Here is an 86,999-nt window from a genome sequence, read left to right as displayed (position 1 = left end):
CAAGCCATCGCCACCATCCGCGAAGACCAACCCGGCGACCAACGCATCACCGCCTACCTCACCCCCACCACCGCCGACACCACCGCCGCCCACGCACAAGCAGCCGCCACCCTGCCCGACTACATGCTCCCCACCGCCTACGTCACCCTCGACACACTCCCCCTCACCCCCAACGGCAAGCTCGACACCACCGCCCTGCCCGCACCCGCACACACCACCAACACCACCGGCCGGACCCCACGCACCGCGACCGAAGAAATCCTCACCGGGATCTTCGCCGACGCCCTCGGCATCCACCACGTCACCATCGACGACAACTTCTTCGACCTCGGCGGACACTCCCTCCTCGCCACCCGTCTCACCAGCCGCATCCGCGGCACGCTCGGCGCCCAACTCACCGTCCGCGACCTGTTCGAGGCACCGACCGTCGCCGGAGTCGCGGCACGCCTCCGGACGACCGGGGCCCGGCACCTCGCGCCCGGCCGGATGCCACGGCCGGAGCGGCTGCCGCTCTCCCCCGCCCAGCGGCGCCTGTGGTTCCTGCACCAGTTGGAGGGGCCCAGCGCCACCTACAACGTCCCGCTGCGCCTCCGGCTGACGGGCGCGCTGGACACCGCCGCCCTGCGTGCCGCGTTGCGGGATCTGGTCCAGCGGCACGAGACCCTGCGGACCGTGTTCGCCGAGGTGGACGGGACGCCGTACCAGCGGATCGTCCCGGCGGAGGAGGCCCGGCCGGTCGTCGACACCGTGCCCACCACCCCGGACCGGCTCGACGACGACGTGGCCGCCGCGGCCAGGTACGGCTTCGACCTGACGACGGAACTCCCCCTTCGGGCCACGCTGTTCGAGCTCGGGCCGGACGAGCACGTGCTGCTGCTCCTGGTGCACCACATCGCGAGCGACGGCCTGTCGACGGGGCCGCTCGCCCACGACCTGTCGGTGGCCTACGCGGCGCGCCGCGCGGGCCGGGCCCCGGCGTGGGAGCCGCTGCCCCTCCAGTACGCCGACTACACGCTGTGGCAGCGCGAGGTGCTCGGCGAGGAGAGCGACCCGGAAAGCGTCATCTCCCGGCAGATCGAGCACTGGCGCACCACCCTGGCCGGCCTGCCCGAACAGCTCCAGCTCCCCACCGACCGGCCCCGGCCGGCCATCGCCGCACACCACGGCGCCACCGTCCCCCTCACCCTCGACGCCGGCCTCCACCACGACATCGTCCGCCTGGCCCGCGAACACCAGGTCACCGTCTTCATGGTCCTGCACGCCGCCCTGACCACCCTCCTCACCCGACTCGGCGCCGGCACCGACCTGCCCATCGGCACCCCCGTCGCCGGACGCACCGACGACACCCTCGACGACCTCGTCGGCTTCTTCGTCAACACCCTCGTCCTGCGCACCGACACCTCCGGCGACCCCACCTTCACCCAACTCCTCGCCCGCGTCCGCGACACCGACCTCGCCGCCTACGCCCACCAGGACGTCCCCTTCGAACGCCTCGTGGAAATCGTCAACCCCACCCGCTCCCTCGCCCACCACCCCCTCTTCCAGGTGGTCCTGGGGCTCGAGGAGGCGTCCGAGGGGGGTCTCGTGATGCCCGGCCTGGTCGTCGAGGGCGCCGGAGTGGAGACGGGGGCGGCGAAGGTCGACCTCGCGGTGAACTTCCAGGAGACCTTCGACGGGACGGGCACGGCGGCCGGTATCCGGGGGGCGGTGGAGTTCGCGACGGACCTCTTCGACACGGAGACCGCGGTCGCCCTCGCGGAGCGCCTCGAACGCGTCCTGCGCGCCGCCGCCGGCGAGCCCTCACTCCCGCTCAGCCGGCTCGACGTCCTCTCCCCCGGTGAGCGGCACGAGATCCTGCGGCACTGGAACGACACCGCCCGTGAGGTCCCGCAGGCCACCTTCCCGGAGCTGTTCGAGGCGCAGGTCTCACGGACGCCGGGGGCGGTCGCCGTCGAACACGGAGACGTCTCGCTCACCTACGCGGAGCTGAACACCCGCGCCAACCAACTCGCCCACGACCTCATCACCCGGGGCATCGGACCCGAACAGTACGTCGCCCTCGCCCTGCCCCGCTCCACCGACCTCGTCACCGCCATCCTCGCCACCCTCAAAACCGGCGCCGCCTACCTCCCCATCGACCCCGACTACCCCACCGACCGCATCACCTACATGCTCCACGACGCCCACCCCGCACTCCTCATCACCACCACCCACCTCACCCCCACCCTCCCCACCACAACCACCCCCACCCTCACCCTCGACACCCACCCCCACCACCACCAACCCACCCACAACCCCACCACCCCACCCCACCCCCACCACCCCGCCTACCTCATCTACACCTCCGGCTCCACCGGCCGCCCCAAAGCCGTCGTCGTCTCCCACCGGGGGCTGGCGAACCTCTCGGAGCACCAGCGGGTGCGGCTGGGCGCGGGGCCGGGGTGCCGGGTCTCGCAGCTGGTCTCGCCGAGCTTCGACGCGTCGGTGGCCGAGCTGTGCATGGGGCTGCTGACCGGGGCCTGCCTGGTGCTGCCGGACGGGCCGCTGGTCGGTGAGGAGCTGGGCGACTTCCTGGCCGACCGGGCGATCTCGCACGCGCACCTCCCGCCGGCGCTGCTGGCCGGGGTGCCGTTCCGTCCGCTGCCCGCGCTGCGCGCGCTGATGGTGGGCGCGGAGGCGTGCCCGCCGGACGTGCGGGCGTTCTGGTCGGCGGGGCGGCTGATGGTGAACGCCTACGGCCCGACCGAGGCGACCGTGGACACCTGCTTCGCGGTCTGCGGCCCGGAGCTGGGTCCGGGCCCTGCGCCGATCGGCCGCCCGGTCTTCAACACGCGGGTGTACGTGCTGGACGAGGCGCTGCAACCGGTGGCGGTGGGTGTCCCCGGTGAGCTGTACATCTCGGGTCCGGGTCTGGCGCGGGGGTATCTGGGCCGCCCGGACCTGACCGCGAGCCGGTTCGTCGCCGACCCCTTCACCCCCGGCACCCGCATGTACCGCACCGGCGACCTCGCCACCTGGCACCGCGACGGACAACTCCACTACCTCGGCCGCACCGACCACCAGATCAAACTCCGCGGCCACCGCATCGAACTCGGCGAGATCGAGAACGTCCTCACCACCCACCCCCACATCACCCGCACCGCCGCCATCGTCAGAGAAGACCGACCCGGCGACCAACGCATCGTCGCCTACGTCGTCCCCACCGACACCACCACCGGAGCGGACGGGGACGGGTTCGACACCGCCGGTCTGCGGGCCCTGGCGGCGGCCGAGCTGCCCGAGTACATGGTGCCGTCGGCGTTCGTCGTGCTGGACCGGCTGCCGCTCACCCCGAACGGGAAGCTGGACCGGCGGGCGCTGCCCGCGCCGCGGACCGACGGGGCGGACGGCGGCAGGGGCCCGCGCGACGCCCGCGAGGAGGTGCTGTGCGGCCTGTTCGCCGACGTCCTCGGCGTCGAACGGGTCGGCATCGACGACAACTTCTTCGACCTCGGCGGGCACTCGCTGCTCGCGACCCGGCTGGCCGGCCGCATCCGGGCCGCCTTCCCCGTGCGGCTCAGCCTGCGCGACCTGTTCGGGATGCCCACGGTGGCGGAGGTGTCCGCCTGGCTCGACGGCGGCGCCGGTGCCGCGGCGGCGGACGGCGCGGACCGGGGTCTGGAGCCGCTGCTGCGGCTGCGCGCCACGGGGGACGGTGTCCCGCTGTTCTGCGTGCACCCGTCGGTTCCGCTGAGCTGGTGCTACACCGGGCTCGCGGGCGAACTGGACCCCGTGTGGCCGCTGTTCGGGCTGCAGAGTCCGGGCCTCACGGACGACGCCCCGCTCCCGGCCGGGCTGGACGCGCTGATCGAGGACTACGCGACCCGCGTCCAGGAGGCCTGGCCGTCCGGTCCGTACCGGCTGCTGGGCTACTCGCTGGGCGGCACCCTCGCGCACGCCATCGCCACCCGGCTGCAGGACCGGGGCGAGGAGGTCGAGCTGCTCGCCGTGCTCGACGCCTACCCGGGCGTGGAGGCGGGGGCGGCCCCGCTCGACGAGGAGCAGGTCCTCGCACGGCTGTCCGCGGACCTGGTCCAGGACGCCACGGGCGTGCCGGGCGCCCCGCGTGCGGCCGGTGCCGTACCCGTCGTGCCGGACGACCTCGCGGGGCGGCGCGCGGCGGTGCTCGCCTCGCTGCGGGAGGGCTTCCCGGAGGGCTTCACCGAGGCGCGGCTGTCCCGGATGCTCGACGTGATGGTGCACGCGGTCGCGGCCGGCAGCCGGCGGGAGCCCTCGCCGTTCAAGGGCGACCTGCTGCTGTTCACGTCGACGGAGGGCCGCGCGGAGCCCGGGGCCATGGCCGGCGCCTGGCGGACCGTGGTGACCGGGGCGGTGGAGAGTCACCATGTGGCCTGCACGCACGACGAGTTGCTCGGCGGCCATCCGCTCCGGGAGGTGACCGGGGTGCTCGGCGGGCGGCTGCGGGTGCTGGACGCCGGGCCGCGGTCCGGGGCCGGTGGCCGTCGATAACGAAACGGAAGCCCGCCCTCGTACGGTCTCTGCCACCTGTCGAACACCTATCCAGAGAGCGTGACGATGGCTGGGAAGTACCTCTCCTCGATACCCGAGATCCACCGCCGCAGGCTGCTGGGGCTGGGGGCGGCGCTGACCGCCCCCGCCGTGCTCGGCCTCGGCGCGCCCCGCGCGGCGGCCGCGGCCCCGTCCCCGGCCGGACCGGGGTCCGGCCGGTCCGCGGGCGGGGGCGGGGGCGGGGGCGGCGGGCTGGAGGAGCTGAGCCTGACCGAGCTGCGCGACCGGCTGGCGTCGGGGAAGCTCACGTCGGTGGAGCTCACCACCTTCTACCTGAACCGGATCGCGGAGCTGAACCACGAGGGGCCGGGGCTGCACGCGGTCATCGAGACCAACCCGGACGCGCTGCGGCTCGCCGCCCAGCGGGACGCCGAGCGGCGGGCCGGGAAGGCCCGGGGGGTGCTGCACGGGATACCGCTGCTGGTCAAGGACAACCTCGCCACGGCGGACCGGATGCACTCCACCAACGGGATGCGGGCGCTGCTGGGCGCCCGGCCGGCGAAGGACGCGACGGCGGTGGCGCGGCTGCGCGCGGCCGGGGCGATCCCGCTGGCCAAGGGGAACCTGACCTCGCTCGTCAGCGCCTCCGGCGGGTACAGCCAGCGGGGCGGTCAGACCCGCAACCCGTACAAGCTGGACCGCTCGCCCAACGGCTCCAGCGCGGGTCCCGCGGCGGCGACCGCGGCCGGCCTGTGCGCGGCGGCGATCGGCACCGAGACCATCGGGTCGATCCTCGGCCCGTCGGGGTGCAACGGCATCGTGGGCATCCGGCCGACGACGGGCCTCACCAGCCGTTCGGGGATGTTCCCGGGCGCCCGCAGCTTCGACACCGTGGGCCCGCTGTGCCGCACGGTCGGGGACGCGGCGCTGCTGCTCGGGGTGCTGACCGGGGTGGACCCGGCGGACCCCGCGACGGCGGACAGCGCGGGCCGCTTCCACCGCGACTACACGCCGTACCTGAGGCCGGGCGGGCTGCGCGGGGCCCGGATCGGCCTGCCCCGGGAGGTCTTCACCGGGTACAGCGCGCACGCGGACGCGGTGGCGGAGCAGGCCGTCAAGGTGCTGGAGGAGGCGGGCGCGGTCGTCGTCGACAACGCCGACATCCCCACCGCCGAGCAGCTCACGACGGACCTGGACGCGGCGTTCCTGGTGCAGATCACGGAGATGAAGCACGACATCGAGGAGTACCTGGCGCGCACGCCGGGCGACCACCCGCGCAGTCTCGCCGCGCTGATCGCGTACAACGAGGCGCACGCCGGCACGGAGCTGGAGTACTTCGACCAGGACGTCCTGCACGTGCTGGCCGGCTTCCCCGGCAGGCCGACGGACCCGGAGTACAAGGAGGCGGTGGCCACCGTGCGCCGGGTCGCCCGCGACGAGGGGGTCGACGCGGCGCTGCGGAAGGACCGGCTGGACGCCCTGATGATGCCGACCGGTGCCCCCGCGTGGAAGACGGACCTGGTCAACGGGGACCCGGCCATCATGGGCAGCGCGATCGCCGTGGGCTACGCGGGCTACCCGGCGATCAGCGTCCCGGCCGGCTACGTGCACGGCCTCCCGGTGGGCGTCACGTTCGCGGGCACGGCCTGGAGCGAGCCGCGGCTGATCCGGTTCGCGAGCGCCTTCGAACGGGCCCACCCGGTGTGGCGGGCGCCGTCGTTCACCCCGGCGATCCCTGGTCTGTGAGCCGCGATGGTGGGGTTTTCCCCCAGTGATTTACGGCGTGTGGGTGGCTCGTGCGGGCACCTGGCGCCGCCCTAGGGTCGCTGGTGCCGGCACGTTCCGCCCTCCTACCGGCGGGGCGGGCCGGCCCACGCCCCCCCGCGAAGGAGAGGACCTCCCATGTTTCGTCGTTCCCGGCAGCCGCACCCCGAGGGAGGGGGGCGGGCCGAGGCCGGCCCCGTGCCGGGCCGCGGGCGGGGGGCCTGGGCCGGTGACGGCCCGGGCGGCGCGGCGGTGACGCTGCGGGACGTGCACCGGCGCTACGGCCGGGGCGGTACTGCGGTGCACGCCCTGCGCGGTGTCAGCGTCGCGCTGCCGAAGGGCAGTTTCACCGCGGTGATGGGGCCGTCCGGGTCCGGCAAGAGCACCTTCCTGCAGTGCGCGGCGGGTCTGGACCGGCCCAACTCCGGGTCGGTGCTGCTCGGCGACACGGAGCTGACGAAGATGCGGGAGAACAAGCTCAGCGACATCCGGCTGAACCGGCTCGGCTTCGTGTTCCAGCAGTTCAACCTGATGCCCGCGCTGAACGTGCACCAGAACGTGGAGCTGCCGCTCAAGCTCGCGGGCCGCCCGGTGGACCGGTCCCGCACCGAGCAGATCCTGGCCCGGGTGGGGCTGCCCGACCGGGGCCGGCACCGGCCGGGCGAGCTGTCGGGCGGTCAGCAGCAGCGTGTGGCCATCGCCCGCGCGCTGATCACCGACCCTGACGTGATCTTCGCGGACGAGCCCACCGGGGCCCTGGACACCGGTACCGCGGCCGAGGTCCTCGCGCTGCTGCGGGAGGCGGTCGACGGCCTGGGCGCGACCGTGGTGATGGTGACGCACGAGCCGAACGCGGCGGCCTGGGCGGACCAGGTGCTGTTCCTGGTCGACGGCCGGAACACCGACGAGCTGACGCTGAGCGACCCGCAGGAGATCTCCGCCCGGCTGCGGGCGCTGACCGCTCCCGCGGCGGGTCCCGGCACGGTGGGCGGAAGGCGGGGCCAGGCATGAGCACCGGACTCGCCCGCGCCCAGATCCGTTCGCGCCCCTCCGCGTTCATCGGCACGTTCGTCGCGCTCCTCTTCGGCGCCCTGGTGATCATCTGCTGCGGTCACCTGTTGTTCGCCGCGGCCGACGCCGACCAGGCGCCCGAGCGGTACGCGGCGGTGCCGGTGCTGGTCGCGCCCGACTCCGAGGCGGACGGCCGGCCGGTGCCGGACCGGGCCCGGGTGGACGCCTCCCTGGCGGCCCGGATCTCCGCGCTGCCGCAGGTGGCGGCCGCCGTCGCGGACACCGCGTTCCCCGTGACCGTGTCCGCCGGGGACCGGGCGCCGGTGGTGGCCGACGGCCGGCCGGTGTCCACCGTCCGCTTCGCCGCCGCGGGAGGCGACGCCACACCGCCCGCGCTGGACGCGGGGCGCCTCGCGCTGGACGCGGGCACCGCCCGGGAGCTGGGCGTGACCCGGGGGGCCGCGGTGCGGGTGACCGCGGCGCAGGGCACCGTCTCCTACCGGCTCGGCGCCGTCGTCGACACGCCGCGGCCCGGGGTCTTCTTCCCGGACGCCGAGGCGTGGCGGATGTCCGGCCACCCGGGCCGGGCGGACGCCATCGCCGTGCTGCCGAAGCCGGGTGTCCCGGCCGACCGGCTGGCCGGGCAGGTGCGCAAGGCGGCGGGGTCGGCGCGGGTGCTGACCAGCGCGGGCGACCGCAACGCCGTGGAGCACCCGGACTTCTCGGTGCTCCAGGAGAACACCATCGGCATGTTCGGGGCGATGGGCGGCCTGAGCCTCTACATCGCGATCTTCGTGGTGGCGAACACCATGGCGCTGTCCATCTCGCAGCGCCAGCGGGAGACCGCCCTGCTGCGCGGCATCGGCGCCCGCCCGGCCCAGATCCGGCGGACGGCGGCCGCGGAGGCGTCGCTGGTGGCGGTGCTGGCCGTGGCGGTGGCCGTCCTGCCCGGCTACCTGCTGGCGCGGGTGCTGTTCGACGCCATGGAGTCGCGGCACCTGATGCCGCCGGGCTCGCGGCTGGAGTTCACCTGGATCCCGGTGGCGGTGGCCGCGTTCGCCGGTCTGCTCGCCGCCGTGCCGGGCAGTCTCATCGCCTCGTTCCGCGCGGCCCGCAGCCGTCCCGCGCAGGCCCTCGGCGAGGCCGCGGTGCCCCGGCGCGGCATCGGCCCGATCCGCCTGGTGATCGGTCTGGCGGCCCTGGCGGGCGCCGTGCTGCTGACCGTCACCGTGCTGGCCGGCGGGGGGACGACGGCGAACAACGCCGCGCCGTTCGTCCTGCTGCTGTTCATGGTGGCGGTGTCGCTGCTCGGTCCGCTCCTCGCCCGCTTCGCCACCGAGGTCCTCGGCCTGCCGCTGCGGCTGACCGGCGTCACCGGGGAGCTGGCCACGCTCAACGGCCGGGCGCGGGCCCGCAGGCTGTCGTCGGCGATCGTGCCGGTGGCGCTGGTGGTGGCCTTCGGGGTGACCAAGGTGGGGCAGCAGACCTCGCTGTCGCACGAGTCGCGGGTGCAGAGCGAGGCCGCGCTGTCCGCCGACCGGGTGGTGGCGGCGCCCGGCGGGCTGCCGCAGGACCTGGCGGAGCGCGCCGCGCGGGTGCCCGGTGTGGCCGCGGCGACCGGCGTCACCGACCTGGGGCTGCTGGTGGGGCCGGGCGGCAGGGACGCCCGGCCGGGGAAGGACTCCGTGCAGGCCCGCGCCTTCACCGGGGCGGGCGGGCGGCTGGCCCGGAACCTGGACCCGGACGTGGTGTCCGGGTCGCTGGCCGGGGTGCGTGCGGCGGGCGACGGGTCCGCGGCCGGCACCGTCGCCGTCGAGCAGCGGCTCGCGGACCGGGTGGACACCGCGGTGGGCCGCCCGATCACCCTGTGGCTGGGTGACGGCACCCGGATCCGTCCCGTGGTCGCGGCGACGTACCGGCGGGGCACGGGCGTCGGTGACGTGCTGCTGCCCGCGGCCACCGTCGCCGGGCACCTGACCTCGCCGCTGGCCGACCGGATCCTGGTGCGCGCCGAGGGCACGCCGTCCGCCGCGCTCGACCGGGACCTGGAGTCGGCCGTGGCCGGCACGCCGGGGGCCACCGTGCGGACGGCGCGGGCGTTCACCCAGGCCACGGAGGAGGAGACGGAGCAGTTCGCCTGGCTGGAGGCCATGGCGCTGGGCGTCATCACCGGTTTCGCGGGCATCGCCGCGGCGAACACCCTCGCCATGGTGACGTTCGAACGGCTGCGGGAGGTGTCGATGCTGCGGCTGATCGGCATGAGCCCGCGCCGGCTGCGCCGGGTGGTGCGGCTGGAGGCGCTGACGGTCGTCCTGGCCGGTCTGGGCATCGGCATGGTGATCGCGCTGATCATCCTGCGCCCGCTGGTGCAGGCGGCCACCGGGGCGTCCTTCCCCTACCTGCCGCCGGCGCTGCCGGCCGTGGTCGCGGCGGTCGCGCTGGTGGTGGGGCTGGCGGCCACGATGCTGCCGCTGCGGCGGCTGCTGCGGGTGCGGCCCACCGAGGGGGTCACACGGCGCGCCTGACCGCCACGCGCACGGGCCGCACGGAGGGAACCCTGCGGAGGGGCCCGTACGGAAGGAGCCCCGGGACGACTGTCCCGGGGCTCCGTCCCCTTCTTCGGGCGGGGTGGCGGCGCCGTCCGTGCGGGTGTGCCGCTCAGTCCTTGGGGGCGAGCACCACGGCGGACAGTTCCCCGCCGTGCTCGACGGCGCGCAGGGCGAGCCCGGCGACCGCGGCCAGCCCGGTCCACTCGGCGCGGGTGCGTTCCCGCCCGCCGGTCATCGCCATCATCCACATGTCGTCCATGCGGCGCGGGTCGGGCCCGCTGTCGTCCAGGACGCGCTCCAGCAGGACGACGGTGGCGTCCGCGGAGGTGCGGCGGGCCGCCTCGGCGCAGCCGGCGAGGATGCCGGCGGCCGTGTCGTCGGGCCAGTCGTGCAGGATGCTGCCGAGTACGTAGGTGTCGTGGCCCTCGGGGACGAAGGTCCGCATGTCGCCGGGCTCGGCGCGGAACCGGCCCGGGTAGCGGCGGGACAGGTCCCCGGGGACGAGGTCCACCACGTCCGGCAGGTCGGTCAGGGTGACGTGCAGCCGGTCGTCGCCGGCCAGCAGCAGCTCGCTGAGCCCGCCGGTGCCGCCGCCCAGGTCCAGCACGCGGGGGCCGCTGTGCCGCAGCAGCGCCGGGACGAGGGGCCGGTAGAGCTGGTGGGCCCGCATCCGCATGTGCTCGTGGAAGGTCCGCAGGGCCTCGCGGTCGTCGCCGAGGCTGTCGAAGATGGCGGTGCCGTGGGCGAGTTCGTAGCCGGGGCGGCCGTCGGCGACCGTCCGCGCGAACGGGCCCCAGGCGGTGAACAGGGAGTTGTCGGAGAACTCGGCGCGCAGGCTGCCCGGCGTGTCGGAGCGCAGCAGGGTGCCGGCCGGGGTGAGGCGGACGGTGCCGCCGGCGTCGACGTGGAGGACGTCGAGTGTCTCGGCGGCGCGGACCAGGCGGGTCAGCCGGTCCGGGTGCAGGCCGAGCGCGTCGGCCAGGGCGCCCGCGTCGATGCCGTCCGGCGGCACCCGGTCGGCGACGCGCAGGGCGCACAGCGCGTACAGCACGCGGCTGGGCGCGATGTCGAACAGCCCGGCGAGCCGGCGGCGTTCGTGGTCCAGCGGGTCAGACACGGGCACGGGCGTCCTCCCCCGCCTGGGTCCGGGTGTCCCGGGCGGCCGGGGCGCCGGCGTCGTCCGCCGGTCCGGCCGCGGCCTCCCGCTCGGCCTGCGCGCGGGAGGTCGCGTAGAGCTGCGCCCAGGGGGCGACCGCCGCGTCGCCGAACCGGTCGTGCCACACGTCGAGGTAGGTGAGCCGGTCGGCGGCCGGGATCGAGGGGAAGACCAGGAAGAGGATGTCCGTGATCACCATGGTGCGTACGGCGAGCAGCGGGTGCGGGGCGGCGAGCGGCCGGAAGGACGGGTTGTGAATTCCCGGCATGGGGTGCCCGGGAAAGAACTCGCCCACCATCTTGCCGTCCGCTATCGCCTCGGCCTTCAGCGCCTGCTGGACGTCGAGGACCAGCGCGGCGCGGGTGCTCTCGTCGGTGCCGACGGGCACCATGACGAACGAGTTGTAGACGTTGTCACCGGTGGCGTCCTCGCCGAGCCGGGCGAGTGCGGAGCGGGCGGTGGTCTCCAGCCGCCGCCGTCCCCGCGGACCGCTCACGTCGACGGAACTCAGCGCGGCCCGGCCGAGTTTCAGGGACTGTTCCATGAAAGGGCACACGGCGCCCTTGCGGCCGAGATCGGCATGCGGTCGCGTCAGGAAGGACCGCAGCCACACCGCCGTCTCGCCGACGAGATCGCTCTGACTTTCCATCGCATTCATGACGAGTGCTGCACCCCACACCGGACATCGTTTTCGGACCGTGAAAGAGGCCGGGCTTTTTCACGCTTTCGACGACGACGCTAGAGACTGCCTTTATCGCGGGGGTATCACAGGGCGGCGGCGGCCCGCGGGGGCTCGGCGACCGGCATCACCTCCGGGTCGGCCAGGGTGCGGTAGTCCGCGGAGGCGAGCGCCACGGACAGGTCCAGCCGGGCGGCGTTGAAGTACAGGGTGGGCTCGTCGAAGAGCGCGGGGTCGGCGAGGACCGGCAGCCGGTCGTCGAACGAGAAGGGGATGATGCTGCCGCTGACGCAGCCGGTGAGCGCCTCGGCCACCTCGCGCCGGGCCAGCCGCGCCCCGGTCCCGCCGCACCCGCGGGCGACGCGTGCGAAGTCCACCCGCCGGTCGCCCGGGACCACGGTGAGCACCTGCCGTCGCGCGGCGGACGCGCCGCCGGTGACGGTGACGACCATGCACTTGGCGGCGGCCGGCAGCGGGTGCCCGCGCAGGGCGCTGGCCCGCACGGTCTGTCCTTCGGGCGGGTGCTCCAGGAGGGTGAAGCGGGCTTCGCTCTCCTGGAGCAGGCGGAGCAGCCGGTCGGACGCGGTGTGTTCGGTCAGTGGGGGCACGGGGTTCTCCTCATGGCGGGTGTGGTGGCCGGGGGCCGCCCGGCAGGCCGGCGCGGGCCCGCCCGAGGGCCGCGACGGCCTCCGGGAGGGCGGCGCCGGGCACGGCCGCGCAGCCGATGACGAGGGCGGGCGGGGCGGGCCTGGTGTCGTGGCGGAAGTGGGCGCCGCCCCGGACCAGGACCGAGTGGCGCAGGGCCGCGGCGACCAGCCGGGACTCGTCGACGTGCCGGGGCAGTTCGACGTAGGCGTGCAGACCGGCCGCCGCGCCGAGGAGGCGGGCGTCCGGCAGGTGGGTGCGGACCGCGCGTTCCAGCAGGGCGCGGCGGGCCCGCAGCCGGGCCCGGCGGCGGCGCAGGTGGCGGTCGAAGGCGCCGGAGACGAGCAGTTCGGTGAAGGCGAGCTGGGTGAGGATCTCGCAGCCGAGGTCCCGCCGGGCGCGGGTCCGTTCCAGCAGGGCCGTCAGCCGGGGCGGGACGGCGATCCAGGCCAGCCGCAGCGCGGGCGACAGGGACTTGCTCGCGGTGCCGGCGTACAGCACCCGGTCCGGGCCGAGCCGTTGCAGGGCGAGCGGCCGGGGGGTGTCGTCGAACCACAGCTCGCCGTCGTAGTCGTCCTCGACGACGAAGCCGTCGACGTCCTCCGCCCAGCGGACGAGGGCCGCCCGGCGTTCGGCGCCGAGCGTGGCCCCGGTGGGGAACTGGTGCGCGGGGGTGACGAGCACGGCCCGGACGCCGGTGCGGGCGAGGGCGGCCACGTCGATGCCGTCCTCGTCCACGGGCACGGAGCGGACGCGCAGTCCGGCCTCGGCGACGAACCGGCGCTGCCGGTGGTGGCAGGGGTCCTCCATGCCCAGCGCGTCGATGCCGAGGCGGGGCAGGGCCGCGCCGAGCAGGCTGAGCACCTGGGCGAAGCCGGAGGTCACCATGATCTGGCGGGGGGTGGTGCGCACGCCCCGGGTGCGGCCGAGGTAGCCGGCCAGTTCGGTGCGCAGGGCGGTCGCCCCGGACAGCGGCGGGTAGCCGAGTTCGCGGGCTCCCGCGCCGGCCAGGGCCTGCTGGTAGGCGGCCAGCCATGCGCGCTGCGGGAAGGCCGTGCCGTCGACGGCGCCGGGCCGCAGGTCCCAGCGGACGTCGGGGACGACGCCGTCGTCGAGGAGGGTGGGGACGGCGGACGGGGGCAGGTGCGGGGAGATCCAGGTGCCGGAGCCGCGCAGGGCCTCCAGGTAGCCCTCCGCGATGAGCTGTCCGTACGCCTCCACGACCACGCTGCGGGAGACGTGGAGGTCCTCCGCGAGCTGGCGGCTGGAGGGGAGCCGGACGCCCGGGCGGAGGCTGCCCTCGGCGATCTCCTGCCGGATGGTGGACTGGATCTGCGCGGTCAGCGGCACCGGGGCGTCCCGGGTGACGTCGATCAGGGTCTGCCAGGGCACCTCAGGGCCTCCCGTCCCGGGTGTCCGTGCGCGGCCGGTCAGCCGTGGTCACCGCCGGCCCCTCCTTCCCGCGGGGCGCCGCTCGCCTCGCGGTCGCCGGCCGCGGCCGGCCAGGCGTGGTAGCGGCGCAGCCCGTACAGCAGCGGAGGGGCGTCGGCCAGCTCGCGGATGCCGTAGATCTCGCCGAAGACCATGCGCTGGGCGCCGACCCGGACGGTGTGGGTGACCGCGCAGTCGGCGACGGACCGGGCGGCGTCGCCGAGGTGCGGGCCGGCGGCTCCGGCCGGCAGGTCCCAGGCGACCCTGGAGAACCGCTCGGGATCGCCGGAGGCGAAGAGTTCGGCGGTGCCCCGGCCGTGGTGGTGGAGGAAGTTCACCGCGAAGCGGCCGGTGTCCAGGACCCGGAGCAGGGTGGGGCTCTCGGCCCGGACGCCGACGACCAGCGTGGGCGGTTCGGGGGTGACGCTGCACACGGCGGAACAGGTCATGCCGCAGGGGCCGGTGGCGCCGTCGCCGGCCGTGATGACGGTGACCCCGCTGGGGAAGCCGGCCATCAGCGTCCGGAAGCCGGCTCCGGTGGCGGGGGCCGGGCCGGTGCTGTGCCGGGGGGTGGAGGTGACAGGGGGCATGGCTCACCGTTCCGCTGGTCTGGGGCCCGGCTGGTCGCCGGCCGGGGCGGGGAGGGTGCGGGCGACGCGGCCGGCGGACCGCCGGGGACCGGGCCCGGCGCGCTCGGGCCCGGGCCGGGGGTGGCGGTCCCGGGGGCGGGGTGTTCCGCCCGTCCGCGCCGGGCGGCCGGCCACCGGTCCCGGGCCGCGGCCGGTGCACCCGCGGCGGTCCCGCTCCCCCGACGCGCCCGCCGCGGTGTCCCGGCGCGTCAGCGCATCCGCGACAGGTACTCGTACTGGCTGGGCAGCCGCTTGACGAGGTCGTGCGACAGGTCCTTGATCCGCCGGAACTCGTCGGCGGCGCGGGCGTCGTCCATGAGGGTGACCGCGTTGGCCGGCTTGAGCTCCAGGCCGCCGAGGCCGAGCAGCATCGACAGGTAGGAGTAGGGCTCGAAGCCGTGGTAGTGCGGGTAGATGGTCTCCGTCGAGGGCAGCTTGGCGCGCCACTGCTCCATCCGCTCGGCGAGGCCGTCGGGCAGCGCGCGGGTCTTGGCGTCGCGCCAGTAGGCGTTGTCGGTGCGGGCGGCGCAGTGGTAGTGCAGCACGAGGAACTCGCGGACGCCGTCCATGACGCGGGCCACGGCGGTGTTGTACGAGGTCCGCAGCCGCGGGTCCCAGTCGGCGCCCGGGAAGTGCTTGACCAGTTGCTCGATGCCGTGCTGGATGAAGAAGATGCCGGTCGACTCCAGCGGCTCGACGAAGCCGCTGGAGAGGCCGATCGCCACGCAGTTGTTCACCCAGGACTGGCGGGTGCGGCCGATCCGCATGCGGATGTGGTTCGCCTCCAGTTCCTCGGCGTCGGGTCCGACGAACTCGCGCAGGGTGCGCTCGGCCTCCTCCGGACCGCAGTAGTCGGAGGCGTAGACGTAGCCGGTGCCGATGCGGCCGTAGAGCGGGATGGTCCAGATCCAGCCGGCGTCCTGCGCGGTGGCGGTCGTGCAGGGGCGCAGGCCGCGCTTCTCCATGTCGACGGGGACGCGCAGGGCGACGGCGCTGTCGTTGGGCAGGGTGTCCTGGTAGGAGACGAAGGGCTCCTCCAGTGCCTGGTTGATCAGCAGGCCGCGGAAGCCGGTGCAGTCGATGAAGAGGTCACCGGTGAGGTCGCCGTGGTCCTTGGTGACGATGTGGCTGATCCAGCCGCGCTCGTCGCGGACCACGTCGAGCACGTCGTCCTCGATGTGGCGGGCGCCGCGCCCGGTGGCGTACTCGCAGAGGTGGTCGGCGAGCAGCGAGGCGTCGAACTGGTAGGCGTACGGGAACTGGGTGCCCTGCTCGGACAGGGTGGTCCGGTCCGGGGCGCCGCCGCGCTCCACGAACTCCTGCTCGAAGAGGGTGCCGTCCAGGAAGCGGGGCGAGCGCTCGTTGTCGACGATCGACGCCATCAGGAAGACGTCCCGGTCGAATCGCGCGCCGGGCCGCTTCGCCAGCCACCAGTCGGTGAGCGGGAATCCGTCCACGACGGGCAGCCGCTCGAACGGGTGGTAGAAGTAGTGGCCCTTCTCCCGCCAGTTCTCGAACCGGATACCGAGCTTGTACGTGGCATTGCACCTGGGCATCCACTCGTGCTCGGCCATACCCAGATAGTCGAAGAAGTGCCGGACCGTGCTGAAGGTGGCCTCGCCGACCCCGATGGTTTTGATCCGCTTGGATTCCACGAGGGTGACGGACACCTTGTCGCCGAGTGCTCGGCGCAGATAAGCGGCGGTCATCCAGCCCGACGTACCACCACCGACAATGACGATGTTTCCGAGCATGCATACCCTCCGATGAGAGCCGGTTCCGGATTTACCGCGACGGTTCGACACTGCCCCCACGGAAACAATGACGATTCGCCGGGGATGCTACGGAGCCGCTTTATCGAGTGCGCATCGGCTGAGCATCCGGCGGCCGCCGTCTGCTTTTCGGTGAGCGGGGGGATCAGTTCCGCATCATCTCCGCGACGGCGAACGCGAGTTCAAGGGACTGGGTGCGGTTCAGCCGGGGGTCGCATGCGGTCTCGTAACGGCGCGGCAGGTGCCGTTCGCGGATGCCGGCGCCGCCGCCGAGGCACTCGGTCACGTCGTCGCCGCTCAACTCGACGTGCAGGCCCCCGGCGTGGGTGCCCAGGGCGCGGTGGACCTCGAAGAAGCCGCGCACCTCGGCGAGGACGTCGTCGAACCGGCGGGTCTTCAGCCCGCTGCCGGTGGTGACGGTGTTGCCGTGCACCGGGTCGCACACCCAGCCGGCCGGGGCGCCCTCGGCACGGGCCCGCTCCACCAGCGCGGGCAGCACGTCGCGCACCCGGTCCGCGCCGGCCCGCACGACGAAGGTCAGCCGGCCCGGTTCGCGGCGCGGGTCGAGCCGGTCCAGGTAGCCGGGGATCTCGTCGGGGCGGGTGGCGGGCCCGAGTTTGACCGCGAGGGGGTTGGCGATCCCGGCGGCGTACGCGACGTGCGCGCCGTCCAGTGCCCGGGTGCGTTCGCCGATCCACAGCAGGTGGCCGCTGGTGGCGTAGCGGGCGCCGGTGCGCTCGTCGCGCCGGGTCAGCGGCTCCTCGTAGTCCAGCAGCAGTCCCTCGTGGCTGACGAAGAACTCGGCCGCGCGCAGTTCGGCGGGGGCGGCGCCGCTGGCGCGGATGAAGCGCAGCGCGCGGGTGATCTCGTCGGCCAGCCGCTCGTAGCGCCGGCCGGCCGGGCCGTCGATGAAGCCGCGGCTCCAGCGGTGGACCTCGTGCAGGTCGCCGGGGCCGCCGGTGGCGTAGGACCGGACCAGGTTGAGGACGCCCGCCGAGGCGGTGTAGGCGCGCAGCAGCCGGCCGGCGTCGGGGCGGCGGGCCGCGGCGGTGAACTCCGTGCCGTTGACCGCGTCGCCCCGGTAGGCCGGGAGGGTCGTGCCGTCGCGGGTCTCCACGGGCCGCGAGCGCGGCTTGGCGTACTGGCCGGCCATCCGGCCGACCTTGATCACGGGCACGCCCGCGCCGTAGCTGAGGGTGACCGCCATCTGGAGGAGGGTGGCGAGCTTGCCGACGACCGCGTCGGCCGTCGAGCCCGCGAACGTCTCGGCGCAGTCGCCGCCCTGGAGCAGGAACGCCTCGCCCCGGGCGACCGCCGCCATCCGGTCGCGCAGCCGGTCGCACTCGGCGGCGGCCACCAGGGGCGGCAGGGCGGAGAGTTCGGCGCGCACCCGGGCCAGCCGGTCCGGGTCGGGCCAGTCGGGCCGCTGCGCCGCGACGGGCGCCTGGGAGCCGGGACCGGTGCCCTGCGGGGCGAGGGCGGGGGAAGCGGGAGCGTGCACGGGTGACCTCCATGGGGATCGGTACGGAGCCGGTACGCGATGCGCGGGGCCGGCCCCCCCGCGTGGCGCGGGCGACGGGGTTGCCCGGGGGGAGGGGCGGGTCCGGGGTGCCCGGCGGGGAGGGCGGCGGCCGGGAGAAACCCCCGGCGGCCCGGCCCCGCCTCCGGTGGCACGGGCGCCGTACGGACCCCGTCCGGTGGCACGGGCGCCGTACCGGCCGCCCGGGGCCCATGCCGGCCGGGTACGGCGATTGCACCGACCGGGGGACGACAGCGTCAAGGGATTCCCGAGTGGTCCGGTGAAGCGGCGGCCAAGTGGTGTGGGCGCGGCCGGTCCGCGGCTGCTTTGCTGTGCCGGGTCCGCCCCTCCTGACGATCTTGGACGGATCCCCGCTCCCATGACGACACCTCACGCCTGCCCGACCGCCGCCGCCCCGGCCCGCCGGGCCGGACGGCCCCCGGTACCCGCACCCCCTACGCGACTCCCCCGCCACCGGCCCCCGGGCCCGTGCGCCCCGCCGGCCGGACCGCTCGGCGCGGACCGGCCACCGGAGCGCGGCCCCGGTACGAGCCCCGGCGCGGACCCCGCCCGGCCCGCCGCCCGGCATGTCGGCGCGGGCGCCCGGGCCGCCGTTCCCGCGGCCGGTTCCGGGCCGGCCGCCGCGCACCGGACCGGCCGGACGACGAGAGCGGGGCAGGCATGGAACGCGGGATGACCCCCCGGTACGCGGAACGGTCCTGGCCAGGGCTGATCGAGGCGCTGCTCGCCGGCCGGGACCTGACGCCGGACGACACCGCCTGGGCGCTGCGCCAGGTGATGTGCGGCGAGGTGCCGCCCGCCCGGCTGGCCGGGCTGCTGGTGGCACTGCGGGCCAAGGGCGAGGTGGCCGGGGAGGTCGAGGGCCTGCTGCGGACGCTGTACGAGCACGCGGTGCCGCTGCCCGTGCCGGGCCCGGTCCTCGACATCGTGGGCACGGGCGGCGACCGTTCGAACAGTGTGAACATCTCGACGATGGCGGCGATCGTCGCGGCCGGCGCCGGGGCGCGCGTGGTCAAGCACGGCGGCCGCGCGGCGTCCTCGGCGTGCGGCTCGGCGGACGTGCTGGAGGAACTGGGCGTCGTCCTCGACCTGCCGCCCGCCCGCCTGCCCGAGCTGGTCGAGGAGACCGGCCTCGTCTTCTGCTTCGCCCCCGTGTTCCATCCCGCGCTCCGGCACGCGGCACCGGTGCGCCGCGAACTCGGTGTGCCGACCGTGTTCAACCTGCTCGGCCCGCTGGCCAATCCGGCCCGGCCCGCCGCCCAGACGCTGGGCGTGGCCGATCCGCGGTCGGGTCCGCTCGCCGCCCGGGTGCTGGCCCGCCGCGGCACGTCCGGCCTGGTCGTCCGGGGCGACGACGGCATGGACGAGCTGACGGTCCACACCACCTCCACGGTGTGGACCGTCGCCGGGGGCGAGGTGACGACGACGGTCTTCGACCCGCGGGAGGTCGGCATCCCCCACGCCCCCGCGGGCGCGCTGCGCGGCGGCGACCGGACGTACAACGCGCGGGTGGCGCGGGACGTGCTGGCCGGTGCGCGCGGGCCCGTTCGGGACGCGGTGGTGCTGTCCGCCGCGGCCGGACTCGCCGCGCTGCGCCCGGACGGCCGGCCGGTCGCCGAACGCATCGCCGCCTGCCTGCCCGACGCCCGGCTGTCCATCGACTCCGGGGCCGCCGCGGAGCTGCTGGACCACTGGGTGCGCGTGTCGCGGATGATGGCCGACGGGGACCGTACACCGGTGTACGGGCGGCCGTGACCGGTCCGCCGGGGCCCGCCGGGCGCCCGGTATTGACCCCGTATCGGCCCCCGCGAGGCACATCGATAGGGCGGCGATATAGCCACCTCCTAACGTCGTCGACGCTCAGCGTGGAATCGGCCGCCGGTTCCGCGGTCCGACGGACTTCCGGTGTGGGGGCAACGCTTGTGAGTGACAGCGCGACGGGCGCGTCAGGCCAGGGGGAATCGCGGCCCGGATCTCCTCCCGCCGTGTCCGCGGAGCTCGCGGCCGCGATCGGCCGGGTGGCCGGGGAATGCGGTGTCGGGACCGAAACGGTGTGGCTCGCGGCGCGGGCCAAGGTGGCGGCCACCGTCTCCGGCTTCCACGAGGGCGCGGTGGAGGAGGGCACCTGGCGGGACCTGGTCGCCCGGGCGGCCACCCCGGCCGGGCGGGCCGAGGCCCTGCTGGCCTGGCAGGGCGCCCGGGCGCAGCGGTACGTGTCCGCCGAGCGGGTCGACGGCTACCTGCGCACGGCGCTCGGTCTGCTGACCGCCGCCCCGGACACCCCGCACCACGCGCGCGGCCTGCTCCCGGCCGAGGAGACGCGCACCCTCCTGGAGGAGTTCGCGGGACCGGTCCGGGAGCTGCCCGACCGCCGGTTCCACGAGCTGTTCGAGGAGCGGGTGCGCCGGCATCCCGACGCGGTCGCCGCGGTCCAGGGGGACCGCCGCTGGACCTACCGGGAGCTGAACGCCCGCGCCAACCGGATCGCGTGGTCGCTGCACCACCGCGGGCTGCGCCCGGAGGACGTGGTCGCCGTGGTGAGCGAACGCACCCTGGAGTGGCTGGCGGCGGTGGTCGGCGTGCTCAAGGCGGGCGGCTGCTACCTCCCGCTCGAACCGTCGTTCCCGGCCGACCGGATCGCCACGGTGCTGGCCCGCAGCGGCAGCCGCCGGGTGCTCGCCGGGCGCGGGGCGCCGTACCTGGACGCGGCACTCGCCGCACACCCCGGTGTGGAGCTGGCGTTCCTCGACGAGGTGCTGGCCGAGGACCGGTCCGAGGACGACCTCGGGCTGCCGGTCGCCGCCGGCCAGCTCGCGTACATCTACTTCACCTCCGGGTCCACCGGCGAGCCCAAGGGCGCGATGTGCGAGCACGCGGGCTTCCTCAACCACCTGTACGCCAAGATCGAGGACCTCGGGATGACCGAGGGCGAGGTGGTGGCGCAGACCGCCCCGCAGTGCTTCGACATCTCGCTGTGGCAGCTCGTGTCGGCCCTGCTGGTGGGCGGCCGGACGCACATCGTCGAGCAGGAGGCCGTCCTCGACGTCCACCGCTTCCTGGACACGCTGGAGGACGGCGGCGTCCAGGTGGCGCAGCTCGTGCCCTCCTACCTGGAGGTGGTCCTCTCGGCGCTGGCCGAGCGGCCGCGCCCGCTGCCCCGGCTGCGCTGCGTGTCCGCGACCGGCGAGGCCCTGAAGCGGGAGCTGGTCCAGCGCTGGTTCGACGTCCTGCCGTCGGTGCTGCTGGTGAACGCCTACGGGCTCACCGAGACCTCCGACGACACCAACCACGAGGTGATGGACCGGGTGCCCGAGGGCGGTTCGGTGCCGCTCGGCCGCGCGGTGCGCAACGTCCGCGTGTACGTGGTCGACGAGCGCCTGGCCCTGGTGCCGCTCGGCGTGCCGGGGGAGATCGTGTTCTCGGGCGTGTGCGTCGGCCGCGGCTACGTCAACGACGAGGCCCGCACCAAGGCGGCGTTCGGCCTCGACCCGTACCGCCCCGGCGAACGGCTGTACCGCTCGGGCGACTTCGGCCGCTGGCTGCCCGGCGGCACCCTGGAGTTCCTGGGCCGGCGCGACGCCCAGGTGAAGGTCAACGGCTTCCGCATCGAGATCGGCGAGATCGAGAACCGGCTGCTCCAGGTGGCGGGCGTACGGGACGGCGCGGTCGTCGTCGCGGGCCCGGCCGGGCGGCCGTACCTGGCCGGTTTCTACACCGGCGGCGAGGCGGTGTCCGCGGACGGGCCGCGCTCCGCGCTGGCCGAGGCGCTGCCCGGCTACATGGTGCCGCAGCGCCTGTACCGGCTCGACGCGCTGCCGCTCACGGCGAACGGCAAGACCGACCGCAAGGCGCTGACCCGGCTGGCAGCCGAGGCGGAACGCACCGCGGGCGCGGACGGTTTCGCGGCCCCGGCGTCGGACACCGAGCGCCGGGTCGCCGCCCTGTGGGCGGACCTGCTGCGGGTCCCGGTGGAGCGGATCGGCCGCGGGTCCCGGTTCACGGAGCTGGGCGGCACGTCCCTCACCGCCATCAAGCTGGCCGTCGCGCTGGACCGGGTGGTGTCGGTGGGGGAGCTGGCCCACACCCCGACCGTCGCCGAGGTGGCGGCGCTGCTGGAGCGGAAGACCGCCCAGAGAGGCACATGAGATGAGTTCCCTGTCCGTGCACGACCCCTCCGCCGCGGTGGCCGGGGACCCGGCCGCCGCCGGGCCGGACGCCCCGGCGCGCGCCCTGCCCGTGCTGACGGCGGGGCCCCTGCCGGGCTCCGCGGCCGACTGGGCGGCGCAGCGCCGGGACGAGGTCCACGCGCTGGTCGCCGAGTACGGCGCCGTGCTGCTGCGCGGCCTCGGTGTCGGCTCGCCGGCCGAGGTGGCCGGGGCCGCGGCGGCGCTGGGCATCGAGCCGATGACCGAGCGGGAGCGGTTCGCGCCGCGCCGTGTCCACGCCCCGGGCGTCTACTCGTCGTCGGAGTGGCCCGCCGACGAGCCGATGTGCATGCACCACGAGCTGAGCTACGCGGCCGAGGTGCCCGGCCTGATCCTGTTCGGCTGCCTGACCGCGCCGGCGAGCGGCGGCCTCACCCGGGTCGCCGACTCCCAGCAGGTGCTGCGGATGCTGCCGCCGGAGCTGGTCGCGCGGTTCGAGCGCGACGGCTGGCTGCTGTCCCGCGCCTACCACGAGATCGGGGTGCCCTGGCCGGATGCGTTCGGCACCGGGGACCGGGCGGCGGTCGACGCGTACTGCGCGGCGGCCGGCCTGGACCTCGAGTGGCTGCCGGACGGCCGGCTGCGCACCCGGCAGCGCCGGGCCGCCGTGCTGCCGCACCCGCGCACCGGGGTCCCGGTCTGGCTGAACCAGGCCGCCTTCCTGAACGAGCGGACCATGGACCCGGCGATCCGGGACTACCTGGTCGACGTGTACGGGCCCGACGGCCTGCCGTTCAACACGGCCTACGGGGACGGTGCGCCGATCACCGCCGAGACGGTGGAGACGATCAACGCCGCCTACCGGGCCGCCTCGATCGGGGAGCCGTGGCGAAGCGGCGACCTGCTGCTGGTGGACAACCTCCGCATGGCCCACAGCCGCGACCCGTACGAGGGCGACCGCGACGTCGTCGTGGTCCTCGGCGATCCGGTCCGGCTCGCCGGCCACGTCCTGTCCTAGTCCCTTCTCCGTGGAGCCATGATGTCCGTTTCCGACACCGCACCGTCGTTCGCGGTGATCTCCGGCAGCCAGGTGCACCGTGCCCTCCAGGGGCGGCACCGGGATGTCGTCGCCCTGGTCGAGGCCGCCTACCGCACCCACGGCGCGGGCGAGACCGTCAACCCGCCGTCGTACTTCCTGCGCTTCCCCGACCGCCCCACCGCGCGGATCATCGCGCTCCCGGCGTCGATCGGCGGGGAGAGCCGGGTGGACGGCATCAAGTGGATCTCCAGCTTCCCCGAGAACGTGGCCGCCGGCATCCCGCGCGCCTCGGCCGTGCTGATCCTCAACGACCGGGACACCGGCTACCCGCTGGCGTGCCTGGAGAGTTCCATCATCAGCGCGAGCCGTACCGCGGCCTCGGCGGCGCTCGCCGCCGACCGGCTCACCGCGGGCGGGGAGCGCCCCCGCCGCATCGGCATCTTCGGCGCGGGCCTCATCGCCCGGTACGTGTACGACTACCTCGCGGGCACCGGCTGGTCGTTCGACGAGATCGGCGTGCACGACCTGTCCGAGGAGCACGCCAGCGGGTTCGCCGCGTACCTGCGCCAGGCGTCCGGCGGTGCCGCGAAGGTGACGGTGCACGACCGTGCCGAGGACGCGGTGCGCGGCTCGGACCTGCTGGTCTTCGCGACGACGGCGGCCACCCCGCACGTCACCGACCCCTCCTGGTTCGAGCACCGCCCGCTGGTGCTGCACGTGTCGCTGCGCGACCTGTCGCCGGAGGTGATCCTCGCGTCGGCGAACATCGTCGACGACGTGGAGCACTGCCTGAAGGCGGACACCTCCGTGCACCTGACCGAACAGCGCACGGGGAACCGCGACTTCCTCGACGGCACCCTGGACGACGTGCTGACCGGCCGGGCGCGCCCGGGCCGGGACCGCCCGGTCGTCTTCTCCCCGTTCGGCCTCGGGGTGCTCGACCTGGCCGTCGGCAAGCACGTGTACGACACGGTGCGGGCCGCGGGGGAGCTCGCCGTGGTCGACGACTTCTTCCATGAGATGCGTCGGTACGGCTGAGCGGCCCGCATCCCCAACCGTGCACACCCGCGGGAGGCACAGTGCCGATCATCTCGGCTCCCCATGAGTTCAACGAGGACGATCTCTACGTCGATCTGGAACCGTCCCTCGGCGTCCCCCTCCACCTGAAGTGCGAGGGGTTCAACTTCTCGGGCTCGATCAAGCAGAAGGCCGCCCTCGAAATGATCGAGGCGGCCGAGCGGTCGGGTCTGCTCACCGCCGACTCGGTCCTGGTGGAGTCCTCCTCCGGCAACCTCGGTGTCGCGCTGAGCACGATCGCCGCGAGCAAGGGCTACCGGTTCGTGTGCGTCACCGACTCGCGCTGCAACCTCGCCACCCGGCAGATGATGGAGGCGCTCGGCGCCGAGGTGCGCATCATCACCGAGCCCCACCCCGAGGACGGTTACCTCGGGGCGCGGCTCGCCCACGTCCGGCAGCTCTGCGCGGGCGACGACCGGTACGTGTGGCTGAACCAGTACGTCAACGCGAACAACTGGCGGGCGCACCACCGGCTGACCGCGCCGCAGATCGCGCGGCGCTTCGCCGACCTGGAGGTGCTGTTCGTCGGCGCCGGCACCACCGGCACGCTGATGGGCTGTGCGCGCTGGTTCCGGGCGCACCGGCCCGAGGTGCGGATCGTCGCGGTGGACAGCGTCGGCTCGGTCATCTTCGGCGGCACCCCCGAGACCCGGATGATCCCGGGGCTGGGCGCCGGTGTGCGGCCGCCGCTGCTGGACGAGTCGTTCGTGGACGACGTCGTGCACGTGCCGGAGATCGACACGATCCGGGCCTGCCGGCGGCTGGTCGAACGGGGTTTCCTGTTCGGCGGCTCCACCGGGACGGTGGTCGCCGGCGCGCAGCGCTGGTTCGCCGGGCGCGGTCCCGGCCGCCGCGGCGGCACCGCCGTGGCCATCGCGCCCGACCTGGGCGAGCGCTATCTCGACACGGTCTACCAGACCACCTGGGTGCACCGGCTGTACGGCTCGGACGCACTCGACCTGGACGGGGCGATGGCCGCCGGGGCGCCCTGACGCCACCGCCCGCCCCGCGCGGGACGGCCCCGGACCCGGCCGTCCCGGCGGCACCCCTGGTCCCGCCCGGGCGGGACCACTCGCGAAACACCCGAGAGCACCACGGAGAGAGGTACCCCCATGAGCAATCCGTTCGAGAACCCGGACGGGCGCTACCTGGTCCTGGTCAACGACGAGGGCCAGTACTCGCTGTGGCCCGCCTTCGCCGAGGTCCCGGCCGGCTGGACGGTGGCCCAGCAGGAGGCCGGGCACGCGGAGAGCCTCGCGTTCATCAACGAGAACTGGACCGACATGCGCCCGCGCAGTGTCGTCGAGGCGATGGGCTGACCGGGATGACGACGACAACGGCGAGTGATGCGGAGCCGGGCGTCCTCGGTACGGGCGCTGACGACCGGCTGCTGACGGAGCGCCTGGCGGGCTGGCTGGCCGACCGGCCGGGCGCCGCCGTGGACGACCCGGCGTGGCTGGCCACGGTCCGGCGGGCCTGGCCGGAGCTGCCGGCCGGGCTGATCACCGGGCTGCGGGAGTTCCGGCGCGACTCCGGCCCGACCGGCACCATGGTGGTCCGGGGGCTGCCGGTCGGTGCGGAGGACCTGCCGCCGACCCCGTCGCGGCCGGGTTCGGTGCAGCGCGAGACCACCGTGGGCGCGGCGGTGCTGACCCTGGTCGCCAGCGGTCTCGGCGATCCGGGGGCGTTCAGGGCCGAGAAGAGCGGGGCGATCGTGCAGGACGTCGTCCCGGTGCCGGGGAAGGAGGAGGACCAGAGCAACGCGGGCTCCGTGCTGCTCAGTTTCCACACGGAGAACGCCTTCCACCCGCACCGGCCGGACTTCGTGCTGCTGCTGTGCCTGCGGGCCGACCACGAGGGGGTGGCCGAACTGCGCACCTCCTGCGTCCGGCAGGTCCTTCCGCTGCTGACGGAGGAGTCGCGGCAGGCCCTGTTCCGCGCGGAGTTCGTCACCGCGCCGCCGCCCTCGTTCGGCGGGCACGACGGCGGTACGGAGCCGCGCGCGGTGCTGTACGGGGCTCCCGGGGACCCGGACCTCTGCGTCGACCTGGCGGCCACCGAGCCGTTGACGGAGCTCGGCCGGGCCGCCCTGGACGAGCTGGGCGGGCTGTTCGAGCGCACGGCCCGGGGGCTGCGGCTGGCGCCGGGCGATCTGGCGATCGTCGACAACCGGGTCACCGTGCACGGACGGTCCTCGTTCCGGCCCCGCTACGACGGACTGGACCGCTGGCTCCAGCGCACCTTCGTCTTCACCGACCTGCGCCGGTCGCGGGGCTTCCGGCAGGACGACGGCCACGTGCTGGACTGAGCGGACGGGGTGCCCGGGGTGGGGGGGCCGCCCGGCGGGCCCCCCCCCCCCCCCCCCCCCCCCCCCCCCCGGGGGGGGGGGCCCGGGGGGGGCGCCCCCCCCCCCGGGGCCGGGGGGGGGGCCCCCCCCCGCCGCGCGCTCAGGCCGCGGGGGCCCGTGGTGGGCGCGCGACGGTGACGCACGCCTCGGGACGCTCCAGCACCAGGGTGGCGAGGGCCTCGCTGACCCGGTCCATGCCGTGGTGGGCCGCCTGGTCGATGACCGAGATGAGGGCCTGCCGTTCGGCCCGCAGCCAGTCCGACGGGTACCGCGCCAGTCTGCCGTAGAGCGCGGTGTCGGCCGGGCCGCCCGGTGTCACGCCCGGGCCCCGGGGGTCGAGGGTGCCGCGCTCCGCGCGCCGGGCGTGCTCGGCGAGGGTCCGCCAGCCGTCGAAGGCGCGGCTCAGCGCGGAGCGCCGGTCCAGGACGCTCTCGTGCCGGTGGGCGAGCTCCTTGGCGTACAGCCGGGAGAGGGTGCGGAAGCGGTAGCGGGGCTCCCCCGTCCCGTCGAAGCCCGCCACGGCCAGCAGTTGGGCGGCGAGGAGCTGGTCGATCAGCTTCTCGGTGCCGGCCGGGTCCCGGCCCAGCAGTGCCGCGCCGACCCAGGCGGCGAAGTCCGGTGCCTCCAGCAGGCCGAGCCTGCGGTAGAGGAGGGCGGCGTCCGGGGACAGGGAGCGGTAGCTGAGCGCGAAGGCGGAGCGGACCTGCGTGCCGGCGACGCTGAGTTCGTCGAGCCGGGTCTGCTCCGGGGTGAGCCGGGAGACCAGGTAGCCGATCGGCCAGTGCGGTTTGGCCGCCAGCCGGGCGGCGGCGACCCGGACCGTGAGGGGCAGCCGGTCGCACAGGTCGACGAGCTGGACGGCGTCCGGCCGGGCGGCCTCGACCCGGGCCGCGCCGACGACGCGTCCGAGCAGGCAGACCGCCTCCTGCACGGGCAGGGCGTCCACGCCGATGCGGACGGCGCCGTGCCGGATCAGCAGTTGCTCCAGCTCGCCCCGGCTGGTGACCAGGACGCAGCAGCGCGAGCCGCCGGGGATCAGGGTGCGGATCTGGTCGAACGCCTGGGCGTTGTCCAGCACGATCAGCACCCGGCGGCCGGCGAGGACGCTGCGGTACAGCGCGACCCGCTCGGCCGTCGAGGTGGGGATCTCCGGGCCGGGTACGCCCAGCGAGGACAGGAACCTGCCCAGCACCGCGTCGGCCGTGGGCGGTTCCTGGTGCTCCTGCTGGGCCCCCAGGTCGGCGAAGAGCAGCCCGTCGGGGAAGCGCTCGGCGACCCGGTGCGCCCAGTGGATGGCCAGGCCGCTCTTGCCGGCCCCCGCGGGGCCGGTGATGAGTCCGACCGAGAGCGGGGTGTGGGCGTCCTGGTCGTCGCCGACCAGCCGGCCGAGGGCCGTGAGCTGCGGGCCGCGCCCGACGAAGTCGGGTACGTCGGCGGGCAGTTCCATCGGCATCCGGCGTTCGGCGGCGGACGCCTTCGGCACGGCGGTGGCGGGAGTGACGAGGCCGGGGTCGTCCTGGAGGATCGCGGTGTGCAGCTCCTGGAGTTCCGGGCCGGGTTCCAGGCCGAGCCCCTCGACGGACTGCTCCCATCCCTCGCGGAAGGTCTCCATCGCCTCCGCCCGGCGGCCGACCCGGTACTGGGCCAGCATCAGGGCGTGGCGGGAACGCTCCCGCAGCGGGTGGTCGCGGACCACGGAGACGAGTCCGGGGATGATGTCGCGGTGGTGGCCCAGTTCGAGCTGGACCTCCACGAAGCTGTCGTAGGTGGCCAGGCGCAGTTCCTCCAGGCGCTGGATCTCGTCCTCGATCTGGGTGCCCGCCACGCCCGCGAGCGCCGGGCCCTGCCACAGGCCGAGCGCCTCCTCGTAGAGGGCGGCGGCGTCGGTGGGACGCTGCTGCCGGACGGCGTCCTGGGCGTCGGCGACCAGCCGGTCGAACTCGGTGACGTCCAGGTAGTGGTGGTCGAGGGCGAGGACGTAGCCGGGGTGGGCGGTGAGGATGACCTCGTCGTCACACCCCTCGGCCTTGAACCTCTTGCGCAGCGCGGCGATGCAGATGGCCACCTGGGTGCGCGCCGTGGCCGGCGGCCTGCCGTTCCAGACCGCTTCGACCAGCGTGTCGACCGAGACGACGTTGCCCGGATGCAGTAAAAGCATCGCCAGGATGGTCCGCTGCCGTGAGCCCCCGATCGGAACCGGGCGGCCCTGCGCCGTGACGGAGAGCGGACCGAGAATTTTGAAGTGAAGTTGCGGTTGCCCTGTCCCTGAGCCCATATATCCCCCGTATCTTCTTGCGGTTTCTCCGCTCGGGGTCCGGGTAGACGCCGCAGCGGAGCGACACGCGTTGAAGAGATTGTCAACACCAGCCGGGCCGGCAGCCGGAGTGCAGCCGTCGGGCATCGGCCGGTAAGCGCTTCACAGGTCTTTCGAAGCGTCCAAAATATTACGACACGACAGCGTCACGCGGGCCCTGGCCGACCGGCCCGGGCGCCGCGGGCACCACCTCTCAGGCCCGGCGGGTGTAGCGGCGCACGGCCAGCGGGGCGAAGACCAGCAGGATTCCACATGTCCACGCCAAAGCGCCGAGGAGATTCCCGGCGACCGGCCCTCCCACCATCAGCCCACGGCACGCGTCGACCACCAGAGTGGTGGGGTTGACCTGGGCGAACGCCTGGAGCCAGCCGGGCATCGTCTCCGGGTCGGCGAACATCGAACTGCCGAATTGGAGTGGGATCATCCACAGGAAACCCATGGACTGAACGGCCTGGGGACTGCGGATCGCCAGACCGACGAAAGCGGCGATCCAGGACAGCGACAGCCCATAGAGCATAAGCAGCGCAAGGGCGCCAAGTACGCACAAGGGATTCGTATGCATACGGAACCCGATGGCCAATGCGAAAAGCAGAATGACCGCCTGTCCGAGCGCCAATCGACACAAGTCGGCCAGAATCCGCCCGGACAGCACCGCGGACCGCGCAATCGGCAGGGAACGGAACCGGTCCATGACCCCGGTGCTGAAGTCCAGGTTCAGCGCCACCCCGGTGACCTGGGCGGCGAAACCCGCGACCTGCACCATGATACCGGGGATCAAATACTGTCGGTAATCGGCCTGGTTCCCCCCGATGGCCCCGCCGAAGACGTAGACGAAAATCAGCGTGAACACCATCGGCATCAGCGTGGCGTCCAGGAGCTGCGAGGGGTCGTACCGCAGCTGCACGAGATTGCGCCGGGCGATCGCCAGCGCGTGACCGGCGGCCGCCCGCGGCCCCACCCGGCGCGCGGCGGCGCGGCCCTCCTCCTTCCGGGTCCGGTCCGGCGAGGTCAGCAGCGTCGCGGTCATCCGGTCGTCCGTCCTTCCGTCGGCGCGCCCCCCGTGAGGGTCAGGAACACCTCGTCGAGGCTGGGGGTGTGGGTGTCGAGGGCGTCCATCGCCACGCCCGAGGCGGTGAGCGCGTGCACCGCGGCCGTGAGATCCCCGTCCCGGGCCAGCGGCAGGCAGACCAGTCCCTCGGCGGGGTCCACGGTGGCCGTGCCCTCCCCCGCGGCGCTCAGCCGCCGGGCCACCTCGGCGAGGTCGGCGCCGCCGCCCGGGCGGACCCGCAGCACCTGCCCGCCGACCCGCGCCCGCAGTTCCGCGGCCGTGCCGCCGGCGATCATCCGGCCGCGGTCGATCACGGCGATCCGGTCCGCCAGGGCCTCCGCCTCCTCCATGTACTGCGTGGTGAGCAGCACCGTCGTGCCGCGCGCGACCAAGTCACGGACCATGTCCCACAGTTCGTTGCGGCTGCGGGGATCGAGGCCGGTGGTGGGCTCGTCCAGGTAGAGCACCTCCGGTTCACCGACGAGACTCGCCGCGAGGTCGAGGCGGCGGCGCATGCCCCCGGAGTAGTCGCGCGGCAGCCGGCGGGCCGCGTCGGTCAGCCGGAACCGCTCCAGCAGTTCGTCCGCCAGGGCCCGGGCGCGCCGCCGGGGAAGCCGCAGCAGCCGGCCGATCATGTAGAGGTTGTCCCAGCCGGGGATGGCCTCGTCCACCGAGGCGTACTGGCCGGTGAGCCCGATGCGGGCGCGCACCTGGAGCGCCTCCGCGACCACGTCGTGGCCCGCGACCCGGGCGCGGCCCCCGTCGGGACGGATCAGCGTGGCCAGCATCCGGACGATGGTGGTCTTACCGGCGCCGTTGGGTCCCAGCAGACCGAGCACGGTCCCCGCCGGGACCGTCAGGTCGACCCCGTCCACGGCCCGGTTCCCGTCGAACTCCTTGACTAGGCCCTCGGTCTCGATGGCAGCGGTCACGGGATCTCCTGACGGACGAGTGGATCTCGGGTCCGTCCGAAGGACCACGAAGATCCAGTCGCACGGCTTTCGGACATCCTTCGAACACCCGCCGACGCTAACCGCCCCTCTTATCGCCCTCCTATTGCGCCTGTTTCACGCCAGCCGCCACCCGCCCCACGCGCCCGCCGGACCGCCCCGACGTGGGGAAAACCCCACCATGGAGGCTCGGCCTAAACCCGTCGCGCCCGGTCCCCAACTCCTGTGGAATGAAAGGGTGTCCATACAACACAGCAGCCGGGCGGGGGCGAGCCGGGCGAAAGACTCCGGCCACCGGTGGCGCACCGCGGCGGCCCGCCGGTGCGACCGGCGGACGGCGTGGGTGACGGGCTGGACGCTCTCCGCCGGATGGGCCGGTTTCTTCCCCCTCTTCTCCGACCAGGCCACGCACCGCGCGTGGGGCCTGTGCGCCGCCGTGGCCTACCTGGGCGCCGCGGGCGCCGCCTGCCTGCTGCCCCGGCCCTCGGCCCGGGGGCTGTCCGTGGGCGTCGCGCTGACCGGCGCCGTCGTCCTGCCGCTGGCGTACCTCACGCTGACCGGCCGGGCGCAGGTCGAGGTCGGGGTGATCGAGCGGGCGGGCGCCCTGCTGCTGCACCACGGCACGCCCTATCTCCCGCACCCCCGCACCGTCGACGAGTACACCCCGTACCTGCCGGGCATGGCGCTGTTCGGGATGCCCCGCGCCCTGCTCGGCGACCACCACGCGGCGGCGCGGCTGCTCGGGGACGCGCGCCTGTGGTGCGCCGGCGCCTTCCTGCTCTGCCTGCACGCGGGCCGCGTCGTCCTGCGCGGCCCGGCCCCCCGGCCCGGCCCCGGCGCCCGGGAGCGCCGCGGGCCCTCCCCGTACGCGACGGGCACCGCGGTGCTGACCGCCTCCCCGGTCGTCGCCATGCCGCTGTGCGTCAGCGGGGTCGACCTGCCGCTGACCGGGCTGTGCTGCCTCGGCCTCGCGCTCGCCGCCCGGCGCCGCCCGGTCGCGGCCGGTCTCGCCCTCGCGGCCGCCTGCTCGCTGAAGTGGACCGCGCTGCCCGCGATCGCGGTCGCCGCGGTCCTGCTCGCCCGCGGCGCGGGCACCCGGGCCGCGGTGCGCGGCGCGGTCGCCGCGCTCGCCGGGACGGCGGCCCTGGTCGTGCCGTGCGCGCTGGTCTCCCCCGCCGCCCTGGTCCAGCAGGTGCTGGCCTTCCCCACCGGCCGGGGCGCCGTGCCCACCCCCGCGAGCAGCCCGATGCCCGGCCGGCTGCTGGCCGGCTCGGGTCCTGCCGGCTGGTACCTGGCCGTCGCGCTGCTGCTGTGCGGCGCCCTGGCCGTCGGCGCCTGGCTGGTGGTGCGGCCGCCCGCCGGCGCGGTCGCCGCGGCCGACCGGCTCGCCGCCGGGCTCTGCGTGGCCTTCCTGCTCGCCCCGGCCGGGCGGTTCGGGTACTTCTCGCTGCCGCTCGTCCTCCTCCTGTGGACCCGCCGCGCCGACCCCGCGCACGGCGCGGCGGCGCGCCGGCCCAGCCTGCCCGTCGCGTTCTCCGCGCGCGCCCGCTCCCAGCCCACCCCGTCCCCCACTCCCACCCCCGAACGAAGGCGGCACCTCCCGTGAGCACCACCCTGGTCATCACCAACGACTTCCCGCCCCGGCAGGGCGGCATCGAGACCTTCGTGCACGAAGTGGTCAGCCGGCTGCCCGGCGACCTCGTGGTGTACACGTCGAGCGAGCCGGGCGCCGCGGAGTTCGACCGCACCCTGCCCTTCCGGGTGGTCCGGGACCCCTCCCGGATGCTGCTGCCCGTCCCCCGGACGACCCGGCGCGCGGTGGAGCTGGCGCGTGCCCACGGCTGCGACCGGGTGTGGTTCGGGGCGGCGGCGCCGCTCGCCGCGATGGCTCCGGACCTGCGCCGGGCCGGTGTCCGCCGGATCGTGGCCACCACGCACGGGCACGAGATCTGGTGGGCCCGCACGCCGGGGGCGCGCCAGGTGCTGCGGCGGATCGGCGACAGCGTGGACACCGTCACCTACCTCGGCGAGTACACCCGGGCGCGGATCGCGCCCGCCCTCGGGCCGCACGCCCGCCTCGCCCGGCTCACCCCGGGCGTGGACGCCGGGGAGTTCCACCCCGACCGCGCCGCGAGCCACCGCGGCGCCCTGCGCGAGCGGTACGGCATCGGGGAGGACCGCAAGGTCGTGCTGTGCGCCTCCCGCCTCGTGCCCCGCAAGGGCCAGGACACCCTGCTGCGCGCCCTGCCGCACATCCTGCGCGTCATACCCGAGGCGGTGCTGCTGCTCGTCGGCCGGGGCCCGGACGAGCGGCGGCTGCGCCGCCTGGCCCGCGGCTGCCCGCCGCGTTCGGTCGTCTTCGCGGGCGGGATGGACCACGCCGGGATGGCCGACCACTACGCCGGCGCCGACCTGTTCGCGATGCCCTGCCGCACCCGCAAGGCCGGCCTGGAGGCCGAGGGGCTCGGCATCGTCTTCCTGGAGGCGGCGGCCAGCGGCCTGCCCGTCGTCGTCGGCGACTCCGGCGGCGCCCCCGACACGGTGCTGGACGGGCGGACGGGCCATGTCGTCGACGGCCGGGACCCGGTGGCCGTGGCCCGGGCGATCACCTCCACCCTGCTGTCGGCGGACCGGACGGCGATGGGCGAGGCGGGACGGCGGTGGGTCGAGGCGGAGTGGTCCTGGGACCTGACGGTGCGCCGGCTGACGCGGATGCTCACCCCGGAGCCGGAGCGGCAGCCCGAGACCGGGTCCGTGCGCCCTTAGCCGTCCGGCCCGGGCGCTACTCGGCGGAGCTGCCCCGCAGGTGGGCGAGGACGGCCAGGACCCGCCGGTTGCCGTCGGTCGGGTCGAGGTCCAGCTTCATGAAGATGTTGCTGGCGTGCTTGACCACGGACGACTCGGTGATGGTGAGGCGCTGCGCGATGGCCTGGTTGTTCAGGCCCTCCGCCATCAGCGCGAGCACCTCCTGCTCCCGGGAGGTGAGCCGGCCCAGCGTCTGGGCCTGCGCCTGCTGGACCAGCAGGACGCGCACCACCTCGGGGTCGATGACGGTGTGCCCGGCCGCGACGCGGGCCAGCGCGTCGAGGAACTCGGAGACCTCGCCCACCCGGTCCTTGAGCAGATAGCCGAGGCCGCCGGTGCCCGCGCCGCCGCCGCTGAGCAACTGGGTCGCGTAGACGGTGGCCACGTACTGGGACAGCACCAGCACGGGCAGGTCGGCGTAGCGGCGGCGCAGCACCAGGACCGCCCGGAGTCCCTCGTCGTGGTGGCCCGGCGGCATCCGGACGTCGGTCACCACCACGTCCGGGCGGTGCTCGTGCACCGCGCCCACCAGCGCCTCGGCGTCGCCGACGGCGGCCACCACCTCGTGGCCGCCGCTCGTGAGCAGCTCGACCAGCCCGGCACGCAGCAGCACGGAGTCCTCGGCGAGAACTACCCGGAACACGGAACCTCCACCCGGAGTTCGGTCGGCCCCCCGACGGGGCTGACGACGGTGAGCCGGCCTCTGAGGATCGCCACGCGGTCGGCGAGCCCCCGCAGCCCCGCCCCGCTGTCGGGGTCGGCGCCGCCCCGGCCGTCGTCGGTGACGGCGAGGTGCAGCCGGTCGTCGCGCAGCCGGCCGGTGATGGTGATGCGCGAGGCGCCGCTGTGCTTGCCGGCGTTGGCGAGGGCCTCGGTGACGGTGAAGTACGCGGTGGTCTCGACCGCAGCGGGCAGCCGGTGCGGCAGCTCGATGTCGACGGTGACGGGGACGGGGTTGCGCAGGGCGACCTCCGTCACGGCCGCCGCCAGCCCGTGGTCGGTGAGCACCTGCGGGTGGATGTCGCGGACCAGGCGGCGCAGTTGCTCCAGGGCGAGCCGGGCCTCGCCGCGCGCCCGGGAGACCAGTTCGCGGGCGCGGGCGTTCTCCTCCCGCATCTGCATCTCGGCGAGTCCCAGCGTCATCGAGAGCGCGACCAGTTGCTGCTGCGCCCCGTCGTGCAGGTCGCGTTCGATGCGGCGGCGCTCGGCCTCGAAGGCGTCGACGAGCCGGGCCCGGGACCGCGTCAGCTCGATGACCCGGGTGCTCAGGCCCTCGTCGCGGGGCGACAGCAGGAACCGGGCGGCCTTCGCCTGGGCGCCGGCCAGCCAGCCCGCCGCGTACCCGGCCAGGACCAGGCCGGTGAGCCCCACGGCGCTGGCGGGCAGGGCCTCGGCGGGGCTGCCGACGGGGTCGCCGGGCAGCAGCGTCACCGTGTCCGGTGCGACGGCCCACACCAGGACGGGCGCCGCCGTCAGGAAGCCGGAGAAGCCGAGCAGCAGCGCGACACCGGCGCCGGAGGCGGTGCCGAGCACGCCGAGCGTCACGGCGTAGCCCAGTTCGCGCCAGGTGGCCCGCTCCTCCAGCCGGGTGCGGAACCAGCCCCGCAGGCCGACGCCGGAGAGCAGGCTGTGCGGATCCGTCATCGGCTCGGGTTCGACGAGCCGGATGCGGCGCCGCTCCACGGCCGCCACGGGCACCCCGAGCGCGGCGGTGGCCGTCAGGATCAGCAGGCCGACGCCGAACACGGAGAGGGTGACGCCGACGAGGACCAGCATGGTCAGCGCCAGCAGCACGGCGTATCCGAGCACGGCCCCGCTCAGCACGTACGCCAGGCAGCGCAGCGGCCAGGGCGACAGCAGGTAGCGCAGGGGCCGCTCGCGCAGGACGTCCCACACGGCGACGCCCCGGCGTTCGTGCCCCTCCGCCGGCGACCGGTCCCGTGTCACCGTTTCCGGCCGCCCGCCGTCGTCGCCGCTGTGCCGCTCCGGCATGTTCCCCCCGGTCGATCGCGTCCGCTCCGAGACCCGTCAACCGCCGGACGCGGTCTCCAACATACCGTCGGCGCGGACCGGTCCGGCGCCGCCGGGTGGGCCGGTGACCCCCGGGGACCTGCGCGAACCCGCGCCGGGCGGGGCGGACGGCACGGGTGGTCAGGGCGTGCCGAGGAGTGACGCCCGGTCGACCTTCCCGTGGGCCGTCGTCGGGATCCGGTCGAGGAAGACGTAGTGCCGCGGCACCATCTCGGCCGGCAGGTGGCGGCGGGCGAACCCGGTGAGCGCCGCCTCCGAGCGGTCCCGGCCGCCGTCCGCCGTGCCGACCACGTAGGCGGTGAGGCGGGCCTCGTCCGGGTCCCAGTCGACCACCACGTCGCTCACCCCGGGGCAGCGGGCCAGCACCCCCTCGATCTCGCCGGGTTCCACCCGTACGCCCCGGATCTTGATCTGCCGGTCGAGCCGCCCGAGGAACTCCAGCTCCCCCTCCTCGTCACGGCGTACGAGGTCGCCGGTGCGGTACCACCGGTCACCGGATCCGGTGACGCGGACGAAGCTCCGGGCGGTCGCCTCCGGGTTCCCCCAGTAGCCGAGGGCCAGGCACGGTCCGCCGACGAGGAGTTCGCCGGCCGCGCCGGGCGCGGACTCGCGCTCGCCGTCGAACACCATGGTCCGGGCGGGGCCGATCGCCCGGCCGATCGGGACGGCACCGGTGCTCGTCGGGGCCACCTCGTGGCTGGTGGCGACGACCGTCGTCTCCGTGGGGCCGTAGTGGTTGACGAAGCGCCGCAGGGGGTGCCCGGCCCGCAGGCGCAGCCGGTCCCCTCCGGTCAGCAGGCACCTGAGCTGCCCGAAGTGGGTGCCGTGCCGCAGGTACGCCTCGGCCAGCGGGGTCGGCAGGAAGGACAGGTCGATGGCCTGCGCCCGGTACCAGTCGCCCAGTTCCCAGGGCGCCAGCTTCAGTTCCGCCGGCGCGAAGTGGACGGACGCGCCGTGGCAGAGGTACGGCCAGGTCTCCCACATGAAGGCGTCGAACGACATGGCCGCGATCGACGAGGCGCGGTCGGCGGGTGTCACGCCGTAGGCGCCGCCGTGCCAGCGCGCCAGCCGCGCGAAGGAGTCGTGGCCGACCAGCACGCCCTTGGGGACCCCGGTCGAGCCCGAGGTGTGGATGAGATAGGCGCCGTCCCCGACGCCGTCCCCGGCGCCGTCCACCGCCCCGGCGCCGGCCCCGGCGAGCGCACCGGGGTCCGCCGGGGCGCACCCCGCCGGGTCGATCACCCGGGGCACATCGGGCAGGCCGGTTCCCGGCCCGCCGGGGGGCTCGCCGACGACGGCCTCCGGGGCGGCGTCGGCCAGGATCGCCGCGAGCCGGCCGTGGGGCAGGCCGGCGGGCAGCGTGAGGCAGACCCCGCCCATGAGCCAGACGCCGAGCTGGGCGGCCAGCACCCCGGGGCCGCGGTCCAGGTGGACCGCGACCACCGCGCCCGGCCGGACGCCGCCGCGGGTCAGCGCCAGGGCGATCCCGGCGGCCCGCCCGGCCAGTTCGCCGTACGTGGTCCGCTCGCCCAGGTACTCCGCGGCCGGCGCGTCCGGCCGCCGGCGCGCCTGGGCCAGGACCAGCTCGACGACCGTGCCGGTGCCGTCCGGTCGCGTCACGGCCCTCACCTGCCCTCGACCGCCACGCAGGCCGCCGCCACGGCCTCCGCTCGGGCGTCCGTCAGGAACTGCCGCGCCGGCACGCTGATCCCGTGCTCCGTGCGCAGCAGCGAGATGACCTCCATGACCAGCAGGGAGTGGCCGCCGATCTCGAAGAAGTCGGACTGCGCGCCGACCTCCGGCGTGCCGACGACCTTCCCGTAGGCCGCGAGCACCGCGTCGAGCGAGTTGTTCATGTCGTTTCCTCTTTCAGGCAGGCTGGACGAGAGCGGATTCGAGTCGCCGGTAGCCGGTGCCGACCGCCCACCGGACGGTTTCCGGCGCGAGCCGGGCCCCGGGGAACGCGGCCGTCCACTCCGAGATCGCCGTCTTCGCGGCCCCGCGGGCTATCGGCGCGCCGAGGCAGTAGTGGATGCCGGCCCCGAAGGCCAGGTGCCGCTGGTCCCGCGCGAAGTCGAGGACGTCGGCGTCCGGTGTGTTCCGCCAGTCCCGGTTGGCGGCGGCGATGAGGACCAGGACGCGGTCGCCGGCCCGGATGGTCCGCCCCTCCACGGTCACGTCGGACAGCGCGACCCGGGGGACCTGCGGCACGGGCGTGTCGAAGCGCAGCATCTCCTCGACGACCGCGTCCGGGTCGGCCTGTCCCGCGGCGGCCTCCTTGTACAGGCGGGGTTCGCGCAGCAGGTGCAGCAGCCCGCTCGCGATGAGCCCGGCCGTGGTCTCCTGGCCGGCGAAGGAGAGCAGGTGGGCGGTGTGCAGGTAGGCGTCCGCGGGCGCGGCCGGATCGTCGCCGAGCAGGGGGAACAGCGCGCTGCCGGGCGGCAGGTGCGGGGCCAGCTCGCGGTAGAGGCCGTCGAGGCGGCCGACGGCGTCGGCGGCCCGCCCGGCGAACTCCCGCTTGTGCGGCTGGGCGAGGAAGCCGGCGATGGGGGCCATGTGGACGGCCGCCGCCGCGACGACCTCGGCCGGCACGTCGAGCACCTGGGCGAGGACCTGGCTGGCGACGGGGGTGGCGAAGTCGCCCGCGATGTCCACGCCGTCGAGCGGGCGCAGCAGTTCCAGCCGCTGCGCGACGACGTCCCGGAACTCCCCGGCGAGTCCCTCCACCCGGCCGCGGACGAAGAAGGACTGCATGGTCCGGCGCATCCGGGTGTGGTGCGGCGGGTCCATGAGCATGAACCAGCCGCGCAGCATCCGCTCCAGTGCGGGGAACTCGCGGGACACCGACCCGGCGGCGTTCAGCCGGAGCCAGTCCGAGGACATCGCCGGGGAACGCAGCACGGTGTTCACCGCGCTGCGGCCGGCGACCACCCAGACTTCCAGCATCTCGTCCCAGAAAACGCCGGAACGATCCTGGAAGGTCCTGTAGACAGGGTAAGGATCTTCCCAGAACGAAACCCCCACGGCCGGTACTCCCTACTAGGCGGTGTGACGTCGTGCGGTGGTACCGGGTTCGGCGGCCACCGTGGTGAGGAGCTCCCGGTAGGCCGTCCGCAGCGCCCGGACGGTCCGCTCGGGGACGCGGTCCGGCTGCCAGGTGAACGTGACCTCCAGGGAGCCGCCGGCCCGCGGCCAGACCTCCGCGACCAGTTCGTGCATCGCGCGCGGGGGGCCGGCGTCGACGCCGGTGACCCGGCAGTCCGGCAGTCCGAACTCCCCCTGGCCGGCGTCCTGGTGGGCGAACATGGTCTGGAACAGCGGGTTGCGGCCGGAGCGGGCCGGGCGGACGGCGGCGACCACGTCGGCGAAGGGCACGTCCTGGGCGGCGAACGCCCGCACGACGATGTCGCGGGTGCCGGGCAGCGCCGAGGGGAGGTCGTCGCCGACGCCGCGGAAGGGGATGCACAGCGTGTTGATCAGACATCCCACGAAGTCGTCGGCCGAGGGGATGTCGCGCTTGGCGACCGGCACGCCGATGCCGAACTCGTCCTGCCCGAGGGTCCGCCCGAGCGCCGCGGCGTAGCCGGCCAGGAGGACGGTGAACAGGGTGGCGCCGGCGTCGAGAGCCGCCTTCTCCAGGGCGGTGACGTCCGGCACCGGCAGCGTGAAGGACATCCGGGCGGGGGCGCGGCCCGGCGGGTGCGGCCCGGCGCCGGGGGCGTCCGGTGCGGGGCCGAAGTCGAGCGGCGGGAGGCCGGCGAGCGCCGCCGACCAGAACCGGAGCTGGGGTGCCAGCCGGTGCGGGGCGAGTTGCGCGGCCCGTTCCCGCCGGACGTCGGCAAGGCGGGCCGCCGGACGGCCGAAGTCCGGCTCCGTCCCGCCGCGGCGGGCCGTGTAGGCGAGGGCGAGGTCCGCCAGCAGGACCCGCTGCGACCAGGCGTCGAAGGCGACGTGGTGGACGCAGAGCGCGAAGTGGGTCGTGGACCCGCGGGTGACGGCCGCGCACCGCCACACCTCCCCGTTCCCGATGTCCAGCGGGGTGAGCACGTGTTCCGCCAGCAGGGCGAGTGCCTCCTCCTCGCCGGCCGCGGGCGGCAGGACGCGCAGGGAGACGGGCGGGCCCACGGCGTCCGGGCGGGCGCGCGGGCGGGGCACGGCCTCGTACCCGGCCCGCAGCGCCTCGTGCCGCCGTCCCACGTCCCGTACGGCGGCGGCCAGGGCGTTGAGGTCCAGGGGGCCGTCGATCCGCCAGAAGGAGGGGCACAGCGGTGCCGGGTCCTCCGGGTGGAACTCGTGGGCCATCGCGAACGCGGCCTGCATGCCGAGGAGTTCGATCCCGTCGTGCGGCTCCGGCGGCGGGCCGGCCGCCGCGGGGCGGGCCGGGTCCGGACGCTCGCGGCGCAGCGCGTCCAGGAGGCCGCCGAGCGTGGGGTGGGCCATGACCAGGGTGACGGGGACCGGGTCCGCCAGCAGCGCCCCCAGCTTGGTGCACAGCCGCCCGGCGTCCAGCGAGGTGCCGCCGAGGTCGAAGAAGGACGCGTCGGAGGGCACGTCGCCGCGCCGGAGCACCTCCGCGAACACGGACCTGACGGCGGCCTCCAGCCCGTCGCCGGGCGGCCCGTCGTCCACGGCGGGGGCCGGGCCGGGCGGGGGCAGCGCGGCGGCCAGGCGCCGGTGGTCGACCTTGCCGTTCGCGGAGAGGGGGAACCTGTCGACGTGTTCGAGCCGGTCGGGGACGAGGTAGCCGGGCGCCCGGGCGGCGATGTCGCGCCGCAGGTCGCCGGGGGCCGGCCCGGCCGGGTGCTCCGTGGTGTAGAAGGCGGCGATGCCGTGGCAGGTGCCGTCGCCGTCCGTGCGCGGGACCGCGACGCAGTCCGTCACGCCCGGCGTCCGCCGGACCAGCGCCTCGATCTCGGTCAGTTCGACGCGGTGCCCGCGCAGCTTCACCTGGCGGCCGATCCGCCCGTGGAAGTGCAGGACGCCGTCCGCGTCGGCGGAGACCAGGTCGCCCGTCCGGTACATGCGCTCCGCCCGCCCCGGGCCGCCGGTGCGGACGAACCTCTCCTCGGTGAGTCCGCTCTGCCCGAGGTAGGCCAGTGCCAGGCCGTCGCCGCCGACGAGGAGTTCGCCGGGCTGCCCGGTCGCGCAGGGCGCGCCGTCCCGGCGCACCTCGGTCCGGCGGCCGGCCACGGCCCGGCCGATGGGGATGCCGCCCTCGCGTGCGCAGTCCTCGGGCGTGATCTCGTGCACCGTCGCGAAGACCGTGCTCTCCACCGGCCCGTACCCGTTGACCAGGGCGACGGTGGGGTGGGCGGCCAGGAACGCGCGCACGTGCCGCGGGGAGAGACGCTCACCACCGACGAAGAGGCGCCGCAGGCCGGTGAAGCAGCCCGGGTCCTCCTCCACGAACATGTTGAACAGGGAGGCGGTGAGCCACAGCACGTTCACCCCGTGGGCGGCGGTCAGCTCGCGCAGCGCGGCGGGGAGCAGGTAGGGGCCGTCGATGAGGACGGACGTACCGCCGGACAGCAGCATGCCCCACAGCTCCAGGCTGAAGGCGTCCCAGGGCAGTGCCGCGGCCAGCGGCATGACGCCGCCCGGCGCGAAGTCGCCGAACACCGGGTCGCCGAACAGGCTGACCGTCGCCCGGTGCGGTGAGACCACCGCCTTGGGCGCTCCGGTGCTGCCGGAGGTGAAGAAGACGGTGGCGGGGTCGTCCGGCGAGACGGCGGGGGCGGCGGGGACGGTGCCGAGCCGCTCGGACCGCCCGACCGGCGGGGGCACGAAGACCGGGCGGTCCCGGTCCGCCGCCCCTGCCGCCACCACGACCGGGGCGGCGAGCAGTTCCACCAGCTCCTGCTGCCGGGCTCGGGGCCACTCCGGGGCGATCAGCGAGTACGCGGCGCCCGTCTTGAGGACCGCGAGCACCGCCACGACCAGTTCCGCGGAGCGCGGCAGGACGACGGGGACGATGTCACCGGCCCGGCCGGCGCCGAGCCGCGTCAGCTCCCGCGCCCAGGCGTTGGAGACCTCGTCCAGCGCGCGGTAGGTGTACCGCCGGTCGCCGTCGATCAGCGCGGTGCGCTCCCCGTGTTCCCGTACCCGCCGGGCGAAGACCGCGCCCAGGGTGCCGTCCCCGGGCTCGTCCCGTACGGACGGCGCCCGGCTGTCCACGCCCGGTGGCTCCGCACCGTGCCTCGCTGTTCCAGCCATGCCGCTGACTCCTCGTGCAGTCCGTAGTGACGCCCGTGATCCACCCACCGGCCGGACCGGCCCCCCGGGGGCGCGCCCGGGCGCGGCGGGGCCCGGAGAACCGGCACGGACGAACGGGGGGACCGGCGGCGAGCGACACGGGGACCATGCCGCCCGGCCCCCCCTGGCCACCGTCATCACGCCAGCTCGGAAGGTAGGTCGGACAGCTTTCGTCTCGTTATCGCGCACGCTTCGCAGCCCGTCGGTCCCGCTCCGCGCGCCGGGGCCCCGGCTCTGGTTGGAGAACCGATACGGCGTCGATAAGCGGCGTCCCTAGGCTCCGCACAGCCCACGGCCCGCAGACCACGGCCCGTCGGGACGCCGTCGCCCGCGCCGGCCCGGCCGCCGCCCCGGCGCCCGGGGACGCCCGGTCCCTCCCTGTCCGGTCCCGAGTAGTGGATGGAAATGTCGAACGCTCATCACACGACCTCCCGGTCCGTAGTCCTGCGTGAATTCAGCAAGCCCCTCTCCCTCGAAGAGCTGGACGTCGCCGAGGCAGGACCCGGCGAGGTCGTGGTGAAGGTGGAGTACGGCGGGGTCTGCGGTACCGACGCGCACCTGTGGAGCGGACGGCTGGCCATCCCCACGCCCGTGGTGCTCGGGCACGAGGGGCTCGGCACCGTCGAGCGGATCGGCGCCGGCCCGCTGGCCGACGCCAACGGCGACCTCCTCGCGGTCGGCGACACCGTGATGTGGGCGTCGTCGATCTCCTGCGGCTCCTGCGTCCCCTGCCGCATGCACGAGGAGCCGACGCTGTGCGAGCGGCGCACCACCTACGGCGTCAACCTGCCCGTGTCCGACGCCCCCGGGCCGTCCGGCTCGTGGTCGGAGCGCATGGTGCTGCGCGCCGGCACCAGCGTGGTCAAGCTCCCCGCGGGCGTGTCCGAGGCGTCGGCGATGTCGCTGGCCTGCGCCGGCCCCACCATGATCCACGCCCTCTACGGGCGGCGGCCCGTCCGGCTCGGCGAGTCCGTGGTGGTCCAGGGCAGCGGGCCGGTGGGGCTCGCCGCGGCCGCCATGGCGCAGCTCGCGGGGGCGGCCCGGGTGATCGTGGTGGGCGGGCCCGAGTCCCGCCTCGCGGCCGCCGGGCGGCTCGGCATCGGCGACCACCACGTCAACGTCATCGACGGCGGGGACCCCGCCGCCGCGCTCGCCGAGGTCCGCGCCCTGACCGGCGGGTACGGCGCCGATCTGGTCATCGAGTGCGCCGGGGCCCCGGACGCCGTCCCGCAGGGCGTCGCCATGGCCCGGCGCGGCGGCTCCTACCTGGTCGTGGGCCAGTACACGGACCGCGGCGAGGTCGCCGTCAACCCGCACCAGCTCGTCCACCGCCAGCTCTCCCTGCTCGGCTCGTGGGGGTTCACCGGCGCCCATCTCGTGTCGTACGTGAACCTGCTGCCGGCGCTCACCGCGCGCTTCGACCTGGCGAGCCTGGTGACCGAGTTCCCGATGGCGGAGTGCGAGGAGGCCCTGCGGCAGGTCGGCGCGGGCACGGTCCTCAAGGCCGTGCTGCGCCCCTGAGGGCCCGCGTCCGGGAAGGGGGACCGCCACCGTGCGGCTGAGCACCGTCATCCTGCCCACCCTGCGCTGGTCCGAGGGCGGCGCCCGCCGGTGGCTGCGCGCCGAGGAACTCGGCTTCCACGCCGCCTACACCTACGACCACCTGGCGTGGCGCAGCCTGCGCGACCGGGCCTGGTTCGGCGCCGTGCCCACGCTGGCCGCGGCCGCCGCGGCCACCCGGTCGATCCGGCTGGGCACCCTCGTCGCCTCGCCCAACTTCCGGCACCCGGTGCCGTTCGCCAAGGAACTCATGTCCCTGGACGACCTGTCGGGGGGCCGGGTCACGCTGGGACTGGGCGCCGGGGCGAACGGCTTCGACGCCACGGCGCTGGGGCGGGCGCCCTGGCCGCCGCGGGAACGGGCCGCGCGGTTCGAGGAGTTCACCGAGCTGCTCGACCGGCTGCTGAGGGAGCCCGTCGTCTCGTACGACGGGGCGTTCTACCGCGCCCACGAGGCGTACGGCCTGCCCGGGTGCCTCCAGCGTCCGCGGCTGCCGTTCGCGGTGGCCGCCACCGGGCCCCGGGGGATGCGGCTGGCGGCCCGGTACGGGCAGGCGTGGGTGACGCTGGGCGATCCGCGGCTGCCCGGCGGCGACGAGGAGCGCTTCCACGCCACGCTCGTCGAGCAGCTCGGGAACCTGGACGAGGCCCTCGCCGGGCAGGGGCGGGCGGCGCGGGACATCGAGCGGATCCTGCTGACGGGCTTCACCGGCGGCGACCCGCTGCGGTCCGTGGACGCGTTCGTCGACTTCGCCGGGCGCCAGGCCGAGCTGGGCTTCACCGAGATCGTCGTCCACTGGCCGGTCCCGGACTCCGTCTTCGCCGCCGACGAGAAGACCTTCGAACGCATCGCGGCGCGGGCGCCGGCGCAGCTCGCCGTTCTCCCCGGCGGGCGTGACCGGGCCTCGCGCGCGCACGGCCCGGCCGCGCCCGGGCCCCGGTGACCCACGTACACGACAGGAATGGGGACCATGACCGCTCGGACCGCCGCCGCACACCGGCCGGCCGCCGGGGTGCCGGCCCACACCCGCCGGGGCACGGGCGATCCCGTCCTGCTGATCACGGGGAGCGGCGGGAGCGCCCGGAGCTGGGACGCCTACCAGGTGCCGGCCCTGCTGCGGGCCGGCTACCAGACGGTGACCTACGACCACCGGGGCAGCGGGCCGGGCCCCGCCGGGCCGTTCGGCCTGGACGACCTGGTCGAGGACGCCGCCCGCCTGATCGAGGGCCTCGGTCCCGCCCCCTGCCGGGTGGTGGGCGTGTCCCTGGGCGCCATCGTCGCGCAGGAACTGGCGCTGCGCCGCCCGGAACTGCTGTGCCAGGCCGTCTTCATGGCCACCCGCGGGCGCACCGACGCCATGCGCCGGGCGGTGGTGACGGCCGAGATCGAGCAGAGCGCCGGCGGCCCCACGGTCTCCGACGCCCACCGCGGGGTGCTGCGGGCGATGCAGAACCTGTCCCGGTCCACCCTGGCGGACGACTCCCGGGCGCAGGACTGGATGGCCCTCCTGGAGGGTCCGCTCGACACGGGCGAGGGGTACCGGCACCAGTTGCGGGCCACGCTCGTTCCCGACCGGCTGCGGGACTACGCGGGCATCCGGGTGCCGTGCGCGGTGATCGCGTTCGGGGACGACCTGATCACCCCGCCCCACCTGGGCAGGGAGGTGGCCGACGCGGTCGGGGGCTGCCGGTACGTGGAGATCCCCGACTGCGGGCACTACGGGCACCTGGAGGACCCGGGCGCGGTGAACGTCGCGCTGACCGCGTTCTTCGCCGAACACCGGCGGTAGCGGGCCGTCCCGGGCGGCCCGGGACGGCCCGCGGGGGCGGCACCCCCGTGCCGGGGTGCCGCCCCCGCGGTCTCCGTGTGCCGGGGCCGCCGCCGATCGGTGAGGGTCGGGGACCGGCGGCGGCCCCGGGGTCCGGCGGGCCGCGGGATCAGCGGTGGTCGCTGCCCGCGGACTGGGTCGCCGCGCGGCCGGCCTCCAGGCGGGCGACCGGGATGCGGAACGGGGAGCAGGAGACGTAGTCGAGGCCCACCTCGTGGAAGAAGTGCACCGACTCGGGGTCGCCGCCGTGCTCGCCGCAGACGCCCAGCTTGAGGTCGGGGCGGGTCCGGCGGCCCGCCTCCGCGGCGGCCTTCACCAGGGAGCCGACGCCGTCCTTGTCGATCGTCTCGAACGGCGACACCCCGAAGATGCCCTTCTCCAGGTAGGCCGTGAAGAAGGACGCCTCGACGTCGTCGCGGCTGAAGCCCCACACCGTCTGGGTCAGGTCGTTCGTGCCGAAGGAGAAGAACTCCGCCGCCTCGGCGATCTGGCCCGCCGTCAGCGCGGCGCGCGGCAGCTCGATCATCGTGCCGATCGCCAGCTTGAGCGAGGTGCCGGTGGCCGCCTCGACCTCGGCGACGACCTGGTCCGCCTCCTCGCGGACGATCTCCAGCTCCTGGACGGTGCCGACGAGCGGGATCATGATCTCGGCGCGCGGGTCGCCCTTGGCCGCCTTGCGCTCGGCCGCGGCCTCCGCGATCGCGCGGACCTGCATGGTGAACAGCCCGGGGATGACCAGGCCCAGGCGCACCCCGCGCAGGCCCAGCATCGGGTTCTGCTCGTGCAGGCGGTGCACGGCCTGGAGCAGCCGCAGGTCGTTCTCGTGCGGCTCCTGCCGGGACTCCGCCAGGGCCACCCGCACCGAGAGTTCGGTGATGTCCGGGAGGAACTCGTGCAGCGGCGGGTCCAGCAGGCGGACCGTCACCGGCAGGCCGTCCATCGCCTCGAACAGCTCGACGAAGTCCTTCTTCTGCAGGGGCAGCAGCTCCCGCAGGGCGGACTCGCGCTCCTCCTGGGTGTCGGCGAGGATCAGCTTCTCGACCATCTCGCGGCGCTCGCCGAGGAACATGTGCTCCGTGCGGCACAGGCCGATGCCCTGGGCGCCGAACCGGCGGGCGCGCAGCGCGTCCTCGGCGTTGTCGGCGTTGGCGCGCACCCGCAGGCGGCGCTTGCGGTCGGCGAAGGCCATCATGCGGTGGACCGCCTCGACCAGTTCGTCGGCGTCGTCGGCGCCGGGGTGCATCCGGCCCTCGAAGTACTCGACCACGGGGGACGGGACCACCGGGACCTCGCCGAGGTAGACCTTGCCGCTGGAGCCGTCGATGGAGATGAGGTCGCCCTCCTCCACGACGGTGCCGCCCGGCACCGTCATGCGGCGGCGCTTGGTGTCGACCTCCAGCTCCTCCGCGCCGCAGACGCAGGTCTTGCCCATGCCCCGGGCGACGACGGCCGCGTGCGAGGTCTTGCCGCCGCGGGAGGTCAGGATGCCCTCGGCGGCGATCATGCCGTCCAGGTCGTCGGGGTTGGTCTCCCGGCGGACCAGGATGACCTTCTCGCCCGAGCGGGACCACTTGACGGCGGTGTAAGAGTCGAAGACGGCCTTGCCGACCGCCGCGCCCGGCGACGCCGCGATGCCGCGGGCGACCTGCTCGACCTTCGCCTCCTCGTCGAAGCGCGGGAACATGAGCTGGGCGAGCTGGGCGCCGGTGACGCGCTGGAGCGCCTCGGTCTCGTCGATCAGGCCCTGGTCCACGAGCTGGGTGGCGATGCGGAACGCGGCGCCGGCGGTGCGCTTGCCCACACGGGTCTGGAGCATCCAGAGCTGGCCGCGCTCGATGGTGAACTCGATGTCGCAGAGATCCTTGTAGTGGTTCTCCAGGGTCTCCATGATCCGCATGAGCCGGTCGTACGACTTCTTGTCGATCTGCTCCAGCTCCGCCAGCGCGACGGTGTTGCGGATGCCCGCGACGACGTCCTCGCCCTGCGCGTTCTGCAGGTAGTCGCCGTAGACGCCCTGGTGGCCGGAGGCGGGGTCGCGGGTGAAGGCGACGCCGGTGCCGGAGTCGGGGCCGAGGTTGCCGAAGACCATCGAGCAGACGTTGACGGCGGTGCCCAGGTCGTGCGGGATGCGCTCCTGGCGGCGGTAGAGCTTGGCCCGGTCGCCGTTCCATGAGTCGAAGACCGCCTTGATGGCGAGGTCCATCTGCTCGCGCGGGTCCTGCGGGAAGTCCCGGCCGGCCTCCGCCTTGACGATCTTCTTGAACCGGGTGACCAGCTTCTTGAGGTCGGCGGCCTCCAGGTCCGTGTCGACGGTGACCTTCTTGGCGGCCTTGGCCGCCTCGAGGGCCTCCTCGAACAGCTCGCCGTCGACGTCGAGGACGGTCTTGCCGAACATCTGGATGAGGCGGCGGTAGGAGTCCCAGGCGAACCGGTCGTCGCCGGCCTGCTTGGCCAGGCCCTGCACGGACTTGTCGGAGAGGCCGATGTTCAGGACGGTGTCCATCATGCCGGGCATGGAGAACTTGGCGCCGGAGCGGACGGAGACCAGCAGCGGGTCGTCGGCCTGGCCGAGCTTCTTGCCCATCTTCCGCTCCAGGGCGTCGAGGTGGGCGCTCACCTCGTCACGCAGTGCCGCGGGCTCCTCACCGCTGTCCAGGTAGACCTTGCAGGCCTCCGTGGTGATGGTGAAGCCGGGAGGGACCGGCAGACCGAGGTTGGTCATCTCGGCGAGATTGGCACCCTTGCCGCCGAGCAGGTCCTTGAGGTCCTTGTTGCCCTCGGTGAAGTCGTAAACGAACTTCGCTGCGTGGGGTTCTTTGTTTTCCGACACGGGTCTCGACTCCTTGAGGCCACGGTGGCTGCCCTGACGGCCAGGAACATACCCAGATCGAAGGTCTCTGGGCACGTCCACTTGCGCGTCATGTGCCTGTAACCACTCGTCCGCCAGTGGATCGAAAGTCAAAGCTTGGCAAGCCAGGCCGAGGTTATGTTTTCACTTCTTGAAGGCAGCACTGCCCACAGGTGCGGTTTTCTGCTCAGATGAGCGGCCCTCGCGACGGCTGATTTCGATCGATGAACGATCAAAGGGTGGCACCCAGTGCCACCCTTTGGAGAAGTGCAGCCGCTCATGATCCGCTCATCTGAGCGCAACCCTTATCAAGGGTGGCGAGAATCACGCTCTCACAGGCCGCCCGTTTCCACCATGCGGACGGCGGCCGGCCGGTGACCGGACAGCGACCGGACGGCGGTCGGTCCCGGGGCCACGCCGGTCACCCGCCCGGCGCCGCGAGCCGCACCCGCGGCCGGCGGCCCGCGCCGCCGACGGCCGCCCGACCGGCACGGTCCGGGCGCCGGAGCGGAGTCCGCGCGCCCGTACCGGGGACGGTGGCGGCCGGCGTGCCGCGCACGGGGTGCCACCGGCCACGCGCGCCGCCCGCGCGGCCCGCACCACCCGAGCGTCAAAAGCTGAACAAGAGCCCCCAAAACGACGTGTCCACCCGGACACCGGCGCGTTCCCACTGACGTGACCCAAGGAGGGGACCGGGGATGACGGACCGGCATCACCTGTTCGTGCACGGCACCACCTTCGCCGCCGTCGGCGACCGGGGCGACATCGGCGGGGTGCCCCGCGACGGCTGTCCCGACGGGCTGTTCGTCCGGGACGCCCGGCACCTCAGCCGCTGGCAGCTCACCGTCGACGGCGCGGTGCCCGAGGCGCTCGTCCCGGTGGCGGACGGGGACGCCGCCCGCTGCGTGCTGGTACCCCGGGCCGGCCGGCCGGAGCCCCCGGCCCACACCCTCCTGCGCGAACAGGCCGTCGGCGACGGCTCGTTCGTCGAGTCGCTGCGGGTGACCAGCAACCGCCCGGTACCCACCGCCGTCCGGCTCGCGCTCACCGTCGACGCCGACTTCACCGACCAGTTCGAACTCCGTCGCGACCACCGCACCTACGTCAAGGCCGGCGCCGTTCGCTCCCGTGAGCCGCTGGACGACGGCATCGAGTTCACCTACCGGCGCGCCGAGTGGCGGTCCCGTACGACGATCACGGCCGAGCCGGCGCCCGACGCGGTGGAGGAGACCGGCACCGGGGCCCGCCGCCTGGTGTGGACCCTCGACCTCGCCCCGCACGGCACGACCGGGCTGCTCCTGCGGGTGGCCGCCCGCCCGCACGGCGAGCGGCGCGCCCCGCGCGTGCCCCGCGACCCCGCCGCAGCGCGCCGGGACCTGCGGGCGCGCGAGGAGGAGTTCACGGCGGGGGTGGCGTTCCCCGCCGGCCCGCCCGGGCTGGCCGCGGCCTGCGCCCGGGGCCTCGCCGACCTGGCGGCGCTCCGGGTCCCGGCCCGCGGACCGGACGGCGAGGAGCTGCGCGTGCCGGCGGCCGGCGTCCCCTGGCGTCTCGCCCTGCTGGGCCGCGACGCGCTCCTCGCCTCCCTCTTCGTCCTGCCCTACCGGTCCGGTCCGGCCGCCGCCACCCTCCTCGCGCTGGCCGCCACCCAGGCGACCGGCACCGGCGCGTCCGCGGCCGCCCGGCCGGGCAAGATCGTGCACGAGGTGCGGCACGGGGAACTGGCGCACTTCGGCCAGGTGCCGTTCCGCCGCTCCTACGGAGCGGTCGACACCACTCCCCTGTTCCTGATCCTGCTCGGCGCGTACGTCGAGCGGACCGGGGACGCCGGGTTCGCCCGCCGGCTGGAGCGGCACGCCCGCGCCGCCGCCGGCTGGATGCTCGACCACGGCGGGCTGACCTCGCACGGCTACCTCGTCCACCGCGCCGACGGGGACGGCCCCGCCGGGCAGGACTGGAAGGACTCCCCCGGCACCCGGCTCACCGGCACGACGGCGGCGGCGGGCGCCCAGGGCTACGCGTACGACGCCCTGCGCCGCACGGCGGGACTGGCCCGCGCGGTGTGGGCGGACGACGCCTACGCCGAGCTGCTGGACGGGACCGCGGCGGGTCTGCGGGACCGGTTCCAGCGGGACTTCTGGATGCCGGAGCGGTCGTTCCCGGCGCCGGCGCTGGACGGGCGGGGCCGCCGCGTCGACGCGCTGGCCTGCGACGCCGGGCACCTGCTGTGGTCGGGGCTGCTGGACAAGGAGTACGGCGAGGTGGTGGGGCGACGGCTGCTGGAGGACGACTTCTTCTCGGGCTGGGGCGTGCGCACGGTGGCCGCCGGGCAGCCGGCGTACCACCCGCTGTCGCACCACCGCGGCTCCGTCCGGCCGCACGACAACGCGCTGATCGCGCTGGGCCTGGCCCGCTACGGGCTGCACGACGAGGCCCGGACGGTGGCGCACGCGCTGGTCGGGGCGGCGACGGCGAGCGGGCACCGGCTGCCGGAGGCGCTGGCCGGGTACGGGCGGGACACGCACGCCGAGCCGGTGCCGTGCCCGGACGCGTGCGGCCGCGGGGCCCGGTCGGCGGCCACCCCGCTGGCCCTGCTCACGGCCGTGGGAGGCGTTTAGGAGACGGCGGCCAGGTGGGCGGCGATGCGCTGCTGGTTCTCGACGAGGCGCAGGCACAGGTGGCGGAGCCGGTGGAGGTCGTCGTCGGTGAATCCGTGGAACAGCGCCGCCATCGCCTTCTGCGTCGGCGCCCGGAACTCGTCCAGCCAGACCAGTCCGGCGGGGGTGATGCGGGCGAGGACGGACCGGCGGTCCGCGGGGTCCGGCTCGCGCACGACGAGTCCCTCGCGTTCGAGCGTGTCGACCAGGCCGGTGGCGTTGCGGGCCGTCATGCCCGCGGAGCGTGCGAGGTCGCCGAGGTGCGCGCCGTCCGCCCCGAGGGCGCGCAGCCGGATCAGGACGTCGACGGCGCCCGTGCTGAGGCCGCGGCCTTCCGTGCCGTGGGCGCGCAGCCGCTCGACGGCCTTGTGCGCGGCCCGCGCGGCGGCCGCCGCCTCCAGCCGGAGGGTGTCCCCTCCCTCCGTGAACTCACCCATCGACGCGCGTACTTGAGGGTCGTGGAGCAGCCCGTCCGCGTCCCGGGCCAACTCGTCCGCGTTAGTTACCTGATTCATAATGTAGTAGTACCGAATGACGCCCGCAGCCGTCAAGGCATGGGCATGGAGCGTGGGAACGGGTGAGGGCACGGTGCCCCCGGCCGACGCGTGGAGGGCGGACGGCGCCCGGAGTTCGCCCGGCCCGGTCGTACGGGAGGGCGGTGGCAGGCCACGCCGGGGAAGGGCCCAGGGGGTTCCCGAAGCCGAGCACGTGCCGGTCGGGACGGGGGGGCCGGCAGGCCGGGGAGGCCGGGGCCGGAAGGACTTCGTCTCGGGCGGACATCCCCCTTGGCAGCGGGAGCGGCACCGGGCCGCCCGCGCGGGCCTGCCCGGCACGTTCACCGCACTCGTACCGCCCGGCTCCGCCGGCCGGGCGCCCGCCGCGTGCGTGCGGATTCCGGCGGGGGCCGCGCTCAGGGCCGCCGTGCCACCGGCCGCGCGCCCCGCCCGCGCCACTCCGGGCGGAACCGGCCCCGGGACCCGTCCCGGGGCCGGCGGGAGGCGCGGCCGTGGTTCCGCCGGTGGTTGCGGGCCGGGCCCGGTGACGGCTCCGGTCAGCCGCCGGAGGTGTCCTGCTCGGCGTCCTCACTGACGCCCGCGCAGTCGTACGGGTCCTTCAGCCACCCGTCCGGCAGCACCACCCGGTTGTTGCCGGACGTGCGCCCGCGTGGGCCCTCCGCACCGGCCGGCCACGCCTGGTCCAGGTCCAGCTCGTCCAGGCCGGCCCGCAGCTCCGCCAGCGACGACGTGATCGCGAGCCGCTTGCGCATCTCGGAGCCGACGGCGAAGCCCTTCAGGTACCAGGCGACGTGCTTGCGGAAGTCGACCACGCCCTTGGACTCGTCACCGAGCCACTCGCCGAGCAGGGTGGCGTGCCGCACCATGATGTCGGCCACCTCGCGCAGCGCGGGCCGGCCGACGTCCTCGCCGCGGCCCTCGAACGCGGCCACCAGGTCCGCGAACAGCCACGGCCGGCCCAGGCAGCCGCGCCCCACCACGACCCCGTCGCAGCCGGTCTCCCGGACCATCCGCAGGGCGTCCTGCGCGCACCAGATGTCGCCGTTGCCGAGCACGGGGATCTCCGGCACGTGCTCCTTCAGCCGGGCGATGGCGTCCCAGTCGGCGGTGCCGCCGTAGTGCTGGGAGGCGGTGCGGCCGTGCAGTGCGACGGCGGTGACGCCCTCCTCCACGGCGATGCGGCCGGCGTCGAGGTAGGTGATGTGGTCGTCGTCGATGCCCTTGCGCATCTTCATCGTGACGGGCAGGTCACCGGCCCCGCTGACCGCCTCCCGCAGGATGCCGCGCAGCAGGTTCCGCTTGTACGGCAGCGCGGAGCCGCCGCCCTTGCGCGTCACCTTCGGCACCGGGCAGCCGAAGTTCAGGTCGATGTGGTCGGCCAGGTCCTCCTCCGCGATCATGCGGACGGCCTTGCCGACGGTCGCGGGGTCGACGCCGTACAACTGGATCGAGCGCGGCTGCTCGCTCGCGTCGAACCTGATCAGCTGCATGGTCTTCTCGTTGCGCTCGACCAGCGCCCGGGTCGTGATCATCTCGCTGACGAAGAGCCCCTTGCCGCCGCTGAACTCCCGGCACAGGGTGCGGAAGGGGGCGTTGGTGATCCCCGCCATGGGTGCGAGCACGACGGGCGGCGTCACGGCGTGCGGGCCGATGGAGAGCGGGTGGGTCATCGTCAGGGCTCCGGAGCGGATGGACGGCACAGGGACAGCGGCAGGCACCCATTGTCCCTCACCCGGCCGGCCACCGGACCGGGCCCCGCCCCAGAGATCGTGTATCACTCATTAGTTAACCGCACTATCGAAATCGGCGTACGATGGGACGCATGCCAGAGTTGAGTCATCGCCGACGCATGCTCGTGCTCGGGATCTGCTGCATGAGCCTGCTGATCGTGAGCCTCGACAACACCGTGCTGAACGTGGCGCTGCCGTCGATGCAGCGCGACCTGCACGCCACCACCTCGGGCCTCCAGTGGACGATCGACGCCTACACGCTCGTCCTCGCCTCGCTGCTGATGCTCGCGGGCTCCACGGCCGACCGCATCGGACGCAGACGCGTCTTCATGACGGGCCTGGTCGTCTTCACGCTCGGCTCCGTGCTCTGCTCCCTCGCCCCCAGCCTGGAGCTGCTGGTCGTCTTCCGCATGGTCCAGGCGGTGGGCGGTTCGATGCTCAACCCGGTCGCCATGTCGATCATCACCAACACCTTCACCGACGCCCGTGAGCGCGCCCGCGCGATCGGGGTGTGGGGCGCCGTCGTCGGCATCTCCATGGCGGCCGGACCGCTGGTCGGCGGGCTGCTGGTGCAGTCGGTGAGCTGGCGCTCGATCTTCTGGATCAACCTCCCGGTCGGCCTCGCCGCCCTCCTGCTCACCCTCCGCTTCGTGCCCGAGTCCCGGGCGCCCAGGGCCCGCCGTCCGGACCCGGTCGGCCAGCTGCTGGTCATCGCGCTGTTCGGGTCGCTGACCTACGCGATCATCGAGGCGCCGTCCGCGGGCGCCGGCCGGGTGGCGCCGTTCGCCGCGGTGGCCGTGGTCGCCCTGCCGGCCCTGCTGTGGTACGAGGCGCGACGCCCCGAACCCCTGATCGACCTGCGTTTCTTCCGCTCGGCGCCGTTCAGCGGGGCCACCGTCATCGCGGTCGGCGCGTTCGCGGCCCTGGGCGGCTTCCTCTTCCTGTCCACCCTGTACCTGCAGAACGTGCGCGGACTCGACGCCCTGCACGCGGGCCTGTGGATGCTGCCGATGGCCGTACCGACGTTCCTGTGCGCCCCGCTGTCCGGCCGCCTGGTCGGCAGCCGCGGTCCGCGCGTCCCCCTCCTGATCGCCGGTACGGCGATGACCGCGAGCGGGGTCCTGTTCGCCGCGTTCGAGGCGGAGACCTCCGACACCACGCTGGTGATCGCCTACGTCCTCTTCGGCATCGGCTTCGGCTTCGTGAACGCGCCGATCACCAACACCGCGGTGTCCGGCATGCCCCGCGCCCAGGCGGGCGTCGCCGCCGCCGTCGCCTCCACCAGCCGGCAGCTCGGCCAGACGCTCGGCGTCGCGGTGATCGGCGCCGTCCTGGCCGCCGGCATCGGCTCGTCCCCGTACCGGCAGGTGTTCGTGCAGGCGTCCCGTCCCGGCTGGTGGATCCTCGCCGGCTGCGGTCTGGCCGTCCTGGTCCTGGGCCTGCTGACCAGCGGCGCCTGGGCCCACCGCACCGCCGAGCGGACGGCCCGGACGCTGCGGTCGGCGGAGATCCGCCAGAGCGCCGGCGTCCCGGAACGCGCGTAGGCCCCCGCCGGCGCGAGGGGGACTCCGCCGGGCGTCCCGGAGCTGGGCGGGACCCCGCCCCGAGGCCTCCCGAAGCGCCCGCGGGACCCCGCCGGGGGTGCCGGGCCGCGGGTCAGCGCCCCGGTTCCGGTTCCGCGCGGACCAGGGCGTGCAGCCGCTCCAGCCGCCGCCGCGTCTCGTCGTCCACCGGGGTGTACGTCACCATCCGGGCGCCCAGCTCGGGGCCCAGCCACAGGTCGGTGTGCTCCAGGGTGAGGAGGCCGACGTGGGGGTTGAGGAACTCCTTGGTTTTGGAGCGGGTGGCGACCACCTCGTACCGCTCCCAGTTCTCGCGGAACTCCGGGACCTGCTCCAGGCGCCCGAGGAGCAGCTTCCAGGCCGGCTCGCCGAGGTGCCCGGCCAGGGAGGCGCGCAGCCGGGCGGCCATCAGCCGCCGGGCCTCGTCCAGGTGGACGACGGCCGCCTGCCAGTTCTCGTCGGTGTGGATGAGGAGCATGCAGTTGCGGTCCTCGGGCGGGATGGCGTCCAGGTCTGCCAGGAGCCGGCCGTAGGTGCGGTTGTAGGCGAGGATGTCGTAGCGGCTGTTCTGGATGCAGGCGGGGATCGGCTCCAGCCGGGTCAGCATCTCGCGTAGGGCCGGGGTGACGCTCGGGCAGCTCGCCGCCGGGCTCGGATCGGTCGCGCCGGCCAGCTGGAAGAGGTGGGCGCGCTCGCTGACGTCCAGGCGCAGGGCGCGCGCCAGGGCGTCGAGGACCTGCACGGAGACCTGGATGTCGCGGGCCTGTTCGAGCCAGGTGTACCAGGTGACGCCGACCGCGGAGAGCTGGGCGACCTCTTCCCGGCGCAGCCCGGGCGTCCGGCGGCGGGCGCCGCGCGGCAGGCCCACCTGCTCGGGCGTGATCCGTTCCCGCCTGCTGCGCAGGAACGCGGCCAGTTCGTGCCGGCGGATCTCCGCCCCGCGCACGGGCCGCGGAGGGGTCTGCTGGGCCATGGTCGTCATACGCCCCAGGGTGCCGTGCCGGCCAGGCCGTTTCCACGTGTTTCCGGTAGCGCGACGCGGGCGGCACGCCGCCGGGCGGCGGCGGCGCGGAGCGGGGAACGGCAACTCCCGACCGGCTGCCGGCGCCCCGGCCGGGCCCGCCGGGCCCGCCGGGCCCGCCCGCGAGCCTGTTGCCGGGTAGTTCTTCTACCAGGATGAGGAGACTCTGGTACCAGGCTGAGCTCGCACGCAGGCTCGGGGGCATGAGTGAAACCGTCACCGTCCCCGCCGTCCGGACGACGGCCGCGCCACCCGTGCTCGGCGGGCCCGGGCTGTTCACCGTCCTGCTGGGCGCGGCACTCCCGCTGGTCGACTTCTTCATCGTCAACGTGGCCCTGCCGGCCATCGGCACCGATCTCGCCGCCGGTGAGGCCGTGCTGGAGCTGGTCGTCGCCGGGTACGGCGTCGCGTACGCCGTGCTGCTGGTGCTCGGCGGGCGACTCGGGGACCTGTTCGGCCGCCGGAGGCTGTTCCTCGGCGGAATGGCCGCCTTCGGGCTCACCTCGCTGGCCTGCGGGCTGGCGCCCGGCGCCTGGAGCCTGGTCGCGGCCCGGATCGCGCAGGGCGCCTCGGCCGCCGCCATGCTGCCGCAGGTGCTGGCCACCATCCAGGCCGCCACGAGCGGCCCGCGCCGGGCGAAGGCCATGAGCCTGTACGGCGCCACGGCCGGGCTCGCCATGGTGGCCGGGCAGATCCTCGGCGGGGTGCTGGTCGCCGCCGACGTCGCGGGGACCGGGTGGCGGGCGATCTTCCTCGTCAACGTCCCGGTGGTGGTGCTGGGGCTGGTGCTCGCCGCGCGCCACGTGCCGGAGACGCGCTCGCACCATCCGGAGCCCGTCGACGGGCCGGGCACCGTGCTGCTCGCCGTGTCCCTGCTGACGCTGCTCGCGCCGCTGACCGAGGGCCGGGCCGCCGGGTGGCCGCTGTGGACCTGGCTGTCGCTGGCCGCGTGCCCGTTCGCCGTGGCCGCGTTCTGGGTGGTGGAGCGGCGCGCGGACCGGGCCGGGCGGACCCCGCTGGTGCCGCCGAGCCTGTTCCGGGTGCCGTCCATGCGGCGCGGGCTGGAGCTGATGGTGCCGTTCTCGATCGGCTTCAGCGGGTTCATGTTCGTGATCGCGCTGGCGCTCCAGCAGGGGGCCCGGCTCGGCCCGGTGGCGGCCGGGCTCGCCCTCGCGCCGATGGCCCTGGCGTTCCTGTTCGTCTCGCTGGCCGGGCCCCGGCTGATCGCCCGCTTCGGCACCCGGGTGGTCACCGCCGGCTCCGTGCTCCAGGGCGTGGGCGTGCTGCTGATCGCGCTGGCCGCCTGGCGGTACTGGCCGCACGTGGGCCTCGGCACGCTGCTGCCGGGGGCGGCCGTGGCCGGTGCCGGTCAGGCGCTCCAACTCCCCAACATCATGCGGATCGTGATGTCCGAGGTGCCGCCCGCCCGGGCCGGTGTGGGCAGCGGTGTGATGGTCACCACCCAGCAGTCGGCGCTGGCGCTGGGCGTGGCCACGCTGGGCACCCTCTTCCTGACCGTCGTCCCCCACCTGGGCATGCGGGACGCCCTGCTCACCACGCTCCTGGTACAGCTCGCCGGAATAGCCCTGACGGGCCTCCTCAGCCTGCGCCTGCCCCGAACGGTCGGCTGAGCGGGGTCATGACGCGGGCGCCCGGCGAAGCCGGGGCCGACGGGCATGACGCTCGGCACAACCGGGGCCGACGGGCCGGCCCGTCGGCACAGCCCGGGCCGACGGGCCGGGACCCCGACCGGACCGGGCGCAGAGCCCAGACGTTCGGCCCAGCCGGGCACACAGCTCGGACGGGCAACCGGGACACGCCCCGAACCGCCTGCCGGGCCCGGCCCGGCCGGAACGCGCGCTCCAGACGCCCCCCGCCGGAACCGGAGCTGACGATCCGGACCCCGACCGACCCAGGCGCAGAACCCAGACGCCCAGCCGGACCGAGCACACAGCCCGAACGGACGACCAAACCGGGCACCCGCCCCGAACCGCCTGCCCGGCCCGACCCGGCCCGGCCGGAACGCGCGCTCCAGACGCCCCCACCGGAACCGAAGCCGACGATCCGGACCCCGGCCGACCCGCGCGCAGAACCCAGACGCCCGGCCGAACCGAGCACACAGCTCGGACGGACGACCGAACCGCGTACCACCGGCCCAGCCGGGCCCGGCCCGCCCGGAGTACGCGGGCCGTGCGCTGCCCACACCACACGGCCTCGGGGCTCGGCGCAGGCGGGACGAGCGGAAGACATGGCAGTGGCGCGAGCCGGACCGGCGGGCGCGGCGAGCGGCGCGTGCTCCGGGTGGCACCCGGGCCGGGGCGGTCCGGCCCGCACCACGTAGCCGGAAGGGCGGGAGGCCCCGTGACAACCCGAGCGGAGACCGCCGGCGGCGCGCGCTCCGGGCACCACCCGAGCGGGCACGGCCCCGCGGAAAAACGGGAGGCCACACGCACTTCCGCCCACACCGCGCAAGCGGAAGGGCGAGAGGCCGCACCCGCTCCCCGCCCACACCGCGCGAGCGGCGCCCGCCCCGGTGCCGTCACAGGTTTCGGGAAGTCCCGGAAAAGCCGATCCGACCTGCGACTTCCCCGGCGTTCAGGCGGTGTCCCGGGCCGTTTCGAGTGGCCGTCTTCCCGAACTCGGGCCAGCCTGGGAAAGGTTCATCGAGCGACGGGAGAGGAACATGACCTCCGTACTCCGCCACCGATACGGCCGCGTGCTCGGCACCGGCGCCCTCTGCGCGGCGCTGCTGTCCGGCGGGACGGCCGGAGCGTTCGCAGCCGACACGAGCCCTTCGGGCACCGACAAGGCCAGCCCCACGGGCACCATGAGCCCGAGCCCCACGGGCAAGGCCTCGATCACCGCCAGGGCGAGCAAGTCCACGGTGAAGGCCGGTGAATCGGTGAAGGTCGCCGGGCGCACCACCGGTCTGAAGGTCGGCAGCCCCCTTGTGCTCCAGTGGGACAAGGACGGCAAGTGGGTGCCGCTGAAGGCGACCGCCAAGGTCAAGACGGGCAACTCCTACGCCCTCACGGCCAAGTTGGAGCACAAGGGCACCCAGCACCTGCGGGTCGCGAGTGCGAACAAGGAAGGCAGGGTCCACTCGCCGACCTTCACCGTGACGGTGAAGTGAGCCCTCGCACCAGCAGGTTCACGACGGCCGTGAACTCCTCGTCGATCCCGGGGGCAGTCCATTCCCGGGCGTGACAGGGGTCGTGGAAACGGCCGGTGGCCTGGAAGACGGCTCGCGCCGCGGCGGCCGGGTCGGGCACCGAGAAGTCGCCCGACCCGGCCCCCGCCATGATGATGCGGGTGAGCTGGCCGGTCAGTTCGGTTATGTGCGCGTGGACCACGCCCCCGAGTTCGCCGGTCAGCACGGTGTAGGTCGCGAACAGCTCCGGATCGTCGCCCGCCTTGTGCCGCTTGGCGGCGAACAGGGCGGCGAGCCAGTCGCGCAGCCGCTGCTCCGGATCCCGGTCCCCGGCGTCGGCGATCCCGGCGAGCGTGTGCGAGGTGCGGTCCAGCCAGCGCTTGGTGACCGCCTCGCGCAGCGCCGCCTTCGTACGGAAATGCCGGTAGACGCTGCCGTGGCTGACGCCGAGCGCGCGGGCCACGTCGACCACGGTGGCCTTGGCCGGGCCGTGGCGGCGCAGCACTTCCTCGGTGGCTTCGAGGATGCGCTCGGCGGTCAGGGTCTCGCTGGTCGGTGGCATGACTAGACGGTACCCGGCGCCGGTCTCAGCGCTCGCTGTCGAGGTGTGCCATCTGCGGGGCCGGGTAACGCTCGCCGGCCGCCGCGTCCGCGGGGACCGCCTCCTCGATCGCCGCGAGGTCGGCCTCGTCCAGCGTGACGTCCAGCGCGCCCAGCGATTCGCCCAGCCGCTCCCGGGTGCGGGCGCCGACCAGCGGCACGATGTCCTCGCCGCGGGAGAGCACCCAGGCGATGGCGGTCTGGGCGACCGTGACGCCCTTGCGCCCGGCGATCTCGCGCAGGGCCTCGACCAGGCCGAGGTTGTGCCGCAGGTTGTCGCCCTGGAAGCGGGGCGAGTGGGCCCGGAAGTCGGCGGGGTCCAGTTGCCGGCCGGCGGAGAAGTGGCCGGAGATCAGGCCGCGGGAGAGGACGCCGTACGCGGTGACGCCGATGCCCAGTTCGCGGGTGACCGGCAGGATCTCCCGTTCGACGCCCCGGGAGATCAGCGAGTACTCGATCTGGAGGTCGGCGACCGGCGCGGTGGCGGCGGCCCGGCGGATGGTCGCGGCGCCGACCTCGCTCAGGCCGACGTGCCGGACGTACCCCTTCTCGATCATTTCGGAGATCGCGCCGACGGTCTCCTCGATCGGCACGTCCGGGTCGAGGCGGGCGATCCGGTAGACGTCGATGTGGTCCACGCCGAGCCGCCGCAGGGAGTAGGCGGCGAAGTTCCGCACGGCGGCGGGCCGGCCGTCGTAGCCGCTCCAGTTGCCGTCCGGGTCGCGCAGCGCGCCGAACTTGACGCTCGTCAGGGCCCGTTCGCGCAGGGGCGCGGGCGCGCTGCGCAGCGCCTCGCCGATGAGCATCTCGTTGTGGCCCATGGCGTAGAAGTCGCCGGTGTCCAGCAGGGTCACCCCGGCGTCCAGGGCGGCGTGGATCGTCGCGACCGATTCCGCGCGGTCGGCGTCGCCGTAGAGCGCGGACATGCCCATGCAGCCGAGGCCGAGGGCGGAGACGCGGGGGCCGGTGGTGCCGAGGGTTCGGGTGCGCATCGTCATGGCGCCAGACTGCCATGACAGGTGACAGATTTCAATATCTGTCATTCCATAGGTGTCAGTGAGACTCCGACCTGGTCCAGACCTCTTGACGAAAGGTCTGGACCACAGCACTGTCATGCCTACGACACCTCACCGCACCCCCACCGGGAGGCCCGCATGCTCCGCCGCACGCTGTCCCTGCTCGCCGCCGCACTCGCGACCGCCGCCGTCGCCCAGCTCCCGGCCGCCACCACGGCGTCCGCCGCCGACACCTGCGCGGTGAAGTCGCGCCCGGCGGGCAAGGTCCTCCAGGGCTACTGGGAGAACTGGGACGGCGCCGGCAACGGCGTCCACCCGCCGTTCGGCTGGACGCCCATCAACGACTCCCGCATCGCCGCCCACGGCTACAACGTGATCAACGCCGCCTTCCCGGTGATCCGCTCCGACGGCACGGCCCTGTGGGAGAACGGCATGGACGCCGGCGTGAAGGTGTCCACGCCCGCCGAGATGTGCGCGGCCAAGGACTCCGGCCAGACGCTCCTGCTCTCCATCGGCGGCGCGGCCGCCGGCATCGACCTGTCGTCCTCGGCCGTCGCCGACCGGTTCGTGGCGACGATCGTCCCGATCCTGAAGAAGTACAACTTCGACGGCATCGACATCGACATCGAGACGGGCCTGGTCGGCAGCGGGAACATCAACCAGCTCTCCACGTCCCAGGCCAACCTGATCCGCATCATCGACGGGGTCCTCGCGCAGATGCCGTCGAACTTCGGCCTGACGATGGCCCCCGAGACGGCCTACGTCACCGGCGGTAGCGTCACCTACGGCTCGATCTGGGGCGCGTACCTGCCGATCATCAAGAAGTACGCGGACAACGGCCGCCTGTGGTGGCTCAACATGCAGTACTACAACGGCAGCATGTACGGCTGCTCCGGCGACTCCTACTCGGCCGGCACCGTGCAGGGCTTCACCGCGCAGACCGACTGCCTGAACAAGGGCCTGGTGGTGCAGGGCACCACGGTCAAGGTGCCGTACGACAAGCAGGTCCCCGGACTGCCGGCCCAGCCCGGCGCGGGCGGCGGCTACATGTCCCCGTCGCAGGTCTCCCAGGCGTGGCGGAACTACGGCACCTCGCTCAAGGGCCTGATGACCTGGTCCGTCAACTGGGACGGCTCGAAGAACTGGACCTTCGGCGACAACGTCAAGGCGCTCCAGGGCCGCTGAGCACACCCCCGACACACGAAGGCCGGGCCCGCCGGAATCAGCGGGCCCGGCCTTCGGCGGTCGTGGCTAGGCGCCGATGAGGCGCTGGGCCAGGTAGCCCTCGATCTGGTCGAGGGAGACCCGCTCCTGCTTCATCGAGTCACGCTCGCGCACGGTGACGGCGTTGTCCTCGAGGGTGTCGAAGTCGACGGTCACGCAGAACGGGGTGCCGATCTCGTCCTGGCGGCGGTAGCGGCGGCCGATGGCGCCGGCGTCGTCGAACTCGATGTTCCAGTTCTGCCGCAGCGCCTGCGCGAGGCCCTTGGCCTTCGGCGACAGCTCCGGGTTGCGGGACAGCGGGAGCACCGCCACCTTCACCGGGGCAAGCCGGTGGTCGAGCCGCAGGACGGTCCGCTTCTCCATCTTGCCCTTGGCGTTCGGCGCCTCGTCCTCGACGTAGGCGTCGAGCAGGAAGGCCAGCATGGTGCGGCCGACACCCGCCGCCGGCTCGATGACGTACGGCGTCCAGCGCTCCTGGGCCTCCTGGTCGAAGAAGGAGAGGTCCTGGCCGGAGGCCGCGGCGTGGGCGGAGAGGTCGTAGTCGGTGCGGTTGGCGACGCCCTCCAGCTCACCCCACTCGCTGCCGCCGAACCGGAAGCGGTACTCGATGTCGGCGGTGCGCTTGGAGTAGTGGGAGAGCTTCTCCTTCGGGTGCTCGTACCACCGCATGTTCTCCTCGCGCAGGCCGAGACCGGTGTACCAGTTCCAGCGCTGCTCCATCCAGTACTCCTGCCACTGCTCGTCCTCGCCCGGCTTGACGAAGAACTCCATCTCCATCTGCTCGAACTCGCGGGTGCGGAAGATGAAGTTGCCGGGCGTGATCTCGTTGCGGAAGGACTTGCCCATCTGCGCGATGCCGAACGGCGGCTTGCGGCGCGAGGTGGTCTGCACCTGGGCGAAGTTGGTGAAGATGCCCTGGGCGGTCTCCGGGCGCAGGTAGGCGACCGAGCCGGAGTCCTGGGTCGGGCCGAGGTGGGTGGAGAGCAGGCCGGAGAACTGCTTGGGCTCGGTGAACTGGCCCTTGTTGCCGCAGTTCGGGCAGTTGACGTCCGCCAGGCCGTTGGCCGGGGCGTGGCCCTTCTTCTCCTCGTAGGACTCCTCGAGGTGGTCGGCACGGAACCGCTTGTGACACGAGGTGCACTCGGTCAGCGGGTCCGTGAAGGTGGCGACGTGGCCGGAGGCGACCCAGACCTCGGAAGCCAGGATGACGGACGAGTCGATGCCGACCACGTCCTCGCGCGACGTCACCATGTAGCGCCACCACTGGCGCTTGATGTTCTCCTTGAGCTCGACACCCAGGGGTCCGTAGTCCCAGGCGGCACGCTGTCCGCCGTAGATCTCACTGCACGGGAAAACGAAGCCCCGGCGCTTGCTCAGGCTGACGATGGTGTCGATCTTGTCGGCGGCCACGGTGCTCTCTTCATTACGACGACGGGCGTTGAAGCGAGATGCTTCCAGCGAATGATTCAGGTTACCGGCGCAGGCTCCCCCACGACCAAATCGGCCCCTGTACAGACCACATGACGAGCGTTGTTGACAACGGTTTCCATGTTTGTTGAAAATGACTGTCATGAACGAACGACGACGCACCCGGCCTCGCGCGCTGCGCACCCGGCCCGGCGCGCTGCGCACCCGGCCCGGCGCGCTGCGCCTCATACCTGCCGTCGCGGTCGCCGCGGTCACCCTGCTCGCGACCGGCACCCTGGCCGGCTGCTCCGGGGACACGGCGGTCGCGGCGAACACGAGCAGGTTCGACGTCGTCGCGTCGTTCTACCCGATGGCCTTCCTCGCCGAGCGGATCGGCGGGCGGCACGTCCACGTCACCACCCTCACCGCCCCCGGCCAGGAACCGCACGACCTGGAACTCAGCCCCCGGCAGATCGCCTCGCTGGAGAAGTCCGACGCGGCGCTGTACCTGAAGGGCCTCCAGCCCTCCGTCGACGACGCGGTGGCCCAGTCCCCGGTCGGCACGAAGATCGACGCGGCCTCCCTGACCACGCTGGAGGACCACGGCACCGAGGTCGGCGGCCACGCGGCCGAACACGACCACGACCACGGCCACGACGGTGCGCGGGAGGCCGGCCGGGACCCGCACGTCTGGCTCGACCCGGTCCGCTACGCCCAGGTCGCCGAGGGGGTCGGCAAGGCGTTCCGCGAGGCCGACCCCGCGCACGCGGCCGACTACGAGAAGAACACCGCGGCCCTGGTCGGCCGGCTGCGCGAGCTGGACACCGAGTTCCGCACCGGGCTCGCCTCCACCAGGAGCAAGGTCTTCATCACCACGCACGCCGCCTTCGGCTACCTCGCCGAGCGCTACGGCCTCACCGAGGAGGCCGTGAACGGCCTCGACCCGGAGTCGGAGCCGAGCGCCGCCCGGATCCGCGACCTGGAGCGGATGGCCAGGGCCGACGGCGTCTCCACCGTGTTCTACGAAACCCTGGTCAGCGACAGGACCGCCAGGACCGTCGCGGGCGACGCCGGCCTGCGCACCGACGTCCTCGACCCGCTCGAAGGCATCACGGACCAGTCCCGCGGCACGGACTACTTCTCCGTCCAGCGGGCCAACCTCAAGGCGCTCCGGCAGGCGCTGGGCGCCGCATGACCGGCACGGGAGTGAAGATGAGCAGCGAACCCGTCATAGCCCTGCGAGGGGTGAGCGCCGAACTCGGCGCGCGGCCCGTGCTGCGCGGCATCGACCTCACCGTCGGCCGCGGCGAGGTCGTCGCGCTGCTGGGCGCGAACGGCTCCGGCAAGTCCACGGCGATCCGCACGATCATCGGCCAGGTCCCGGCCTCCGCCGGCACGGTCGAGCTGTTCGGCACCCCCCGCCGGTCCTTCCGGGACTGGGCGCGGGTGGGCTACGTGCCGCAGCGCACGACGGCCGCGGGCGGGGTCCCCGCGACGGTCGCCGAGATCGTCTCCTCGGGCCGCCTGGCGCGCACCCGCTTCGGCCCCTTCCGCAAGGCCGACCGGGCGGCCGTCCACCACGCCCTGGAGCTGGTCGGCATGGCCGACCGCGCCAAGGACTCCGTGACGGCCCTCTCCGGCGGCCAGCACCAGCGGGTGCTGATCGCCCGCGCGCTGGTCGCCGAGCCGGAACTGCTGATCATGGACGAGCCGATGGCGGGCGTCGACCTGGCCAGCCAGGAGGTGCTGGCGCGGACGCTGCGGCAGCAGGTCGAGGTGGGCACGACGGTCCTGCTCGTGCTGCACGAGCTGGGCCCGCTGGAGCCCCTCATCGACCGGGCGGTCGTCCTGCGCGACGGCTGCGTCCTGCACGACGGCCCGCCCCCGGAGGCGGTCGGCCAGCACGCGCTGCCCGGCCACGACCACGTACACCCGCACGCGCCCGCCGGCGCCGAACCGATCCGCACGGGACTGCTGAGCTGATGGACTTCCTCGACTACGAATTCATGCGGCGGGCGCTCCTCGCGGCCGTCCTGGTCGGCATCACCGCGCCCGCGGTCGGCATCTACCTGGTCCAGCGCCGCCAGGCCCTGATGGGCGACGGCATCGGCCACGTGGCCATGACCGGCGTCGGCCTCGGGTTCCTGCTCTCCACCTCCCCGGTGTGGATGGCGACGGCCGTCTCCGTCCTCGGCGCGGTCCTGATGGAGCTGATCCGCTGGTACGGCCGCACGCGCGGGGACATCGCGCTCGCCATGCTGTTCTACGGCGGCATGGCGGGCGGCGTGATGCTGATCAACGTGGCGGGCGGCTCCAGCGCGAACCTGACCTCCTACCTGTTCGGCTCCCTGTCGACGGTGTCCCCGTCCGACGTGACCGCCATCTGCGTCCTGGCCGCCTTCGTCCTGCTGGTCACCCTGGGCCTGCGCCGGCAGTTGTTCGCGGTCAGCCAGGACGAGGAGTTCGCCCGGGTCACCGGCCTGCCGGTGCGCGCCCTGAACCTGCTGACGGCGGTCACCGCGGCGGTGACCGTGACGGTCGCCATGCGGGTCGTCGGCCTGCTGCTGGTGTCCGCGCTGATGGTGGTGCCCGTGGCGGCGGCCCAGCAGCTCACCCGCAGCTTCACCGTCACCTTCGTGATCGCCGTGGTGATCGGCGTGGCCGTGACGGTCAGCGGCACCGTCACGTCGTTCTACCAGGACGTGCCGCCCGGCGCGACGATCGTCCTGCTGACCATCGCGGCGTTCGTCGCGCTGACCGCGCTGGCCACCCCGCTGGCCCGGCGGCGCGCCCGGGCCGCGGCCGCGGCCCGGCCCGCCGGAGACCCGGCGGAGTGCGCGATTCCGGCCGCGCGGGGAGCCGGGGAGGGAGTCGGCGCCTGACCACGGCAGGCCCGGGCTGGCACAATGGCCCCGGCAGACGCCGGACGTAGGAGGCAACGGTGACGACCGCTGGACCGCCCGTGAAGGGCCGCGCGACCCGCCAGCGTGCAGCCGTGGCGGCGGCCCTGGACGCGGTGGACGAGTTCCGCAGCGCGCAGGAACTGCACGACATGCTCAAGCACAAGGGCGACTCCGTCGGCCTCACCACGGTCTACCGCACCCTGCAGTCCCTCGCCGAGGCCGGCGAGGTCGACGTCCTGCGCACCTCCGACGGCGAGTCCGTCTACCGCCGCTGCTCGACCGGCGAGCACCACCACCACCTGGTCTGCCGCACCTGCGGCAAGGCGGTGGAGGTGGAGGGCCCGGCGGTGGAGAAGTGGGCGGAGGCCATCGCCGCGGAACACGGCTACGTCAACGTGGCCCACACCGTGGAGATCTTCGGCACCTGCGCGGACTGCGCCGCGGGGCCGCGGCCGTAGGGGCGCGGCCACCGCCGGGCGGGTGCGCCCGGCTCAGCCCCGCCCGAAGCAGCGCTCCAGCTCGTCGAGGTCGTAGAAGACGCCCCCCGCGCGAAGCGGCCGGCACCCCGCCTTGAAGGCCGTCTCCTTCTCGTTGTAGAGCATGCGGACCAGGTAGCGGCCGCCCTTGCGGAAGACGTCCCACTGGATGTTGGCGCCGAGCGGGGCGACCGAGGCACCCCGCCACGGGTTGTCCGCGTAGGTGTACGCCTCCCCCGGCTCCGCCGGCCGTGTGCTGCCGGGCAGCCCCATCAGCGCGGCCAGCGGAACGAGCTCCTCGGCGTGGGTGAACCGCAGCTCCGCTCCGAGGTCGCCGGTGCCGTCCCGCACGGCCTCGACCCGCGCGAAGAGGTCGTCCAGGAGCACTCCGGCCATCCGGTACGTGATGTCGCTGCCGGCGAAGCCGGGGCCCTTCTCGTAGAAGTCCTCGGCGTCGGACAGGTAGCCGAACCAGGCCGCGTCGGCACCGGAGAGGTACCGCTCCATGCCCCAGCCCGCACCGTCCGGGCTCTCCTCGCTCATCGCCGGGGCGATGGCGTACAGGTTGTAGACGGCCCGGGCCGCGCCGACCGGGTCGGCGATGCCGCCGACGAAGGGCTCCGTGAAGATCCTGCGCAGCACGCCGAGGGCGGCCCTGCGGGTCCTCGGCTGGTCGGTGACGCCCTTCAGGGTGTCCTTGAGTCGCTGGTCGTTCGCGAGGTACTCGCGGTAGGCCGCGCCGCCCGCCGCCTTGTGGAAGTACAGCAGGTCCTTGTCGGTGCGCACCGGCCCGATCAGCGGCTTCAGCTCGGGGTCGGCACCGGCGAGGGCGTTGGTGAACTCGGTGCCGCTGTCCACGGCCCGCCCCTGCCCGGAGCTGACGACGTCGATCCGCTCCCCGGTCTCGGCGATCCGCTCGAACAGCGACGGCAGCCGCGCCTCCATGCGCACGGCCGCGTCCGCCATCTCGTGCCGGCCCCGCCCGCTGAGGTTGCCGTAGCCGACCCTCGCCATGGCGGCCTGGAGGGCGCGCACCGTCGGCCCGAAGTCCTCGCCCCGGCGGGTGAGGCGGCCCTCCGCCTCGGCCCGGTCCCACAGCGCGAGGACCAGGTCCCCGTCCTCGCCGTCGGTGGCCGCCCGGGACCCGTGCCGGGAGACGCTCTCGGTGAACACGGGGACGAAACCGGCCGGGGCGTGCTGCGGACGCGGGCCGCGCGCGGGGGAGTACGGCGCCTTGGTGCCGTAGCTCTCGCGGTGCGCGGGCCCCTCGGCCGCGTGGGCGGGCAGCGCGGTGAGCAGCAGGGCACCGAGGGCGAGTGCGGGGGTGAGACGTCTCATGAGCACCGCATCCTCGGTGTCCCGGGTGAATTCCTGGCGGCTACGAGGTGGAATCGCCCTTGATGCCGGCTTCCATGGCGAGGAGGTCCTCGTTCGGCACGGCCCCGCCGAAGCGGCGGTCGCGGGCGGCGAACTCCATGCAGGCCCGCCACAGGTCGCGGCGGTCGAAGTCGGGCCACAGCACGTCCTGGAAGACCATCTCGGCGTACGCGCTCTGCCAGAGCAGGTAGTTGGAGGTGCGCTGCTCGCCGCTGGGGCGCAGGAAGAGGTCCACGTCCGGCATGTCCGGGTAGTACAGGTACTTCTGGACGGTCTTCTCGGAGACCTTCGACGGGTCGAGCAGGCCCGCCTTCACGTCCTCGGCCAGCCGCTGCGCCGCGTCGGCGATCTCGGCCCGGCCGCCGTAGTTCATGCAGAAGTACAGGGTGAGCAGGTCGTTGCCCTTGGTCTGCTCCTGGGCGACCTGGAGCTCCTTGGCCACCGACTTCCACAGCTTGGGCATGCGGCCCACCCAGCGCACCCGGATGCCGAGCGCGTCGAGCTGGTCGCGGGTCCGGCGGATGAAGTCGCGGTTGAAGTTCATCAGGAAGCGGACCTCGTCGGGCGAGCGCTTCCAGTTCTCGGTGGAGAAGGCGTACAGGGAGATGTTGCGCACACCGATCTCGATCGAGCCCTGGAGCACGTCCAGCACCCGCTCGGCGCCGACCTTGTGGCCCTCCGTCCGGGGCAGGCCGCGCTCCTTGGCCCACCGGCCGTTGCCGTCCATGACGATGGCCACGTGGTCCGGGACCAGCTCGCCGGGGAGCTTCGGCGCGCGGGCACCGGACGGGTGCGGCTCCGGCGCCTCGTACTCGCGCCGCCGGCGCCCCAGGAAACCGCGTACGACCATGTGCTTCTCGTCTCCTCGACCGTGGACTACTTCTCTACGAACCGGAGGGAGCGCAGCCCGCGCTCCAGGTGCCAGTGCAGGTAGGCGGACACCAGCCCGCTGCCCTCACGGACGTACCGCGCCTCGCACGCGTCCGCCGTCTCCCAGTCTCCCGTAAGCAGCGCCCCCAGCAGCACCAGGGTCCGCGGGGACGGCACGACGCTGCCGGGCACCCGGCAGTCGGCGCAGACGGAGCCGCCCGAGGAGACCGAGAAGAACCGGTTCGGGCCGGGCATCCCGCACCTCGCGCAGTCGCCGAAGCTGGGCGCGTACCCGTTGACGGCGAGGGAGCGCAGCAGGAAGGCGTCCAGGACGAGGTGGGGCTCGTGCTCGCCCCGGGCGAGCGTGCGCAGGCCGCCGACGAGCAGCAGGTACTGCTGGACGGCGGGTTCGCCCTCGTGGTCCGTGAACCGCTCGGCCGTCTCCAGCATGGCCGTGCCGGCGGTGTACCGCGCGTAGTCGGTGACGATCCCGCCGCCGTACGGGGCGATCGTCTCGCTCTGGGTGCACAGCGGCAGCCCGCGCCCGACCAGTTCGCCGCCCCGCGCGAAGAACTGCACGTCGACGTGGGAGAACGGCTCCAGCCTGGCCCCGAACTTCGACTTGGTGCGCCGCACCCCGCGCGCCACGGCCCGCACCCGCCCGTGACCGCGCGTGAGCAGGGTGATGATCCGGTCCGCCTCACCCAGCTTCTGGGTGCGCAGCACGATGCCGTCGTCGCGGAACAGACTCATGGCCCCATTCTCGCGCATGCCGCGGACGGCTAGAGCGCCTCCCCGCGGCTGCGGGCGTTGGCGTGCGCGGTCGCCGCGCTCAGCCGCTCGGCGGGGGTCGCGGTGCGCACCGCGCCCGGCTCGGCGTCCCACTCCCGTCCGCCGCCGTACGGTCTCAGCTGGACGTAGGGCCCCTCGTGCCCCATGACGATGCCGAACCGCCCGGTGCCGGTGTCCACGACCTGGCTGCCGACGGGCGGCTCCACCGGGCCGCTCCCGTCGGTGCCGCCGCGGGCCGGCGTCCGCTCCTCCACCATTCCCTCCGCCTCCTCGACCACAGCGCCGTCGCGCCTCCAGCGTGCTCCCCCGCCCGCACGGGTTTCACGCTTCGTGCACCCCGCGTAACGCTGCGCGTCTAGACTGGGCGGACGTCTGTGCCGGACGCGAGGCCCGCCCGCGGGCCGCGCCGGACGCCCCGCCGCGCGGCCTGCCGTCCCGCGCCAGTGGTGCGACCTCTGGCGCCTGGGCCATTCGTGTACGCCGTCTTGACCGCCCCCACGGCCCCTCCTATGGTCGCGCTACCGATCGGACGTAGGACGTCCTACCCCTCTCCTCCCCTCTCCTCCCCCCTTCTCCCTCCTCCTCCCACCCCTCCCCACCCACCTGCTGGAGGACCCGTGCGCGACGCAGTGGACCACGACGTGCCGGCACCGCGCCGCCGGTCGTTCCTCAGGGGCGCCGGGGCGCTGGGCGCGGGCGCGCTGCTGGCCGGCTGCTCCACCGGTCCGGAGTCGACCAACGACACCGGGCACGGCGGCAGCGGCAAGGACCGAACGCTGACCGCCGTGATCGGCTACGGCAACGACGGGAGCTGGGACCCGACGCAGACCGCGTCGGCGTTCGCGATGGCCGCCAACAACCACGTCTACGAGGGGCTGCTGGACACCGACCCGATCACCCGGGCGCCCTACCCGGCGCTGGGCACCGGGGTGCCGGCGGACCCGAACGCCACCACCTGGCGGTTCACGCTCCGCCGCGGGGCCGTCTTCCACGACGGCAGGCCGGTGACCGCCGACGACGTCGTGTTCGTCTTCGACCGGATCCTGGACCCGGCGACGCAGACCCTCGCCAAGGGCTTCTTCGCCCCCTGGCTGGACTCCGTGCGCCTAACCGGCCCGGACACCGTCGAACTCCGCCTGAAGTTCCCCTTCCCCGAAGGGCTCTCCCGGCTCACCCTCGCCAAGATCATGCCGAAGCACGTCTTCTCCGCGCCCGGCGCCTGGGACGACGCGGTCAAGGGGCTGGCCGTGGGCTCGGGACCGTACCGGCAGACCGCGCACCACCCGAAGTCGAACACCACCTTCGAGGCGTTCGCCGGCTACAACGGGCCCCGCAGGCCCGGGTTCCGGCGCATGAACTGGCTGACCATGGTGGACGCGGCCCCGCGCGTGGCGAAGATCTCCGGGACCGGGGCCGGCGCGCAGATCGCCGACAACATCCCCTACGCCAACATCGCGCGGCTCCGGCAGGGCGGTCTGGAGGTGGCCGGCGGCGCCGGGATGAACAACCTCTTCCTGATGTTCAACACCCGGCACAAGCCCTTCGACGACATCCGGGTGCGGCAGGCCCTGCACTACGCCGTCGACCGGGAGAAGATGGTGCGGGTCGCCCTCAAGGGGCACGGCAGGCCCGCGACCTCGTTCCTCGACGAGGGCAACCCCGCGCACCGGCGGGCCGGGACGGTCTACGGCCACGACCCGGCCCGGGCCAGGGCGCTGCTCGCGGCCGCCGGCGTGACGGACCTGAAGGTCACCCTGCTCGCCGTCAACGTGAGCTGGATCGCGGACTGCCTGCCGACCGTCAAGGCGTCCTGGGACGCGATCGGCGTGGAGACCACCCTGGAACCGCAGGAGACCACCGCCGTGTTCACCAAGATGGACCAGAAGCAGGACTACCAGGTGGTGGCGGCGGCCTCCAACCCCAACCAGTTCGGGCTCGACGCCGACCTGATCATGCACTACAACTACGGACCCGAGAACCCGTGGATGCAGTACACGCGGTGGGCCGGCGACCCGGTCGCCCGGCAGCTCTTCAAGGACATGGACCGGGCGACCCGGGAGCCGGATCCCGCGAGGAAGCGGACGATGGTCCAGGACTACATCGACGTCGTGGCGGAACAGGCCGTGCTCTACCCGGTCGTCCACAACGAGCTGATGACCGCCTGGGACGCGCACCGGCTCAGCGGGATAAGGGCCCAGCCGTACCCCGGCGTCAACCTCCTCCAGGCCAAGTGGGCCTGACGGCATGACGGCCGTCGTACGGATCCTGCTCCGCCGGGTCGCGCTGCTCGTGCCGCTGCTCCTCGGCATCGTGCTGTTCGTGTTCCTGGTGATGCGGTTCTCGGACGTCGATCCGGCGTCCGCGTTCTTCCAGGGCGCCAACCCGACCCCGCGGCAGCTCCACGACTTCCGGGAGCGCAACGGACTGCTGGACCCGCTGCCCGTGCGCTACGTCCACTTCGTCGGCGCCCTGCTCCACGGCGACCTCGGCACCAGCGTCCTCACCCGCGCCCCCGTCGCCGACCAGGTCGCCACCGCCCTGCCGCTCACCCTCCAGCTCACCTTCCTCGGCCTCGCCCTCGCGGTGGTGCTGGCGCTGGCCGGCGGGGTGACCGCGGCGGTGTACCGGGACCGGTTCCCGGACCAGGCCATCCGGGTCGTCTCGCTGGTCGGGGTGGCCGCGCCGGGGTTCTGGCTGGCGCTGCTGATGATCCAGTACCTCGCCGTGGACCGCGGCTGGTTCCCGACCGGCGGCTACATCAACCCCGCCGACTCCGTCACCGGCTGGCTGAGGACCATGGCCCTGCCCGCCGTCGCCCTGTCCCTGCCGGTCGCCGCCCAGCTCACCCGGATCGTGCGGACCTCCGTGGTGGAGGAGCTGGACAAGGACTACGTCCGCACGGCGGTCGGGAGCGGGCTGCCGCCCCGGGTCGTCGTCGGCCGGAACGTACTGCGCAACGCCCTGGTCAACCCGCTGACCGTGCTCGGGCTGCGGGTCGGCTACCTGCTCGGCGGCGCCGTCGTCATCGAGACGATCTTCTCGCTGCCCGGCATGGGCAAGCTGATGATCGACGCCGTGCAGAACGGCGACCCGGCCGTGGTGCAGGGCGTCGTCCTCACCACGGCCACCGGGTTCGTCGTCGTCAACCTCGTCATCGACATCCTGTACCTGCTGGTCAACCCACGACTGAGGGCGGGCTGATGGTCACGCGCGCGAACTCCGCGAAACGGCCGTCCCGGTCCGGCGTCCGGCGGCGCGGCCGGCGCCGGCTGCCGCTGCTGTCGAAGGTCTCCGTCGGCTTCCTGGCCCTGGTCGTCCTCGTCGCCGTCCTCGCGCCGCTGCTGGCGCCGGACGATCCGCTCGACCAGCAGGACCCGGCCGGCGGGACGGGGGCGCCGTCCGCCGCGCACTGGATGGGGCAGGACAGCCTGGGCCGGGACGTGCTGAGCCGGCTGGTGTACGGCGCCCGCTGGTCGCTGGCGATCGGGCTGGGCGCGACCGCGCTCGCGCTCCTGGCCGGTGCCGTCCTCGGGGCGCTCGCCGCCACCTCCCGCAAGGCGGTCGACGAGACGCTGATGCGCTGCCTGGACGTGGTGATGGCGTTCCCCGGGATCGCGCTCGCGGCCGTGCTGGTCGCCGTGTTCGGCGGTGGGATCGGCGTGCTGATCTGCGCCCTCGCCTTCCTGTTCACCCCTCCGGTGGCCAGGGTCGTGCGGGCCAACGTGCTGGACCAGTACGGCGAGGACTACATCACCGCCGAGCGGGTGATCGGCGCCCGCACCCCGCACATCGTGCTGCGGCACGTGGCCGTCAACTGCGCCGCCCCGGTCCTGGTGTTCTGCACGGTCCAGGTCGCCGAGGCCATCGTCTTCGAGGCGTCGCTGTCCTTCATCGGCGCGGGCGTACGGCCCCCGGACCCCTCCTGGGGCAGCGTCATCGCCGACGGCAAGAACATGGTGCTGACCGGCGGCTGGTGGGCGACCGTCTTCCCCGGGCTGCTGATCCTGCTCACCGTGCTGTCGCTGAACGTCCTCGCCGAGGGCGTGTCGGACGCCTGGGCCGCACCCGCCCCGCGGGAGGTGCGGGCCTCGGAGGACCGGCTGGAGACGCCCGGGCCCGGCACCGGCGGGGTGCTCCCGCTCCCCGGGCTGGGCGAGGCCGCCCGGCGGCTGCGGTCCCGGGCCCGGCCGCTGCCCGACCGGAGCGGGCAGCCGGTGCTCGCCGTGGAGAACCTCACCATCGGCTTCCCGGACCGGCACAGGGGCACGGACATCGTGGCCGGCGTCAGCTTCGAGGTCCACCCGGGCGAAGTGCTCGGCCTGGTCGGCGAGTCGGGGTGCGGCAAGTCGCTGACCGCGCTCACGGTCATGGGGCTGGCGCCCAGGGACGCCCGGATCGGCGGCCAGGTGCGCTTCCGGCAGCGGGACCTGCTGGCCGAGCCGGTGCGGGCGCGGCGGCGGCTGCTCGGCCACGAGATGGCCATGGTCTACCAGGACGCCCTGTCCTCGCTGAACCCGGCCATGACCATCCGCGCCCAGCTCGGGCAGCTCGTCCGGCGCGGCGGCCGGCGCACCCCACGGGAGCTGCTGGCGCTGGTCGGGCTCGACCCGGAGCGCACCCTGCGCAGCTATCCGCACGAGCTGTCCGGCGGGCAGCGCCAGCGGGTGCTGATCGCGATGGCCCTCTCCCGCGAACCGCGGCTGATCGTCGCCGACGAGCCGACCACCGCGCTGGACGTCACCGTGCAGGCACAGGTCATGGAGCTGCTGCTCGGGCTGCGCGCGGAGCTGGGCTTCGCGCTGGTCCTGGTCTCGCACGACCTGGCGCTGGTCGCCGACGTCACCGACCGGGTGGCGGTGATGTACGGCGGGCGGATCGTGGAGGCCGGGGTGACCGCCGACCTGGTGGCGGCGCCGGCCCACCACTACACCCGCGGCCTGCTCGGCAGCGTGCTCTCGCTGGAGTCGTCCGAGGAGCGGATGACGCAGATCAGGGGGGTCGTACCGGCCCCCGCCGACTTCCCGCCGGGCTGCCGGTTCGCCGACCGCTGCCCGCTCGCCACCGGGGTGTGCCACACCAGCGCCCCGGTGCTCGCGGGCCCCCCGGAGCACACGGCCGCCTGCCACCACCCGGCGGTGCTTCCGACGTCCGCGCAGAACGAGGAGGCCGTGCAGTGACCGCTGTCGTGGAGGTGCGGGACGCGCACGTCGTGCACAGGGCGCGCAGCGGCGGCCTGTTCCGCCGGGACCGGGTGTACGCCCTGACCGGTGCCGCCCTGTCCGTCGCGGCCGGGGAGACGGTCGGCGTGGTCGGCGAGTCGGGGTGCGGGAAGTCGACGCTGGCGCGGGTGCTGGTCGGCATCGAGCGGCCGGTCTCGGGGACGGTGTCGTTCGGGGGCCGGGACCTGTGGGGGATGCCGGCCGCCGAGCGCCGGGCCGTGGTCGGCGCGGGCGTCGGCATGGTCTTCCAGGACCCGTCGACCGCCCTGAACCGCAGGCTGCCGGTCCGCCGCGTCCTGCGTGACCCGCTGGACGTCCACCGGCGCGGCACCCCGGCCGAACGGGAGGAGCGGGTGCGGGAGTTGATGGCCCTGGTGGGCCTGCCCCGGGCGCTCGCGGACGCCCTGCCCGGGCAGTTGTCCGGCGGGCAGCGCCAGCGCGTCGCCATCGCCCGCGCGCTCGCCCTGGACCCGGCCCTGGTCGTCGCCGACGAGCCGACCAGCGCCCTGGACGTCTCCGTGCGGGCGCAGATCCTCAACCTGCTGCTCGACCTGCGGGAGCGCCTGGGCCTGGCCCTGGTGTTCGTCTCGCACGACATCCAGACGGTACGGCGGATGAGCGACCGGGTGATCACCATGTACCTCGGCCGGATCGTGGAGGAGACCCCGGCGGACCGCGTCACCGACGCCGCCCGGCACCCGTACACCCGTGCCCTGTTCTCGGCCACGCCCGGCCTGCTGGACCCGGTCGACCCGATCCCGCTGACCGGTCCGGTGCCCTCGGCGACCCGGCCGCCGAGCGGCTGCCCGTTCCGCACCCGCTGCTGGAAGGCCGACGAGGTGTGCGCCCGGGTGATGCCCGGCTTCTCGGCCGCGTCGCGTCCTGGACACCGCTACCGCTGTCACCATCCTGTGGAGGAGGACACGTCGACCCGAGACCTAGCTCGCCAGGAGCCCTGAATGACCTTCCCCGCCCCGCTCACCGGTGTCGTCCCGCCCGTCTGCACGCCGCTGACCCCGGACCGCGAGGTGGACGTGGACTCGCTGCTGCGCCTGGTCGACTTCCTGGTGGGGGCCGGGGTGCACGGGCTGTTCCTGCTCGGCTCGACCTCCGAGGCGGCCTTCCTGACGGACGCGCAGCGCAGGCGGGTGGTGGAGGCCGTCGCCGGGCACGTGGGCGGCCGGCTCCCCGTCCTCGCGGGTGCCATCGACATGACCACCCCGCGCGTGCTGGAGCACGTCGCGGCGGTCACCGCGGCCGGCGCCGGGGCCGTCGTCGTCACCGCCCCGTTCTACGCCCGCACGCATCCCGCGGAGATCGTCCACCACTACCGCCGCGTCGCCGCCGCCAGCCCGGTTCCGGTGATCGCCTACGACATCCCGGCCGCCGTGCACACCAAGCTCCCCGCCGACCTGGTGCTGGGGCTCGCCGGGGACGGCGTGCTGGCCGGGATCAAGGACTCCAGCGGTGATCTGGCCGCCTTCCGCGAACTCGTCACGGGTGCCCGCGCCCACCCCGGGTTCAGCGTGCTCACCGGCTCCGAGCTGATCGCCGACTCCGCGCTGGCGCTGGGCGCCGACGGGGCCGTGCCGGGACTGGCCAACGTCGACCCGCACGGCTACGTGCGGCTGTACCGCCGGTGCCGGGCGGCCGACTGGGAGGGCGCACGGACCGAACAGGAGCGGCTGTGCGCCCTGTTCGGGATCGTCCGCGCCGGCGCCGCCGCGCGGATGGGCGGCAGCTCGGCGGCGCTGGGCGCGTTCAAGGCGGCGCTGCACCTGCGCGGTGTCATCGACTGCCCGGTGACCGCCGAGCCGCAGGTGCCGCTGTCCGGTACGGAGGTCGAGGAGGTCGGCAAGTTCCTCGCCGCGGCCGGCCTGCTCGGCGCCGGCCGGCGCTGAGGTCCGCGCGACGGCGCTCGGTGCGGGCTCCGGCGGTCCCGGCGCAGTTCGCGGCGGACCGCCCGGACGTCGCCGACCGGGCCCAGGCGCCGGAGCCTGTCCGGGACGAGACGGCGGCCCCGTCCTTGACATCCCCGGCCGGGGGGCGGCTCACCACAGGCGCAGCCGGCGGAACACCAGGGACTCGTAGGGCCCTCGGGTACCGGTCTCGTACAGGACGCCGATCCTGCCGGGGGCGAGCCGGACGAGGTCGGAGTAGGCGGCCGGGCGGTCCGTGAGGGTGCCGAGTGCGGTGAAGGTGCGGCCGGCGTCCGTGCTGGACCACAGGGCCAGGGCGCGGCGGGCGGTGGGCACGGAGGGCGCGGCGAACAGCAGCGGCGCGCCCGGCTCCGGGGGCTGCAGGACGCTGCCCTGGACCAGGGGGACGGCGTCCAGGGAGGGCTGGACGGCGTAGGGGCGGTCCAGGGTGCGGCCGCCGTCGCCTGAGTAGGTGTCGAGCCGGTTGCCGGGGGCGCTGCCGTTCTGGTCCCGGGCGGCGAAGTAGACGCGTCCGTCGGGGAGTTGGGCGGCGCTGGTCTCGTTGGCGTTGGTCGCGCCGTCGTAGTCGGCGTCGACGAAGCCGAGGCGCCAGCCGAGGCCGCCGTCGTCGCTGTAGAGGGCGTGGCCGCCGTAGTACCTGGCCTCCCGGCCGGTGTCGGGCGAGCCGGGCGGCGGGGCCGCGGAGTGGTTGGCGGGGACCAGCAGGCGCCCGGCGTGCGGGCCCCGGGTGAGGGCGACGGCGTGGCCGGGGCCGGTGGCGTACCAGCGCCAGTCGGGCCGCTTCACCTGCGCGGTGATGTCCCGGGGGGCCGTGAAGTGCCGGCCGTCGTCCACGCTGCGCTGCACGAACACCCGGCGGCCCCGCTCCGGCGCCGCCTCGCCCCGCATGATCTGCGCCTCCGTGACGCCTCCGCCGTTTCCGCAGGTCACCAGGGTGACGGCGCCGGTGCGCGGGTCGACCACGGGGGCCGGGTTGCCCCGGGTGTCGCCGTGCCCGGCGGCCACCACGGTCAGCGGGCCCCAGGTGCAGCCGTCGTCGGTGGAGCGGCGTACGACGACGTCGATGTCACCGGTGTCCCCGGCGCCGCCGCGCCGGCCCTCGGCGAAGGCCAGGACGGTGCCCTCGCGGGTCCGCACCACGGCCGGGATGCGGTAGACGGCGTAGCCCTCCCGCCCGGCGGTGTACGGCTCGGAGGAGTCGCAGCCGGCCGGTGCCGCGTGGGCGGGCAGCCCGGCGGTGAGCGAGGTGAGGAGCGCCAGGGCGGTGAGGAGGCAGCGGCTGCGCGGGGTCACGCCCTGATGCTCCCCGCGATCGCCGGGCCGGACCTACTCCGTTCGGGGGAATCGGCGGGCGGGAGCGGGCCGGGGCGCCCCGGGGCGCCGTGGGTGCGGCGCGGTCTCGCGGGAGGGTCAGGACGGCGTCCGGGCGGCCGCCAGCAGCCGGGTCACGTCGTCGGCGCAGATGGTGAGGGCCGCGCCGACGGTGGCGAGGGCGTCGCGTTCGGCGGGGGTGTAGGGGCCGTCGGCGAGGGCGATGCGGGCGGCGTCGAGCAGCAGGGACTCGCGGCCGGGGGGCGCCAGGTGCGGGGCGAGCGGGTCCAGTGCCTCGTGCAGCTCTATGGTCAGCCCCGGACCGCAGGGCTGCTCCAGGAACCGGCCGGTGTCGGCGGCGAGGGCCTCGACCAGGGCGGCCAGCCGGTCCTCGGTGCAGTCGGCGCAGCCGGCCGCGCGGACCGTGCCGGCGGCCGTCTCCAGGGCCGTGCGGGAACAGGTGCCGCCGGCGGCGAGCACCGCGAGGGCGACGGTCTGCACGGCGTCGCGGAGCATCGCGGAGAAGCGGCGGGTGGTGGGGTGGTCCAGGACCTCGGTGCCGAAGTGGTGCCCGCAGGCGGCGCACTCGACGACCGGTCCGGTCGCGCCGCGCGGCAGGACGGGCACGCCGAGCAGGGTGAGCCTGCGGCGGCCGGTGAGCCGCTGGTAGTTGCGGTCGCCTCCGCAGCCGGGGCAGAAGAACTCGCCGTCCCCGACGGGGGTCCATGCGGTGCGGGTGCCCAGGATGCGCGCAGCCCTGGTGGCACGGTCGTCTCGTCCCCGTACTGGCAGCACGTCGCACCTCCGTAACCGCGCGGCAACATCGCCGTGCTGGCGTGATGTTAGCCACATCACCGACGCGGAGTCAGTACCCCGGAAGAGACCTTTCCGTGACCTGAGGGGTGCGATGGCCGAGAAACGCCGTCGCCCCGGCCGCCGTACAGGGCGGCCGGGGCGACGGAGCACCCGGTCGGAGGGGTTCAGCGGGCCGCGCGGTTGACGGCCGAGACGACCGCCTTCAGCGACGCACGCGTCGTGTTCGCGTCGATGCCGATGCCCCACAGGACCTTGTCGCCGATCGCGCACTCGATGTACGAGGCGGCCTGCGCGGAGGCGCCCTCGCTCATCGTGTGCTCCTGGTAGTCCAGCAGGCGTACGTCGATGCCGACGGCCTGGAGGGCGTCGAAGAAGGCCGAGATCGGACCGTTGCCCGAGCCGGTCAGGACGGTGTCCCCGCCGTCGACGGTGGCCTCGACGGTCAGCGTGTCCACACCGTCGGTGTCGGTGGTCGACTGGCCGTTCCTGACCTGGATGCGGCCCCACGGGTTGCCGGGGTTCGGCAGGTACTCGTCCTGGAAGACCGCCCAGATGTCCTTCGGCGTGATCTCGCCGCCCTCGGCGTCGGTCTTGGCCTGGATGATCTTCGAGAACTCGATCTGCATCCGGCGCGGCAGGTCCAGCTTGTGGTCGTTCTTCAGGACGTAGGAGACACCGCCCTTGCCGGACTGCGAGTTGACGCGGATGACGGCCTCGTAGGAGCGGCCGACGTCCTTCGGGTCGATCGGCAGGTACGGCACCGCCCACTCCAGGTCGTCGACGGTGACCCCCCTGGCCGCCGCCTCGGCCTCCATGGCGTCGAAGCCCTTCTTGATGGCGTCCTGGTGGGAGCCGGAGAAGGACGTGTAGACCAGGTCGCCCACGTACGGGTGGCGCGGGTGGACCTCCATCTGGTTGCAGTACTCCCACGTACGGCGGATCTCGTCGATGTCGGAGAAGTCGATCTGCGGGTCGACGCCCTGGGAGAACAGGTTCATGCCCAGGGTGACCAGGTCGACGTTGCCGGTGCGCTCGCCCTGCCCGAACAGGCAGCCCTCGACGCGGTCGGCACCGGCCATCAGGGCCAGTTCGGCGGCGGCCACGGCCGTGCCGCGGTCGTTGTGCGGGTGGACGGACAGGCAGACGTACTCGCGGCGGGAGAGGTTGCGGCCCATCCACTCGAAGCGGTCCGCGTGCGTGGACGGGGTCGAACGCTCCACCGTGGCCGGCAGGTTGAGGATGATCTCGCGGCCCGGGCCCGGCTGGTAGACGTCCATCACCGCCTCGCAGACCTCCAGCGCGAAGTCCAGCTCGGTGTCGGTGAAGATCTCCGGCGAGTACTGGTAGCCGAACTCGGTCTCGGGGCCCAGCAGCTTCTCGGCGTACTCCATCACCAGGCGGGTGCCGTCCACGGCGATCTGCTTGATGTCGTCCCTGGAACCGCGGAACACCACCCGGCGGAAGACCGGGGCGGTCGCGTTGTACAGGTGGACGGTGGCCCGCCGGGCGCCCTTCAGGGACTCCACCGTCCGCTCGATCAGGTCCTCGCGGGCCTGGGTCAGCACGGAGATGGTGACGTCGTCCGGGATCGCGCCCTCTTCCTCGATGATCGAGCGCACGAAGTCGAAGTCGGTCTGGCCGGAGGCGGGGAAGCCGACCTCGATCTCCTTGTAGCCCATCTTCACCAGCTGGTCGAACATCCGGCGCTTGCGCTCGGGCGACATCGGGTCGATCAGGGCCTGGTTGCCGTCGCGCAGGTCGGTGGAGAGCCAGCGGGGCGCGGCGGTGATCCGCTGCCCGGGCCAGGTGCGGTCCGGGATGTCGACCTGCTCGTAGCGGCCGTACTTGTGGATCGGCAGGGAACTGGGCTGCTGGCGGTTGGCCATGATGCGTAAGGCTCCTCAGGATGTCCGGAAGGACGGCCGACGACGCAACGCCGAGCTCCGCGGGGAGGGGGTCGGCCTCGACTACAGGCCCTCGCCGCGGCAGCTAAGGAGAAGCAGCCAGAAACGCATGATGTTCCGCAGCCTAGCCGAGCCGTTCCGGGTGCGCGGGCCTGTCCCAGTATGCGGGACCGTGTGTCATAAGGGGACAAAAAGTGCGCCGCACCACATCCCCCTATCACAACGTCACGGAGCGTCGCGCCCCCTGTCCGGGTATTTCACCAATCATGGTGGCAGGTAGTGACACCGACATCACGGAGTGCGATGGTGCGGACATGACCACCAACGGGGGCTGCCAGCCCGTCTTCTGCACGATCGTGCCGCCGCACGTCCTCGACCGGCTCGCCCGCCACGAGGACCCCGCCCTCTCCGGTCCGGCCCGCCGGTCCCTGGAGCACGACGCCTACCAGCGCACCAAGCGCCGCCTGACCACGGTGATCGGCGCGACCGCCGTCGCCCCGCCCGCGGGCGCCGCCGCCGACGCGCCGCACCGCACGGTCTACGACGCCCGGCACACCCAGGACCTGCCCGGCACCAAGGCCCGCGAGGAGGGCTCCGAGCCCGGCTCCGACGCCACCGTCAACCGGGCCTACGCGGGCCTCGGCGCCACCTTCGACCTGTACCTGAAGGTGTACGGACGGCGCTCCATCGACGGCAACGGGATGCCACTCGACGCCACCGTGCACTTCGGCGAGGGGTACGACAACGCCTTCTGGAACGGCGAGCAGATGGTGTTCGGCGACGGCGACAACGAGGTCTTCCTCGACTTCACCATCCCCGTCGACGTCATCGGCCACGAGCTGACCCACGGCGTCACCCAGCACACCGCCAACCTGGCCTACTTCGGCCAGTCCGGCGCGCTCAACGAGTCGCTCTCCGATGTCTTCGGCTCGCTGATCAAGCAATACACGCTCGGCCAGACCGCCGCCCAGGCCGACTGGCTGATCGGCGCCGGCCTGCTCGCGCCGCAGGTGACCGGCACCGCCCTGCGCTCGATGAAGGCCCCGGGCACGGCGTACGACGACGACGTCCTCGGCAAGGACCCGCAGCCGGCCACGATGGAGGACTACGTCCGCACCGGCCGCGACAACGGCGGTGTGCACATCAACTCCGGCATCCCCAACCACGCCTTCTACCTCGCCGCCACCGCCCTCGGCGGCCACTCCTGGGAGAAGGCCGGGCAGATCTGGTACGACGTGCTCACCGGCGGCCACCTGAAGGAGGACGCCCAGTTCACCGACTTCGCCACGCTCACGGTCAAGGCGGCCCGCAGCCGGTACGGCGCCGGGAACGAACTCCAGGCCGTCCGGAAGGCGTGGGAAGAGGTCGGGGTGCGAACTCCGTAGATCTGTACTACACACGGACCCATGCGAATTCGAGTACTGCGCACGGGCGGTTTCGCGGGCATCGAGCGCCGGGCCGAGGTGGACACCTCGGCGCGGCCCGACGCCCCCGAGTGGCAGGCCCTGGCCGGACGCGTCCTGGCGGCCGGCCGGGACACGCCCCCCGCGGGGGTGCCGGACGGCTTCGGCTACGAGATCGCGGTGGACGGGCGCACGGTCTACACCGCGGATCCCCGACTGACCGACGACGAACGGGAGTTGGTGTCACGCGTGCTCAAGGAGGGCGCCTGACGGCCTTTTGCCGCCGGGGCGTTGACTTCCCTCGCCGGGGGTACGGATGATCCGCCCATGGCGACTGACACAGGCACCGGGATCCCCCGGTTCCCGGCCGGCTTCCTGTGGGGCGTGTCGACCTCGGCCCACCAGATCGAGGGCGCGGCACGGGAGCGGGAGCCGTCCGTCTGGGACGTGTTCACGGCCGGGCCCGGGCGGGTGAAGGACGGCTCGACGGCGGCGGTGGCCTGCGACCACTACCACCGCTACCGCGAGGACGTGGCCCTCCTCGCCGGCCTCGGCGTGGACGCCTACCGCTTCTCCGTCTCCTGGCCCCGGGTGAACTCCCCCGGCGGACTGGACTTCTACGACCGGCTCGTGGACGAGCTGTGCGCGGCCGGGGTGCGCCCCGTCCCCACCCTCTTCCACTGGGACCTGCCCGCCGCGCTGGACTGGCTGGACCGGGACACCGCGGCCCGGTTCGCCGACCACGTGACGGTCGTCGCCGAGCGGCTCGGCGACCGGGTCGGCAAGTGGATCACGCTGAACGAGCCCGCGGAGCACACCCTGCTGGGGCACGCCATCGGCGCCCACGCCCCCGGCCGGCGGCTGCTGTTCGACGCCCTCCCGGTCGCCCACCACCAGCTCCTCGCCCACGGCCTCGCGGTACGGGCCCTGCGCGCGGCCGGCGCCACGGACATCGGCATCGCCAACTCCCACGGCCCCGTCCTGGCCGCCTCCGACGACCCGGCCGACGTGGCGGCGGCGGACTTCTACGACCTGCTGCTCAACCGGCTGTTCGCCGAGCCGGTCATCCTCGGCGCCTACCCCGACGGCATGGCCGAGCTGATGCCCGGGGACGCGGCGGAGGACCTGGCCGCCATCGCCGAGCCGGTCGACTGGTACGGCGTCAACTACTACGCCCCGTCCCTGGTGGGCGCCCCCGGGAGCGGTGACGGCACGTACGGCGGGCTCGCCCTGCCCGAGGGGCTGCCCTTCTCGCTGCGGCGGATCGAGGGCCGGCCGGTGACGGACTTCGGCTGGCCGGTCGTCCCCGAGGGGCTGACCGACCTGCTCACCGGCTTCCGCGACCGCTACGGCGACCGGCTGCCACCCGTCGTCATCACCGAGAACGGCTGCTCCTACGAGGGCGTCGACGACCGGGAACGCATCGCCTACCTGGACGCCCACGTCCGGGCGCTGCACCGGGCGGTCGAGGCCGGGGTCGACGTGCGCGGCTACTTCGTGTGGTCCCTCATGGACAACTTCGAGTGGGCCGAGGGCTACGCCCGCCGGTTCGGCCTGGTCCACGTGGACTTCGCGACCCTGGAGCGCACCCCCAAGGCGTCCTACCACTGGTTCCGGGAGCTGCTGCGGGCCCAGGGGTGAGCCCTGGCGCGGCGGCTAGAAACCGAGCCTGCGGAGCTGCTTCGGGTCGCGCTGCCAGTCCTTGGCCACCTTGACGTGCAGGTCGAGGAAGACCGGCGTCCCGAGCAGCGCCTCGATCTGCTTGCGGGACTTGATGCCGACGTCCTTCAGGCGCTTGCCCTTGGGGCCGATGATGATGCCCTTCTGGCTGGGGCGCTCGATGTAGACGTTGGCGTGGATGTCCAGCAGCGGCTTGTCCGCCGGACGGTCCTCGCGCGGGAGCATCTCCTCCACGACCACCGCGATGGAGTGCGGCAGCTCGTCCCGGACGCCCTCCAGGGCCGCCTCGCGGATGAGTTCCGCGATCATGACCTGCTCGGGCTCGTCGGTCAGGTCGCCCTCGGGGTAGAGGGCCGGGCCCTCGGGCAGCATCGGGATCAGCAGGTCCGCCAGCAGGTCGACCTGCTTGTTCGCGGTCGCCGACACCGGGACGATCTGCGCCCACTCGATGCCCAGCTCCTTGCCGAGCTGGTCGATCGCGATGAGCTGCTCGGCGAGGGTCTTGGAGTCGACGAGGTCGGTCTTGGTGACGATGGCGACCTTCGGCGACTTGCGGATGCCGGCCAGCTCCTTGGCGATGAAGCGGTCGCCGGGACCGATCTTCTCGTTCGCCGGCAGGCAGAACCCGATCACGTCGACCTCGGCCCACGTCGTCCGCACGACGTCGTTGAGCCGCTCGCCGAGCAGCGTGCGCGGCTTGTGCAGGCCCGGCGTGTCCACCAGGATCAGCTGGGCGTCCGGCCGGTGCACGATGCCGCGCACCGTGTGCCGCGTCGTCTGCGGCTGGTTGGCGGTGATCGCCACCTTCTGCCCGACCAGAGCGTTCGTGAGGGTGGACTTGCCCGCGTTGGGGCGGCCCACGAAGCAGGCGAAGCCGGCGCGGTGGGCGGTCTCGGCCGGCTGCTCGGATGACGGGGTGCGAACGCTCATGGCGTTCATTGTCCCTGATCCACGAGGCTGAGCAGTACAGCCCCGGCACACGGCCTCTCCGCAGGCCTCCGGGAACCCGGCGCCGCGCCCGTCGGGACCGCGTGGACGGGCAGGTCCGGGCGCCCCACCGGGGCGTCAGCCGGCGGAGACGGTGGACCGCACCGAGCCGTCGGGCGCGGCGAGCAGCACCGGCGTCCCCGCACCGCCCAGGTCGGCGACGGCGGCCCGGTCCTCGTCCGGCACCGAGTCCGCCTCGCTCACCACCGCCGCCGCCTCCAGCGAGGTGGCCCCGGACGCCACCGCCATCGCCACCGCCGTGCGCAGGGCGCTGAGCCGCAGCGAGGCGAGCTGCACGGACCCGGCGACGTAGGTACGCCCGGTCTCGTCGCGTACGGCCGCCCCCTCGGGCACACCGTTGCGGGCCCGCGCGGAACGGGCCAGAGTGACGATCTTGCGGTCCTCAGCGTCAAGCGCGTTGCTCTCGGTCATGCCCCGAGCATACGGAGCGGCACGAGGCTCACCCCGCCACGGGGTACATGGCCCCCCGCCGCCCCTCCGGGGACGTCAGCCACTCCAGTTTCGCGGCGGTGCCCGCCTCGTCCAGCGGGGTGTGCAGCACGATCAGCAGGTCGGGCCGGACCGGCACCTTCATCACGGTCGACTCCACGACCAGCGGGCCGACCACCGGGTGGTGCAGCTCCTTGCGCACCTGCCCCTGCTCCTCGATGCCCCGCTCCGCCCACAGCTCCCGGAACTCGGCGCTGCGGGCCGACGCCTCGGCGAGCACCGCCTGGAAGCCCTCGTCGTCGGGCCGGGCCGCGCACGCGGCCCGGAACTGCGCCACGACGGTGCGGGCGTTGCGTTCCCAGCTTCCGTCGCCCGACCGGTAGCGGGGGTCGACGAAGAAGTCGACCAGGCAGTTCTGGGTGGTGTCCCGCCCCATTCCGAGCACGAGCGCGGCGGCGTCGTTGTACATCACGCAGTTGTAGTACAGGTCCATGATGTGCGCCGGGTACGGCATCCAGGTGTCGATCAGCCGCCGCAGCCCGTCGCACATGTCCCGCTTGTCCGGCGCGACCTGGGGCGTGGGCGGGTTCAGTCCGGCGAGCAGGTACAGGTGCCGGCGCTCGGCGTCGCTGAGCCGCAGCACCCGGGCGACGGCGTCCAGGACCTGCGGGGAGACGGAGATGTCCCGCCCCTGCTCCAGCCACTGGTACCAGGAGGCGCCCACCCCGGCGAGCACGGCGACCTCCTCCCGGCGCAGTCCGGGCGTGCGGCGCCGGCCGCCGCCGCCCGGCAGTCCGGCCTCCTCGGGACGGACCCGGGCCCGCCGGCTCATCAGGAACTCCCGCAGTTCGTTCTGCCGTTGACTTCGCGTCGCCCCCGCAGCAGGCACGTACCGCTCCTCCCCCGTCGTCTCTGGTGGTGCCACCACCACCATAAGTTCCGACTCCCCACCGGTATTCCGGCCGCCCGATGCTCGTCGCATGGCGATCGACACCACCACCCCACCGTCCCCGCCCGCTCCCGCGGCCGCACCGCCCGGCGCCCCCCGGCTGTCGACGCGCGACAGGCTCGTCCTGTTCGTCCTGTGCGCGGCCCAGTTCATGGTCGCGCTGGACTTCTCCGTCCTGAACGTGGCGCTGCCGGATCTCGGCGGCGACCTCGGCATGAGCCGGTCCGCGCTCCAGTGGGCGGTCACCGCGTTCGCCCTGCCCTCCGGCGGCTTCCTGCTCCTGTTCGGCCGGATCGGCGACCTGTACGGCCGTCGCCGGCTGTTCCTGGCCGGACTCGGCCTGTTCGGCGCGGCCTCGCTGCTGGCGACGCTGGCCTGGGACCCGGCGTCCTTCCTCACCGGACGCGCGCTGCAGGGGCTCGGCGCGGCGGCGATCGTGCCGACCGGCATGTCCCTGCTGACCACCACCTTTCCCGAGGGCCCCGCCCGGGACCGGGCCCTCGGCATCTCCGGCACGCTGCTGTCGCTGGGCTTCACCGTCGGCATGGTCGCGGGCGGTGTGCTGACGGACACGCTCGGCTGGCGCTCCACGATGGCCGTGCTCGCCGTGTTCGCGCTGGTCGTGCTGCCGCTCGCGCCCGCCCTGCTGCCGGAGTCCCGCACCCCCGAGCGGCCGCGGCTGGACGTCCCCGGGGCGGTCACCGTCACCACCGGCCTGCTGGCGCTGATCTACGCCCTGTCCACGGCCGCCGGACACGGCCTCGGCCGGGCCGACGTGGTCGTCACGCTCGCCGCGGGACTGCTGCTGCTGGCCGCGTTCACCGTGGTCGAGCGCCGCTCGGCGGCCCCGCTCGTCTCGCTCCCGATGCTGCGCCGGCGCACAGTGGCCTGGGGCAACCTGGGCGGTCTGGTCACCTTCTCGATGATGTCGACGGTGGTGTTCGTCCTGACCCTGTACTTCCAGGAGGTCCTGCGCCTGTCGGCCTTCGAGACGGGTCTGGTCTTCGGCGTCCAGGGCGTGCTGTCCGCCGTCGCCGGCACGCTCGCCGCCCGGGTCGTCGGCCGCTTCGGCGCCCACCGCACGCTGGTGGGCTCGCTGGCCGGTCAGGGCGC

At 74.2% G+C, this 86,999-nt stretch carries 67 protein-coding genes (1 of these 67 cut by a window edge); 34 read left to right on the top strand and 33 right to left on the bottom strand.

Annotated features, from left to right (window positions below):
• The 4 genes from ACZ4K2_RS28785 to ACZ4K2_RS28770 form a co-directional block, all read left to right on the top strand.
• Nucleotides 1-4,509, top strand: a 4,509-nt coding sequence (locus ACZ4K2_RS28785; protein WP_467769979.1) for a non-ribosomal peptide synthetase, incomplete at its 5' end; no start/stop codon positions are given.
• 66 nt (nucleotides 4,510-4,575) lie between these two features.
• Nucleotides 4,576-6,255 carry an amidase family protein gene (locus ACZ4K2_RS28780; protein WP_467477442.1) on the top strand — a complete coding sequence of 560 codons (1,680 nt, stop codon included), beginning with the start codon at nucleotides 4,576-4,578 and terminating at the stop codon, nucleotides 6,253-6,255.
• Between the two features lie 156 nt (nucleotides 6,256-6,411).
• Nucleotides 6,412-7,284 carry an ABC transporter ATP-binding protein gene (locus tag ACZ4K2_RS28775; RefSeq protein ID WP_467477420.1) on the top strand — a complete coding sequence of 291 codons (873 nt, stop codon included), beginning with the start codon at nucleotides 6,412-6,414 and terminating at the stop codon, nucleotides 7,282-7,284.
• The gene (locus ACZ4K2_RS28770; protein ID WP_467477418.1) at nucleotides 7,281-9,809 is read left to right on the top strand and encodes an ABC transporter permease; all 2,529 of its coding nucleotides are present in this window, start codon (nucleotides 7,281-7,283) and stop codon (nucleotides 9,807-9,809) included. Before ACZ4K2_RS28775 ends, ACZ4K2_RS28770 begins: the two co-directional genes overlap by 4 nt.
• 133 nt (nucleotides 9,810-9,942) lie before the next feature.
• On the opposite strand, the gene ACZ4K2_RS28765 is transcribed toward ACZ4K2_RS28770, so the two are convergent.
• From ACZ4K2_RS28765 to ACZ4K2_RS28735, 7 genes are all read right to left on the bottom strand, one after another.
• The gene (locus ACZ4K2_RS28765; protein ID WP_467477415.1) at nucleotides 9,943-10,950 is read right to left on the bottom strand and encodes a methyltransferase; all 1,008 of its coding nucleotides are present in this window, start codon (nucleotides 10,948-10,950) and stop codon (nucleotides 9,943-9,945) included.
• Nucleotides 10,943-11,638: a DUF6875 domain-containing protein gene (locus ACZ4K2_RS28760; protein WP_467477413.1), complete on the bottom strand. Its 696-nt coding sequence runs from the start codon at nucleotides 11,636-11,638 to the stop codon at nucleotides 10,943-10,945. The genes ACZ4K2_RS28765 and ACZ4K2_RS28760 overlap by 8 nt, the downstream gene beginning before the upstream one ends.
• A 116-nt stretch (nucleotides 11,639-11,754) precedes the next feature.
• A complete protein-coding gene (locus ACZ4K2_RS28755) occupies nucleotides 11,755-12,276 on the bottom strand; it encodes a YbaK/EbsC family protein (protein WP_467477411.1) in 522 nt (173 codons plus the stop codon).
• A 10-nt stretch (nucleotides 12,277-12,286) separates the two neighbouring features.
• Nucleotides 12,287-13,705, bottom strand: coding sequence for a MocR-like pyridoxine biosynthesis transcription factor PdxR (gene pdxR, locus ACZ4K2_RS28750; protein WP_467477409.1), 1,419 nt, complete (start codon nucleotides 13,703-13,705; stop codon nucleotides 12,287-12,289).
• A 38-nt stretch (nucleotides 13,706-13,743) separates the two neighbouring features.
• Nucleotides 13,744-14,334 (bottom strand): flavin reductase family protein, encoded by a 591-nt coding sequence (locus ACZ4K2_RS28745; protein WP_467477406.1) that lies wholly within the window; start codon nucleotides 14,332-14,334, stop codon nucleotides 13,744-13,746.
• A 248-nt stretch (nucleotides 14,335-14,582) separates the two neighbouring features.
• Nucleotides 14,583-16,127 (bottom strand): tryptophan halogenase family protein, encoded by a 1,545-nt coding sequence (locus ACZ4K2_RS28740; RefSeq protein ID WP_467477403.1) that lies wholly within the window; start codon nucleotides 16,125-16,127, stop codon nucleotides 14,583-14,585.
• A 163-nt stretch (nucleotides 16,128-16,290) separates the two neighbouring features.
• Nucleotides 16,291-17,646 carry a class II 3-deoxy-7-phosphoheptulonate synthase gene (locus tag ACZ4K2_RS28735; protein ID WP_467477399.1) on the bottom strand — a complete coding sequence of 452 codons (1,356 nt, stop codon included), beginning with the start codon at nucleotides 17,644-17,646 and terminating at the stop codon, nucleotides 16,291-16,293.
• Nucleotides 17,647-18,357: 711 nt separating this feature from the next.
• Between ACZ4K2_RS28735 and trpD the strand changes: the two genes are divergently transcribed.
• From trpD to ACZ4K2_RS28700, 7 genes are all read left to right on the top strand, one after another.
• Nucleotides 18,358-19,440, top strand: a complete 1,083-nt coding sequence (gene trpD, locus ACZ4K2_RS28730) for an anthranilate phosphoribosyltransferase (protein WP_467477396.1) — start codon at nucleotides 18,358-18,360, stop codon at nucleotides 19,438-19,440.
• Between the two features lie 320 nt (nucleotides 19,441-19,760).
• Nucleotides 19,761-21,830, top strand: a complete 2,070-nt coding sequence (locus ACZ4K2_RS28725) for a non-ribosomal peptide synthetase (protein ID WP_467477439.1) — start codon at nucleotides 19,761-19,763, stop codon at nucleotides 21,828-21,830.
• A 1-nt stretch (nucleotide 21,831) separates the two neighbouring features.
• The gene (locus tag ACZ4K2_RS28720) at nucleotides 21,832-22,848 is read left to right on the top strand and encodes a TauD/TfdA family dioxygenase (protein WP_467477393.1); all 1,017 of its coding nucleotides are present in this window, start codon (nucleotides 21,832-21,834) and stop codon (nucleotides 22,846-22,848) included.
• A 21-nt stretch (nucleotides 22,849-22,869) separates the two neighbouring features.
• Nucleotides 22,870-23,907 (top strand): 2,3-diaminopropionate biosynthesis protein SbnB, encoded by a 1,038-nt coding sequence (gene sbnB, locus ACZ4K2_RS28715; RefSeq protein ID WP_467477437.1) that lies wholly within the window; start codon nucleotides 22,870-22,872, stop codon nucleotides 23,905-23,907.
• Between the two features lie 41 nt (nucleotides 23,908-23,948).
• Nucleotides 23,949-24,938 carry a 2,3-diaminopropionate biosynthesis protein SbnA gene (sbnA, locus tag ACZ4K2_RS28710; RefSeq protein ID WP_467477390.1) on the top strand — a complete coding sequence of 330 codons (990 nt, stop codon included), beginning with the start codon at nucleotides 23,949-23,951 and terminating at the stop codon, nucleotides 24,936-24,938.
• A gap of 120 nt (nucleotides 24,939-25,058) precedes the next feature.
• Nucleotides 25,059-25,265, top strand: a complete 207-nt coding sequence (locus ACZ4K2_RS28705; RefSeq protein ID WP_467477386.1) for an MbtH family protein — start codon at nucleotides 25,059-25,061, stop codon at nucleotides 25,263-25,265.
• Between the two features lie 5 nt (nucleotides 25,266-25,270).
• Nucleotides 25,271-26,254, top strand: a complete 984-nt coding sequence (locus tag ACZ4K2_RS28700) for a TauD/TfdA family dioxygenase (RefSeq protein ID WP_467477384.1) — start codon at nucleotides 25,271-25,273, stop codon at nucleotides 26,252-26,254.
• Nucleotides 26,255-26,393: 139 nt separating this feature from the next.
• Here the strand turns inward: ACZ4K2_RS28700 and ACZ4K2_RS28695 are convergent, their stop codons facing one another.
• The 3 genes from ACZ4K2_RS28695 to ACZ4K2_RS28685 all read right to left on the bottom strand — a co-directional run bounded on the left by ACZ4K2_RS28695 (nucleotide 26,394) and on the right by ACZ4K2_RS28685 (nucleotide 30,587).
• Nucleotides 26,394-28,568, bottom strand: a complete 2,175-nt coding sequence (locus tag ACZ4K2_RS28695; RefSeq protein WP_467477382.1) for an AfsR/SARP family transcriptional regulator — start codon at nucleotides 28,566-28,568, stop codon at nucleotides 26,394-26,396.
• Between the two features lie 232 nt (nucleotides 28,569-28,800).
• Entirely contained in the window at nucleotides 28,801-29,634 is an 834-nt protein-coding gene (locus tag ACZ4K2_RS28690) for an ABC transporter permease (RefSeq protein WP_467477379.1), read from the bottom strand.
• On the bottom strand, nucleotides 29,631-30,587 hold the full coding sequence (locus ACZ4K2_RS28685) for an ATP-binding cassette domain-containing protein (RefSeq protein WP_467477377.1): 957 nt from the start codon (nucleotides 30,585-30,587) through the stop codon (nucleotides 29,631-29,633). The genes ACZ4K2_RS28690 and ACZ4K2_RS28685 overlap by 4 nt, the downstream gene beginning before the upstream one ends.
• A 256-nt stretch (nucleotides 30,588-30,843) precedes the next feature.
• Here ACZ4K2_RS28685 and ACZ4K2_RS28680 point away from each other — a divergent pair, with 256 nt between their 5' ends.
• Together ACZ4K2_RS28680 and ACZ4K2_RS28675 are read left to right on the top strand one after the other, a co-directional pair.
• Nucleotides 30,844-32,211: a glycosyltransferase 87 family protein gene (locus tag ACZ4K2_RS28680; protein ID WP_467477375.1), complete on the top strand. Its 1,368-nt coding sequence runs from the start codon at nucleotides 30,844-30,846 to the stop codon at nucleotides 32,209-32,211.
• Nucleotides 32,208-33,371, top strand: a complete 1,164-nt coding sequence (locus tag ACZ4K2_RS28675) for a glycosyltransferase family 4 protein (RefSeq protein ID WP_467477373.1) — start codon at nucleotides 32,208-32,210, stop codon at nucleotides 33,369-33,371. Before ACZ4K2_RS28680 ends, ACZ4K2_RS28675 begins: the two co-directional genes overlap by 4 nt.
• Before the next feature lie 16 nt (nucleotides 33,372-33,387).
• On the opposite strand, the gene ACZ4K2_RS28670 is transcribed toward ACZ4K2_RS28675, so the two are convergent.
• The 6 genes from ACZ4K2_RS28670 to ACZ4K2_RS28645 form a co-directional block, all read right to left on the bottom strand.
• Nucleotides 33,388-34,053 (bottom strand): response regulator transcription factor, encoded by a 666-nt coding sequence (locus ACZ4K2_RS28670; RefSeq protein ID WP_467477370.1) that lies wholly within the window; start codon nucleotides 34,051-34,053, stop codon nucleotides 33,388-33,390.
• On the bottom strand, nucleotides 34,041-35,402 hold the full coding sequence (locus tag ACZ4K2_RS28665; protein ID WP_467477367.1) for a sensor histidine kinase: 1,362 nt from the start codon (nucleotides 35,400-35,402) through the stop codon (nucleotides 34,041-34,043). Before ACZ4K2_RS28665 ends, ACZ4K2_RS28670 begins: the two co-directional genes overlap by 13 nt.
• 159 nt (nucleotides 35,403-35,561) lie before the next feature.
• Nucleotides 35,562-37,061 (bottom strand): amino acid adenylation domain-containing protein, encoded by a 1,500-nt coding sequence (locus ACZ4K2_RS28660; protein ID WP_467477364.1) that lies wholly within the window; start codon nucleotides 37,059-37,061, stop codon nucleotides 35,562-35,564.
• Between the two features lie 5 nt (nucleotides 37,062-37,066).
• Complete coding sequence (locus ACZ4K2_RS28655) at nucleotides 37,067-37,297, bottom strand: phosphopantetheine-binding protein (protein WP_467477361.1); 231 nt, start codon at nucleotides 37,295-37,297, stop codon at nucleotides 37,067-37,069.
• A 13-nt stretch (nucleotides 37,298-37,310) separates the two neighbouring features.
• Nucleotides 37,311-38,387, bottom strand: a complete 1,077-nt coding sequence (locus tag ACZ4K2_RS28650) for a cytochrome P450 (RefSeq protein WP_467477359.1) — start codon at nucleotides 38,385-38,387, stop codon at nucleotides 37,311-37,313.
• 93 nt (nucleotides 38,388-38,480) lie between these two features.
• Entirely contained in the window at nucleotides 38,481-41,654 is a 3,174-nt protein-coding gene (locus tag ACZ4K2_RS28645; RefSeq protein ID WP_467477356.1) for an amino acid adenylation domain-containing protein, read from the bottom strand.
• Nucleotides 41,655-42,098: 444 nt separating this feature from the next.
• Between ACZ4K2_RS28645 and ACZ4K2_RS28640 the strand changes: the two genes are divergently transcribed.
• From ACZ4K2_RS28640 to ACZ4K2_RS28630, 3 genes are read left to right on the top strand one after another with little or no spacing between them, the layout of a single operon-like run.
• Nucleotides 42,099-43,214, top strand: a complete 1,116-nt coding sequence (locus ACZ4K2_RS28640; RefSeq protein WP_467477352.1) for a zinc-binding dehydrogenase — start codon at nucleotides 42,099-42,101, stop codon at nucleotides 43,212-43,214.
• A 31-nt stretch (nucleotides 43,215-43,245) separates the two neighbouring features.
• Nucleotides 43,246-44,196, top strand: coding sequence for an LLM class flavin-dependent oxidoreductase (locus tag ACZ4K2_RS28635; protein ID WP_467477349.1), 951 nt, complete (start codon nucleotides 43,246-43,248; stop codon nucleotides 44,194-44,196).
• A 27-nt stretch (nucleotides 44,197-44,223) separates the two neighbouring features.
• Nucleotides 44,224-45,042: an alpha/beta fold hydrolase gene (locus ACZ4K2_RS28630; RefSeq protein ID WP_467477346.1), complete on the top strand. Its 819-nt coding sequence runs from the start codon at nucleotides 44,224-44,226 to the stop codon at nucleotides 45,040-45,042.
• A 148-nt stretch (nucleotides 45,043-45,190) separates the two neighbouring features.
• Here ACZ4K2_RS28630 and ppdK read toward each other — a convergent pair whose 3' ends face one another.
• On the bottom strand, nucleotides 45,191-47,911 hold the full coding sequence (ppdK, locus tag ACZ4K2_RS28625; RefSeq protein ID WP_467477343.1) for a pyruvate, phosphate dikinase: 2,721 nt from the start codon (nucleotides 47,909-47,911) through the stop codon (nucleotides 45,191-45,193).
• 716 nt (nucleotides 47,912-48,627) lie between these two features.
• On the opposite strand from ppdK, the gene ACZ4K2_RS28620 reads away from it, so the two are divergent.
• Complete coding sequence (locus tag ACZ4K2_RS28620) at nucleotides 48,628-50,544, top strand: amylo-alpha-1,6-glucosidase (protein ID WP_467477340.1); 1,917 nt, start codon at nucleotides 48,628-48,630, stop codon at nucleotides 50,542-50,544.
• Here ACZ4K2_RS28620 and ACZ4K2_RS28615 read toward each other — a convergent pair.
• Both ACZ4K2_RS28615 and dusB read right to left on the bottom strand, forming a co-directional pair.
• Complete coding sequence (locus ACZ4K2_RS28615) at nucleotides 50,541-51,098, bottom strand: MarR family winged helix-turn-helix transcriptional regulator (RefSeq protein ID WP_467477337.1); 558 nt, start codon at nucleotides 51,096-51,098, stop codon at nucleotides 50,541-50,543. The genes ACZ4K2_RS28620 and ACZ4K2_RS28615 overlap by 4 nt on opposite strands.
• Before the next feature lie 536 nt (nucleotides 51,099-51,634).
• Nucleotides 51,635-52,768, bottom strand: coding sequence for a tRNA dihydrouridine synthase DusB (dusB, locus tag ACZ4K2_RS28610; RefSeq protein WP_467477335.1), 1,134 nt, complete (start codon nucleotides 52,766-52,768; stop codon nucleotides 51,635-51,637).
• A 152-nt stretch (nucleotides 52,769-52,920) separates the two neighbouring features.
• Here dusB and ACZ4K2_RS28605 point away from each other — a divergent pair, with 152 nt between their 5' ends.
• On the top strand, nucleotides 52,921-54,372 hold the full coding sequence (locus ACZ4K2_RS28605; protein ID WP_467477333.1) for an MFS transporter: 1,452 nt from the start codon (nucleotides 52,921-52,923) through the stop codon (nucleotides 54,370-54,372).
• A gap of 112 nt (nucleotides 54,373-54,484) precedes the next feature.
• Here the strand turns inward: ACZ4K2_RS28605 and ACZ4K2_RS28600 are convergent, their stop codons facing one another.
• On the bottom strand, nucleotides 54,485-55,372 hold the full coding sequence (locus ACZ4K2_RS28600) for a helix-turn-helix transcriptional regulator (protein WP_467477331.1): 888 nt from the start codon (nucleotides 55,370-55,372) through the stop codon (nucleotides 54,485-54,487).
• Nucleotides 55,373-55,614: 242 nt separating this feature from the next.
• On the opposite strand from ACZ4K2_RS28600, the gene ACZ4K2_RS28595 reads away from it, so the two are divergent.
• Nucleotides 55,615-57,042, top strand: coding sequence for an MFS transporter (locus tag ACZ4K2_RS28595; protein ID WP_467477328.1), 1,428 nt, complete (start codon nucleotides 55,615-55,617; stop codon nucleotides 57,040-57,042).
• Between the two features lie 1,052 nt (nucleotides 57,043-58,094).
• The gene (locus ACZ4K2_RS28590) at nucleotides 58,095-58,544 is read left to right on the top strand and encodes a hypothetical protein (RefSeq protein ID WP_467477326.1); all 450 of its coding nucleotides are present in this window, start codon (nucleotides 58,095-58,097) and stop codon (nucleotides 58,542-58,544) included.
• Here ACZ4K2_RS28590 and ACZ4K2_RS28585 read toward each other — a convergent pair.
• Together ACZ4K2_RS28585 and ACZ4K2_RS28580 are read right to left on the bottom strand one after the other, a co-directional pair.
• Nucleotides 58,525-59,124, bottom strand: coding sequence for a TetR/AcrR family transcriptional regulator (locus ACZ4K2_RS28585; protein ID WP_467477323.1), 600 nt, complete (start codon nucleotides 59,122-59,124; stop codon nucleotides 58,525-58,527). The two genes, ACZ4K2_RS28590 and ACZ4K2_RS28585, sit on opposite strands and share 20 nt — an antisense overlap.
• Nucleotides 59,125-59,149: 25 nt before the next feature.
• Complete coding sequence (locus tag ACZ4K2_RS28580; RefSeq protein ID WP_467477319.1) at nucleotides 59,150-60,160, bottom strand: aldo/keto reductase; 1,011 nt, start codon at nucleotides 60,158-60,160, stop codon at nucleotides 59,150-59,152.
• 156 nt (nucleotides 60,161-60,316) lie between these two features.
• Between ACZ4K2_RS28580 and ACZ4K2_RS28575 the strand changes: the two genes are divergently transcribed.
• Complete coding sequence (locus tag ACZ4K2_RS28575) at nucleotides 60,317-61,363, top strand: chitinase (protein WP_467477318.1); 1,047 nt, start codon at nucleotides 60,317-60,319, stop codon at nucleotides 61,361-61,363.
• A gap of 66 nt (nucleotides 61,364-61,429) precedes the next feature.
• On the opposite strand, the gene ACZ4K2_RS28570 is transcribed toward ACZ4K2_RS28575, so the two are convergent.
• Entirely contained in the window at nucleotides 61,430-62,812 is a 1,383-nt protein-coding gene (locus ACZ4K2_RS28570) for a glycine--tRNA ligase (protein ID WP_467477315.1), read from the bottom strand.
• Between the two features lie 160 nt (nucleotides 62,813-62,972).
• Between ACZ4K2_RS28570 and ACZ4K2_RS28565 the strand changes: the two genes are divergently transcribed.
• The 4 genes from ACZ4K2_RS28565 to ACZ4K2_RS28550 are packed head-to-tail and all read left to right on the top strand — an operon-like array spanning nucleotide 62,973 to nucleotide 66,170.
• Nucleotides 62,973-64,004 (top strand): metal ABC transporter substrate-binding protein, encoded by a 1,032-nt coding sequence (locus ACZ4K2_RS28565; RefSeq protein ID WP_467477313.1) that lies wholly within the window; start codon nucleotides 62,973-62,975, stop codon nucleotides 64,002-64,004.
• A 17-nt stretch (nucleotides 64,005-64,021) separates the two neighbouring features.
• On the top strand, nucleotides 64,022-64,792 hold the full coding sequence (locus ACZ4K2_RS28560; RefSeq protein WP_467477310.1) for a metal ABC transporter ATP-binding protein: 771 nt from the start codon (nucleotides 64,022-64,024) through the stop codon (nucleotides 64,790-64,792).
• Nucleotides 64,792-65,691, top strand: a complete 900-nt coding sequence (locus ACZ4K2_RS28555; RefSeq protein ID WP_467477307.1) for a metal ABC transporter permease — start codon at nucleotides 64,792-64,794, stop codon at nucleotides 65,689-65,691. Before ACZ4K2_RS28560 ends, ACZ4K2_RS28555 begins: the two co-directional genes overlap by 1 nt.
• A gap of 59 nt (nucleotides 65,692-65,750) precedes the next feature.
• Entirely contained in the window at nucleotides 65,751-66,170 is a 420-nt protein-coding gene (locus ACZ4K2_RS28550; protein WP_467477305.1) for a Fur family transcriptional regulator, read from the top strand.
• Nucleotides 66,171-66,203: 33 nt separating this feature from the next.
• Here the strand turns inward: ACZ4K2_RS28550 and ACZ4K2_RS28545 are convergent, their stop codons facing one another.
• Genes ACZ4K2_RS28545 through ACZ4K2_RS28530 form a run of 4 tightly spaced genes read right to left on the bottom strand, consistent with a single transcriptional unit; the run spans nucleotide 66,204 to nucleotide 69,433 of the window.
• Nucleotides 66,204-67,526: a histidine-type phosphatase gene (locus ACZ4K2_RS28545; RefSeq protein ID WP_467477303.1), complete on the bottom strand. Its 1,323-nt coding sequence runs from the start codon at nucleotides 67,524-67,526 to the stop codon at nucleotides 66,204-66,206.
• A gap of 40 nt (nucleotides 67,527-67,566) precedes the next feature.
• Nucleotides 67,567-68,415 (bottom strand): isoprenyl transferase, encoded by an 849-nt coding sequence (locus ACZ4K2_RS28540; RefSeq protein ID WP_467477301.1) that lies wholly within the window; start codon nucleotides 68,413-68,415, stop codon nucleotides 67,567-67,569.
• A 26-nt stretch (nucleotides 68,416-68,441) separates the two neighbouring features.
• Nucleotides 68,442-69,188: a DNA repair protein RecO gene (recO, locus tag ACZ4K2_RS28535; RefSeq protein ID WP_467477299.1), complete on the bottom strand. Its 747-nt coding sequence runs from the start codon at nucleotides 69,186-69,188 to the stop codon at nucleotides 68,442-68,444.
• Nucleotides 69,189-69,217: 29 nt separating this feature from the next.
• Nucleotides 69,218-69,433 carry a hypothetical protein gene (locus tag ACZ4K2_RS28530; protein ID WP_467477435.1) on the bottom strand — a complete coding sequence of 72 codons (216 nt, stop codon included), beginning with the start codon at nucleotides 69,431-69,433 and terminating at the stop codon, nucleotides 69,218-69,220.
• A gap of 411 nt (nucleotides 69,434-69,844) precedes the next feature.
• On the opposite strand from ACZ4K2_RS28530, the gene ACZ4K2_RS28525 reads away from it, so the two are divergent.
• Genes ACZ4K2_RS28525 through ACZ4K2_RS28505 form a run of 5 tightly spaced genes read left to right on the top strand, consistent with a single transcriptional unit; the run spans nucleotide 69,845 to nucleotide 76,347 of the window.
• Nucleotides 69,845-71,467, top strand: coding sequence for an ABC transporter substrate-binding protein (locus ACZ4K2_RS28525; protein WP_467477297.1), 1,623 nt, complete (start codon nucleotides 69,845-69,847; stop codon nucleotides 71,465-71,467).
• A gap of 4 nt (nucleotides 71,468-71,471) precedes the next feature.
• Nucleotides 71,472-72,428 (top strand): ABC transporter permease, encoded by a 957-nt coding sequence (locus tag ACZ4K2_RS28520; protein WP_467477295.1) that lies wholly within the window; start codon nucleotides 71,472-71,474, stop codon nucleotides 72,426-72,428.
• Complete coding sequence (locus tag ACZ4K2_RS28515; RefSeq protein ID WP_467477293.1) at nucleotides 72,428-74,404, top strand: dipeptide/oligopeptide/nickel ABC transporter permease/ATP-binding protein; 1,977 nt, start codon at nucleotides 72,428-72,430, stop codon at nucleotides 74,402-74,404. The genes ACZ4K2_RS28520 and ACZ4K2_RS28515 overlap by 1 nt, the downstream gene beginning before the upstream one ends.
• The gene (locus ACZ4K2_RS28510) at nucleotides 74,401-75,405 is read left to right on the top strand and encodes an oligopeptide/dipeptide ABC transporter ATP-binding protein (protein ID WP_467477291.1); all 1,005 of its coding nucleotides are present in this window, start codon (nucleotides 74,401-74,403) and stop codon (nucleotides 75,403-75,405) included. The genes ACZ4K2_RS28515 and ACZ4K2_RS28510 overlap by 4 nt, the downstream gene beginning before the upstream one ends.
• Nucleotides 75,406-76,347: a dihydrodipicolinate synthase family protein gene (locus tag ACZ4K2_RS28505; RefSeq protein ID WP_467477290.1), complete on the top strand. Its 942-nt coding sequence runs from the start codon at nucleotides 75,406-75,408 to the stop codon at nucleotides 76,345-76,347.
• 150 nt (nucleotides 76,348-76,497) lie between these two features.
• Here the strand turns inward: ACZ4K2_RS28505 and ACZ4K2_RS28500 are convergent, their stop codons facing one another.
• The 3 genes from ACZ4K2_RS28500 to leuA form a co-directional block, all read right to left on the bottom strand.
• Nucleotides 76,498-77,679, bottom strand: a complete 1,182-nt coding sequence (locus tag ACZ4K2_RS28500) for a sialidase family protein (protein ID WP_467477288.1) — start codon at nucleotides 77,677-77,679, stop codon at nucleotides 76,498-76,500.
• Nucleotides 77,680-77,796: 117 nt separating this feature from the next.
• The gene (locus tag ACZ4K2_RS28495) at nucleotides 77,797-78,492 is read right to left on the bottom strand and encodes a TerB family tellurite resistance protein (protein WP_467477286.1); all 696 of its coding nucleotides are present in this window, start codon (nucleotides 78,490-78,492) and stop codon (nucleotides 77,797-77,799) included.
• A gap of 185 nt (nucleotides 78,493-78,677) precedes the next feature.
• On the bottom strand, nucleotides 78,678-80,399 hold the full coding sequence (gene leuA / locus ACZ4K2_RS28490) for a 2-isopropylmalate synthase (protein ID WP_467477282.1): 1,722 nt from the start codon (nucleotides 80,397-80,399) through the stop codon (nucleotides 78,678-78,680).
• A 332-nt stretch (nucleotides 80,400-80,731) separates the two neighbouring features.
• On the opposite strand from leuA, the gene ACZ4K2_RS28485 reads away from it, so the two are divergent.
• The 3 genes from ACZ4K2_RS28485 to ACZ4K2_RS28475 are packed head-to-tail and all read left to right on the top strand — an operon-like array spanning nucleotide 80,732 to nucleotide 83,461.
• The gene (locus ACZ4K2_RS28485) at nucleotides 80,732-81,802 is read left to right on the top strand and encodes a M4 family metallopeptidase (protein ID WP_467477279.1); all 1,071 of its coding nucleotides are present in this window, start codon (nucleotides 80,732-80,734) and stop codon (nucleotides 81,800-81,802) included.
• Between the two features lie 21 nt (nucleotides 81,803-81,823).
• Entirely contained in the window at nucleotides 81,824-82,090 is a 267-nt protein-coding gene (locus tag ACZ4K2_RS28480) for a protealysin inhibitor emfourin (protein ID WP_467477276.1), read from the top strand.
• Between the two features lie 57 nt (nucleotides 82,091-82,147).
• Nucleotides 82,148-83,461, top strand: coding sequence for a GH1 family beta-glucosidase (locus tag ACZ4K2_RS28475; RefSeq protein ID WP_467477273.1), 1,314 nt, complete (start codon nucleotides 82,148-82,150; stop codon nucleotides 83,459-83,461).
• Between the two features lie 15 nt (nucleotides 83,462-83,476).
• On the opposite strand, the gene era is transcribed toward ACZ4K2_RS28475, so the two are convergent.
• From era to ACZ4K2_RS28460, 3 genes are all read right to left on the bottom strand, one after another.
• Nucleotides 83,477-84,430 (bottom strand): GTPase Era, encoded by a 954-nt coding sequence (era, locus tag ACZ4K2_RS28470; protein WP_467477269.1) that lies wholly within the window; start codon nucleotides 84,428-84,430, stop codon nucleotides 83,477-83,479.
• A gap of 135 nt (nucleotides 84,431-84,565) precedes the next feature.
• Nucleotides 84,566-84,919 (bottom strand): cytidine deaminase, encoded by a 354-nt coding sequence (locus tag ACZ4K2_RS28465; protein WP_467477265.1) that lies wholly within the window; start codon nucleotides 84,917-84,919, stop codon nucleotides 84,566-84,568.
• Nucleotides 84,920-84,947: 28 nt separating this feature from the next.
• The gene (locus tag ACZ4K2_RS28460; protein ID WP_467477433.1) at nucleotides 84,948-85,769 is read right to left on the bottom strand and encodes a helix-turn-helix transcriptional regulator; all 822 of its coding nucleotides are present in this window, start codon (nucleotides 85,767-85,769) and stop codon (nucleotides 84,948-84,950) included.
• A gap of 148 nt (nucleotides 85,770-85,917) precedes the next feature.
• Between ACZ4K2_RS28460 and ACZ4K2_RS28455 the strand changes: the two genes are divergently transcribed.
• Nucleotides 85,918-86,999, top strand: partial view of an MFS transporter gene (locus tag ACZ4K2_RS28455; RefSeq protein ID WP_467477262.1) — the 5' portion only. 364 nt of this gene lie beyond the right edge of the window; 1,082 of the gene's 1,446 nt are visible here — the first part of the coding sequence; its start codon is at nucleotides 85,918-85,920; its stop codon lies off the right edge, out of view.

It is taken from the genome of Streptomyces sp. NPDC025833, assembly GCF_055558055.1.
Note: the sequence above shows the minus strand (reverse complement) of the source record. Positions and strands in the feature narration are given on the sequence as shown.

What these genes read in the sequence shown, in the direction of transcription:
- ACZ4K2_RS28575 (WP_467477318.1), top strand. Translation starts at nt 60,317, where the DNA reads ATGCTCCGCCGCACGCTGTCCCTGCTCGCCGCCGCACTCGCGACCGCC.
- trpD (WP_467477396.1), top strand. Translation starts at nt 18,358, where the DNA reads ATGACCCCCCGGTACGCGGAACGGTCCTGGCCAGGGCTGATCGAGGCG.
- ACZ4K2_RS28650 (WP_467477359.1), bottom strand. Translation starts at nt 38,387, where the DNA reads ATGCTGGAAGTCTGGGTGGTCGCCGGCCGCAGCGCGGTGAACACCGTG.
- ACZ4K2_RS28600 (WP_467477331.1), bottom strand. Translation starts at nt 55,372, where the DNA reads ATGACGACCATGGCCCAGCAGACCCCTCCGCGGCCCGTGCGCGGGGCG.
- ACZ4K2_RS28745 (WP_467477406.1), bottom strand. Translation starts at nt 14,334, where the DNA reads ATGCCCCCTGTCACCTCCACCCCCCGGCACAGCACCGGCCCGGCCCCC.
- sbnB (WP_467477437.1), top strand. Translation starts at nt 22,870, where the DNA reads ATGTCCGTTTCCGACACCGCACCGTCGTTCGCGGTGATCTCCGGCAGC.
- ACZ4K2_RS28590 (WP_467477326.1), top strand. Translation starts at nt 58,095, where the DNA reads ATGACCTCCGTACTCCGCCACCGATACGGCCGCGTGCTCGGCACCGGC.
- ACZ4K2_RS28595 (WP_467477328.1), top strand. Translation starts at nt 55,615, where the DNA reads ATGAGTGAAACCGTCACCGTCCCCGCCGTCCGGACGACGGCCGCGCCA.
- ACZ4K2_RS28780 (WP_467477442.1), top strand. Translation starts at nt 4,576, where the DNA reads ATGGCTGGGAAGTACCTCTCCTCGATACCCGAGATCCACCGCCGCAGG.
- ACZ4K2_RS28645 (WP_467477356.1), bottom strand. Translation starts at nt 41,654, where the DNA reads ATGGCTGGAACAGCGAGGCACGGTGCGGAGCCACCGGGCGTGGACAGC.
- ACZ4K2_RS28515 (WP_467477293.1), top strand. Translation starts at nt 72,428, where the DNA reads ATGGTCACGCGCGCGAACTCCGCGAAACGGCCGTCCCGGTCCGGCGTC.
- leuA (WP_467477282.1), bottom strand. Translation starts at nt 80,399, where the DNA reads ATGGCCAACCGCCAGCAGCCCAGTTCCCTGCCGATCCACAAGTACGGC.
- ACZ4K2_RS28705 (WP_467477386.1), top strand. Translation starts at nt 25,059, where the DNA reads ATGAGCAATCCGTTCGAGAACCCGGACGGGCGCTACCTGGTCCTGGTC.
- ACZ4K2_RS28480 (WP_467477276.1), top strand. Translation starts at nt 81,824, where the DNA reads ATGCGAATTCGAGTACTGCGCACGGGCGGTTTCGCGGGCATCGAGCGC.
- ACZ4K2_RS28585 (WP_467477323.1), bottom strand. Translation starts at nt 59,124, where the DNA reads ATGCCACCGACCAGCGAGACCCTGACCGCCGAGCGCATCCTCGAAGCC.
- ACZ4K2_RS28740 (WP_467477403.1), bottom strand. Translation starts at nt 16,127, where the DNA reads ATGCTCGGAAACATCGTCATTGTCGGTGGTGGTACGTCGGGCTGGATG.
- ACZ4K2_RS28520 (WP_467477295.1), top strand. Translation starts at nt 71,472, where the DNA reads ATGACGGCCGTCGTACGGATCCTGCTCCGCCGGGTCGCGCTGCTCGTG.
- ACZ4K2_RS28555 (WP_467477307.1), top strand. Translation starts at nt 64,792, where the DNA reads ATGGACTTCCTCGACTACGAATTCATGCGGCGGGCGCTCCTCGCGGCC.
- ACZ4K2_RS28545 (WP_467477303.1), bottom strand. Translation starts at nt 67,526, where the DNA reads ATGAGACGTCTCACCCCCGCACTCGCCCTCGGTGCCCTGCTGCTCACC.
- ACZ4K2_RS28690 (WP_467477379.1), bottom strand. Translation starts at nt 29,634, where the DNA reads ATGACCGCGACGCTGCTGACCTCGCCGGACCGGACCCGGAAGGAGGAG.
- ACZ4K2_RS28465 (WP_467477265.1), bottom strand. Translation starts at nt 84,919, where the DNA reads ATGACCGAGAGCAACGCGCTTGACGCTGAGGACCGCAAGATCGTCACT.
- ACZ4K2_RS28620 (WP_467477340.1), top strand. Translation starts at nt 48,628, where the DNA reads ATGACGGACCGGCATCACCTGTTCGTGCACGGCACCACCTTCGCCGCC.
- ACZ4K2_RS28605 (WP_467477333.1), top strand. Translation starts at nt 52,921, where the DNA reads ATGCCAGAGTTGAGTCATCGCCGACGCATGCTCGTGCTCGGGATCTGC.
- ACZ4K2_RS28540 (WP_467477301.1), bottom strand. Translation starts at nt 68,415, where the DNA reads ATGGTCGTACGCGGTTTCCTGGGGCGCCGGCGGCGCGAGTACGAGGCG.
- ACZ4K2_RS28460 (WP_467477433.1), bottom strand. Translation starts at nt 85,769, where the DNA reads ATGAGCCGGCGGGCCCGGGTCCGTCCCGAGGAGGCCGGACTGCCGGGC.
- ACZ4K2_RS28720 (WP_467477393.1), top strand. Translation starts at nt 21,832, where the DNA reads ATGAGTTCCCTGTCCGTGCACGACCCCTCCGCCGCGGTGGCCGGGGAC.
- dusB (WP_467477335.1), bottom strand. Translation starts at nt 52,768, where the DNA reads ATGACCCACCCGCTCTCCATCGGCCCGCACGCCGTGACGCCGCCCGTC.
- ACZ4K2_RS28700 (WP_467477384.1), top strand. Translation starts at nt 25,271, where the DNA reads ATGACGACGACAACGGCGAGTGATGCGGAGCCGGGCGTCCTCGGTACG.
- ACZ4K2_RS28775 (WP_467477420.1), top strand. Translation starts at nt 6,412, where the DNA reads ATGTTTCGTCGTTCCCGGCAGCCGCACCCCGAGGGAGGGGGGCGGGCC.
- ACZ4K2_RS28655 (WP_467477361.1), bottom strand. Translation starts at nt 37,297, where the DNA reads ATGAACAACTCGCTCGACGCGGTGCTCGCGGCCTACGGGAAGGTCGTC.
- ACZ4K2_RS28580 (WP_467477319.1), bottom strand. Translation starts at nt 60,160, where the DNA reads ATGACGATGCGCACCCGAACCCTCGGCACCACCGGCCCCCGCGTCTCC.
- ACZ4K2_RS28565 (WP_467477313.1), top strand. Translation starts at nt 62,973, where the DNA reads ATGAACGAACGACGACGCACCCGGCCTCGCGCGCTGCGCACCCGGCCC.
- recO (WP_467477299.1), bottom strand. Translation starts at nt 69,188, where the DNA reads ATGAGTCTGTTCCGCGACGACGGCATCGTGCTGCGCACCCAGAAGCTG.
- ACZ4K2_RS28695 (WP_467477382.1), bottom strand. Translation starts at nt 28,568, where the DNA reads ATGGGCTCAGGGACAGGGCAACCGCAACTTCACTTCAAAATTCTCGGT.
- ACZ4K2_RS28640 (WP_467477352.1), top strand. Translation starts at nt 42,099, where the DNA reads ATGTCGAACGCTCATCACACGACCTCCCGGTCCGTAGTCCTGCGTGAA.
- era (WP_467477269.1), bottom strand. Translation starts at nt 84,430, where the DNA reads ATGAGCGTTCGCACCCCGTCATCCGAGCAGCCGGCCGAGACCGCCCAC.
- ACZ4K2_RS28665 (WP_467477367.1), bottom strand. Translation starts at nt 35,402, where the DNA reads ATGCCGGAGCGGCACAGCGGCGACGACGGCGGGCGGCCGGAAACGGTG.
- ACZ4K2_RS28630 (WP_467477346.1), top strand. Translation starts at nt 44,224, where the DNA reads ATGACCGCTCGGACCGCCGCCGCACACCGGCCGGCCGCCGGGGTGCCG.
- ACZ4K2_RS28760 (WP_467477413.1), bottom strand. Translation starts at nt 11,638, where the DNA reads ATGGAAAGTCAGAGCGATCTCGTCGGCGAGACGGCGGTGTGGCTGCGG.
- ACZ4K2_RS28560 (WP_467477310.1), top strand. Translation starts at nt 64,022, where the DNA reads ATGAGCAGCGAACCCGTCATAGCCCTGCGAGGGGTGAGCGCCGAACTC.
- ACZ4K2_RS28615 (WP_467477337.1), bottom strand. Translation starts at nt 51,098, where the DNA reads ATGAATCAGGTAACTAACGCGGACGAGTTGGCCCGGGACGCGGACGGG.
- ACZ4K2_RS28505 (WP_467477290.1), top strand. Translation starts at nt 75,406, where the DNA reads ATGACCTTCCCCGCCCCGCTCACCGGTGTCGTCCCGCCCGTCTGCACG.
- ACZ4K2_RS28475 (WP_467477273.1), top strand. Translation starts at nt 82,148, where the DNA reads ATGGCGACTGACACAGGCACCGGGATCCCCCGGTTCCCGGCCGGCTTC.
- ACZ4K2_RS28485 (WP_467477279.1), top strand. Translation starts at nt 80,732, where the DNA reads ATGACCACCAACGGGGGCTGCCAGCCCGTCTTCTGCACGATCGTGCCG.
- ACZ4K2_RS28770 (WP_467477418.1), top strand. Translation starts at nt 7,281, where the DNA reads ATGAGCACCGGACTCGCCCGCGCCCAGATCCGTTCGCGCCCCTCCGCG.